This window comes from Rahnella sp. JUb53, assembly GCF_004346065.1.
Lineage (GTDB): Bacteria > Pseudomonadota > Gammaproteobacteria > Enterobacterales > Enterobacteriaceae > Rahnella > Rahnella variigena.
In genome coordinates this window covers 115,344-230,686 of the sequence record NZ_SLYT01000008.1, presented here as the reverse complement: position 1 = coordinate 230,686, position 115,343 = coordinate 115,344, and the positions used below count along the sequence as shown (strand labels likewise).

Below are 115,343 nucleotides of genomic sequence, written 5' to 3'. Positions count from 1 at the left end.
TTCCCTGCGTCAGGCCATGTCGCAAAACGGCCCCGTGCTCAGGCTAACCGGTGGCAGTATGTCGGTGGTGGATGAAATTCAGGGGATGCGGGGCAAAGGGCTGGATACGCCGCTCTGGGTGGAATTCAGTGCGCCGGGGACACTGGCGAAACTGCAAAGCGAGTTACCCGTCTTGACGGAGAAACCGTTCAATAACCCCGCGGTATTGGATGAATTGCACGATGTCTATCTTTCTGAGCTGTCGCTGGCAGAAAAAGGCGCAACCGGTCCGGTGCTTAAAGCAACTTATGCGCAGATCGCCAAATATGGCGAGTTAAGCCGCCGGCTGGTCAGCGGTGACGGTGCCGGCCTGATACTGGGGGCAGGATTGCTGGCGATGCAGTGGTTTAACTGGCGTGAACTGACGGAGCGGCTGAATAACTCCGTGGGCACTGATAAAGATCTCGTCGCGGATATGGCCATTAACACCCTGCTGATGATGGAAGGCTTCTCAGAATTGTCAGGTTTTGCCTACAAACTGGCGTTAAAGAAAAACTGGGTGGTGCTGAGCGCCGCAGAGCAGGTGCCCGCTATGGTCAGGTTTGGGGCTGTGTTAGGAGGGATTGCTGGTATTGCTGAGGGTATTCGGCAATGGGTAAACGCTTCAGAAGCCAAAAATGACGGTGATAGTGCAGCCGTTCGATTTTATTACGCATCATCCGCAACTTTTATTCTAGGTGGAGTCGTTGGTGGTATGTATGGTTTTAAGGGTTTTTTTGCCTTAACTAGCACGGCAGAAACAGGTTTTCTCGGACTCGGCCCCGCCGGCTGGGCGGCGATATTGTTAATTAGCGGGGCCATGCTGGCCTATGTTGGCAGTGAGTTGCGCACCACGGCGTTTGAAATCTGGTTGCGACGTACCTGCTTCGGCATTGAGCTGAAGCGGCATGGTAACGATATCGTCTGGCATGCCACCAGTCTGGAAGACCTGGCCGAAGCCCTGATCGATTACCGGGCGATTGTCAGCGGCATGGTGGCAGATGTGGCTTTTGCTTCTGCTGTTAGCCCGACCGGTCGCACCACCCTTGAGGGTGTGGTTTATGAACGCATCGATCTGCGGGTGAGTATGCCCGGATGGGCGGCAGGCAAAGGTGGCTGGTCCGTGCATCTGGCGCGTGCTGGCGACGATAAGGTATTGTTCTCGCAATCAGTGAGTGCGCCGGGGCAGGCTGACGGGTATCAGGCTGTGGAGCCTTCCGGTTATTATAAATACCGTCTGTCAGTGGATGAGGAGACGGTAACGGAAGGCGGTAAAGAGAGGAAGATAAACAGCCTGAATCTGATGGTCAGTGTCTGGGCAGAACAAAGCCGTACAGCGAAAGTGAAACTAATCGCGAATTACTGGCCGGATAATACTGATGCAGATTATCAGCTGGGCCTGACGGTCAGTAAACAGGGATGATGCGATGAAACGACAGTCCAGGCTTGATGCGCCAGTTCGATACTGGGATGAAGATTTACCTAAACAGGCAGACGATCAGAAAGCTCCGCCGCAGTTGATCCGGGTGAATGAAATCAATGATGTGTGGATGGAGATCCCGCGTTATGTGAATTACGGGTGGGGGGGATTATGGTTTATGGCCTTTATTTCGTTTTTTGCACTTTGTTTTCTTGTTTATGGCGCTATTTCGATAGGCATGTTTTCAGATATAGCATCGTTCATTTTCTATTTTCTACCTCTTCTTCCGGTTTTCTATTTTGTAGTTAGTGGTTTCCGCTCTGTTTTATTTGAACCCCGGGGCGCACCTGTTCGTTTTAACCGAAAGCGTCAGAAGGTTTATGTCTACGAGTACAAAAAAAGTATCTGGCCCTGGAAGCGCTGGCCGGTGGTGATCAAGGTATTTGACTGGGCCGATATTCAGGGAGAACGGGTGCAGCTGGCGGGGCATGCAGACTGGGGGCACCGGATATACTGCGCGGTTTGTAAACCGGGAACATATGAGGTCGTGGACCGGTTTGTGCTCGCCTGGACGGTGGGCAATCTGCGCGATGCTAACAGTTTATGGAGCCACTGCTGCCACTACATGGAAGCCAGACCGGTGCCTAAAAACCCGCTGCTGACCGATAAGCCAGCAGACTGGACGCCGTTCAGAACGGTACGCTGGCCGTCAGATGTTGAACGTGAATCAACCACCGCAACAGGGATGATGTGATGAAACGACAGTCCAGACTTGATGCGCCAGTTCGATACTGGGATGAAGATTTACCTAAACAGGCAGACGATCAGAAAGCTCCGCCGCAGTTGATCCGGGTGAATGAAATCAATGATGTGTGGATGGAGATCCCGCGTTATGTGAATTACGGGTGGGGGGGGTTATGGTTTATGGCTATTATTTCTTTATGTTGCTTAAGCTTTTTCCTTTTATCATCTCATTTCATTTCGGATATGTTTTATGATGTATCCTCCTTTATTTTCAATTTCTTACTACTCTCACCGTTATATATTGCTGTTATTTTTTGTTTTAGATCTGTTTTATTTGAACCCCGGGGCGCACCTGTTCGTTTTAACCGCAAGCGGCAGAAAGTCTATGTATATGAATATCAGCGCAGCGTCTGGCCCTGGAAGCGCTGGCCGGTGGTGATCAAGGTATTTGACTGGGCCGATATTCAGGGAGAACGGATGCAGCTGGCCGGGCATGCAGACTGGGGGCACCGGATATACTGCGCGGTTTGTAAACCGGGAACATATGAGGTCGTGGACCGGTTTGTGCTCGCCTGGACGGTGGGCAATCTGCGCGATGCTAACAGTTTATGGAGCCACTGCTGCCACTACATGGAAGCCAGACCGGTGCCTAAAAACCCGCTGCTGACCGATAAGCCAGCAGACTGGACGCCGTTCAGAACGGTACGCTGGCCGTCAGATGTTGAACGTGAATCAACCACCGCAACAGGGATGATGTGATGAAACGACAGTCCAGACTTGATGCGCCAGTTCGATACTGGGATGAAGATTTACCTAAACAGGCAGACGATCAGAAAGCTCCGCCGCAGTTGATCCGGGTGAATGAAATCAATGATGTGTGGATGGAGATCCCGCGTTATGTGAATTACGGGTGGGGGGGTATGTGGTTTAGCACATTAGTGATGTTTAGTGTTTTAATTATAAGTGCTCAATTTTTTCTTGCTCCGAGTTTTCCGTCGAATTCTTTATTCCTGTTTATGATAGGTCTCCATATTTTCGTACTTTCCTCATTTTTTATCTACTGCATCAGAAGGGTTTTATTTGAACCCCGGGGCGCACCTGTTCGTTTTAACCGCAAGCGGCAGAAAGTCTATGTGTATGAATATCAGCGCAGCGTCTGGCCCTGGAAGCGCTGGCCGGTGGTGATCAAGGTATTTGACTGGGCCGATATTCAGGGAGAACGGGTGCAGCTGGCGGGGCATGCAGACTGGGGGCACCGGATATACTGCGCGGTTTGTAAACCGGGAACACATGAGGTCGTGGACCGGTTTGTGCTCGCCTGGACGGTGGGCAATCTGCGCGATGCTTACGGTTTATGGAGCCACTGCTGCCACTACATGGAAGCCAGACCGGTGCCTAAAAACCCGCTGCTGACCGATAAGCCAGCAGACTGGACGCCGTTCAGAACGGTACGCTGGCCGCCTGATGTTGAGCGTGAATCAACAACGGATCGCCCTTAACCCGTGATCTGATACCCCATCTGACGCCAGATCCCCGGCAGTTCGCGCATGTCGTGGAAAGTCGTCACCAGCGGGTGATCCAGCGGCGGGTTATGCGGATCGGCGCAGTAGTAAAACACCGGGATGCCTGCGGTGATCCCGGCCTGTGCGCCTGCCACGGAATCTTCTACCAGAATGCAGTTTTCCACCGGCACATTCATGACCTCGGCGGCTTTGTACAATACCGCCGGATCGGGCTTCCAGCGTTGCAAATCGTAGCCGCTGAACAGCTTATCGCCCATGAAAGGCAGCAAACCGGTCAGGCCGAGCGAGTGCTGCATTTTGGTGACCGGGCCGTTGGAGACGACGCACATTGGCACGGTAATGTGTTCCAGCAGTTCACGCGCACCGTCAATCGGCTCAAGTTTAGTGTCGAAAAGCCGCGCGACGTGCTGGCGGAACACCACTTCCATTTCTTCTTTCGGCACATCGATACCGTGCTCTTTATTCACAATTGCGACGATTTCGTAAAGTTTGACGCCTTTGTATTTCTTATACATTTCGTCGAAAGAAACCGTCACACCAAAATGCGCGAACATTTCGACGTAGGCTTCGCAGCACAACAATTCACTGTCCACCAGCGTACCGTCGCAATCAAAAAAGACACATTCAACCTGTGACATACTTTCTCCCTGTGAGCGTTTCATCTATTGGCGTGCATTATGGCACTGTACCCGAACGATAGATTTAATCCCATACATCCAGTGCTGGCGCTTTCGGGCTAAAATCCTTAGGATACCCCCCGATTGTTTTTCCCCCATTTTGGAACTCACCAATGAGCACACCACAGAGCAATGCGACTGCGGGTAAAGGTCTGGCTGAACGTCTGTTTAAACTGACGCAGCACGGCACCACCGTACGCACCGAAACTATCGCCGGTTTAACTACCTTCCTGACCATGGTCTATATCGTTTTCGTGAACCCGCAGATCCTGGGTGTTGCGGGGATGGATAAACAGGCCGTGTTCGTGACCACCTGTCTGATTGCCGCGTTCGGCAGCATCCTGATGGGCGTGATCGCCAACCTTCCGGTCGCTCTGGCACCGGCGATGGGTCTGAATGCGTTCTTTGCTTTTGTGGTCGTGGGCGCGATGGGCGTTTCGTGGCAGATCGGGATGGGCGCGATTTTCTGGGGCGCGGTCGGTTTGCTGCTGCTGACCATTTTCCGCATCCGTTACTGGATGATTGCCAATATTCCGGTCAGCCTGCGCGTGGGCATTACCGCCGGTATCGGGCTGTTTATCGGCATGATGGGGCTGAAAAACGCCGGCATTATCGTTCCGAACCCTGACACCATCGTCACCATCGGTAATCTGACCTCGCACAACGTGCTGCTGGGCGTACTCGGGTTCTTCATTATTGCCGTGCTGGCGTCGCGTAATTTCCATGCCTCGGTGCTGGTGTCGATTATTGTCACCACCGTGATTGGCCTGATGATTGGCGACGTGCATTACACCGGTTTCTGGTCGATGCCGCCGAGCATTACCACGGTTGTCGGACAGGTGGATCTGAAAGGCGCGCTGAATATCGGTCTGGCGGGCGTCATCTTCTCCTTCATGCTGGTGAACCTGTTTGACTCCTCCGGCACGCTGATCGGCGTGACCGACAAGGCCGGTCTGGCGGACGAGAAAGGTAAATTCCCGCAGATGAAACAGGCGCTGTATGTAGACAGCGTATCTTCCGTTGCCGGCGCATTTATCGGCACATCTTCTGTGGGCGCTTACATTGAAAGCACCTCCGGCGTGTCCGTCGGTGGCCGTACCGGTCTGACTGCGGTTGTCACCGGTTTGTTGTTCCTGCTGGTGATCTTCATTTCCCCGCTGGCCGGCATGGTGCCGGAATACGCCGCAGCGGGTGCGCTGATTTATGTCGGCGTCCTGATGACTTCCAGCCTGGCGCGCGTGTCATGGGATGACCTGACCGAAGCCGTTCCGGCGTTCGTCACTGCGGTGATGATGCCGTTCAGCTTCTCGATCACTGAAGGTATTGCGCTGGGCTTCATCTCTTACGTGGTGATGAAACTGGGCACCGGCCGCTGGAAAGAAATCAGCCCGTGTGTGGTTGTGGTTGCGCTGCTGTTCGTGCTGAAAATCGCGTTCGTAGACGGGCATTAATCCGCTGACGTCTGCTTAACGCCGATAAAAAAACAGCCCGTATTTGCGGGCTGTTTGCATTTCTGATGACCGGAATTATTTGCTGACGCGGCGGGTATAGTCGGCAAATGCCGTCAGCTGGCCGCGCAGGAAATCCAGTGTCCCCTGATCAACCACTTCGCCTGTCTGCTCATCCACTTTGCTCTGAATGACGCCACCCATAAATTCAGGTTTGTTCATGACCATGGCATCAAGGAAAACCAGGATCTGGCGCAGGTGATACTGGCAGCGTGCGCCACCGACCGGCCCCATTGAGCTGGTTTGGATCAGCACGGGCTTTCCGGCCAGCGGCTGGTTTGGCAAACGTGAAATCCAGTCGATGGCATTTTTCAGGCCACCCGGTACGGAATAGTTATATTCCGGCGTGACGATAATGACGCCATCCGCCTGACGGATTTGTTCCGCAATCGCTTCAACATCCGCCGGAAAGCCTTCTTCCTGCTGAATATCTGCATCATAGAGTGGAATGGCACCGATCGAAGGTAATGCTTCAATCACGATGCCCTCAGGGGCGACATTCGGCAATGTACGCGCCACCATGCCGTTGTATGACGCTTTACGAAGACTACCTAACAGTGTGACAAACTTCAGTGGTGTAACTGACATGGCTAACTCCTGTTATGGATGATTTTACGAAAGGAACTGCCTGTAACCATAAACGAAAAACGGGTCGACGAGCGTAAACATAAGTGAAGTTTTATTTAGCAGGCGGCAGGCTGATGAATTTCATAAAGTGCGGTGATTCGGACTGCTGATCTGTGGAAAGTGTTTGTGTGCGGGTGAAACCGTTTTCGGGTTCATAGCGCCAGCACTGCAACCGGATTATCGAGGGAGATTGCGCGCATGACCAGGTTATCGACCCTTCAATATCACTCATTACCTGCGCCTCCGGTGTCACGGCAGACCGCAAACGGCCAGAAGCCGGATTCAGGCTGAGCGTCAGCGGACCCTGATCGTTGAGGCCGGACATCTTCAGCATGCTCTGGCGGATACACCACAGTTGCAGCGAGGATTCCACAGGATCGGATTGCATGGCAATCCAGGTTTTCTCCACCGCAGAAAGCTGTAACTGCTGTTGCGGATTCACCAGCGCACTGCGGGCATGAATGATTTCGAGATCCAGACCGACTTTCCCTTCACTGCTGATTAAGACACCGACAGTGCTACCGGCATACGCCAGGCTGAAATCAGGGAGATCAAGGGATTCGAAACTCGGACGACCGCTGGGTAAGGTGATCACGTTAGGAAGTTCAGCAATTCCGTACAGGTAGAAAATCATTTCTGCCAGAAGCACGCGGCCGTTTAAGAAACGCTTGCGCTGTTTTTCGGAAAGGTGTTTTGCGAATAATACGATCTCTTTGGGCAACCGGTGTGTATCCGGTTCTGCATCCGTCATTGCCCATCTTGCAAAATGGCACGCCATTGTTCACTCCATGATTAATGGTTCGACCGTATTTTCTCAATTGTTCTAAAGAATAACATTAAGAGAAATCATTAAAAACCGCTTAAAACTCGCAGTGGCGCACACTTCATTCACTTTTCAGACAGATTTTCATCACCATAAAGTGAAACAAATCACAGTTTTAATCGCCAGTTGAGAAGAAATCTCATCGGAATGATGTTCTGGATTTTCACTCATACGATCCGGGTGCCAGATATATCTACTATAGCAACATAAAGAAACGTCAGAAAATGCCGTTACTAGTTAAGCAGCGATCTCGCTGCTTCGCCTGTGAGTACCCTAAAATGTTAAAAACAACGCAATCCCGCTTTATCACATTGATCAGCTTGTTTTTTATTGTGCTGGTCATCGTTACGCTTATCGTGATCCAGGTCTTTATTGCTCCTCAGCTGAAACAAACCGAAAGTAATCTGGTGGCTAACCAGGTGGATGATGTGGCCGTCGCCATTAACGATCGCCTGAATAAAGTTGAGTCTCAGGTACGCACCATCACCCAGACCGTCGCACAAATGGACAGCGACAGTATCGACCGGCTGCTGCCTGCTCTGGTTGATCAGTACGGTGATGCTGCCGTGTTTGGTGGCGGTATCTGGCCGTTGCCGAACCAGCGCGATCCGGCAAAAATCAAATTCAGCACCTTCTTTGCCCGAAACAGTAATAATCAGCTGACGGTGAATACTTTCTGGAACAGCGCAGAATCGCCGAACTATTTCGATCAGTCCTGGTATCTCGCCGCCTCCAAAGGTGAAAAGGGGCAGTGCGTCTGGGCTCCGGCCTATTTCGATGACGCCAGCACCCAGCCACGCACCAACTGTGCGATGCCGATTTATAAAGGCGACAAACAGTGGGGCGTTGCCACTATCGACGTGACGCTGGGCTTCTTTAACCAGCTGGTGACGGAAATGGAGAAAAAGGTTCACGCGACAATTTATATTGTGGAGAAAGACGGCACCATCGTTGGTACCAGCCATTCCACGGATGAAAAGCTGCCGAAACTGGCGTCGCTGGGCGAAGCCTCTCCGCTGGCGATGCAGATCCGCAAAAGCCTCGACCAGATTAACGATCAATCCTCTCTGGTGGCGGATTACGACAACGATGGTACGTCGCATACGATGTTCATGAGTAACATTCAGGGCCCGTGGTATATCGCGACCGATATGCCGACCAGTCAGTTGCTGGCGCGCAGCCATAGCATTCTGACGAGTCTCGGGCTGGTACAAATCCCGATGGTCTTACTGCTGCTGATTGTGCTGATTGCGGCGATTAAAGTGTTTATGCGCCAGCTTGCCGCACTGAATAAAAATATCGCTCAGCTTTCAGCGGGCGGCGCGGATTTAACCCGACGCTTACCGGACAGCCGCAGCCCTGAGTTCAATCAGATCAACCAGAGCTTCAACAGCTTCCTGTCTTTCCTGCAATCCATTCTGCGTCAGGTTGGTGACAGCAGTCTGGCGATCACTTCAGCTTCGCGCCAGATTGCCAGCGGTAACCTGGACTTGTCTGCGCGAACTGAAGAACAGGCCAGTTCTATTGTCGAAACGGCAGCCTCAATGGAACAGCTGACCAGCACCGTTAAGCAAAACGCAGCCAATGCGGAGGGCGCTAACCAGCTGGCGCGTGACGCATCGGCAGTCGCGGAAAAAGGTTCGGAAGTGGTGAAGCAGGTGGTAGAAACGATGGGGTCGATCACCCGTTCCTCCCACAAAATTGTCGATATCATCAGTGTTATTGACGGCATCGCTTTCCAGACCAACATTCTGGCGCTGAATGCGGCGGTAGAAGCAGCACGTGCCGGTGAACAGGGGCGCGGTTTTGCCGTGGTGGCCTCCGAAGTGCGCAGTCTGGCGCAACGCTCGGCGACCTCTGCGCGTGAAATCAAAAAGCTGATTGAAGATTCTGTGGCGGATATTTCCACCGGCAGCAATCTGGTGGCAACGGCGGGGACGACAATGGATGAAGTCATGGGCGGCGTGAACAACGTGGCGACACTGATGAACGAAATTATGTCTTCCAGTCAGGAGCAAAGTCTGGGCATTGAGCAGGTTAACGTGGCTATTACGCAGCTGGATAACGCCACGCAGCAGAACGCCGCGCTGGTCGAACAGGTTTCTGCCGCTGCGCAGGCGATGCAGGATCAGACCGTTCAGCTGGAAACCGTGGTTGCGGGCTTTAAGCTTTAATTACGTCTGATGAAAAGTGTTTAGCGTTGAGCGGTAAGTGAGCGATCACTTACCGCTTTTTGTTTTACGCCATACTCAGTAAAAGTCGTTTTCCGTCATGAAGTTAATCAGGCTGGTCAGTTTGGCTCGTGGCCTGAAATCAGGCAGATAAACCAGATGCACCACCCGGGGCTTCGGGATAAAAGACTCCAGCACCGGGATCAGCTTGCCGCTGGCGATATCCTCCGCCAGCAGGACTTTGGGCTGCAACAGCAAACCGGCGCCCTCCAGTGCCGCAGCACGCAGCGCATGACCGTCGTTGGACACATAGCGGCTGTTAACCGGCCACGCTGACGTGGTGCGTTCTGTATTCGCCAGATGCCAGCCTTCGCTCTGATTCCAGACGGTATGCACCAGACATGGGTGCGTTTTCAGGTCTTCAGGCGTCGCGGGCGTGCCGAACTGCTGCAAATAGCCTGGAGACGCGCAGATCACCATTTCATAAGGCTTCAGAGGCTTCGCCACCAGACGGTCGTCGCCGATTTCGCCAATACGAATTGCTGCATCAAAACCTTCGCCGATCAAATCCACCCTCGCGTTACTCAGTATCAGCTCCACATTCACTTTCGGGTGTGTTTGCAGATAACGGGCCAGCATCGGCGCTATAACGCTCGAGCCAAGGGATACCGGCGCGCTGACCCGCAGCAATCCGGTCGGCACACTTTGCAGGCTTTCCATCGCGTTTTCCGTGAATTTCATCTGCTCCAGCACCCGTTTGCCGTTTTCATAAAACACTTCACCGGCATCGGTCAGGCTTTGCCTGCGCGTGGTGCGCTGCAACAGGCGGGCATTGAGATGTTTTTCCAGTTGCTGAATATGTTTACCGACCATCACCGCCGAAATCCCCAGTTTTTCCGCCGCAGTGCTGAAATTTCCGGATTCTACTACGCTGACAAAGACTTCAATATTCCGCAGCTTATCCACATTACAAACCCTGAGTTAGTACAGAACGAATAATACGAGTCTATATCTAACTCTAAGTTTGGTGAAAGATGATCCAACAAAACAACGTTGAGGAAGCTGTGATGAAAATTCTAGTGATTGGCGGGACGGGTACATTGGGTAAAGCGGTGATCCGGGAATTCGGCGCAGAACATGAAATTATCACTGCAGGCAAGACGCGCGGTGAATTTCAGGTCGATATCACCGATGAAAACAGCGTAAAAGCGCTTTTCAAAAGTACCGGGAAAGTCGATGCGATTATCGCCACTACCGGCAGCCTGCACTTTGGCCCGCTGACTGAAATGACCGCAGAACAATTCAATACTGGTTTACAGAACAAACTGCTCGGGCAGGTACGTATTGCGCTGATCGGTCAGTCATTCCTGAATGATGGCGGCTCCGTCACGCTGACAAGCGGGATTATTGCTGATGAACCTATCCGTCAGGGCGCAAACGCCACCACGGTTAATGCGGCCGTGGAAGGTTTTGTCCGTGGTGCGGCGATTGAACTGCCACGCGGCATCCGCATCAACGTGGTCAGCCCGACCGTAGTAGAAGAGTCGCTGAAAGCTTACGGCCCGTTCTTCCCGGGCTTTGAAGCCGCTCCGGCAGCACGGGTGGCGAAAGCGTATCGCCGCAGCGTGGAAGGCGCGCAGACCGGACGCGTTTATAAAGTCTGGTAAGCTGTAATACTTTGAATACAATAAAAAACCCACATTTTGCAATGTGGGTTTTGTTTGATGCGAATGTCGGATTACTTACCGATACAGAAGCTGGAGAAGATGCGCCCCAGCAAGTCATCCGACGTGAATTCGCCGGTAATTTCGCTCAGTGACTGCTGCGCCATGCGCAGTTCTTCTGCCAGTAATTCACCGGCCCGGGCGCCAAGCAGATGGTCTTTACCCTGAACCAGATGCTGTGCGGCGTCTTCCAGTGCGTGCAGATGACGGCGACGGGCGAGGAATCCACCTTCCATATTGTGATTAAAGCCCATGACCTGTTTCAGATGGTCACGCAGCAGATCAACGCCATCGCCGGTACGGGCGGAAAGGCGAATAAGTGAGTGACCATTCACTTCTGTTTGCCCCAGTGCTTCGCCGGTGATATCGGCTTTATTGCGCACAACGACAATCGGTAAAGACGCTGGCAGGCGGGCCATAAACTCTGGCCAGATTTCCGCTGGCTCGGTCGCAGCGGTTGTCGTGCCATCAACCATAAACAGCACTAAGTCAGCCTGTTCGATCTCATTCCATGCACGTTCGATACCAATGCGCTCAACTTCATCGCTGGCTTCTCGTAAACCTGCGGTGTCGATGATATGCAGCGGCATACCGTCGAGGTGGATGTGTTCGCGCAAAACGTCACGCGTAGTGCCCGCGATATCGGTAACGATCGCCGCTTCACGACCGGCCAGTGCGTTCAGCAGGCTGGATTTACCGGCGTTCGGACGCCCGGCAATCACCACTTTCATCCCTTCGCGCAGCAAGCTGCCCTGACGTGCTTCAGCACGTACCGCATCCAGATCGCCCATCACTGTATTGAGTTTGGCTTCGATTTTGCCGTCAGACAGGAAGTCGATCTCTTCATCCGGGAAGTCGATAGCGGCTTCAACAAAGATCCGCAGGTGAGTGAGTGCTTCCACCAGATGATGAATACGGTGAGAGAATGCGCCCTGTAAGGAGTTAACCGCAGAACGTGCGGCTTGCTCGGAACTGGCGTCGATAAGATCGGCAATCGCCTCTGCCTGTGCCAGATCGAGCTTATCGTTGAGGAAAGCACGCTCAGAGAATTCGCCCGGACGCGCAATGCGCACGTTTTCCAGCGCGATAATGCGTTTAAGCAGCAAATCCAGGATCACAGGGCCGCCGTGGCCTTGCAGCTCAAGCACGTCTTCACCGGTGAAAGAGTTCGGGCCCGGAAACCACAGCGCGATGCCCTGATCCAGCGTGCTGCCGTCTGCATCCTGAAACGGCAGATAATCGGCATAACGCGGCTTGGGCAGTTTACCTAAGACAGCCTGTGCCACATCACGCGCCGCACGGCCGGAAATGCGCAAAATGCCCACACCACCGCGGCCGGGTGGGGTTGCCTGGGCAATAATGGTATCTGAGGTGCTCATAGCAATGATCTCTGTTGGTCTTTTTACGGATATGCAAAAGGCGGTCAAATGACCGCCTTTGTCTTTTATCATCAAGTTTAGCGGTCAGGACGAAAGCCGCCCTGACATTCACTTATGATTTTTTCTTGTCGCGGCTGTGCAGGCCACGTTTTTCCAGCCCGCGATAAATCAGCTGCTGCTGGAGAATGGTTACCAGGTTACTGACGATGTAATACACCACCAGACCGGACGGGAACCACAGGAAGAACACGGTGAAGATGACCGGCATGAAGGTCATGATCTTCTGCTGCATTGGGTCAGTGACGGTGGTCGGCGACATCTTCTGAATGAAGAACATCGTGATACCCATCAGAACCGGCAGGATGTAGTACGGGTCTTGCGCTGACAGGTCATGGATCCACAGGATGAATGGCGCGTGGCGCAATTCAATGGAACCAGACAGCATGTAATACAGTGCCAGGAAGATTGGCATCTGAATAACCAGCGGCAGACAACCACCCAGCGGGTTCACTTTCTCAGACTTATACAGCGCCATCATTTCCTGACTCATGCGCTGTTTGTCATCACCGATACGTTCACGCATGGCGGCCAGTTTTGGCTGCAGCATACGCATTTTCGCCATCGACGTGTACTGAGCGCGGGTCAGTGGATACATGATACCGCGGACAATAAAGGTGATTACGATGATCGAGAAGCCCCAGTTACCGACGAACCCTTGAATGAATTTCAACAGTTTGAACAGTGGCTGAGAGATGAACCATAACCAACCGTAGTCAACAGTCAGATCAAGGTGAGGCGCGATTGCCGCCATCTTGTCCTGAATTTCCGGGCCAACCCACAGAGTGGAAGCCACTTGTTGTTGTGCGCCTGGTGCAACGGTAAACGGCGTGCCTTTGAAACCAATCGAAGAAATGCCGTTGTTGGTGCTGGTAAAGAAAGTATTGGTGTCTTTCGCTGACGGGATCCATGCAGTCGCAAAGTACTGCTGCAGCATCGCAACCCAACCGCCCTGAGTGGTGACATTCAGCACTTCGCTCTTATCGAACGCGTACTTCTGATATTTGTCATCACTTGAGGAGTATGCCGCGCCGCGGAACGTGTGCAGAGCAAAGTTATTGCTGCCGGTGTCACGGTGCTTAGGCAATTCGGTGGTTTGTTTCAGCTGACCGAACAGAGTCAGTTCAAGTGGAGCTGCTGTGGTGTTGTTGATATTGTATTCAACACTCACCGCGTAAGAGCCACGTTTGATCACGAAGGTTTTGGTGTAAATCGCACCGTTTGCCGCCGTGTAAGTCATCGGAATGCGCAGTTCAGACTGGCCTTCAGACATCGTGAAGGTATCCGAGCTGGTCTGGAACAGAGGACGTTCACCGTTAGCCGGATTATCAGGACCGTTTTTACCTGTCAGACCGCTTTGTGCCTGATAGATGAAATTAGGAGTGGTTTCCAGTAACTGGAAAGGCTGGTCAGAGCCCAAAGTCGTCGGGTAAGCCTTCAGCAGAGCCTGCTCAATGTCGCCACCACGGGTGTTGATTGTTAATGACAGCACATCACTGTTAACTGTAATTAATTTGCCCTGTCCGCTACCAGGAACAGCCTGGTTAGCAGCATCACCGTTTGCAGTGTTCGCAGTCTGTTGCGTGGTCTGGTTGGCCGGTTGCGGAGCGTGGTCCGTTTGCCATGCCTGCCAGATCATGAAAGACACGAACAGCAGAGCGATGAGGAAAAGATTGCGTTGCGAATCCATCGTTAGAGTTCTCTGTTATTGTCGGTTTTCGGCGGTACGGGGTCATCACCACCTGGGTTCAAAGGATGGCATTTTAATACGCGTTTCAAAGTCAACCAACTGCCTTTTAACATGCCAAAACGACCAATTGCTTCAATACCGTATTGAGAGCAGGTTGGTCGAAAGCGGCAATGTGGCCCGAGCAACGGACTGATGAATAACTGATAACCACGTATCAGCTTTATCAGGATGCGGGAGCCTGTCGGCAATGTCGACGCCATAATTTCTCCAACGCTTCCGTCAGCGCGCGATTATCTAAATCGGCGACACCCTTCTTGGCGACCACCACAAAATCCATCGACGGCAGCGTATGCTGATTCAACCGGAAACTTTCGCGGGTTAGGCGTTTAATCCGATTGCGTTCATGTGCGCGTTTGACGTGTTTTTTTGCGACGGTGAGACCGATGCGGGGATGCCCCAGCTCGTTCAGGCGGCCGAGTATAGTGATTTGCGGCGTGCCAGCCCGTTGTGGCTGCTGGAAGACGAAAGTGAAATGACGGGGAGTTAACAAACGTAACTCCCTGGGAAAAGCGAGCTTAACCACTAAATAGGTTAGCTTTTATTACTTAGAAGCTGACAGACGGGTACGGCCTTTCGCACGACGGCGAGCCAGAACCTGACGACCATTTTTTGTGGCCATACGAGCACGGAAGCCGTGGCTACGGTTGCGCTTCAATACGGACGGTTGGAAAGTGCGTTTCATGGCGATTTCTACCTAAACTTAAATTATTACTGATCAGTAAACGCGAAGACATTTCGGCAAAAAAAAGACCGGTGCCTTTGTCGCAACATATAAAGAAGCGGGATTGTAATAACTGTACAGTCCTGAGTCAATTTACATTGCCAGAAATGGTTCAAGTGTTTACCAGAATTGCCCGTGGTCACACCGCAATATCCATCTGGTTATGACCATCAGGAACACAGGCTTCACACGTAGGGCTGAAGATTATACGGACTCTGCCGTAAATCGCAAGGATCCTCGCCTGATCCTTATCCACAGGGCGGAGATCTTTCTCGCAATGCGATGAAATTTAGCTCAGCGGACTCCTATTTTTTCACCACAGTGATGATTACATCGCCTATTTTAAAAAGGATCGGCTAAGCTTACCCACTTGCCGACCGCTGCCTGTGGATAAAAAGGATCTAAACTGTCAGGAAGGGGAGGATCTCTGTGTCGGATTGCGTTATGATCCGCCATTCCGATCGCGATCCCGGCTGGGTAGCTTTCGACACAAACCGTAAAAAGCGGTTCGCACGTGACTTTACGCCACTGACAGGGTGGTGAGAGAAATTTCCCCCATCCCCTTATACAGGCAGGCGGGACGTGTGCCAAAAATCATGATTTAAAAAATATCCTGATCCTTTTCTTTTTTGATACTTGTTCGAGTGGAGTCCGCCGTGTCACTTTCGCTTTGGCAGCAATGTCTTGCCCGTTTGCAGGATGAACTACCTGCCACAGAATTCAGTATGTGGATACGCCCCCTGCAGGCGGAACTCAACGACAATACGCTGGCGCTTTACGCCCCGAATCGTTTTGTCCTTGATTGGGTTCGTGACAAATACTTAAACAATATTAACGGCTTGCTCAACGATTTCTGCGGGGCGGATGCGCCGTTGCTGCGTTTTGAAGTCGGCAGCAAACCCATGATTCAGCGCGTCAGTCAACCCGTTGCGGCCAGCGTCAGTTCTCAGACTGCGCCCGCTATTCCGCGTCTGGCGCCTTCACGTCCGAGCTGGGACAGTTCGCCTGTTCAGCCCGAGCTTTCATACCGCTCGAACGTCAATCCAAAACACACTTTTGATAACTTTGTAGAAGGTAAGTCTAACCAGCTGGCCCGCGCGGCGGCGCGTCAGGTGGCGGACAATCCGGGCGGCGCCTACAACCCGCTCTTCCTTTATGGTGGCACCGGTCTGGGTAAAACCCACTTATTGCATGCGGTCGGTAACGGCATCATGGCGCGTAAAGCCAATGCCAAAGTGGTGTACATGCACTCCGAGCGCTTTGTGCAGGACATGGTAAAAGCCCTGCAAAACAATGCCATTGAAGAGTTCAAACGTTACTACCGTTCTGTCGATGCGTTGCTCATCGATGACATCCAATTCTTTGCTAATAAAGAACGTTCCCAGGAAGAGTTCTTCCACACCTTTAATGCCCTGCTGGAAGGCAATCAGCAGATCATCCTGACCTCGGATCGTTATCCAAAAGAGATCAACGGTGTTGAAGATCGTCTGAAATCGCGTTTCGGCTGGGGGCTGACGGTGGCGATCGAACCGCCAGAATTAGAAACCCGCGTGGCGATCCTGATGAAAAAGGCCGACGAGAACGATATCCGTCTGCCAGGCGAAGTCGCCTTCTTTATTGCTAAACGTCTGCGTTCTAATGTGCGTGAGCTTGAAGGCGCACTGAACCGTGTGATCGCCAATGCCAACTTTACCGGCCGTGCGATTACCATCGACTTCGTTCGTGAAGCGTTGCGCGATTTGTTAGCGCTTCAGGAGAAGCTGGTCACTATCGATAATATTCAGAAAACAGTGGCCGAATATTATAAAATCAAGGTCGCTGACCTGCTTTCCAAACGGCGCTCCCGTTCGGTAGCCCGCCCACGCCAGATGGCGATGGCGCTGGCGAAAGAGCTGACCAACCACAGCCTGCCAGAAATCGGCGATGCGTTCGGTGGTCGGGACCATACCACGGTGTTGCACGCCTGCCGTAAAATCGAGCAGTTGCGTGAAGAAAGTCACGACATCAAAGAAGATTTCTCCAACTTAATCAGAACATTATCTTCCTAGCGCTATGAAATTTATTGTTGAACGTGAGCATTTGCTGAAACCACTGCAACAGGTCAGTAGCCCGCTGGGTGGACGACCGACGTTGCCTATTCTGGGTAACCTGTTATTACAGGTGACGGATGGCGCGTTGTCGCTGACCGGGACGGATTTGGAAATGGAGATGGTGGCGAAAGTCGCGCTGTCTCAGCCACATGAAGCGGGTGCCACCACGGTACCGGCGCGTAAATTCTTTGATATCTGCCGTGGATTGCCCGAAGGCGCGGAAATTTCCGTCGCACTCGACGGCGACCGCATGCTGGTAAAATCAGGCCGCAGCCGTTTCTCGCTGTCGACCTTACCGGCGACAGATTTCCCTAATCTTGACGACTGGCAAAGCGAAGTAGAATTCACCCTGCAGCAGGCCACGTTGAAACGTCTGATCGAAGCCACGCAGTTTTCTATGGCGCATCAGGACGTTCGTTATTATTTAAACGGCATGCTGTTCGAAACCGAAGGTGAAGAATTGCGTACTGTTGCGACCGACGGTCACCGTCTGGCCGTATGTTCTATGCCAATCGGCCAGTCTCTGCCTTCGCATTCAGTCATCGTGCCGCGTAAAGGCGTGATGGAACTGGTGCGTCTGCTTGACGGCGGTGACACCACATTGCAGCTGCAAATCGGCAGCAACAATATCCGTGCTCACGTCGGCGACTTTATCTTTACGTCCAAACTGGTTGACGGTCGTTTCCCTGACTATCGCCGCGTATTGCCGAAAAATCCGGACAAAACGCTGCAGGCCGGGTGCGATTTGCTGAAACAGGCATTTGCCCGTGCAGCCATCCTGTCCAATGAAAAATTCCGTGGCGTGCGTTTGTATGTCAGCCATAACCAGCTGAAAATCACCGCGAATAACCCTGAACAGGAAGAAGCAGAAGAAATTCTGGATGTCGGCTACGAAGGCACCGAAATGGAAATCGGCTTTAACGTCAGTTACGTGCTCGATGTGCTGAATGCGCTCAAGTGCGAAGACGTTAATCTGCTGCTGACAGACTCTGTTTCCAGCGTGCAGATCGAAGACGCTGCGAGCCAGTCGGCCGCGTACGTCGTTATGCCAATGAGGCTCTGATCGGGCTATCTTACTTGTCATTTTGCGATTGGGCAGTGCTCGCAATGCTCACGTACTTGAGTACGCTCCGCTTGTTGTGCGCTGTCCGCACGCAAACTGACCGCGACGAAGACGCCCTGGAATTGGTTTAGATGGCCTTAACGCGCTTACTGATAAAAGATTTCCGCAACATCGAGGCGGCGGATTTAGATCCGTCGCCCGGTTTTAACTTTCTGGTCGGTCCCAATGGCAGCGGTAAAACCAGCGTGCTCGAAGCGGTCTATACGCTGGGGCATGGCCGCGCTTTTCGCAGTTTGCAGGCCGGACGCGTTATCCGTCACGATCAGCCGGAGTTTGTTCTTCACGCCCGTGTAGATGACGGCGGCGATCGTGAGTTGTCGATTGGCCTGAGCAAAAGCCGCCAGGGCGACAGCAAAGTGCGCATTGATGGCACTGACGGTCATAAAGTGTCTGAACTGGCACAAATGCTGCCAATGCAACTGATCACACCCGAAGGTTTCACCCTGCTCAACGGCGGGCCGAAGTACCGACGGGCATTTATTGACTGGGGTTGTTTTCATCACGACCCCGGTTTTTTTATCGCCTGGAGCAACCTGCGACGGTTACTCAAGCAGCGCAACGCCGCGCTGCGCCAGGTGAGTCGTTATGCGCAAATTCGTGCCTGGGATCAGGAACTGATCCCGTTAGCCGAGCGTATTAGCGAATGGCGGGCAGCGTACAGCGACGCGATCGCGGCTGATATCAGCGCGACCTGCGCACAATTCCTGCCTGAATTCGCCCTCAGTTTTTCTTTCCAGCGTGGATGGGACAAGGAAACTGAGTACGGCGAGTTGCTGGAGCGTAATTTTGAGCGCGACAGAGCCTTAACCTATACCGCATCAGGCCCGCATAAAGCGGATTTCCGCATTCGTGCCGACGGCACGCCGGTGGAAGATTTACTGTCCCGTGGACAGCTGAAGCTACTGATGTGTGCGCTGAGACTGGCGCAGGGTGAGTTTCTCACCCGACAGAGCGGGCGGCGTTGCCTGTATCTTCTTGACGATTTTGCCTCCGAGCTGGACGCCGACCGACGTCGGTTGCTGGCCGATCGCCTGAAAGCCACCCAGGCACAGGTTTTTGTCAGTGCGATAAGCGCTGAGCAAGTGACCGACATGATGGGTGAAAAGGGCAAGATGTTCCGCGTGGAACAAGGTAAAATAGCCGTTCTATCACAGGACTAAAAATGAGCGAGAAACGTTGATGTCGAATTCTTATGACTCCTCAAGTATCAAGGTATTAAAAGGGCTGGACGCGGTGCGTAAGCGCCCCGGCATGTATATCGGCGATACCGATGACGGCACTGGTCTGCACCACATGGTATTCGAGGTTGTGGACAACGCTATCGACGAAGCCCTCGCGGGCCACTGTAAAGAGATTCAGGTCACGATCCATGCGGATAACTCTGTTTCCGTACAGGATGATGGTCGTGGCATTCCGACCGGTATTCATGAAGAAGAGGGCGTTTCTGCTGCTCAGGTCATCATGACCGTTCTTCATGCCGGCGGTAAATTTGACGATAACTCGTATAAAGTTTCCGGTGGTCTGCATGGCGTGGGTGTTTCCGTCGTTAACGCCCTGTCGGAAAAATTGGAACTGGTTATCCGCCGCGAAGGCAAAGTCCATACTCAGACTTACGTGCACGGTGAGCCTCAGGATCCGCTGAAAGTGATTGGCGATACTGACGTGACCGGTACCACGGTACGTTTCTGGCCAAGCTTCAACACCTTCACCAATCACACCGAATTCGAGTATGACATTCTGGCGAAACGCCTGCGCGAACTGTCATTCCTGAACTCCGGCGTGGCTATCCGCCTGCTGGACAAGCGTGATGGTAAAAACGATCACTTCCATTATGAAGGCGGTATCAAAGCTTTCGTGGAATATCTGAACAAAAACAAAACCCCAATCCATCCGACCGTGTTCTATTTCTCCACGGTAAAAGATGACATTGGCGTTGAAGTGGCGTTGCAGTGGAACGATGGTTTCCAGGAAAACATTTACTGCTTCACCAACAACATTCCACAGCGCGATGGCGGGACTCACTTAGCCGGTTTCCGTTCGGCGATGACCCGTACCCTGAACGCGTACATGGATAAAGAAGGCTACAGCAAGAAATCTAAAATCAGCGCCACCGGTGACGATGCCCGTGAAGGCCTGATTGCTGTGGTGTCGGTGAAGGTTCCGGATCCTAAGTTCTCTTCTCAGACCAAAGACAAACTGGTTTCTTCCGAAGTGAAAACGGCCGTTGAAACGCTGATGAACGAGAAGCTGGTGGATTACCTGATGGAAAACCCGTCAGACGCCAAAATCGTTGTTGGTAAAATCATCGACGCAGCGCGTGCCCGTGAAGCGGCGCGTAAAGCGCGTGAAATGACCCGTCGTAAAGGCGCGCTGGACCTGGCTGGCTTGCCCGGCAAACTGGCGGACTGTCAGGAACGCGACCCGGCTCACTCCGAACTGTACTTAGTGGAAGGGGACTCAGCGGGCGGCTCTGCGAAACAAGGCCGTAACCGTAAGAACCAGGCGATTCTGCCGTTGAAAGGTAAAATCCTCAACGTTGAGAAAGCGCGCTTCGACAAAATGCTCTCTTCTCAGGAAGTGGCCACGCTGATTACCGCACTCGGTTGCGGCATTGGCCGTGACGAATACAACCCGGACAAATTGCGCTATCACAGCATCATCATCATGACCGATGCCGACGTCGATGGTTCACACATCCGTACCCTGCTGCTGACCTTCTTCTACCGTCAGATGCCTGAAATTGTAGAACGTGGCCACGTGTTCATCGCACAGCCGCCGTTGTACAAAGTGAAAAAAGGCAAGCAGGAACAGTATATTAAAGACGACGAAGCGATGGATCAGTATCAGATTTCCATCGCCATGGACGGGGCAACGTTACACGCCAACGCCCATGCACCGGCCCTGGCGGGTGAACCGCTGGAGAAACTGGTGGCTGAACATCACAGCGTGCAGAAAATGATTGGCCGTATGGAACGTCGTTATCCGCGTGCGCTGCTGAACAACCTGATCTATCAGCCAACCCTGCCGGGTGCGGATCTGACTGATCAGGCGAAAGTTCAGGCCTGGATGGAATCGCTGGTAGCGCGCCTCAACGAGAAAGAGCAGCACGGCAGTTCTTACAGCGCGATCGTGCGTGAAAACCGCGAACATCAGCTGTTCGAACCGGTTCTGCGTATTCGTACGCACGGTGTCGATACGGATTACGATCTGGATGCAGACTTCATTCAGGGCGGCGAATACCGCAAAATCTGTGCGCTGGGCGAACAGCTGCGCGGCCTGATCGAAGAAGATGCTTACATCGAACGTGGCGAACGCCGTCAGCCAGTGACCAGCTTCGAACAGGCGCTGGAATGGCTGGTGAAAGAGTCCCGTCGTGGTCTGTCGATTCAGCGATATAAAGGTCTGGGCGAAATGAACCCTGATCAGCTGTGGGAAACCACCATGGATCCTGAGCAACGTCGCATGTTACGTGTGACCGTGAAAGATGCCATTGCCGCTGACCAGTTGTTCACCACGCTGATGGGCGATGCGGTTGAACCGCGCCGCGCCTTCATCGAAGAGAACGCGCTGAAAGCTGCCAACATCGATATCTGATAATCGATATCTGATCAAGGTATGAGCTGATACAGAGTCCGAACCGGGAAACCGCTTCGGACTTTTTTTCGTCTGTGCGAACCCGCTTTCCGGCTGGCTTTACAGCGGGTAATCGCGATAGCATTGAGGAAGATTTCTTAAACTCTGAGGATGCTATGGCTATTGAATTAATTGCAATTGATATGGACGGGACGTTGCTCAATCCGCAGCATGAAGTGACGCCTGCCGTTAAAAAAGCGTTGTCAGAAGCACGGGCGAAAGGTGTGCAAATCGTTCTGGCGACCGGCCGCCCGTTCGTCGGCGTGCAGCGTTACCTGATGGAACTGGATTTGCAGCAGGACGGTTGTTACTGCATCACCAACAACGGTGCGCTGGTACATAATGCCAAAGATGGCAGCGTGATTGCCGAAGTATCCCTCAGGATTGAAGATTATCACTACTTTGAACAGCTGGCGCGCGAGCTGGGTGTGCATTTCCATGCACTGACTAAGACTGACCTGTTTACCGCCAACCGCTTTATCAGCAAATACAGCGTGCATGAATCCTTCACCACCGGCATTCCGTTGCAATTCTGCCCGGCAGACGAAATGGATCCGGCACTGACCTTCCCGAAAGTGATGATGATTGATGATCCTGAACTGCTGGATCGCGCCATCAGTCAGCTTCCGGTCGAAGCCAAAGAACGCTACACCATCATGAAAAGTTCGCCGTACTTCCTCGAAATTCTGGATAAACGCGTCAATAAAGGTGAAGGCGTGAAAGTGCTGGCGGAAAAACTGGGTATCGCGCGCGAGAGTGTAATGACGCTGGGCGACCAGGAAAATGACATCGCTATGCTGGAATACGCCGGAATTGGTGTCGCGATGGGCAATGCGCTGGACAGCGTGAAAGCTGTCAGCCAGTTCGTCACCAAAACCAACACCGAAGATGGTGTGGCATTTGCTGTCGAGAAGTTTGTTCTGAACAACTGAGTTGGCAGATAGGAACCTCGCAGCCATGGAAAAACAATTAACTTCTGATGCCCGCGGGCATCAGCTGACTAACATTAATGTCTGGACGCCGGACAGCCAGTGGCTGGTGTACGACGTGCGTCCGCATGGCGGTTCTTTCACCGGCTCAACCATTGAGCGGGTGAATGTCGAAACCGGTGAAGCGGAAGTGGTTTATCAGGCGCAAGATGGCGCACACGTGGGTGTGGTAACGGTCAGCCCCGACCTTCCCGCGCGTTATGCATTTATTCATGGCCCGGAAAATCCGGATGCCAGCTGGCAGTACGATTTTCACCATCGTCGCGGAGTTATCGTGTCTGACCCCGCGTGCGAAAAGGCGGTCACGCTGGATGCGATGGATATCACCGCGCCTTATACCGCCGGCGCCCTGCGCGGCGGCACGCACGTCCACGTTTTCAGTCCGGACGGTTCGCGTCTGAGTTTTACCTATAACGACCATGTTTTGCATGAACTGGATCCGGCTCGCGACCTGCGCAATGTCGGTATCGCCCTTTCCGGCTATCCCGTTACGCCACCAAAGCATCACTCTCGTGAATACGATGGCAGCCATTACAGCGTACTGGTCAGCGAAACAACGCCTGCTCCTCAGCCCGCCAGCAATGATATCAACCGCGCTTATGAAGAAGGCTGGATCGGGCAGGAAGGCTATGTAAAAGCCGACGGTTCCCGGCAGCGCTGGGCGCTGGCCTTTATCGGCGATACCCTTTCTGCTGATGGCGAAAAGCATCCGGAAATCTTCGTGGTGGATTTACCTGAGAACGATACGGATTACCGTCAGGCGGGTGAAAAACCTTTGCAAGGCACGCCGGAAACGCTGCCTGCGCCACCGTCTGGCGTGAAGCAAAGACGTATCACGTTCACTGAAAAGGGTATTGCCCTGCAACCACGTCACTGGCTGCGCGCGTCAGCGGATGGCGCACAGATTGCGTTTCTGATGAAGGATAAAAAAGATGTGGTTCAGGTCTGGACGGTGTCACCCAACGGCGGCGAACCGGTGCAGATCAGCCATTCTGACAACGGCATTCAGTCGGCATTCAACTGGAGCCCGGACGGAAAGTCGCTGGCGCTGGTCTGCGATAACAGCGTGATGCGCCTGGATGTTAAAAGCGGAGAAATGCAGCGGTTAACGCAGAGAACGGAGATTGCGCCTTGCGCCGATGCAGTAGTGTATTCACCGGATGGCGGCAAAGTGGCGTTTATGCGCCAGTGCGGGGAATTCGCTCAGATTTTTGTTACCGACGCTCAGTAGCTCATAGAGTAAACCGGCCAGGGTTTGAAACGATCTCATCATGTTGGCCGGTTTTTTTACGCTTATTTTCTATGCGCCGAAGACTTATGTCCGCGATCGGTGGTGGTCATTGGCGGAACGTGGTCAATATCCACGCCGTTGCTCAGCGCAATATTGTGTTCTTCACTCGCTCTGACGCGATCGCGCGTCGTCACTTTTCCGCTGCGGTAATAATCATAAGGCAGTAATACCGTATCCAGCAGGGCGCTGAACGGTAAATCAATGAGCAGCAGAGGCGTCATCGCCCAGCTGGTATCATCGCTTTTCATCATATTCACATCAGCACGTGCGCCTGAATAATATCCGGTGTCTCCCCCGGTATGGCTCATCACGCTGGAACAACCGCTCGTCGCTAAAAAAACACATCCTGTCATCAGCGGCGTCAGTGCAAATTTCATCATTTTAGAACTCATCTTATGCTGTCAGGCTGAGCTTTTAAGTCAAAGTGACTTATACCACTCAGCACAAAAAATTAACAAAGCAAGCTGTAGCTCTGTGGCTGCGATCCCATTAAGTGTAATTACTATTTGAAATCTTGCAGGAAACTGCCTGCTCACCCTGGCTTTTCGCCCTGACCTGTCATGTATTTTGGCTGTCAGCATATAAACAACAGCCAAATTTTTTTGTTTTTACCTGCTTGAAAAAATCCCTTTCGTCTCCATTTTTACTGTACGACGCAGGAGGAGGAACGCCGGAAGGGTTCTCCTGTCATCACTGCGACGCTGGCCTGTCCGAATGGAAGGCTATTTAAAAATACTCGCTGAATATCAGGAGAAGTGGGCATGCGTAATTTTGATTTATCCCCGTTATACCGTTCTGCCATTGGTTTTGACCGTTTATTTAATCTTATCGAATCGGGTCAGAATCAGGGTGGCGGCTATCCCCCATATAATGTCGAGCTGGTTGACGAAAACCATTACCGGATTGCTATCGCGGTCGCAGGTTTTGCCGAGTCAGAGCTGGACATCACGGCCCATGACAACATGCTGGTGGTGAAAGGCGCACATGCACCGACTGAAACCGACCGCACTTATTTATATCAGGGCATCGCTGAACGTAATTTCGAACGCAAATTCCAGCTGGCGGAACATATCCAAATAAAAGCCGCCAATTTGTCGAACGGTTTGCTGTATATCGATCTGGAACGCATCGTTCCTGAAACGTCCAAACCGCGGCGTATCGAAATCCGCTGATTTGTCGGCAATAAGTGTCGGCAATAAGTACCGGCACTAAGTCACAGGCGGCCATCGTTATTGACCGCCAGAAAATGAAAAAGTTTAGGCTCGCCGTCAGGGAGCTGCGCCGTCATATCCAGACAGGATGACGGAATGTTAAATCTCGCTTCTAAGAAGGAGTTATACCATGCGTAATTACGATATTTCCCCATTACTGCGTCAGTGGATTGGTTTCGATAAGTTAGCCAGTTCAATGCAGGGCGCGGATCAGGCTTTTCCTCCTTACAATATTGAAAAGTCTGACGACAATCATTATCGCATTTCACTGGCGCTGGCCGGTTTCCAGCAGAGCGAGCTGAATATTGAGGTCGAAGGGCCGCGTTTAACCGTCAGCGGTACGCCTGCTCAGCCGGAAACAAAAGTGGAATATCTGCATCAGGGATTAGTGATCAAGCCTTTCACCCTGAGCTTTACTCTGGCAGAGCATATGCACGTATCGGCAGCTGAATTTACCAATGGCCTGCTGCATATCAGTCTGGTACGAGATGTTCCGGAAGCGTTGCAGCCGCAGAAAATTGCGATTGGTACTGAAAAACCTGCGCTGGAAAATACGTCGGCTTAAGACGTGATCTGTTTATGTTCCCCCGGTAAGGGGGAACATAAAACAGCGTATGACGAGGGGAGTATTATCTTAATCAGTAAGTAAAACGAGAGATAATTATTATGTTGAATTTCTTATAAACCTCATTAAATATAAAGCAAAGATAAGATTTAAAAGACTCCCGCCCGACTTCTGTGTCGGGGTAGGATATTTCACCGAAATTAGAATCAAAAAACTTTATCCTTTTTTGCCCGGTGGTGAGACTTACTGAATGTCCGCTGCCCCCGCCTCTGATGCTTAACTGGTAGCCAAAGTTCGAATCAATCTGTTTCATTAAGGCTTCTATTCTTTCCTCAACGTCTTCAACCGGTGACAGTTCAATTCTGCTGATAAAGTTAATATTTCCCTGAACCTTTACCAACAACTTAATAGCATCGGCAGTAGTGACGTATTCTATCTGTTTGGGTACAGCTATCTTTTTGGTATTGCTGACTGCTGATGCGCCATTTTGTGCCGTTGCCTGGGATTTTGCCTGTTCAGCCGCAACCTTTCTCGCCAGACTGATCTCACCATATTGTTCCTGATAATTCATGATGCCCAGTGTGAGCCGATGGCACTCAGGGGAATCAAGATATTGTTTGAATGTGCTCCAGTTATGTCCTTTAACCAGATAGGCCGCAGACAGGCCAAGGCACACACCTCGTAAACCATATAATTCTTTATTCATCCACGGAAGTCGGAAGCTACCAATCCAGGCTCCTGCCAGGTTTCTGGGGTTATCGCTTACCCAGTGATTTTTCCGCATATAGGCATCTTGATCAAAAGGAGAGTATTGACCATGAGTTTGAGAGGCAAATAGCGCTAATTTATTTTCTATAGGCATGGGTAATTTTTCTAAGAGTTAATTTATGAATGAAGTCTTACGAAAAGTAGGGTTTCATACTAAGGTTTTTTCATAAGCGAAGTGCTTAATGATAAATTAAGGATATGCCTATAGTGATGTGATTTTCTTAATGTCTTGTTTTGTCTATATAAATTACAAATGTGGTTATGATATTTTTCTTAATAATACAATTTATAATATCAATTTATTACGATTCCTTCCCTGAACTGAAATTTCCCGCAGATTGTCAGGAGCTGGCTAATGTGAAATGCTTATGCCAGGCGTTGAAAACACAAAATCCTGATTAGCACCGAAAACCTACTCTGGAATATCATGCTGAACAAGGTTTATTCTGTTAGTGCTTCGTTTCAGAAGGCACTGTTTTACAAGGTACAGAAAGAAAATTATTCTCTTTAGCAGGTATAACGGGAAATTGACAATTCTTTATACCTTGGATAACGGTCTTCTAAGAGTAAAGCCAGAGCGACCTTAAAGTATTCACGTCCTTCCGCCGTATCGGGATACGAAAACTCTCCCTGATTAGGATCGAAGAATTTTATCCTTTTCCTTCCGGTTGTAATAGCCACAGCATGTCCGCCACCAGGACGGTGCATGTTTATTCTGTATTTAAAGTTAGAAGCAATATGTGCCATCAGAACATCTATTCTTTCCATGGTATTTTCAATGGGTTTTAAACGCACTATATCGATAAAGTTAATCCCACCTTGAACTTTTACAATGTGATTGAAGGCCTCTGAGGAAGAGAGGTAGGTTATATTTTTTGGCGCTTCTGCCTTTTTTTTATGAGTAAACCGGCTAAATAATGATTTATTCTGTTTCACATGGATTTGCATTTTTGCAAGCGCCGCTGCCCGGTTTTGTGCCTGTATTACATCACCATATTGTTCCTGATAGTTCATAATGCCAAGCGTGAGTCTGTGGCATTCCGGGGTATCCAGATATTGTTTAAACGTGCTCCAGTTCTGTCCTTTGATCAGATAAGCGGCGGATAACCCAAGGCATGCTCCCTGTAAGCCATACATTGTTTGGTTAGTCCTCGGATCAGTAAAACTGCCAATCCAGGCACCGGGCAGATTTCTTGGATTATTGCTCATCCAGTTATTTTTCTGCGCATATTGAGCCTGACTGAAACTATGGCTCTCGCCATCTGTTCTGGATATAAAGTTTGATAATTTCTTGAACATAAATATGATTTTTATATGGTTTGAGATTGAGGCGTGAGAACAAATCACATTAAAAGATTGATTTATACACTACAGGTTTTTTATATTAATATACTTAAAGTTCAATTAAGTTTTTGTTTATTTGACTTTTTTATCTCATTAATCAATGGTTTTAAGAAGAAAAATAATTCCAGGGCTGCAATAAATTTTTTGTTATCAGGAAATAATAAATGAGGCGTGTATTAGAAAGAGGTGGGGTAAGTATTTATTTTATTTAGTAATAATGATTACGCTTATAAAAAAGGTCTGGAAAAGGTTAAACACCTCTTCCAGACCTAAACTCATAAGTGATAATCGACTCTCAACCTTCCGCGTGCGCTTTTTCCACTTCTTCCGCCAGAATCTTCACGCCGCGCTCGATCTGATCCGCATCAGGCACGTAGTTCATGCGCATACATTGATGCGTGTGCGGCCACGGATGTTCCAGCCCCGGGAAGAAATAATCGCCCGGCACCATCAGCACACCGCGCTGTTTAAGGCGCTGATACAGCACTTCGGTGGTGATCGGCAAATCTTTGAACCACAGCCACAGGAAAATCGCACCTTCCGGTTTGTGGATCAGACAACGTTCTTCCGGCAGATGACGGCGCAGCGTAGCGATAGTTTCCTGCACGCGCTGGAAATAGAACGGTTTGATGACCTCGTTTGAAAGGCGCAGTAAATCGCCACGCGCAATCATCTCATGGGCAATCGCCGGTCCGACGCTGCCCGGAGACAGGCTGATAATGCCGTTCATGTTACTGATCGCTTTGATGATTTTCTCATCGGCAATCACGATGCCGCAGCGTGAGCCCGGCAGGCCGAGTTTCGACAGACTCATGCACAGAATAATATTCGGGTTCCATAACGGCGTCGCGTCAGTGAATACAATGCCGGGGAACGGCACGCCATAGGCGTTATCGATAAGTAACGGAATATCTTTCTGCTGTGCCAGTGCATCGAGGCGGATCAGCTCTTCGTCGGTAATCACGTTGCCGGTCGGGTTGGTCGGACGGGAAACGCAGATCAGGCCGATATCATCAGTAATATTCAGATGATCGAAATCGACGTGATACTTGAACTGGCCTTCCGGCAGCAATTCGATGTTTGGCTTGGCTGAAACAAACAGATTTTCGTCCAGACCGGCGTCGGCATAACCGAGGTATTCCGGTGCCAGCGGGAACAACACTTTTGACATACTCCCGTCGGCACGGCGTCCGGCGAACAGGTTGAACAAATAAAAGAAGGCGCTCTGGCTGCCGTTGGTCAGTGCGATGTTTTGCGCGTCAAGCTGCCAGCCGAGCTCTTTCTGTAACATCTCTGCCAGCGCATGACGCAACACATCTTTGCCCTGCGGCCCGTCGTAATTGCACAGCGCTTCGGTCAGCTTGCCAGCGGTCAGCATTTCCGACAGCAGTGTCTGGAAATAATCCTGCATCTCAGGAATTTGCGCCGGATTGCCGCCACCCAGCATCACGGCGCCAGGAGTGCGCAGACCGTCATTCATATCGCCCATCAGGCGTGTGATGCCTGAAAAACGGGTAAATTTGTCACCGAAAGCAGAAAACGTCATAGAAAACTTTGTATGTTATCAAAATGTGTCTTCCACCATAACGCCTGCAGCAAAACAGTGCAATCGGACCAGCGGGTTTTGACGCGGAGAAGTATTAAAAAAGATGAATACGGAAAATCATTCACTGTATTTTTTGGAATATCCCTCAACGGATCCCTTTATGCTTAATGACGGAGTAATAAAAAACGGCTTATGATATTTTTTCTCCCTTGGCATAATTATGTTTAAGAATATATAAATCAGGTTGATAAAATGAAAAGAAGCATACTTATACTGAATATCTTTACGGCAGGCGGAGGAGACTATGCGCTGGGAAAGAAAATAAAAGACATCGCGCGGAGCACCCAGTCTGAGGGGGCATTAATTACGGTAAATGCCAAAACCAGATATATTAATATCCAGGGGAAGGAAGTGTTAAATCCGGGTAAAAAATTGAATTATGATGACCCGGTGGTTATTGTGACGCCCCACAGTCTCCTGTCTCCCGATGTATTATCGACAGTGCTGGCTGATCTTTTCTATCAGCTGGAAATAATAACATGCAATACCATTATTCTGATTGATGAAATGGATGTCACCCGGGATGCGGCTTCATCTGATCGTGATTATAAAGCGGCCCTGTTGAGTCTGTGCTTCGAAAACATCATTGTCCAGAGCCTCGGATTCACTAAGAAATCGTTGGGTTATTTACCCATGCCTGAGCAGGAAGTTATCAATATACAAAAATCAGCAAAACAGGAAATCATTAAATTACTGGATAGTTACAACTTATCGTTGCCGGTAAATTGTAGTTTATATCTTGCCTATTTAAGTTCTGATACCGTGACAACCTGCGCTCAGATTTTTATTATTAATTCGTTGATAGAAGACAGTGGCTTACCGAATAATTCAGCTTATGTCCTGGTGTGCAGGGAAAAAGGAAGTATTGAACGATTGCTGAAAAACCTCAAAGAATCCTTATCAGGGTCAATTTATAATGATTTGTTTTCTGAATGTCATTATTCAACCATGAAAGACGAAAATATATTCCAGTGCCACGGTTTTTCCCGCGGTACGGGGAAGAAAAAAGTACATATCGTTATTACCCAAACCATTCCCGGCACGACGTTTAAAAATCTGACCAGTATCAGCAAGACCGGCATGATGTCGGGCGATCAAAGCCTTTCCGACTATTTGTCACTGAAAAAACGTTTACCTTATTACGACAAGCAAACCTGGAAAGACCCTCTTATTAAAGGATTGAAAGTCCGTGCCCGTGAACTGGGGGGAGAAGAGTTGCTCAACAAATTTAAGTCGATGGTCGCCGGAAGAAAGGCCTTTACTGGCAGCCTGTCCTTTAAGCTCCTGGCACCCGACGATGTCCCGACGCTGTCACTGAAAAACAGTCTTCATGCGTTTAACAACGAAATATATGCAAGAAAAGCTGACGGAAAAATCAGAGAGATATTGATGAGGTACCTCTGACCCTTCGAAGAATAATCGGGAGACCGGCCACAGGATTGCGCCCGGACCGGTCTTGCCCACTCTTAATCTTACTTCTTCAGAACTTCCGGATTCACGCAGAACTGTTTCACGTCACCTTTCAGGGCGGCGATCAGGTTATCCACTGCGCAGGCCGCCATATCGTAACGGGTTTCATGCGTTGCGGAACCGATATGCGGCAGCGCCACCACGTTTGGCAGGCTCAGCAGCGGAGAATCTTTTGGCAGCGGCTCAGTCTCGAACACGTCCATGCCTGCGCCATAAATCGTACCGGCTTTCAGTGCTTCGATCAGGGCCGGTTCATCAATGACCGGGCCACGGCCTGCGCTGACCAGAATCGCGCTGGATTTCATTTTCGCCAGTTCTTCCTTACCGATCAGATGGAAGGTTTGTTCGGTCATTGGCAGCAAGATACAGACGAAATCAGACTCTTTCAGCAACTCGTCCAGCTCGCATTTACGTGCGCCATACTTCTCTTCCGCTTCTTTATGCTGGCTGCGTGCGTTATACAAAATCGGCATGTCGAAACCGAAATGCGCACGTTGCGCCAGCGCCAGACCGATACGGCCCATGCCGACGATACCCATGGTTTTGTGGTGAACATCGATGCCGAACCAGTCTTCGCCAATGTTTTCGTTCCACTCACCGGCTTTTACGCGCTCGGCCACATTCACCACGCGGCGGGCGGTAGATAGCACCAGTGCCATCACGGTATCAGCGACGGTATCGGTCAGCGCCGTCGGTGTGTGCATCATCGGGATTTCGCGGCGGGTCAGTTCTGCCACGTCAAAGTTATCGTAGCCGACGGAAATGGTAGAAACCCCACGCAGGCGTGGCGCATGGTCGAACAACTCTTTATCGATTTTTCCGCCAGAACCCAGCAGCCCTTCTGCGTTTTGCAGAGCATCAAAAACCTCCGCACGGTTTTTGTCAGTGATGCCATCGAATTCGGTAATAGCAAAATGCTCTTCAAGGCGTTGATGCAAATCGGCAGGCAGTTTTTTGTACAGAACAATTGACGGCTTATTCATTACAAACTCCAACTCTTTAAATGAGTATTTTCAGATTTTCAGGTTAAGGAAACTTTCCCTTTCGGTTTCATTGCGGCCTTTCGTGGCCTGACGACCAGGGTTAATCCCGCAGAAAGCAGCAGCGAGACGGCCATAAAAATAAATGAGGCGGCCGGGCTTCCGGTGCTGCCGTTCAGATAGCCGACAAACCAGGAACCAAAGAACGAGCCCAGCGCACCCAGACTGTTGATTAAGGCCATGGCGCCGCCGGACACATTCTTCGGCAGCATTTCAGGAATGATGGCAAAGAACGGACCATACGGGGCATACATTGCGGCCGCGGCGACTACCAGTAAACTGTACGAAAGCCAGAAATTGTTTGTGCCAGCGGCCCAGGATCCAAAGAACGCCAGGGCGCCGACCAGCAACAGCGGCCAGACAAACAGCTTACGGTTTTGCATTTTGTCTGATGCCCATGACACCAGAATCATCGCGATGGTGGCTGCCAGATAAGGAGCCGAGGACAACCAGCCCGCTTCGACCATGCCCATCGACTTACCGTCACGCAAAATCGACGGCAGCCAGAGCACAAAGCCATACACGCCGATGCTCCAGAAGAAATATTGCAGACAGAGGAAAATCACATTTCGCGAGCGGAAGGCTTCGCGGTAACCGCCGACTGCCTGAATGTCTTTCTGTTCTTTTTCCAGCTGTTCGGCCAGGGCTTTTTTCTCCTGCTCACTCAGCCAGCTGACTTCTTCGGGTTTATCTTTGACGCTGAACCACCAGATAATCGCCCAGATCACCGCCGGAATGCCTTCAAAGATAAACATTTCCCGCCAGCCAAACGATTTGATCAGATAGCCGGAAAGCACCGACATCCACAGCACCGTGACCGGATTACCCAAAATCAAAAACGTATTGGCGCGCGAGCGTTCGGATTTCGTAAACCAGTTGCTGATGTACACCAGCATAGCGGGCATGACAGCGGCTTCCACCACGCCGAGGGCAAAGCGGATCACCGCCAGCATCGGGATATTCGTCACCACGCCGGTCAGCGAAGCAAAACCGCCCCACAGCAATAAACACCAGAAAATCAGTTTCTTAACGCTGCGCCGTTCGGCATAAATCGTGCCGGGGATCTGGAAGAAAAAGTAGCCGAGGAAAAACAGGGCACCGAGCAGGGAGGACATGCCTTTGGTGATGTGAAGATCATCATTGATACCGGCCGCCGACGCGAAACTGAAGTTTGAGCGGTCGACATACGCCAGACTGTAAGTGATGAACACGATTGGCATGATGTACCACCAGCGGCGCGAGGCCAGTCTGGACTTGTTCATAACGGTATCTCCTGATAATGCCTCAGCCTTCCCCGCACCGGTGAGGGTGCCGCGAAATCAGCCGCGCAAAACGTCCACGTAATGGCGCGTTACGGCGGTCAAATCATCCCCTTCAAGCGGGAATTCGATGCCGCGCGGAACATCCTGAGGCAACATTTTCAATAAAGGTTCCCAGCTGCCATCGCTGTTATCGAGCGCCACGGCATGCCATTTACCGGCACGTTTTTCCGCTGCTTTCACATGGACATAACCGACATGACGTGCCAGACGCTCAGCGGCAATCGCCGGATCCTGTCCGACCCACAGCCAGTTGGCCATGTCGAAAGTCATACTCAATGGCAAATGCAGGGATTCCGCAGCAAACATGAAGGCATTGATGCGCGACAGAATTCCGCATTCCGGGGTCTGATCGTTCTCCACTACCAGCTTCACCGGGCTGGATGCCAGCACCACTTTCAGCGGTGTCAGATCCTGACCCGGTTCAAATTCACCGAGTGAAAACTTAATCGTGCGGGCATTGAGAATGCGCGCCTCTTCAAAATATTGTGGTGCATCAGGATTAAGCTCGCCACCCATCAAAAACAGCGGGAAGGGCACCGAGTAAACCGCAAACAATCCGTGATGCTGAATTTTTTCCGCCAGCGCCGGTAACGTATCCAGCTCCTGCGGGGAGAACAATTCACGGCGGATTTCCACGCCATCGGCTTTTGCCGCGGCAATGACAGAAAGCAGTTCAGCCTGTCCACCGAGGTCTTTCACCACGCTGTTGCCGTAGGCGGCGGTGACAATGACGATTTCTCTTTTCATGAACGTTTTTCCTGTGTGGGCGCGCTGCCAATAAGGTGCAGGCAATCATTTCGACACCTCATTTTAGTCAAGCAAATGAGACGTCGTGCCGTTGTTAACGTTTTGTTTCGTTTTATACAACCTAATTGGAACCGGTTCCATACGACAGAACAAAAGCCCGAAAATATGATCCCGCTCACGAAGAACGGGCAGGAAATCGGGAAGTAAAAGGGATCAGCGAGCTGCGGTAGAACCGCGCGCAATGAGTTCGCCGGAGAACTCCAGGTCTTTAACCGGCTCAGTATTGCCCTGAATGCGGGTCACCAGTTGTCTGAGCGCCGCCACGCCCATGTCGTAAGTGGGTTGTTTGAGGGTGGTAATGCCGACGCCCGCCAGATCGGCCCACACCAGTTCATCGAAACCGGATAAACCGATGTCCGGCCCCCAGCGGAGATTCAGCCGCTGCATGGCGCGCGCGACCTGTAACGTCAGTGCGCCATTCACGCACATCACCGCTTTGTGTTTATCTGCGTGTCGTGCGACAAATTCGCGCAGCAAATTGTCCAGCCCTTCGGTGTTATACAGCTCAATCTCACCCTGTTCCCCCGTCAGTTGCGGGGATTGCTGCATCCGTTGCAGGAACGTGCGCAGGCGGTCGAAACGGGTATTGACGGTGGCGGGTTCGCTGACGAAAAGCAGTGCTTCGAAACCCTGCTTTACGAGGTGATCGGTCATCATCTGTGTGGCTTCGACGTTTTTCAGGCCGATGACGTCGCAGGCGAAATTCGCGACTTTGCGGTCAATCAGCACCATCGGTAAATTGGCCTGTTGCAGCGTGGAAATCGCCGCTTCACGCATGCCCACGGCGTTCACCACAATGCCATCCACGCGATAACTGCTGAGCAGTTGCAGGTAATGCTTTTCCTGATCCAGCTCGTTGTTGGTATTGCACACCAGCAGCGTCAGCCCTTCCTGACGGCAGGCAGCTTCAACGCCGCGCATCACATCGACAGAATAGGGATTGGTAATATCAGCGAGGATCAGCCCGATAAGACGCGTCTGGCCGCTTTTCAGGCTGCGCGCCATCTGGCTCGGCTGATAATCGAGCAGGGAGATTGCCCGCCCGATGCGCTCTTTCAGCGAATCGGACAGCAGGTGTTGTTCACCGTTGAGATAACGTGAAACGCTGGTTTTACCCGTTTTAGCGGCGCTGGCGACGTCACGTATCGTTGCCCGAACCGCCGCGCCCGGTTCCTGTTTTTTACTCACAGCCTTTCTCCCCTCATGCTTGTCCCACGGAGACTAGCACAGAGTGCCGAAAGGCTGCATCCCGTAAGTCAGCGCAATCCTTCTGCCGTCTGGACGCCGGAAACCGCATCGGACTTCGGTCTGCTGCTCAGCGTAAAGGCCGAAATGATCGTCACGCCAAAGGCAATACCGCCGAGGATCAGATAGGTATCGCTGAAGCCGATGCGGTCGTACAGGTTACCAGCGAAGGCGGAGAGGAAAATCGCCGCCAGCTGTTTGGCAAAGTTAAATCCGATCAGATAAATGGTCGCCGAGAACCGGACGTCAAAAATCTGCGTGATGTATTTGAACACCCCGACCAGCAGGAACGGCACTTCCAGCGCGTGCAGCATTTTCAGCAGGATCACTTCGATGGCCGTGGTCGCAAATGACGAACCAACAATGCGGATCGACATAATCGTACCCGCCAGCAGCAACGTATTTTTTGCGCCGATGCGGTTAATAATCCACGGAGAACAGAACATAATCAGCGCGTTACACAACTCACCGGCGGTGGTGACGTAGCCGAACATTTCCGTGCCCTGTTGCGGAGAAGCAAAGAAGGTTTTGAAGAACGTCGCGAACTGCTGATCAAACACGTCATACACGCAGGCCACGCCAATTACATACAAAATCAGCATCCACAGTTTGCGCTCTTTCAGTAACAACGCCGCCGTTTTCAGCGAGAATTGCGGCTGATTGGCACCGAGTTTATCCAGCACCTGCGCGTTTTTGTTTTCCTGCGGGCGGGCAATCAGCAGCAAAATCATCAAAATGATCGCCGCGCCGGAACCCATCCAGAAAACGATGTCCGGATTGATGTTAAACAGCACGCCCGCCGTCGAGGCGCAAATTCCCCAGCCGAAACAACCGAACATCCGCGCCTTGCCGTATTCAAATGAGCTGTTGCGGCTGACTCTTTCGATATACGCCTCAGTTGCGCCGGAACCGCCCGCGAACACGAAACCGATATAGGCGCCGCCGAGAATGGCCCCGAGCACAATATTCAGTTTTAACAACGGCGCGAAGACGTAAATGAAGAACGGCGCAAACAGGAACAGCAGCACGGCGATGACCCACAGAAGATGTTTTTTCAGGCCGAGCTTGTCAGAGATGATGCCGAATATCGGCTGAAACAGAATAGCGAACAGCGACATGCTGGAAAACACGATGCCGGTTTCCGTTTTACTCAGGCCGATCACGTCAGAAAGCCAGATCGGTAAAAACGGATAACAGGTCGCCATAATGAAGAAATAGAGGAAGAAATAGCTGCCGAATATCCAGAAGTTAGTATTGTTTTTATAGAAGCAACGATCGGAAGTTTGTGTAGGGTTCATAGTGATTTCCTTGCCGAAACCATGAAAACCGGCACTGTCGTACCGGCGTTTTTTGTTGTTATCTGATTTCTTCGAAGCCCAGAAGCAGAGCGCTTTCCGGATCCAGCACCGGCAACGCCAGCCCGGCATTCGCCAGCCATTCACCGCTCAGCACCGGCGATTCATGCAGCCAGGCCGGTTGCACGCGCATGGTGTGACCGCTGCCGCCGCCTTTCAGCAACGTCGGTTCATCCAGCACCGTCACGCGATAACGTGCTTCAGGTTTCAGCCCCGGCACCCGTAACGATCCGGGCAATGACCAGGTCGGCATCGCCAGCTGGCTGATCAGAAATACCGCGCTGCCGGCGTTTTTACTGACCACGCCGTTAATCAGCATCGTCTCGTCATGCGTATCCACGCGGTAAACATCACCGCTGTGTAATAACGGGCGCAGCTGCTGATGCAGGCGGGTGTATTTCGCAAAACCGGCGCGCTCCGCCTCGCCTTCTTTCACCGGATCCAGCTCAATGCCCATGTGACCGAACAACGCCGTCAGGCCGCGGAATTCAATGCTGTGCTGGCGCGATGTGGCGTGGCACAGCTTGTTGCCGATGTGCGATCCCATCACTTCCGGCGGGAAGAAATAGCTCATGCCACGCTGAATTTTCTGCCGCTCCAGCGCGTCGTTATTGTCAGATGTCCAGAAACGATGGCTGCGTTTGAGCACCTCGAAATCAATACGGCCACCGCCGGACGCGCAGGATTCAAACTCGATGTGCGGGAAGCGTTCGCCCAGCACATCCAGCAGACGGTAAAACTCATGCGTTTGTGCCGTCAGCGCCGCGCGGCCTTCGTGACCGGGCTGAACGATTTCGCGGTTCATGTCCCATTTCACGTAATCCACATCGTGCTCGCCGAGCAGCCAGCTCATGCGCTCCACCAGGTAATCAAAGACCTGCGGATTATTCAGATCGAGCACGAACTGATGACGCCCGCTTGGTTGCTGATAACCGGGCAATGCCAGCAGCCAGTCGGGATGGGCGCGATATAAATCGGAATCCGGGTTAATCATTTCCGGTTCGACCCAGATACCAAATTCCATGCCGAGATTTTTGACGTGGTCGATCACCGGTTTCAGGCCGTGCGGGTATTTCTTCTCATCGAGATACCAGTCACCCAGCGCGGCGCGGTCGTGGTCGCGGCCACGGAACCAGCCGTCGTCGATAATGAAGCGTTCCACGCCTAACGCGGCGGACTCAGTCGCCATCTGCATGATGTAGTCTGGATCGTGATCGAAATAAATCCCTTCCCAGGTGTTGAGATGCACCGGACGCGGTTTCTCAGCCGGGAAGCGCAAAATCTGTTCGCGCACAAAGCGGTGGAATTGCTGACTCATGCGGTTCAGGCCGCTGGCGGAATAGCTGGCGTAAAGCCACGGCGTTTCCAGCGTTTCACCTTGTTCAAGCCGTTGTTCACCGGGGAAATACAACGCTTCGGCCTGCACCAGACGCCGGCCGTCGATTTTGATGTCAGCGCGCAGACGATGGTTGCCGCTCCAGCCCAGATGCATCCCCCAGACTTCGCCCTGTTCTTCGCTGAAACCCGGATGACCGATCATCATCGCCGGGAAATATTCGGAAGACGTTTTACCGCGCCGGTTTTCCTGAATGATGCCGCCGTGATCCAGCAGCGTGCGGTGCGGCTGAAACTCCTTGATCCAGCGGCCATGAAACGCCATTACTTCGGCGGCGCGTTCCGGCAGCGGCAGCGTCACGGCCAGCCGCGTCACCTGATAGGTGCCAGGCTTGAGATTGGTCAGCGCGTTACGCGCCTGCAAAACGCCGCTGTCATCGAGGCGCAACTCGCTGCGAAATTGCAGCCCGGCGATCGTGTCTTCGGTGGTGATGGTGAGCTGGTTTTCGTCGTGCTTTACCCGCGTGGTATTGAATACCGGTGACCAGTCCAGTCCGTCGCGATGGCCTTCCACGCCCGGTGTGCCGAAAGAACCGCGTCCGGAGTCCGCGCTGACATTCACCGGCGCTTCCACATCAATCCGGCCATTGGGCACGGCGCGGCTCAGCGAAATGATGTCATCTGCGGAAAACTGACTGAGGCGGTTTCCCCAGTAAAGAATTTCGGCGTAAGGCGTGCAACGGACGATCAGGCTGGTATGCCCGCCGGTTAAATGAACAATCTGGTTTTCCATATAGTCACTCCTCCACAGAAAGATTTGCGCTGATAAGACGCGATCAGGTGGAGTAACTATTGATCCGAAACGTTTCGGATGGGAAATGTGAAGGTTAAAAACTGTGATATAGGGTGGAAAAATAATCTAAGGGGGAAATATCAGCGTGGTGGATGGACGGTGACGCCCGCCTGCAATTCCGGTTGCCAGAGAACCTGCAAATTTTTCAGCGGTTCGTTGCGGATCAGCGCCATGGTCATGGTAGCGATTTGTAACCCGACCGCTTCACGCGTGCCCTGACGGACAGCGGTCACAGCCACATCGGGCACGCTGTCGCACGGCAATCCGTCAAAGATAATCAGGGAAACACCGCCGCTGAGCAGTAATCCGGCTTCATGCAACGCCAGCGCAGCACCTTCGCCATGCATGTTGCAGTCGCAGACGATCGCCGTCGGTGGCACCGGTAAGGCCAGCAGCGCCTGTGTGGTCTGATAACCGGCGCGGCGGCTCGGGCTGATTTTATGCACGTAATCAGGATGATGTGGCAGGGCGTTTGACTGCAATCCGTCGAGATAACCCTGATAGCGCTGACCGATAAACGATTGCTGATTATTTTCGCCGAGAAACGCGATGCGCTGATGCCCGAGCGCGGCGAGATGATTGACCGCCATCTGCATACCGGCGCGGTTATCAAAATCAAACCAGGCGTAATCCTGCGTCAGACATCCGCTGCGCCCGAGTGCCAGAAACGGGAAATTACGCTGCTGCAAATCCAGCAGTCGCGGATCGTTATCCAGCGTATGCGCCACCAGCATGGCATCGACGCGTTTACTTTCGATGAGTCTGCGCCACGAAAAGGTGCCCAGTTCATCCGGCACCAGCAGTAAATCGATTTCATATTTTGCCAGTTCGCGGGTAATACAGCCGACCATTTCGATAAACGCGGAATTGCTTAACGGATGAGAAGTGAAGGGGAAAATGAGGCCAACGGCGTCGATTTTACCCATTTTCAACCGTCGGGCGAGGGTGTTGGGCCGGTAGCCACGTAAATCTGCCGCCGCCTGAACGCGTGCTTTGGTGTCAGCTGAAACGTCATCGTACCCGTTCAGCGCACGGCTGACGGTGGTGACAGAGAGACCGAGATCTTTCGCAATGGCTTTCAGAGACATACTCACATCCGTTACACAGGTGGGAAGGCACGTGGCGGGAGAATATCACAAACGCGAAAACGGAGCCGGGTGGCTCCGTTTTTATCAGGGGCAGGACGAAATTTACTGCAACGGACTGAGGGTGATCTCAACGCGACGGTTCTGCGCTTTGCCCGCTTCGGTGCTGTTGCTGGCGATCGGATTGTCCGGGCCTGCGCCAGTGGTATGAACACGGCTGCCTTCAACACCTTGCGTGATCAGCGCGCTGCCCACGCCGTCAGCACGTTGCTGCGACAGCTTCATGTTGAGCGCGCGGGTGCCGGTGCTGTCGGTGTAACCGACGACGTTGACGGCGGTTTTCGGATACTCTTTCAGTACCATCGCCACGCCGGTCAGCGTGTTAGCGCCAGCAGGTTTCAGCGTGCTGCTGTTGGTATCGAAGGTCACGTTATTTGGCATGTTCAGCACGATGTTATCGCCCTGACGGGTCACGCTGACGCCGGTGCCTTTCATTTTGTCGCGCAGTTTAGATTCCTGCACATCCATGTAATAACCTGCACCGCCGCCCAGTGCGGCTCCGGCTGCGGCACCGATCAACGCGCCTTTGCCGCGGTCGTGTTTAGAAGAAGACAGCATACCGACGCCTGCGCCGAGCGCGGCCCCAAGACCTGCGCCAATGCCGGATTTCCCTGCTTCTGATTCGCCGGTGTAGGGGTTAGTGGTACAGGCCGACAGGCCCAGGGTGACGCAAAGTACGCCCGCAACCACAACTAATCTTTTGCTCATCTTATTTCCTTCAGGATGTTTATTATTCAGAACTTAACCGCTGCATTATGACTTCGCGCTTTCTGAGAAGTTGCACAGAAAAAGGTGTCAAAACATAAACAAATGCAACGGGAGGACATCAGTCCTGCGGCGTTCTGGCGCTCTTTATGCGCAATTTCGCGATGTTAAGCAGTAGGAGAATTCCGGATATCCCTTTTTGTATTTTTACCGGTTTCAGGAACTTATTCAGAAAGGGGCCGGAACCAGCGCAGGATATAGGTCGGTAAGTCAGTGCCGGGATGGCGGGTGCGGGCGGAGATTTCAAACTTTTCCTTGTGATAGAACGCGACAGCGCGGTGATTTTGCTGATAGACCTCCAGCAGCAGCACCGGATATTCCTCTTTCGCGGCGCCCATCAGCCGTTGTGCGGTGCCATCGCCGTAATGGGATTCTTCGACAAACAGCGCACCGATAAACTGCTGATTCAGTACGCCGATAAATCCGCAAATCACATCATTCGCATCGCAATCTACCCAGACGCGCGCTTTGGGCAGAAACTCTTCCCTGACCATTTGCAGGCTTTCAATCCAGTAAGAATCGGCGATAAAAGGATGGGAAAGTAATGAGCTGCGCAGCCACAGCATCAGAATGGCTTCGGTATCGCCGGGCTGCGCAGCGCGGATCATGACGGCTGATTCGCGGGATGGCAGAAGCAATACGACTGATGATCGTTCACCAGCCCGGCGGCCTGCATAAAGGCATAACAAATCGTGGATCCGATGAATTTAAAACCTTTCTTTTTCAGCGCTTTGGACATGGCATCTGACACCGCCGTTTTCGCCGGAACGCCTTCGGGGCCGGGGGGATTATTGATGACCGGTTGACCGCCGACAAAATTCCAGATGAATTCTGAGAAGTCCTCCCCGCTGGCCTGCATCGCCAGATACGCCTGTGCGTTGCCGATAATGGCTTTGATTTTGCCACGGTGACGAATAATACCCGCGTCGAGCACCAGACGTTCCACATCGTCATCGGTCATTTTCGCGATACGTTTGGGGTCAAAATTATGGAAGTTCTGACGATAATTCTCACGCTTTCTCAGTACGGTGATCCACGACAGGCCTGCCTGCTGGCCTTCGAGACACAGCATTTCAAACAGTTCGCGTCCATCCTGAACCGGAACGCCCCATTCTTTATCGTGATATTCGAGGTAAACCGGCTCTTTCGAAACCCAGCTGCATCGGGTGGTCGCCATTCTGTTGTCCTTATAAGAGGCTGAAATGCGTGGCGTCAGTGTGTGGCTTCTCGGATAACTCTGCAACGTCGCAATTTCTGAACCTCTGCCTTGACGCTGGTCGGATCTGAACAATATTTAAAGCCACTTATTACGCAATCCTTACATTCAATCATAGCGTTGCGACACCGATCTATCAGGGATATCACACTTATGACCGGAAAAAAGACGTCCATTTTACGGCTGACGAAAGGGGCATTCGCGGTGGCACTGTGCCTGGGAATGCAGGCTCCTGCGCAGGCTTTTGACCAGCTTTATGTTTTCGGCGACAGCCTGAGTGATACCGGCAATATTGGCCGCTGGACCTTCGACAGCAGCTCACATCAGCTCTATGACGAAATCCTGGCGAATAACATCGGCACAACGTTAACGCCGTCCTCAAAAGGCGGCCTGAACTATGCCGAAGGCGGCGGCGTCGCGGTACCGGGGCTGGATTCTGACTACACCACCCAGGATCAGGTCAAAAGCTATCTGGCCTCGACCGGCGGCAAAGCCGACCCGAACGGGCTGTATGTGCACTGGATTGGCGGCAACGATCTGGCCGCTGCGGCGCTGAGCCTGAACCCGATCACGGCGGTTGAAATTGCCACCAACAGCGCGACGCAGGCGGCCTCGCAGGTGAACGACTTACTGAAAGCCGGAGCCGGAACGGTCGTGGTGCCAACGGTGCCGAATATCGGTCTGACGCCGGTGCTGATGGAAGGCGTGATACAGGTCGGATTACTGCCGGTGCAGCAACAGGCGCTGGAAGCGGCATATCAGTATCTCAATGCACAAAATACGCCGAATGCCGATGCCCGCACCGAAGCCATTCACAATGCGCTGGCAGCCGCTGCGGCGGAAGGCTCCGGTATTCCGCTGGTGCAGGACGTGATCGCCAAAGGGCTGGCAGCGGCTTATGACGCGCTGAAAGACGTGGCTGGCGGTCTGACAGACACTTACAACACCACCGAAGATATCGCGCTGGCGAAAACCGGCGGCAATATTGCGCGTGTGGATATCAACGGGCTGTTCAACGAAGTGGTGGCCGATCCGGCGTTATACGGTTTCGCCAATACTGCCGGTACCGCCTGTCCGGTCGGGACATCCGCGTCGGAATGTACCTCGAACCTGCCGGGCTTCGACACCAGTAAAGCTTTCCTGTTTTCGGACCATTTCCACCCGACACCTCAGGCACACGCGCTGATTGCCCAGTATATGCAGTCGGTGATCGACGGCCCGCTGGAAGCCTCGGCGCTGAGTCAGGGGTCACTGGCGCTGGCGAGAAATACGCAGGGATTGCTCGACAGCCGTTATCAGCAGCTGCGCACGCAGGATAATGACGCCGGCACTTTCGGCATGTTTGGCGGCTACGCCGGGCAAAGTGCGGACAGCAAATTCAGTCCGTCGATGGGTCTGGGCGATGGCGACCTGACATCTAACTCGCTGAATATCGGCATGGATTATCAGATTACCGATCGCTGGATGATGGGGCTGATGCTTTCCGGTTCCGATGATAAAGACGATCCGACCGATCACTACAGCTACCGCACGCGCGGCTGGATGGCGACCGCATTCACGGGTATTAAAATCGCCGAAAATGGCTGGATCAACGGCGATTTGCATTACGGTTCGCTCAATTATGACGACATCAAACGCCGCATCACCCTCGGACCCACCACCCGTACCGAACGTGGTGATACCGACGGTAAACAGATCGGCGGACGCGTCACCGCAGGCTGGGATTTCCCGGTGCTGCCGGTGCTGAAAACCGGGCCAGTGGCGCAATACAGCTGGGATTACAGCAGTGTTGACGGTTACAGCGAGAAGGGGAATAACAGCACCTCAATGCGCTTTGGCGATCAGACTTCCCATTCACAAATCGGCGCACTGGGCTGGCGTGTAAATGCCGAACTCGGCATCGTTAATCCGTACGCGCAGGTAACGTATGACCGGCAGTTTGGGGATAAAACCTACACCACCACCGGCGCGATCAAATCCACCCGCACGCGGTTCAGCCGCACCACCGGCGAGCAGGATGACGACTGGATTGATATGACCGCAGGCTTAAACGTGCAAATCACCCACAGCATTTCAGCATTTGCGGCTATTTCTCAAACCACCGGGCTGGATTCCGGCGAGCAAACTTCCTATAACGCTGGGATCAGTGCGCGGTTTTAAAAGATATTATTAAGAGTGCTTTAAAGGATGTCTTTAAAAGCTATACTGACGGCATAGTATGAAAAAAGGAGAAAAGCTATGCCGTTTGAAATACTCACTTCCTCAGCCGCCAGTATTACTGAACTAAAACGCGACCCGATGGGAACATTTAGTGCAGGCGAAGGCGAAGCGGTGGCGATACTCAATCGTAACGAGCCCGCTTTTTATTGCGTTCCGCCCGATGTTTACGCCTATTTTCTGAGTCTTGCAGAAGACGTTGAATTGAACCGCATAATGGATGCGCGGCAGGGTGAAGAAAGGATAAGGCTGACACTGGATGACTTATAAACTCAATTTTTTCAAATCAGCTTTAAAAGAATGGAAAGCACTTGCCCCAACGTTCAAGGAGCAATTTAAAAAGAAACTGGCCGAGCGGCTGGAGAATCCTCACGTGGTTTCTGCCCGCTTATGTGGCCCTAAAAATAACCGCTATAAAATCAAATTAAAGAGTCTTGGTTATCGCCTGGTGTATCAGGTAGAAGATCAGGAAATCATCGTGACCGTTGTCGCGGTGGGTAAACGCGAAGGCAACGAAGCGTATAAACTGGCTCAGAAGCGCTAAATACTGGCGTCCCGAAAGCAAATCTGGCTGAACTGATGTGTCATTCTGGCTGATTATCTTCCGTGCAGCGGGTATACTGTCGCACTCTCTTTACACCCACTTTCTCGCGTGCGAATCCAACATGCAAAAGTTTGATACCAAGACATTTCAGGGCCTGATCCTGACACTGCAAGATTATTGGGCGCAGCAGGGCTGCACCATTGTTCAACCGCTGGATATGGAAGTCGGCGCGGGCACCTCGCACCCGATGACCAGCCTGCGCGCACTCGGCCCTGAGCCTTTTGCGGCAGCGTATGTTCAGCCATCACGTCGTCCGACCGACGGCCGCTACGGCGAAAACCCTAACCGTCTGCAGCACTATTATCAGTTCCAGGTGATGATCAAACCTTCACCGGAAAACATTCAGGAGCTGTATCTCGGCTCGCTGAAAGAGCTGGGTCTTGATCCGCTGATCCACGATATCCGCTTCGTTGAAGACAACTGGGAAAACCCGACGCTCGGCGCCTGGGGTCTTGGCTGGGAAGTGTGGCTGAACGGCATGGAAGTGACGCAGTTCACTTACTTCCAGCAGGTCGGCGGCCTGGAATGTAAACCGGTAACCGGCGAAATCACTTACGGTCTGGAACGTCTGGCGATGTACATCCAGGGCGTGGACAGCGTTTACGATCTGGTCTGGAGCAACGGTCCGCTGGGTAAAACCACCTACGGCGACGTGTTCCATCAGAACGAAGTGGAGCAATCGACGTATAACTTTGAATACGCCGACGTCGATTTCCTGTTCTCCTGTTTTGAACAGCACGAGAAAGAAGCGCAAACCCTGCTGGCACTCGAAAAGCCACTGGCACTGCCGGCGTACGAGCGCATCCTGAAAGCGGCCCATTGCTTCAACCTGCTCGACGCGCGTAAAGCGATTTCTGTGACTGAACGTCAGCGCTACATTCTGCGCATCCGTACCCTGACTAAAGCGGTAGCTGAGGCGTATTACGCTTCCCGCGAAGTGCTGGGCTTCCCGATGTGCAAAAAGAACGAGAAGTGAGATAAGTCAATGACTGAAAAAACATTTCTGGTGGAAATCGGCACGGAAGAACTGCCACCGAAGGCTCTGCGCAGCCTTGCTGAATCTTTTGCCGCTAACCTGACTGCGGAGCTGGATGCGGCGAACCTGCCACACGGCGACGTAAAATGGTTTGCAGCTCCGCGCCGTCTGGCGCTGAAAGTCTCCGGTCTGCATGAATCTCAGGCTGACCGCGAAGTTGAAAAACGCGGCCCGGCTGTCGCGCAGGCATTCGATGCCGAAGGCAATCCAAGCAAAGCCGCTGAAGGCTGGGCTCGCGGTTGCGGTATCACCGTTGATCAGGCCGATCGTCTGGTCACCGACAAAGGTGAATGGCTGGTTTACCGTGCGCACGTCAAAGGCGAAAGCGCGCAACAACTGCTGCCAGCGATGATCGCCACTTCACTGTCTAAACTGCCAATCCCTAAACTGATGCGCTGGGGCGATTCCGACGTGCAGTTTGTGCGTCCGGTTCACACCGTCACGCTGCTGTTAGGCGATGAGCTGATCCCGGCGAAAATCCTCGGTATCGATTCTGCCCGCACGGTTCGCGGTCACCGCTTCATGGGCGAGCCTGAATTCACCATCGACAACGCCGATCAGTATCCACAGATTTTGATGGAACGCGGCAAAGTCATTGCGGATTACGAACAGCGTAAAGCGCTGATCAAACAGGATGCGGAGAAAGCGGCGAAAGAGATTGGCGGCATCGCCGATCTGAGCGAAAGCCTGCTGGAAGAAGTGGCGTCTCTGGTCGAATGGCCGGTGGTGCTGACCGCGAAATTCGAAGAGAAATTCCTGGCGGTTCCGGCTGAAGCGCTGGTTTACACCATGAAAGGCGACCAGAAGTATTTCCCGGTGTACGACACTGCGGGCAAACTTCTGCCGAACTTTATCTTCGTGGCTAACATCGAGTCGAAAGATCCGCAGCAAATCATTTCCGGTAACGAGAAAGTGGTGCGTCCGCGTCTGGCCGATGCCGAATTCTTCTTCAACACCGACCGCAAAAAACGTCTCGAAGATAACCTGCCGCGTCTGGAAACCGTGTTGTTCCAGAAACAGCTGGGTACGCTGCGCGACAAAACCGACCGTATTCAGGCGCTGTCAGGCTGGATCGCTGAGAAAATCGGTGCCAACGTTGAGAACGCCAAACGCGCCGGTCTGCTGTCAAAATGTGACCTGATGACCAACATGGTCTTCGAATTCACCGACACGCAGGGCGTGATGGGCATGCACTATGCGCGTCACGACGGCGAGCAGGAAGAAGTCGCGGTAGCCCTGAACGAACAGTATCAGCCACGCTTTGCGGGCGACGAGTTACCGGCTTCGCTGGTAGCGTGCGCGCTGGCAATCGCTGACAAGATGGACACCCTGGCCGGTATCTTCGGCATCGGACAGCATCCGAAAGGCGATAAAGACCCGTTCGCATTGCGTCGTGCCGCGCTCGGTGTTCTGCGTATCATCGTTGAGAAAAACCTGCCGCTTGATCTGCAAACCCTGACCGAAGAAGCCGTGCGCCTGTACGGCGACAAGCTGACTAACGCCAAGGTTGTCGATGAAGTGGTTGATTTCATGCTCGGTCGTTTCCGCGCGTGGTATCAGGAAGAAGGTCACGCGGTCGATACTATTCAGGCTGTGCTGGCACGTCGTCCGACCAAACCGGCAGATTTCGATGCGCGCGTGAAAGCGGTGAGCTACTTCCGTACGCTCGATGAAGCGGCAACGCTGGCTGCGGCCAACAAGCGTGTGTCCAACATTCTGGCGAAATCCACCGACGTTCTGCTGGATCACGTTCACGCGTCCGTGCTGAAAGAACCTGCTGAGCTGAAACTGGCGACGCATCTGGTGGTTCTGCGCGACAAACTGGAACCGCTGTTTGCGGCCGGTGAGTACAAAGAAGCGCTGGTGGAACTGGCTGCGCTGCGCGAAACCGTCGATACGTTCTTTGATACCGTGATGGTAATGGATGAGAACGAAGCGGTGCGTATCAACCGTCTGACGCTGTTGTCTAAACTGCGGGAGCTGTTCCTGCAAGTCGCGGATATTTCGCTGCTTCAGTAAGCAGTTGACTTTTTAAAGTCAAAATCAAAGTCAAGGTCGTGGGCATCGGCCCACACCGACCAGAGGGAGAATAAACCTTCTCCCTCTGGACTCCCGCGTTTTCTCACAGCGCGCTCTGCTCGCTGACTATGTTTCAGCTGCCGTGGCGACAGCCGCAAAATTCCGCCGCTGCGCGGTGCCCTCCGTTCGGGTTACAACCCGCGTAAAAAAACACGCGGTTTTGCACCTCTCCTCCGGCGGTATTTTGGAACCGGCCTCAGGCTTTGACTTCACAACCTTACTTTCTTTATTTTTTAAAAAGCTGCGGGCGATTCAGAAATCTTGCTGAGCGGAGCGGACTGGAGACCAGAGGCTCCAGTACCGAGAGAAGAGACCGCGCAGCGGCAAGATTTCCAGCCTGTCACAGTGATAGCTGAAACATAGCCAGCGAGCAGAGCGCGCAGTTTAAAAACGCAGGATCCCAAAGGGTTTCGTTTAAAACCCTTTGGGCCAGTGTGGGCGGCGAGCCCGCGGTGTTGATCCTGACCTTGAACTTCAAATTTAAAACTTTTCTACGCTTTTTTAAAAAGCGTTCTCCCCCCAATTGTTCTATCCTATAACCCGCATGGAATGCACAGCATCGGCAGGGAACTGGCCGGAAGAAGAACATTGAAATCAGGAGTCAGGACTCATGGCTGTAGGGATCAGAAGCGGTGTATTTTCTCGCTGGCTGGCGCCGTTTATCGCATTGCTGGTCGTTTTCCAGCTCACTGCCTGTGGCGATAAAGAACCGGAACAACGCAAAGCCTTTATCGATTATTTGCAAAATACCGTCATGCGCAGCGGGCAAAATTTGCCTTCGCTGAGTGAAGATCAGAAACAACGTTTTGGTAATTACGCGAACGACTACGGCATTATCCTGTCATTCTCCCGCCAGATGAAAGGCGCCGTTGATGGCAGCCTGGTACCGGTGGTCAGCGCGATTGGTCAGGTGCGTACTCCGCAGGATTACATGACCCAGCGCAGCGCATTGCAACAGGCAGCCAGCACGCTGAGTATGCTGAATGCACAGTTGCGTGATTCAAAAGTGAAAGCCGATACAGCGATGGCTGCACTGAAACAACCGGATGATCTGAAGGCGGTTTACGGCCAGGTGTACAACACGGTTGTCACCCAGCCAGCGAACGTGCTGACGCCTCTGGTGCCAGCGCTGCAAAGCTTCACGCAGGATATCGTCTCTGTCGGTGATTATCTGCAACAACAGGGCCCTCAGGTCGCGTTTGCCAATGGCGGCGTACAGTTCCCGACGCAGCAGCAGGCAACACAATACAACACCATGATGTCCAATCTGGTCGGCAAACAACAGACATTGCTTCAGGCGCAGAAAGTCGCCCAGGGCGATTTCAGCAACTAAGCCAGACCATCGTTTTCAAACAAGCCACGTCATCGCGTACGTGGCTTTTTTATTTCCGCCGTTCCTGCCCTTATATTTATAAAAAATGACAATTTTTAACCTGCAAATCCGGCCAAATTCCTCTACTTTTGAAGGCAACTGTCCGATTTTCCCCGTATTTCACTTTAAGGATTTTTGATGAAACGTCAGACGATGACTCTGTTGGCTTCTCTGGTGCTGGCGCCGACGCTGGCTTTTGCTGCCGACAGCGCAACCGCAGATTTCACCCCGGCGCAGCAGGAAGCCATTGGTAAAATTGCGGCGGATTACATGTTGCAGCATCCGGAAATTCTGGTGCAGGTCAGCCAGAAATTGCAGGCACAGCAGGCGGATCAGCAACAACAGCAAACCCTGAGTGCAGTGCTGGCAAACGCCAAAGCGCTGGTGAATGACCCGGCGACCCCAAGCTACGGCCCGAAAGATGCCAAAGTGGCATTCGTGGAATTCTTCGATTACCAGTGCCTGTATTGCAGCCACATGGCGCCGCTGGTTGAGCAGACCGTGAAAGCCAATCCGAACGTGCGTTTCGTCTTTAAAGAATGGCCAATCTTCGGTGACCGCTGGAAAGCGTCCATCTCTGCGGCTGAAACCGGTATGGCAATCTGGAAAGAAAAAGGCGCTCAGGCGTACTTTGATTACCACAACAGCATTTACCGCACCGGCCATGACGAAGGTAAACTGACCGATGCCGACATCGCGGGCGCAGTGAAAGCCGCCAAAGCCACAGCACCGACCGACGCACAGCGTAAAGCAACGCACGAAGCCATCGCCTCGAACGATGAACTGGCACGTACGCTGGGCTTCAGCGGCACGCCAGGTTTCGTGGTGATGCCAACCAGCGGCGCGACCGCTGAAAACACCACCGTGCTGCCGGGAGCCGTGTCTGCCGAAGATTTGCAGGCGGCCATTGTGAAGGCCCAAGGCGGGAAGTAATACCGTAAACCCGGAGTCGGAAGGCGCCGGGTTTTCTCTCTTATTAGATTATTCCAATAATCAACAACTTTCCCTAGCCATAATGCTGACGATAATCCTTTACAGAACCCCTTTCTGGGTAAAAGTGATCCGAGTCGCCTCATTTAAATCCATCGTTTTCAACATTTCAGGTCGCACCCAGATTACTTCCTGAAATTCTTCGTTGAACGTAATATCCCGATTAGCACTAATACAATCGAATATAAGATAAATCATGTAAATTTCTTCGGTGGTGCCGTCCGGATACGTTTTAATCCGGGTATCATCACGAAAAGTCCATGGTGTGATGTCAGTGATAATAAGTTCCTCTCCTAATTCCTCCATGATTTCGCGTCTGAGAGCAACTTCGATCGTTTCCCCAGGTTCAACTCCTCCACCAGACAGAGCCCACTGCCCCGGGAAAACCCCACGATCCGAAGCCATTTTACAAAGTAGAAACTCGCCCTCATTTTGTATAACCGGGCAAACAATTATCCTCTGCCGCATTTTCTCTCCAAATTGATTTAACCTTATTAAGTTTGTGGCTATATACGTGCAGTACTCCCTGACTGTGTAAGAGAAAAGTTCAGGAACCGTATTGCGGTACTTAATCCATCCAAGCTGCCTGAATTCTATACTGAAAAAATTTGGCTGTTCCGCACATCATCACATAAAGACTACATTATCCGGCGGACAGCCAGGCAGCATTCCCCCGACTGTAATTTTATTTCAACCTCTCCTCCGTAAACTCACTTTTCCATTCCCGTGACACGTCTGAATGCTTTTTAAGCGAAATAAGCCGGTCTGCCCAAAAATACTTTGTGATGAATATCACATTTTAATGATAAAGAATCGTTAACAAATAGTGATTTAAATCACATTTTTGACGGTGTTGCGTTTAAATAATAATCAGTGTAGCCGGGTTACAGGGTGTTTTTGTGATCATGATCACCAAAAATGAGGGGGTGGTGGCCGTATACGTGTGATCTCCGTCACGGGCTGCCGGGTGGCTACGCGAGGCCTATAATCACGTGGTAGAGTCCGCCTCGCAGACAGCAATTCGACGGACGGATTTTTAAAGCAGTGGCACAAAAACCGAAATAACCGTCACCGATAATTAACTGATATCACGCGCTCTATTGTCAGCGCGTATCAATAGGGGTGCGTTTTATGTTTTCACCAGACGTTAAGATCAAAGTTCAAAACTTTGGTCGCTTCCTGAGTAACATGGTAATGCCCAACATCGGCGCGTTTATCGCCTGGGGTATCATTACTGCTCTGTTCATTCCTACCGGCTGGATCCCTAATGAAACATTAGCGAAGCTGGTTGGCCCGATGATCACTTATCTGCTGCCATTGCTCATCGGTTATACCGGTGGTCGTCTGGTCGGTGGTGACCGTGGTGGTGTGGTCGGTGCAATCACGGTTATGGGTGTTATCGTTGGTGCGGATATGCCAATGTTCCTCGGCGCAATGATTGCAGGTCCGCTGGGCGGCTGGTGCATCAAGCGTTTCGACCGCTGGGTTGACGGTAAAATCAAAAGCGGCTTCGAGATGCTGGTTAACAACTTCTCTGCCGGTATTATCGGTATGCTGCTGGCGATCCTGGCCTTCCTGGCGATTGGTCCGCTGGTAGAAGCGCTGTCTAAAGTGCTGGCTGCAGGCGTGCACATCATGGTTATTCATAACCTGTTGCCGCTGGCCTCTATCTTTGTTGAACCGGCGAAAATCCTGTTCCTCAACAACGCCATAAACCACGGTATCTTCTCTCCGCTGGGTATCCAGCAGGCGACTGAAACCGGTAAATCAATCTTCTTCCTGATCGAAGCGAACCCGGGTCCGGGTATGGGCGTCCTGATGGCGTACATGTTCTTCGGTCGTGGTAGCGCTAAGCAATCTGCTGGCGGCGCGGCAATCATCCACTTCCTGGGTGGTATCCACGAAATTTACTTCCCGTACGTTCTGATGAACCCGCGCTTGTTACTGGCGGTCATTCTGGGCGGTATGACTGGCGTGTTTACCCTGACCCTGCTGAACGGCGGTCTGGTGTCTCCGGCTTCTCCGGGTTCCATCCTGGCCGTGCTGGCGATGACGCCAAAAGGTGCGTACTTCGCTAATATCGCGGCCATCGTGGCAGCCTTTGCGGTGTCCTTCGTTATCTCTGCTTTGCTTCTGAAAACCACCAAAGCGAAAGACGGCGACGATCTGGACGAAGCAACACGCCGTATGCAGGACATGAAAGCCCAGTCTAAAGGCGGCAAACCTGCTGCTGCAGGCGTAGCAGGCGACCTGTCTACCGTACGTAAAATCATCGTAGCCTGTGACGCCGGTATGGGTTCCAGCGCAATGGGTGCCGGTGTTCTGCGCAAAAAAGTGCAGGATGCAGGACTGACCAACATCAGCGTCACCAACAGCGCCATCAACAATTTGCCTGATGATGTGGATCTGGTGATTACGCACCGCGACCTGACTGAACGCGCCATGCGTCAGGTGCCACATGCGCAGCACATTTCGCTGACCAACTTCCTCGACAGCGGCCTGTACACTGACCTGACTTCCCGTCTGGTGGAAGTGAACAAAGCCAGCCAGTACAAAGAGAAAGTGACGACGACGCTGGGCGACAGCATCGTGGCAGACAATGAAAACGAAAACCTGTTCCGTATCAGCGAAAGCAATATCTTCCTCGGCCTGAGCGCTGGCACGAAAGAAGAAGCGATTCGTTTTGCGGGTGAGCAACTGGTGAAAGGCGGGTATGTTCAGGCAGAATATGTCGACGCGATGCTGGCACGTGAGCAGCTGACCTCGACGTATCTGGGCGAATCCATCGCTGTGCCACACGGCACCATCGAAGCAAAAGACCGTGTACTGAAAACCGGTATCGTGTTCTGCCAGTATCCGGCGGGTATCCGCTGGGGCGATGATGAAGATGACCGCGCACGTCTGGTCGTCGGTATCGCAGCACGCAATAATGAGCACATCAACGTGATCACCAAACTGACCACGGCGCTGGACGAAGACGGTGTTATCGAGCGTCTGGCGAACACCACCAGCGTTGAAGAAGTACTGACTATTCTACGCGGCTGATACTGAGCAGTTAATCGAAAAGTAATTACTAAGCGGGTCTTGCGAGACCCGCTTGTTGATTCGGAGCCCGGTGCTCCTCACGATTTGAAGGAATAAATATGAAAGCATTACATTTTGGTGCAGGTAACATTGGTCGCGGTTTTATCGGTAAATTACTGGCTGATGCCGGGATTGAACTGACGTTTGCCGATGTCAGCCCTGCCTTGCTGGATGCGCTGAACAGCCGCAAAGGCTACGACGTGCACGTTGTCGGTGAACAGGCCACCGTTGAGCCTGTCAGTAATGTGAATGCCGTAAACAGCGCCGGTCAGGATGCCATTAACCTGATCGCCGAAGTTGATCTGGTGACCACTGCCGTCGGCCCGACCGTGCTGGAAAAAATCGCGCCAAACGTGGCTAAAGGTCTGGTTCTGCGTCATCAGCAGGGCAACGAAGAGCCGCTGAATATTATCGCCTGTGAAAACATGGTGCGCGGGACCAGCCAGTTCAAACAGCACGTATTCAATGCGCTGCCGGAAGATGAAAAGGCCTGGGTTGAAGCGCATATCGGTTTTGTCGATTCCGCCGTAGACCGTATCGTCCCACCAGCGGCAGCCGGTACTACCGATCCGCTGGAAGTCACCGTTGAAACCTTCAGCGAATGGATTGTGGATAAAACCCAGTTCAAAGGTGAATTGCCACACATCGCCGGTATGGAACTGACCGATAATCTGATGGCATTCGTCGAGCGTAAACTGTTCACCCTGAACACTGGTCACGCGATCACCGCGTATCTCGGTCAGCAGGCCGGTCACGCGACAATCCGTGATGCAATCCTGGACGAGAAAGTGCGTCTGGTGGTTCGTGGTGCGATGGAAGAAAGTGGTGAAGTGCTGATCCGCCGTTACGGTTTTGACCCGGAAAAACATTTCGCCTACATCGAAAAAATTCTGACCCGTTTCGAAAACCCGTACCTGCATGACGACGTTGAGCGCGTTGGCCGTCAGCCACTGCGTAAACTGAGTGCAGGCGACCGTTTGATCAAACCGTTGCTCGGCACGCAGGAATACCGCCTGCCGAACGACAATCTGATCAGAGGGATTGCCGCCGCGATGCATTACCGCAGCGAGCAAGATCCGCAAGCTAAAGAACTGGTAGAATTGCTGGAGAAAGTCGGGCCAAAAGCCGCCCTCGCCCAGATTTCAGGTCTGCCAGAAGATGGCGAAGTTGTGGCGAAAGCCGTCGCTCTCTACGAATCGATGCACTAATACTGCGTTTATTTTGATTTCGCCAACACCAGGCAAAGAAAGCCCTGTCGGGCAGGATGTTTCTGCCCGACATGCGCGCATCATGGATGACGCCAGGGGCGCTGTCAGCATCGGCACTTTACTGCAAGTAAGCCCTATGGAAAAAGCTCAGGCGTTTGAAAACCGTGTACTCGAAAAGCTCAATGCGGGTAAAACCGTGCGCAGCTTTTTGATGACTGCCGTGGAATTACTGGCCGAAGCGCTGGATATTCTGGTGGTGCAGGTTTTTCGCAAAGACGATTACGCGGTGAAATATGCGGTCGAACCGTTACTGACCGGCACCGGTCCGCTTGGTGATTTGTCGGTGCGTCTCAAACTGATTTATGCGCTGGGTGTGATCAGCCGTCATGAATATGAAGATGCGGAATTACTGATGGCGCTGCGTGAAGAGCTGAATTACGACGGCGAAGAGTATCGTTTTACTGATGATGAAATTCTCGGCCCGTTCGGTGAACTGCATTGTGTGACGGAACTGCCACCGGCACCAACGTTCCTGAAACCGGGAGAAGCTGACGAATCGCTGATCGCCATGCAACGTCAGCGTTACCAGCAAATCGTCCGCTCCACGATGGTTCTTTCCGTGACCGGGCTGATCGCCCATATCAGTAATCAGCAGCCTTCCAGGCTTTCTCCGGTGCAAAAATAAATCCTCGTCATACTTAGAGCCACAGATGCGTTGGCTGCGTTCAGTCACCCGAATCACTTACTTGAGTCAGCTCATCGGGACTCCATCACTTGCCGCTTTCCTGCAACCCGAACTATTTTGGGGATTCGTTTTAGTTAAGCGCATGGCGCACTTCACCGACCAGCAGCCACAGTGCGGTTAACGCCATCATGCCGCCCATGATCGTGTTGAACATCTTCAGTTTCCATTCCACACGTAACGCCTGACGTAACCTGTCACCCATCACTACCCAGACCAGAATGCACGGCAGATTGATCAGCGCGAAGCCGAGGCAAATCAGCAGCGTGTGATGCAGCATATTGCCATCCGGCGGGGTAAACAGAATCGCTACGTTGGTCGCCATCAGCCAGGCTTTCGGATTCACCGCCTGAAATAACGCGCCATTAATCATATTCATCGGCTGTTGTTTTTCGCCTTCTTTCGGCGAGCCTGAACGGTAAATTTTCCACGACAACCAGAACAGATACGCGCAACCGATCGCCGCCATCGGCAGGCGCACGACCGTCATCCAGCTGAGTAAAATCGCCAGCATAGAAGTCATCAGGGCGCACTGCACCACGCAGCCGAGAGTTATCCCCAGCATCATCGGCACGCTGCGGCGCAGCCCGAAATTCACCCCGGAAGCCGCCAGCAAAAGATTGTTCGGGCCTGGCGTAATTGACATCACGGTGACGTAACTGACAAAAGCGGTATCTATCATTTTAGTTTTCCTGCATCCCCTGTTTTCCAGACAACCAGAGTAAACAGTGAACAGGAAAGGTAACAGAACCAGAAATACGCTATTGTCATGGTTACAGATTGTGTAACTAAAAACTGTATCCATCACTTTTCACGGAACTGACACCATGACTGACACTGCGGATTTCAGCTACACCCGATATAACCAGCTGGCGGAACAACTGGCAGATGCCATACGTCGTGGCACACTCGCGCCCGGCAGCCGTTTGCCATCGGTGCGGCGCAGTGCGCAAACCTGGTCAGTCAGCATCAATACCGTGGTGGCGGCTTACCGGCGGCTGGAAGATCGCGGGTTTATCGAGGCGCGTCCGCAGTCCGGATTTTATGTCCGTGCAGCATTGCCTGCGCTGACTCATCAGACACACGAACAACCGCAGACGCCCGCCGCAGAACCGGCAGATGAAGTGCTGGATTTGATCGACAAAGTTTTCGCCTCGCAAATCGACCCGACGTATACCAATCTGTCGCTGGCCTGCCCGCAGTCGAATGACTTTTATCCGACCGGAAAGCTCGGGCGAATTATGTCGTCTTTGCTGCGCCGCCAGCCAAATCTCATCGGGCAATACGCGTTGCCGCCGGGCAGTCCGGCGTTACGCCAGCAAATCGCCCGCCGTGCGCTGACGCTCGGCATGATTTTAGAACCCGCCGACATCACGATTACGCACGGTTGCATGGAAGCGTTACAGCTGGCGCTGCGCGTCACTACCAAACCGGGCGACAGCGTCGGGCTGGAAACGCCGACTTATTTTTATCTGCTGCCGATGCTGGCGAGCCTCGGGCTGAAAGCGGTGGAAATCCCGACCGATCCGCAAACCGGTTTATCGCTGGATGTGCTGGAAATGCTGCTCACTGAAAAGCGACTGAATGCGGTGATCGCCATGCCGACGGCGCAAAATCCGCTCGGCTTCACTATGCCGCTGGCAGCGAAGAAACGGCTGGCACGCCTGATGAACGATCATCAGGTACCGCTGATTGAAGACGGGCTTTACGCTGAAATTCAGTTTGGCGCAACGCTGTCTCCGGCGGTGAAATCTTTTGACCGTGACGGCTGGATCCTGTTTTGCACCAGCTTTACCAAAACGCTGGCGCCTGATTTTCGCATCGGCTGGGTAGAAGGCGGGCGCTTTGCCGATAAGCTGCATAAACTCAAAGCGGTGTCGTCGATGGCAGAATCGGCGTTGCTTTCTCAAACGCTGACGGTGTTTCTGGAATCGGGCGGTTATGACCATCATCTGCGGGCTTTGCGCAAACGCTACGCATCACAGGTTGAACAGGCGCGCGCGCTGATCGCCCGCCATTTCCCGCAGGGAACGCGTGCCACACAACCGGCGGGTGGCTTTGTGATTTGGGTCGATTTCCCGCCGGGCGTTGATTGCGTCACGCTGTTCCGCCAGTTGCTGAAAGATAAAATCTGCATGACGCCGGGACAACTGTATTCGCCGAGCGGTCGCTACAGTAACGGCCTGCGCTTGTCGTGTTGTTATGTTTTTGATACCCGTTATATTTCGGCGATGATCCGCATTGGCGAGCGCGCCTGCGAGATGTGTGGTTTACCGCCCGGGCTGGCAGAAACGCAGGAGCAAGCTGAAGAATCGCGCACTTCCTGATACACTGACGGTTATTATTCCCAATTTACAATCGTGCCCGCTGCGGCATGAACGGATCTGAAATCATGAAAGAAGTCGAAAAAGCCGAGATCAAGCGTCTCAGCGACATGCTGGATGCACTGAATCACAAAGATGCGACCGTTATTCAGGCAGGTAATGCTGAACTGATCGACAAGCACGAAGAAGAGAAAGAAAAGCTGGCTGCCGAGATCGCGCGTCTGAAAGATGTGCGTGTGAAAAAACTCAGCACCGAAGCGCAGAAACTGGAAAAGCTGTTCAGTCGTGAAATCACCAAGAAAGAACAGGCTGATATGGGCACGCTGAAGAAAACCGTACGCGGTATCGTGGTGGTTCACCCGATGACTGCACTGGGCCGCGAAATGGGCCTGAAAGCGGTGACCGGTTTCGCGAAAAAAGAATTCTAATGTAACTTTTCCTCCCCCTTCGCAGGGGGAGGAGCAAAGAAAAACCCCGCCAGCTACACCCGATGTGTTTTTACTTCCCAAACAATCTCCGCCCAAAATCCTCAATCTTGCGATTCACCAGACGCATTTGCATGGTTTTACTCCAGCTTGCTGAAATCCCTGCCGCAGACATCAGACGCCGGTACTGTTCTTCATCGAACGGCATATGAAACGCGATAGAAATTGCTTCGGCGACGGAGACTTCACTGTTGCGCGTCAGCAGCTCCAGCGGACGATCGCCACTGGTTTTTCCTGTGCCCACGACGCGATATAACCAACCGCAGCGGCCGCTTTGCTGCAACAGTGGCGACAGATTCTGGCAATCGAGAAAATGGTTCAGCTTGTAGCAGGGTGCGCGAGGCTGCGTGACCTGAATCAGCGTTTCGCCCCAGCGGAAAATATCGCCGATAAATACGTTATCTTCGGTCATGCCGAGCGTGGAAAGGTTTTCGCCAAAAGCGGGCGGATGGAAACGATCTTCTTCTTCGGGAAACTGCTGGCGCAGCCAGGCGTAATGCTCGCGGGGGAAATGGCACAGCGCGCGGTCAGCACCACCGTGATATGACTTTTCGGCCTGCTGATCGCCTTCCAGCCCGAAAGGCGTTAAGGCGATGCCGCCATCGACCTGACGTTTGGCAATCGCACTGGGTGAGAAATCGGGATATTGCTCGATGGTACCGATGTACACGTCGGGATAATGCATAAGCTCTCCGCTGCTGAAATGTCACTCACACCAGCATAACCTGCATTGGGCAGCGGGAATAGAAGGAATACCTGCGCGCAATCAGGGAACTGCGCGCAGTAAAGAGGGGTCAGAACGTTTCCCAGTTTTCCTGGCTGGTTTTGCCTTGTACCGGCGGCGCGAGAGTCGGGCGACGAAGCGGGGCGGACTCCGGTGCGTTCAGCATATTGCCGTTCCCGGCGAGACGGAATACCGAAACCGCCTGCGTCAGCGTTGCGGCCTGATCTTCAAGAGAATCAGCGGCAGCAGACGACTGCTCAACCAGCGCGGCGTTCTGCTGAGTGGTGCTGTCCATCTCCACAATCGCCTGTGATATCTGCGCGATACCCCGGCTTTGCTCGTCAGACGCGGAGGCAATTTCACCCATAATATCGCGAACATGCGAGACGGATTTCACGATGTCCTGCATCGTGCGCCCGGTATTTTCCACCAGTCTGGCACCGGTACTGACGCGTTCAACCGACTCGGCAATCAGCCCTTCAATCTCTTTTGCCGCCTGCGCGCTGCGTTGCGCCAGTGTGCGGACTTCAGAGGCCACCACGGAGAATCCGCGTCCCTGTTCACCGGCACGCGCAGCTTCAACCGCGGCGTTCAGTGCCAGAATGTTGGTCTGGAAAGCGATGCCGTTAATGACCGAGGTAATTTCGGCAATGCGTTTTGAGCTGCCGGAAATCTGCTGCATGGTATCCACCACTTCGCCAACTTGCTTGCCGCCAAGCGTTGCCGTGCCTGAGGCTTCACTGGCCAGTTTGCTGGCGTGATGGGCGTTATCGGCATTCTGTTTCACCGTCGCGCTCAACTCTTCCATGCTGGCAGCGGTTTCTTCAACGGCCGCCGCCTGCTGCTCGGTGCGTGAGGAGAGATCGGTATTCCCCGCAGCGATTTCAGCTGCGGCGTGGGACACCTGTGAAACGCCGGAGCGGATTTCATAAATCATGGTGCTGAGATTCTGGCTCATCGCGGCGACTGCGTTCATCAGCATCCCCAGCTCGTCACGACGTGTTGTCGGATGTGCGGCGGTCAGATCACCCTGCGCAATAGCTTCGGCAGTTTTCAGGGTATCGCGCAGCGGCTGGGCAATCTGGCGGGTAATGCGCCACGCAATGATGATGCCAGCCAGCATCACAATCAGTGTAATCACCATCATGATCATCTGCGCATGGCTGATATCCAGATGCGTATTTTCCAGTTCATTTTTGAAGATTTTCGCCACCAGAGCATTCATTTCTGTGGCTTTTACCGACAACAGCTGGGAGTTTTTCTGCTCTTCTTCATAGGCGGGCATATACGCCACAACGTGGCTTTTATACGTCGCCAGCGCGCTCATCAGCGGGGCGAGAGTGGCCTGCTGATTCGGTAACAGCAGCGCATTCAGCTTTTTGGCATTCGCTTGTGTGTCATCAATCGACTGCAACAGCTTGGCTTCGGATTCTTTGTTAATGCTCAGCAACAGGCCGCGCACGTTATAACGCACGCTGATCAGTTTCTGAATCACCTCAGCCAGAGAAAGACGGATGGAAGGATCGGCATCTTCCACGCGCAACTGATCCTGTAAACGCGTCACCACGGCTTCAGTTTCGGAAAGGTTCCAGCTCGCGCGAACGGCATCCTTCTTATCGACAGCCAGCTTAAAGGCGTCCTGAGCCTGCTGATATTCGTGGATTTTAACCGGCACCTGATTGAGTTCTGCCAGACTCGCCGCATCCCACTCCAGCTTGTCTTTCGACTGGGCAATCAGCTGCGAAAGTGCGCTGATTTTGTCCTGGTTTTGTTTGAGATAAGCGGGATCGTAATTGAGCTGATACAGCGTGCGGCTGAGACGGGCTTCGTTTAACAGCGCATTCATCTGGTTGCTGAAATCGACTTTTTCAGCTCGCTGGCTGATGTCGTTAAATTTGATCATCCCTGCCACGGTGATGGCCACGGCGATCAGAAGTACCAGCCCGAAGCCCAGACCCAGTTTGGTGCCGACCTTGAGATTATTCATCCACTGCGAAAGACCTGTTCCGTTGCTCATGTTCATTCTCCGTCGAACATCCCTTTAAAATTAATAAGTGATTTTGTGACGCCTTTGTGAACAACCTATCGGTGGACTTAAGAGAAACTTTATAGGGAACGGCGCGTATTTTTGATTAATGCGAGCGGGATCGGATAAGGGCAGAGGGGAAATGAATAATTGGCAATAAAACAGTGATCAGGCTTAGGTCTTTACTCAATAAAGAGTACATGAAAATGGACATAAAAAAGGCGGGTCAGTGACCCGCCATTGGCGAAAACATCGTGCCCGTTAAGGGCGGTAAAGCGAAATTACTTCGCTTCAGCCAGACGTTTTGCTGCTTCGTCCCAGTTGACAACATCCCAGAAGGCTTTGATGTAATCAGGGCGTTTGTTCTGATATTTCAGGTAGTAAGCGTGTTCCCAAACGTCCAGACCCAGCAGCGGGTAACCGGATGCGCCTGAAACAGCTTCGCCCATCAGCGGGCTGTCCTGGTTAGCAGTAGAAACAACGGCCAGTTTGCCGTCTTTCAGAACCAGCCATGCCCAACCTGAACCGAAACGAGTGGTCGCTGCTTTCTCAAAAGTTTCTTTGAAAGCGTCAACGCTGCCGAAATCGCGTTCGATAGCAGATTTCAGTTCGCCCTGCAGGGTGGTGCCGGTTTTCAGGCCTTTCCAGAACAGGCTGTGGTTAGCGTGGCCACCTGCGTTGTTACGCAGTGCAACTTTCTTGTCCGCAGGCACTTTGTCCAGGTTTGCGATCAGCTCTTCAACAGGAAGTTTTGCCAGTTCTGGCAGGCTTTCCAGTGCAGCGTTCGCGTTGTTCACGTAAGCCTGGTGGTGTTTAGAGTGATGGATTTCCATCGTTTCTTTGTCGAAATGCGGTTCGAGTGCGTCGTATGCGTAAGGCAGTGATGGCAGTGAATAACTCATGTTCATCGTCTCCATAGTGTAGGGCGGCACCGTCATTGTGAGCACCGCGTAATCAGTCGGATCATTATAGTTAATTAAATGATATTGAAAATGATTATCTATGCTCCACCCTTTGTACGGGTACTCGTAAGCGCCTGTTATACGGGGCTTAGAACCAGATAACCGCAAACAATCCTAAATTGTCTAAAGGCACGTGAAGCTTAGAGGTTCTTTTAGCTGTTCTTGATGAAATAGCGATAACTGAAGTCATCTAAGAGTTCTGTTTCCGGATTTCTGCGCTGAAATAATTGCGCTTCCCGTTTACGACGCGCAGTACGGATATCCAGATTTAATCCATATAGCTCAAGAGTAACACGTGCTCTGTGACAGTTTTCCGCGCTGGCGAGCGGGGACACTTCAATTTCACCTGTCAGGTAATTTGCCACGAAGTAATCATCAAAATGATATTCGAGGTCATCAGGATTGAGCAGTGCGGGATCATATCGGTTACCTTTTTCACTCTGACAGCGGTCGCAGCAGGGATAAAGATTCTGCCAGTGGAAAGCCAGTTCCGGAAAGGCTTGGCGCTCCTTGGGCTTGAAATGTTCGATGGTCTGGCGGCTTTCAGCACCGGTCAGTCCGTCGCAAAACGCACAATGCTGAAGGCTTGCGTCGAATAACTTTTGACGGACATTTTCATAGCATTTTGGTGAATACCAGCGGAAACCTTTGTCGCCAGAGCAATAACGATCTGTCCATTCTTCCCAGCGCAATGCCAGACAGGGCGGGGAAGCATCCCTGATAAATGTGTACATGCAAAAACATCCTTATTTTGCTTTGGTCAGTCGGGCAATCTGGCGCATCTCCATCAGAATGATGGCGTCGACCTCTTCACTTATTTCACTCACTTTTTCAGCACAGGCTTTCAGTGCGCGAATATCCTGCGGATCTTTCAGGTAGGCATTTCGCAACTGATAAAAATGCTCCAGTTGTCTTTCAGTTTCGACATCAAACTGTTCCTTAACTTCAAAAATCTCTTCCAGAATCACCGAATAACTCTTACCCCCCGCTGACTCCGTCGGCTCAATCACTTCAGCAATATGCGGGTCGCGACACACCAGCCGTTGCGGATCCGGCAGGCGGTAAACCCAGGCATCTTCCACAGAGCCGACGACAAACGGCGAATGCGTAGAAACAAACACCTGCGCATTGGGCAGCAGTTTCTGAATTGCCGGAAGAATGCGGCGCTGCCATTTCGGATGCAGATGAATATCCACTTCGTCGAGGAATAAGATGATGGGTTGCGAGAAGATATCTCGCTCTTCTTTCCAGGGAATGGCTTCGAGGCGCAGGGCAAGATCGGCGATCCAGCCGATAATGGATTTCAGGCCGTCGGGTAAAACGTTAAGGGATAGGTTTTCACTATTCATCTTCAACGTCACAGCAAGCCGCGGTGTACGTTCTAAACGGAACACAACATCTAGATCGCAAACCGTTTTAACAAACTGGCTGATGCGGGATAACGCAAGGTCGTACTTTTTGCCTTCTTCTAATTCACCGTCCTGATTTGCTAATGCCGTTTTGGTTCGGTTGTTGGCAATCCATTGGGCGACAATTTTTGGTCGAACCGTAGAGTTGAAAGACAGCGCATTTTCGAAAGGAGAGGCGGTGATCTCTTCGATAGTTGAAATATCGAATGCTTCATAAGGATTGGCTTGGCCGGAATAAGCAAATGCAGCGAAATGAAAGTTCGAAGGACGGTTAAGGAATGCTTTTGCAGATTGGTGGTATTCATAAATAATTTCTGAATAGCTTGAATCAGAATAACCAATGCTGTCACTACCTTGAGCCAGGAACTTATACCCGCTATATGAACCGTTTTGATGGTCAAACAAATAATGAATTCGGTTGTCTTTTGTCGCCAGCCGCGAATTAATTAAAGACATGTCCCCCATTGCTTCATCAAACACCGCCGCCAACGCATACAGCAGCGTACTCTTCCCGCAACCGTTCGGGCCGGTGAAGATATGGATCTCTGCCTTTTCGGCATCCGCTTCTGCGCTTTTAATCGGTGGGAAATCAAAATGCGTATTCTCGAATACGCCGACATCCCTGAGAGTTATGCTTTCCAGTCGGTACGGCTGCCGCATTTGATTTCCTTATTATTATTCTGATGGAGAACTGTTCAAATTCTGCGCTGAGTTTACCTCAGACGCTGCGGATGCGTATACACCGTTGCCCGTCCCGGTTTGCTGAAACCGACCAGCGTCAGGTTACATTTTTCGGCGACGTCTACCGCCAGCGTGGTGGCGGCGGAGACGGCAAACAGAATTTCGACACCGCACATCGCGGCTTTCTGCACCATTTCATAGCTGGCGCGGCTCGACACCAGCGCGGCACCGGATTGCCATTCACTTTGTTTTTCACGCAGGCCAAGCATTTTATCCAGCGCCACGTGACGTCCCACGTCCTCGCAGCCACCCAGTAAGTCGCCCTGCGAGGTTATCCACGCGGCGGCATGCGTACAGCCGGTCAGCTGACCGATTTCCTGCACGGATTTCAGCTTATTCAGCGCGTTATCCAGATTCGCCAGCTCAAACGTTTGGGTAAACGGCAGCGGGGCGAGCGGGCGGAACAAATCGCCTAGCTGTTCGATGCCGCACACGCCGCAGCCGGTTCGGCCTGCCATGGCACGACGACGCTCTTTCAGCCCGGCAAAACGGCGGCTCGATAATTCGATGTTAACTTCAATACCGTTACAGTTTGGTGTTACGTCCAGCCCGAAAATATCTGTAGCCGATTCGATAATTCCTTCCGACAGCGAAAACCCCAGCGCAAAGGCTTCGAGATCTTTCGGCGACGCCATCATTACCACATGTGAAATTCCGTTATAGACCAGCGCAACGGGCACTTCTTCTGCAATCCAGTCGTCTTCCAGTTCGCCAGGATGTGTGCGCTGCATCACCGGTTTTTGACTGGCTCCGATGATCTGAGTCACTTTTTTATCATCTTTTTCGCTCAGTTCTTTTACTTGATGGACATCCATTGGCAATAACCTTATAAACATTCCGGCTACATAAGCCGTACAAACTGTCAGGACTTTAGGTCTTAATTTTACCGCTTCCGCATCTGCAACGGAAAGCGGCAATTTGAAAGCAATGTGTTAACAAATGATGGGAAGGAGTCTTTCATGCAAGTCAGCAGAAGACAATTATTCAAAATATGTGCGGGCGGTATGGCCGGCACTACCGCAGCATTATTGGGGTTTGCCCCGACAATTGCGCTGGCGGAAACCCGCCAATATAAACTGCTTCGCTCGCGTGAAACCCGCAACAACTGCACGTACTGCTCAGTCGGTTGCGGCATGTTGATTTACAGCCAGGGCGACGGCGCGAAAAACGTTACTGAAAATATCTTCCACGTAGAGGGTGACGCCGATCATCCGGTCAGTCGTGGCTCGTTGTGCCCGAAAGGCGCAGGCGTACTGGATTACATCCACAGCGAAGGCCGTCTGAGATATCCGGAATATCGCGCGCCCGGCGCCGATAAATGGCAGCGTATAAGCTGGGATGAGGCGATTTCCCGTATCGCCCGCCTGATGAAAGATGACCGCGACGCCAACTTTGTCGAGAAAAATGAAAACAACGTCACGGTTAACCGCTGGCTGACCACCGGCATGTTGTGTTCGTCCGCGGCCAGTAACGAAACCGGTCTGCTGGATCAGAAATTCACCCGCGCGCTGGGCATGGTCGCCATCGACTGTCAGGCACGTCTGTGTCACGGTCCGACCGTCGCGGCATTAGCGCCAAGCTTTGGTCGCGGTGCGATGACCAACAACTGGGTCGATATCAAAAACGCCAACGTCATTTTGATTATGGGCGGAAACGCGGCAGAAGCGCATCCGGTCGGATTCAAATGGGTGATTGAGGCGAAAACCAAAAATAACGCCAAAGTTATCGTCGTCGATCCGCGTTTCAACCGCAGCGCCGCCGTGGCCGATATCTATGCGCCAATCCGCGCCGGTTCGGACACCGCTTTCCTGCTCGGCATGATCAACTACCTGATTACGCATAATAAAATTCAGACCGAATATGTCAGGGAGTACACCAACGCCAGCCTGCTGGTGCGGGAAGATTATGCCTTTAACGATGGCCTGTTCAGCGGCTTCGACGCGACGAAAAAATCCTACAACAAAGAAAGCTGGCACTATCAGCTGGATGAAAACGGTCTGGCGAAACAGGACAAAACTTTGCAGGATCCGCGCTGTGTCTGGAATCTGCTGAAAGAGCATGTTTCCCGGTACACGCCGGAACTGGTGGAGCGTCTGTGCGGCACCTCGAAAGAAGATTTCCTGCTGATCAGCTCTATTCTGGCAGAAACCTGCGCGCGCGATAAAACCTCGACCATTCTGTATGCGCTGGGCTGGACGCATCACACCGGCGGCGCGCAAATCATCCGTTGTGCGGCGATGATCCAGCTGTTGCTGGGCAATATCGGCATGCCTGGCGGCGGCGTGAATGCGCTGCGCGGTCACTCCAATATTCAGGGTTACACCGATCTCGGTTTGCTCTCGCTGAATCTGCCGGGCTACATGCCTTTGCCTTCGGAAAAACAGACGAATTTCAGCGATTATCTGCAACAGATCACACCGACACCGCTGGTGGACGGGCAGGTGAATTTCTGGAAAAACACGCCGAACTTCTTCGTCAGTATGATGAAAAGTTTCTGGGGCGATCATGCCACGGCGGAGAACGACTGGGGCTTTGACTGGCTGCCGAAATGGGACAAAAGCTACGACGTGATGCAGCAAGCCGAGCTGATGACTGAAGGCAAACTGAACGGTTATATCGTGCAGGGCTTCAACCCGCTGGCGGCATTCCCGGACAAAAACAAATCCTCGCGCGCGCTCTCAAAACTGAAATACATGGTGGTGATCGACCCGCTGGTGACCGAGTCCTCGAACTTCTGGCAAAACCACGGTGCGATGAACGACGTGCAGACCGCCGATATTCAGACCGAAGTGTTCCGCCTGCCGTCTTCCTGTTTTGCGGAGGAAAACGGTTCGATTGTGAACTCCGGCCGCTGGCTGCAATGGCACTTCCAGGCGTCTGAGCCACCGGGTGAAGCGCTGCACGACGGCAAAATTATCGCGCGCCTGTTTATGAAACTGCGCGAGCTGTATCAGAAAGAAGGCGGTGCCAATCCGCTGCCGGTGATGAATATGGCGTGGGATTATCAGGATCCGCTCGACCCGCTGCCGGAAGAAATCGCCCGCGAAGCCAACGGCAAAGCGCTGGCAGATATCCATGACGATCAGGGCAATCTGCTGGCGAAAAAAGGTCAGCAGATTTCGACCTTTGCCCATCTGAAAAACGACGGCAGCACCGCCAGTTTCTGCTGGATTTACGCCGGTAGCTGGACAGAAGCCGGTAACCAGATGGCGCGCCGCGATAACGCCGATCCTTCCGGTCTGGGCTGTACATCCGGCTGGGCGTGGTGCTGGCCGCTGAACCGCCGCATTCTCTATAACCGTGCCTCCGTTGACCCGCAGGGTAAACCGTGGGATCCAAAACGCGAAATCATCCGCTGGGATGGCGCGAAATGGACCGGCTTTGATGTCCCGGATTACAGCGCGGCGGCGCCGGGCACCGGCGTGGGTCCGTTTATCATGCAGCAGGAAGGCGTCGGGCGTTTATTTGCCACCGACAAAATGGCCGACGGCCCGTTCCCTGAGCATTACGAACCGATTGAATCACCGATTGGCACCAACCCGCTGCATCCGGCGGTGATCTCCAATCCGGTCGCACGTATTTTTGCCAGCGATTTGCCGAATATGGGCACTGCCAAAGACTTCCCGTATGTGGCGACCACTTATTCGATCACCGAATTGTTCCGCCACTGGACCAAACACGCGTTGCTGAATGCCATCGCGCAGCCTGAACAGTTTATCGAGATCGGCGAAGGTCTGGCCTCCTCGAAAGGCATTGCGCAGGGCGATGAGGTGAAAGTCTCCTCGAAGCGCGGATTCATCGTGGCGAAAGCCGTGGTGACCAAACGCATCAGGCCGCTGACCATCGACGGTAAGCACGTCGACACCATTGGCATCCCGTGCCACTGGGGCTTTGAAGGCGCGACGCGTAAGGGCTATTTAGCCAACACGCTGACCCCGTCAGTCGGTGACGCTAACTCGCAAACGCCGGAGTTCAAGGCGTTCCTGGTTAACGTGGAAAAGGTCTAACGGAGGCGAATTATGGCAATGCAATCACAGGACATACTTCGTAAGTCCGCAACAAACGGGTTCACGCCTGCACCGCGTGCCCGTGACCATCAGCAGGAAGTGGCGAAACTCATCGATGTCACCACCTGCATCGGCTGTAAAGGCTGTCAGGTCGCCTGTTCTGAATGGAACGACCTGCGCGATGAAGTGGGTATCAATACCGGCGTGTACGATAACCCGATGGATCTCAGTGCGAAATCCTGGACGGTGATGCGTTTCTCGGAAGTGGAACAAAACGGCAAGCTGGAATGGCTGATCCGCAAAGACGGCTGTATGCACTGCGCCGATCCGGGCTGTCTGAAAGCCTGTCCGGCGGAAGGCGCAATTTTGCAGTACGCCAACGGCATCGTCGATTTTCAGTCAGAACATTGTATCGGCTGCGGTTACTGCATCGCCGGTTGCCCGTTCAACGTTCCGCGTATCAACAAACAGGATAACCGTGCCTACAAATGCACGCTGTGCGTTGATCGCGTGAGCGTCGGCCAGGAACCGGCTTGTGTGAAAACCTGCCCGACCGGCGCAATTCATTTCGGCACCAAAACCGCGATGCAGGATCTGGCCGCAGAACGCATCAGCGAACTGAAAGGCCGCGGTTTTGAGCACGCCGGTTTGTACGATCCGCAGGGCGTCGGCGGTACGCACGTGATGTACGTGTTGCATCACGCCGACAACCCGCAGCTGTATCACGGCCTGCCGAAAGATCCGGCGATCAGCGCCGCAGTCACTTTATGGAAAGGTGTCTGGAAACCGCTGGCTGCAGTCGGCTTCGCGGTAACCTTCGCGGCGGCAGCCTTCCACTTCCTCGGCGTGGGTCCGAACTACGTGAAAGAGGAAGAGCACGCAGAAGAAGGCGAAAAACATGACGATGAGGAGAAACGTCCATGAAAAAAGAGAAGTTAATCCAGCGCTATAACCTGGTCGAACGCCTCAATCACTGGATTGTTGCCTTTTGTTTTGTGACGCTGGCGCTCAGTGGGATCGGCTTTTTCTTCCCGTCGTTTAACTGGCTGATGAACGTTTACGGCACGCCGCAACTGGCGCGTATCCTGCATCCGTTCTTCGGCGTGGTGATGTTCGTCTCTTTCCTCGGCATGTTCTTCCGTTACTGGAAGCACAACCTGCCGGAAAAAGACGACCTCGTGTGGGCGAAAAATATCGACAAGGTGCTGACCAATCATGAAGTCGGCGACACAGGTCGCTATAACTTTGGTCAGAAATGCGTGTTCTGGGCGGCGATCAGCTGTCTGATGCTGCTGATGGCAAGCGGCGTGATTATCTGGCGTCCGTGGTTTGCTGATTTCTTCCCGATCCCGCTGATCCGTCTGGCGCTGCTGGTGCATTCGCTGGCCGGTATCGGGCTGATTCTGGTGATCATCATGCACGTCTACGCGGCGACCTGGGCGAAAGGCTCGATCGCAGCGATGACCGGCGGCAAAGTGCCGGTGTCATGGGCGAAGTATCATCATCCGCGCTGGTATCGTCAGGTGCGTGATGAAGAGCTGAAAAAAGAACAAGACCAGAGGAAAGCCGGATGAGCATCCAGATTGTTCCACAGGACGAACTGGCAGACGGTAAAAACGCGGCGGGAAACATTCCGCCGGTACTGTTCGCCAATCTGAAAACGCTCTATCAGCGCCGCGCCGATCGTCTGCGCGCGCTGGCAGAAAACAGCCCGCTCGACGGGTATCTTAATTTTGCTGCGGCGATATGCGATGCCCAGCAGCGCGTGCTGAAGGAATTTCCACTCAGTATCGATCTGAGTGAGGAATTAGAGAAAGCCGCCGGTAAACCACCGCTCGATTGCGCTCTGTTTCCGCGAACGCCGCACTGGCTGACGTTGCTGGATGCGCTGATTGCTGTCCTGAAACCGGGCGCTTCTGAGCCGGTGCGTGCGGTGCTGGAATGTCTCGAACAATCCCCGAACCTTCAGCGTGAAATGATGGCGACAGAACTGCTTTGCCAGGATTTCAAACACGTTCCGGCTGACAAAGCGCCATTTATCTGGGCGGCGCTGTCCCTTTACTGGGCGCAGATGGCGGCGCAACTTCGCGGCGTCGGACGTGCGGATTACGGTGAAAATCGCCAGTTCTGCCCGGTCTGCGGCAGTATTCCTGTGTCTGCGGTGATCAATGCCGGTGGCCTGCGCTATCTGCACTGCAATCTGTGTGAAAGCGAATGGCATGTGGTACGGGCGAAATGCAGCAACTGCGACGAGATGGAGCATCTGAATCTGTGGTCCATCGACGACGAACAGGCAACGGTGAAAGCCGAAGCCTGTGATGATTGCGGCGCTTACCTGAAACTGATTTATCAGGATAAAGACCCGCAGGCTGACGCTGTGGCGGATGACCTTGCCACGCTGCTGCTCGATGACCGTATGGAAGACAAAGGTTTTTCCGGCAGCGGCATCAACCCGTTCCTGTTTCCCGCAGAGTAACCTGTAAATCTGGCAGCCGTGACTGGTAAACCCCGGCATGGCTGCTAGCTTTAAAAGAGGTTCCGGCGAAAACGAGGAGGGTGTGATGAAGTTGATCGGCAGCTATACCAGCCCGTATGTGCGCAAGATTTCGGTGATGTTGCTGGAAAAGGGCATCCCGTTTGATTTCATTAACGACATGCCCCATGAACCGGGCTGCAAAATCACCCAGTTCAATCCCCTCGGAAAAGTCCCCGCGCTGGTCGCCGACGATGGCGAAATTTTCTATGATTCCCCGATCATTGTGCAGTTCATTGAGCTGATGAATGTCGCGCCCACGCTGTTGCCGTGGCAGCCGCTGGAAGCATTACGTGTTAAGCAAATCGAAGCGCTGGCCGATGGCGTGACGGACGCCGCCGTGGCATTAGTGCTGGAAGGGCGTCGCGATGCCGATAAGCGTAACGAAGCCTGGATTTTGCGTCAGCGGGAAAAGTTGCTGCGCGGACTGGATGCGCTGGAAAAACATGCCGCCAGCCGCACGCTGCTCAATTCTGAAAGCCTGAATGTGGCTGATATCGCCGTCGCCTGTTGTCTGGGATATCTCAACTTTCGTCGTATCGCGCCGGGCTGGTGCGTCGAACATCCTGAGCTGATAAAGCTGGTCGAACGCCTGTTCCAGCGTGAGAGTTTTGCACGCACGACGCCCCCCGGAAGCGGTAACGCCAGCGTGGCAGCAAAAAAGGTGTGAGGCCGCTCGAAGAGTTCTCTTTACATCCCGCCGGTTCGATTTTCACTGCCTAAACTTTATGCAGCGCTCTGCTACAACCTGCTGCATAAAGGAGTTCCATCATGGCTTATGATAAAAATCCTCATGCCGTCAAACCGGAAGAATACGGTTTCCCGCTCAAACTCAAAAAACAATACGACAACTTCATTGGCGGCGAATGGGTCGCGCCGGTAAAAAAAGAGTATTACGACAATCTGACACCGGTGACCGGCGAAGTGCTGTGTAAAGTCGCCAGTTCCAGCACCGATGACGTCGAACTGGCGCTGGACGCCGCCCATAAAGCCAAAGATGAATGGGGCAAAATGCCGGTGCAGCAGCGCGCAAACCTGTTGCTGAAAGTCGCCGATCGCATGGAACAAAACATCGAACTGCTGGCAAACGCCGAAACCTGGGATAACGGTAAACCTATCCGCGAAACCAGCGGCGCGGATGTGCCGTTAGCCATCGACCACTTCCGCTATTTCGCCTCCTGCGTGCGTGCGCAAGAAGGCGGGATCAGCGAAATCGACAGCGAAACCGTCGCCTATCACTTCCACGAACCGCTGGGCGTCGTGGCGCAAATCATCCCTTGGAACTTCCCGCTGCTGATGGCTTGCTGGAAAATGGCACCGGCGCTGGCGGCAGGTAACTGCATCGTGCTCAAACCGGCCAAGCTGACCCCGCTTTCTGTGTTGCTGCTGATGGAACTGGTGCAGGACATTCTGCCTGCGGGCGTCATCAACGTGGTTAACGGCGCGGGCGGTGAAATCGGTGAATATCTGGCGACGTCCAAACGCATCGCCAAAGTGGCCTTTACCGGTTCGACCGAAGTCGGCCAGCAAATCGCCGGATATGCCGCACAAAACCTGATCCCGGCGACGCTGGAACTGGGCGGTAAATCCCCGAATATCTTCTTCGCGGATGTGATGGATAAAGAAGACGAATTCTTCGACAAGGCGCTGGAAGGCTTTGCGCTGTTTGCCTTCAATCAGGGCGAAGTCTGTACCTGCCCGAGCCGTGCGCTGGTGCAGGAATCCATCTACGAACGCTTTATGGAGCGCGCCATCAAACGCGTTGAAGCGATCAAAACCGGTAATCCGTTAGATATGGAAACGCAGATGGGTGCGCAGGTGTCTGCCGGTCAGATGAAAACCATTCTGGATTACATCGAAATCGGTAAGAAAGAGGGCGCGGAAGTGCTGACCGGTGGCGCGAAGAAAAAACTCGAAGGCTCGCTGAATGAAGGTTATTACCTGCAACCGACGATTTTGCTGGGTAAAAACAACATGCGTGTTTTCCAGGAAGAGATCTTCGGACCGGTGCTGGCGGTAACCACCTTCAAAGATATGGATGAGGCGCTGCAAATCGCCAACGATACGGCGTACGGGCTGGGAGCGGGTGTCTGGAGCCGTGACGGCAACGTGGCGTATCACATGGGGCGCAACATTCAGGCGGGCCGTGTCTGGACCAACTGCTATCACGCCTATCCGGCGCATGCGGCGTTTGGCGGCTACAAACAGTCTGGTATCGGGCGCGAAACTCACAAGATGATGCTGGATCACTATCAGCAAACGAAATGTCTGCTCGTTTCTTATTCGAGTAAACCGATGGGGTTATTCTAAGTTTTAACGGGGCTATTTTGCTTGGTATTTTGAACCCGGGCTGTACTCAGAATCCTCACGTACTCTGTGTACGCTCCGGTTCTTCCGTGCAGTCCGGGTCCAAACTCCCTGCGCCAATAACGCCCCGACATCTGCGTTGCTGGCATTTTGAGTATTAAACTACGCTGTTCGGCGGCAATACGACCTGGCGGCTGCGCAGAAACACCACCACCAGCGCCAGCCAGGCGAGGCCGCTTAACAGGTTGAACATGTTAAACATCCCCGCACCGCCTTCGACGTATGCCACTTTTGCCAGCTCGATCCCGACCGTGAAAATCATCATGCTGATGACGCCCATCGCGGCAGAAACGGTGCCTTTGCTCATGTCGCTGGAGAACAGCGTCAGGCGGTACAAACCGGCATTCGCCACACCAATACCGAACGCGTACAGGCTCAGACCGGCGGTCATCCACAGGTACGCATGCGCCGAAAACATCGTTGCCGCTGCGGCGATCAGCAGACCGACCACCATCGGGCCCGCGCCCAGTTTAATCAGGTATTCGACGGTGCGTTTGCCGGTCAGACGCGCCAGCGTCACGTTACCGATAATCAGCGCGCCGAAAATCGGCACCTGCAACAGGCCGTAATCGTAAGCAGCTAAACCTTCGCCACTGATTAAAATCACCGGCGACTGTGCAATCCACGTCAGCAGCGGCAGGCTGGCAAAACCGATCGCCAGCGCACCACACACGAACTGACGGTTTTTCAGCACGTGTTTGTAATCACGCAGCAGGCTGGGCATGGAGAACGGTTCGCCAAGACGCGAGGCTGTTTCCGGCATAGATTTCCACAATCCCCACAGCGCGATGGCGGCGAGCACGGCAAAAATCACAAACATCGACTGCCACGGCGCAACGTGGATCAGCGCCGCACCGGCCAGCGGACCGAGCAGTGGCGCAATCAGGGCGACGTTCGCCATCATGGCGGTGATTTTGATACACACCGATTCTTCAAACGATTCTTGTATCGCGGCATAACCGACGGCACCGATAAAGCACAGGCTGATGCCTTGCAGGAAACGCATCACCATAAACTGCTCGATGTTTTGCACGAACAGAATCGCCAGGCAGGTGATGATGAAAAAGGTCACGCCGGTCAGCATCACCGGACGACGGCCGCGGCGATCTGACAGTGGCCCGAGCAGCCATTGCAGGAACATGCCGCCAGCGAGATAAGCGGTCATGGATGTCGGCACCCATTCTTCCCCGGCATTAAAATTAGCCACGACGGCCAGCATGCCAGGTTGGATCATATCGTTGCCGATATAGGTCGCGAACTCGAAAAGCACCAGACACAGAGGGAACAAAAGCGCCTGCCGACCCAGAAGGGACGCAGTATTTGGAGAATTATGCATTTTAGTTATTTCACAGACGTAAGGCTAATCGGTTGAAAATTAGCAGAAAAAAAGAGACTGTCCGGGCGGGTTTCGCAAGCGAGGCAGTAATGCTGGCTATTTTGCCGATTATTTGAGCGCAACGCAATCATCTGATTCATCTTCAGCACAATCTGAGATCGGTGCTTTTGCCTTGTTAGCCGCGCAAAAGCTCGCTAGGCTGCAAAGCGAACATCGAAAAGAAGGAAATTGCAGTTAATGAGCCAAAAAATTAGCTGGATAGATAATTTGCGCGCGCTCGCCTGCATGATGGTGGTGATGATCCACGCCAGCACGTCACTGGTGGTCAATTTCGCTGCAGTGCATTCCGCTGAATGGACCGTCGCCAATCTGCTTAATTCCGCCTCGCGTGTTTGTGTGCCGCTGTTCTTTATGATTTCCGGTGCGCTGTTTTTTGGTGAGAAGAGTGCGCAAAAAAGGCATTTCCTGCGCGTCACTTTATGCCTGCTTTTTTACAGCGCCGTCTCCCTGTTCTATATCCTCACGATGACAAAAATCGGATTTTGGCCGTCTTTGCGTCTCATTCTGGAAAAGCCGGTGTTTTATCACCTTTGGTTTTTCTATGCGATTATCGTGATCTACCTGCTTTCCCCGCTGATTAACGTTAAGGCCGTGTCCGGAAAATATTTGCTGATCACCGGAATGTTGCTCGGTGTGCTGGCAAATCCCCAGCTGCCGGTCGTGACGTGGCAGAAAATCCATCTTCTGCCGCTGGATTTGTATATCAGCGGCGACACCTTCTATTACGTATTGTATGCCCTGATGGGGCGCGCCATTAGCCAGCTTAATACCGAAAAAACGCCGGTCACACTGGCCGCCAGTGTCATGTTCATCCTAAGCACGCTGGCGATTGCCACGGGCACTTACCGGCAGATGCAGATTAACCAGAATTTCGCCGACACCTTTTACGTCTACAGCGGTCCGCTGGTGTTTATCTCCGCGATGTCGCTGTTTGTGGTTTTCAAAAACGCGCTGGCGCAACGCATCCTGCCGGGATTTACGCTGGTCTCCCGCCATTCTCTGGCCATCTACGGCTTTCATGCGCTGATCATCATTGCCATGCGCAGCCAGCATCTCGATTTCCCGCAGTATCCGCTGCTGAATATCGCGTATCTCTTCGCCTGCGGGCTGGGTGGTGGTTTATTACTGGCGATGGGACTGGGGAAAATAGACCGGCGGAACTGGGTGAGCTGACACCTTTAGCACCATCTTTCCTGCGCCCGTCTGAACTGCCTTGCGGACGAGAATCCGGCGGCGAGGGCGGCTTTTTCAATGCCTGCGCCTTGTTGCAGGCGTTGTTGGGCGATGGCGATGCGCAGTTGCTCGTGGTAGTCGCGCACGCTGATCCCCAGATGCTGGCGGAACAAACGGGTGAGGTGACGGCTGCTGATGTGTGCCTTTGCGGCGACGTCCTCAACCTGCCAGGCGGATTCGGGTTCGGCGGCCATCAGGTTTTGCGCGCGGTGTACGGCGGGATGCAGGTGATTGCGATAACGCAGCCATGGAGAAAGTTGCGGGTCATCGCCGCCACGGCGGAAATACACCACCATTTCGCGGGCGACATCCAGCGCGGCTTGCGGCCCCAGATGTGTGGCGATCAGATGCAGCGCCAGATCGATACCCGCACTGATACCGGCGCTGGTCAGCACTGAGCGGTCTTCGACAAATATCCGGTTATCCTTCACCTGCGCGGCGGGTACCTGCTGGCGTAAACGCCCGATCACGTCGTGATGCGTGGTGCACTGATAGCCGTCAAGCAGCCCGGCTTTCCCGGCCAGCAGGCTGCCGGAACAGATACACACCAGTGTTAAATCCCCCGCCTCAATCGCGCTTTTCTGCTGATGCAGCCAGTCGCAAGCGGTCTGTGCCACCAGCGAGGCGAAGTTTTCGGTGGATTCCGCCACGCCCGGCATGATCAAAATACTGCCTGCGGGCAGACTTTCTGGCAGCGGTTGCAAATGGCTGACCGTCAGGCCGGTCGACATTACAACTTCCGCCTGCGGTCCGATGTAATGCAGGTGGAATTGCCCGGCAAGGCGCAGCGCTTCTGCCGGACCGGTCAGATCCAAAGACATCACGCCGGGGAGCGTCACAAAGTAGACATTTCGCTGCATAGTGCTTTATCCGTCCGCAGGGGAAAACGCTATCTTCACACAGCGCGGTCGAGTTCCGCCAGCGCACCGGTCACGTCGGAAATGGTGGCGAAGCGGTCGGCGAGAACCAGCTCGGTACGCAATTTGATGTCGTGCGCGCTCAGCGTGACGCCGCTGGCGTGGGTCATCGGGAAGGTCAGCGTCGCTTCGGTGACAAAAGTCACTGTGTAGCCCAGATCGGAGGCCACGCGTGCCGTCGTTTCGCAACACTGTTCGGCGCGCATTCCGGCGATGATCAGATGCGTGATGTCATTTTCGCGCAGCCAGCCGTCGAGGCCGGACTCGGTCAGGGAATTGTGGACGTGTTTATGCACTACATGTTGCGGCTGATGACTCAGAAAAGACATCGGTGTCACCAGGCCGGAATCCAGCGAGAACACGCCGTCAGGATTGACGTGAAACACGTCGATGACCGGCACATTACGGGTCTGACAGCCGTCGATCAGGCGGGTTAATGCTGCGCTGAAAGCCGGTAAATCATTCTGCTGCCAGAAATCTTTGTGTTCGAATGAACGCTGAACATCGATGTTTAGCAGGGCGCTGTGTGTCATTTTCGGACTCCATCTGGTGAGTGTGAAGTCAGTGTGCGCCTGAAAGAGAGAAGGGAGAATGCCAAAAACGGACATAATACTGACAGCGGCGGACGACCTTCGTTATCAGCCGCTGTCAGCGTTTTAATCACAGCATGTTGATCAAAGCTTCTGGTCGGCGCGCCAGTGGTGATAATCGATATGATCGGCCTGGAAATTGGTGGTTTCAGCGTCGCCGGTCAGGCGGTATGCCAGCTGGAAAGCAAAATCGAACGCCAGCCCTAATCCTTTACCGCTCAGCAGGTTGCCGTCCTCCACAAAGGACTGATTGACGTAAACGCCGTCTTTTACGTCTTTGTATAAATCGCCGGAACACACATAACGGCGGCCTTTCAGCAGACCGTTTCCGCCGAGTACGCGCGCGGCAGCAGAGCACAGCGGGCAAATCAGTTTACCGGCCTCATCGTGACGTCGCACAAACTCCACCACTTCTTTGCTGGCCGCCAGCGCCACTGAACCTTCCGGCCCGCCGGGCATGACGACGGCATCGAATAAACGGTCACCCTGCGCAGACAGCAATTCGTTGGCCTGCATCTGAATGCCGTGATAGGTGCGCAACGTCAGGCTTTTCTGACATGCCAGCGTGGTGACCTGAATCTCCAGCCGCTCGAGAATATCGAGCACAATCACGGCTTCGCCTTCTTCAAATCCGTCGGCCAGCAGCAGTGCGACCTGCTTTTTCGCGTTGTCCTTTACCATAATGCAAATGTCCTCTGAGGATAAAAATCAGAGGACATCATAAAATGAAACGATGTTTTAATATTGTGAGTGTCGTTGCATACTGAACTAGAAAACCAGCTGCACTTTCGACGCTTTGGATTTATCCATCGCGTAGTCCAGCGCTTCCACCAGACTTTCCTGCGGAAATTCCGCCGACAGCAACGGCATCGGATCAACGGTTTTATTCGCCAGCCATTCCACTGCCGTGTTGAATTCTTCAGTGAAGCGGAAGCTGCCGACCCAGTTAATTTCTTTGGCAATCAGCATCATCAGCGGGAATTCATTCACTACCGGTCCCATGCCGACCTGCACCAGCGTGCCACGTGCGCGTGTCACTTCCAGACAGCGGCGGATGGATGAAGGATGGCCCGAGGCGTCAAAGGCCACATTGAAGAAGCCTTTCTCTGCCTGATATTCGCTGAAATCGCCCTGTGCGGCATCCAGCGCTTTGCTTGCGCCCACAGCCAGTGCCAGCGTCCGGCAGCGTTCACTCGGGTCAGTCACCACGATTTGCGCTGCGCCTTTGGCTTTCGCTGCCAGCACGATTAAGCAGCCAATCGGGCCGACGCCGGACACAAACACGGTTTTGCCATGAATATCACCCGCCTGGTTCACGGCATGAATGGCGACAGCCAGCGGTTCGGCGAACACCATCAGACGGTCGCTGACCTGATTGTCGTAAGGAATGCACTGGGCGCTGTCGACGATTTTGTACTGCGTGAACGCGCCGTTGATGTGCGGGAAATACATCGCGCTGCCGAAGAATTTCATGGTGGTACACTGGTTTTCATCGCCGGACAGGCAATATTTGCAGGCCTTGCACGGCTTACTCGGGTTAAGCGCCACTTTCTGGCCGGGCTGCAAATCTGGGTTATCCGATTTCTCCACCACACCAACCACTTCATGCCCGAGCACCATCGCCTCACGCACTTTGAAATCGCCCACCGCGCCGTGTTCGTAGTAATGCAGGTCGGAACCGCAGATCCCGCCGCGGGTAATTTTTACCAGCGTGCCCTGGCCGGTGTAGTCGATAGTCTGGTCGATCACCGAAACGTCTTTTTTCCCGGTCACGACACAGGATTGTGTGGCAATAGTCATGGAATTCTCGCTCTTTAAAGGGCCTGATTGCGCCCAGTAAAAAGGGTTTGCCGGTCAGAAAATGTGATCGTCGTCACTTTGCGCCGTGTTACGAAAACCTGTTACCCATAACTTGAACGGACTCAACCTTTCCCGGCGGATTTATCCCGGTTTCGCGCCGGAATACTCAGGATCAGATGCGTAATTACGCCGCCCGCCAGCCCCCAGAATGCCGAACCGATACCCAGCAGCGTGACGCCGGACGCGGTGATCAGAAAGGTGATGATTGCCGCATCGCGCTGCTTTTCGTTTTCCAGTGCACGATACAGGCTGCCCGCAATGGTGCCGAGCAACGCCAGCCCGGCGATGGTGTGGATCAGCGCTTCCGGCAGCGCGGTAAAGACCATGCCGATGGACCCGCCAAACACGCCTGCGATCAGATAGAAAATGCCTGCCGCCACCGCCGCCATATAACGTTTTTTCGGATCAGGATGAATATCCTCGCCCATACAAATTGCGGCGGTAATGGCGGCGATACAGACGGTAAAACCGCCAAACGGTGCTAAAACTAACGCCGTCAGCGCCGTCCAGGTAATCAATGGAGAAACGGGCAGGTGATAGCCGTGCGCTTTCAGGGTAGCGATCCCCGGTGCGTTTTGTGAGGCCATCGTTACGACAAAGAACGGAATACCGATGCCGATAATCGAGGAAAGCGTGAAATGCGGCATGACAAACTCCGGCGCCGCGAAGGTCAGCGTCTGGCCGTGCAGCGAAATATCCCCCTGCAATCCGGCGACGATCAGCCCGGCGGCCAGTGCGAGCACCACCGCATAGCGCGGCAGGGCGCGTTTCGCCAGCAGATACACCAGACACATGCTGCCCGCGAGGGCGAAATTACTTTGCAGCGAGGTAAACGCGTTCAGCCCAAAGCGCAGCAGAATGCCGCCGAGCATGGCGGCAGAAAGTGCCTGCGGAATGTAATGCATCAGCCGGGCAAACAGGCCGGTCACGCCGCACAGCAGGATAAGTCCGGTGGCAAAAATAAATACGCCAACCGCCTCGTTAAGCGAGGTGCCGGGCAGGCTGGTGACCAGCAGCGCCGCGCCGGGTGTTGACCAGGCGGTGACGACCGGCGTGCGGTAATACAGCGACAGACCAATACTGGTAACGCCCATTCCCAGGCCGAGCATACTCAGCCAGCCACCGATTTGCGCCACGCTGGCGCCCGCCGCTTCCGCTGCCTGAAAGATAATCGCCGCCGAGCTGGTATAACCGACTAAAACCGCGACAAATCCGGCGATTACCGCCGAAAAAGTTAAATCCTGCAAACTAAAACGCGAGGCCATGGGTGAAAATCCTTCTGGTTAGCGGACGCTGGCGGTATGCTGTTGTGCGTTATAGCGCACATCGGATGCGCTCAAGATATCACTGTGCGTTATAACGTACAATGGCGATGAACGATCATCGTCGCAGAGGAGATACCATGCAGGAAATCACCCGCCATATTGGCCGCCAGCTTAAGGCCGTTCGCAGCGAACGCGGCTGGAGTCTCACTCAGGCGGCAGAAAAAACCGGTGTCAGTAAGGCGATGCTCGGGCAAATTGAGCGTGGCGAATCCAGCCCGACGGTGGCGACATTGTGGAAAATCGCCAGCGGCCTGAATGTATCGTTTTCGGAATTTCTTGAAACGCCGCCTGAGCAGTCAGCCGCGTTGCATCGCCACGGCTTGCTGACCACCTTCAACAGTCAAACCTCAGGAATGCGCGTCGTGCCGTTATTTCCCTACGACACCACGTTGCGCATGGACATGTTTGTTATCGATCTCGAACCGGGCGGGTGCAGTGAATCCACGCCTCATGAAGCCGGCGTAATCGAGCATGTGATTGTGACTGAAGGTGAACTGACGCTGACCGTTGATGGCGTAACGCGCGTGCTGAGTGCCGGAGAGGCGCTGCGTTTTGCCGCCGATTGCCCGCACGCTTACCGCAACGAAAGCGGCCATTCCGTGCGTTTCCACGACCTGATACATTATCCGCATTCGCGCCCGTAACGTTTTCATTTCCTGAGGAGAATGACCCCATGAGCCAGCCGCAAGATGTTGTGATCCGTTCGTTAACGCCCGCTGACCGTGAAGGTTGGGAAACCCTGTGGCGTGCATATCTGGATTTTTACCAGTCAGGTCTGGATCCGGCGCAGTTTGATTACACTTTCACGCGTTTATCTCAGCCTGACTACGCCAGCATGTTTGGCTATGTGGCGGAATACGAGGGGAAACTGGTCGGGCTGGTGAATTGTATCAATCACGATCATGGCTGGCACATGCAGCAGGTGGTCTATTTGCAGGATTTATACGTCGATGACAGCGCACGAAAACTGGGGATCGGGCAGAAACTGATTGAAGCGGTTTACGCTTACGCCGACCAGCACGACAAAGCTAACGTCTACTGGACGACGAAAACCAGCAACCATACGGCCCGCAAATTGTATGATCGTATTGGTACGCTGACCGAATTTATTAAATATCAGCGTTAAGCGGTTTACGCATATTCATTTTCGTCGTGACGTAACCCAGGCTGGCGTACAGCGCCTGCGCACCGGGATTGCTGGCAAAGACATTCAGTTCGATTGCCACACACCCCTGTTCCTGCAGGCGTTCTTCCATCAATCTGAACGCTGCCGCCGCATGACCCTGACGGCGGAATTGCGGAAACACCGTCAGCTCGTACACGAACGCGCTGCGTACACCATAACGTTCGACGTTAGAAAACCATAAATAGCCTGCCGTTTCGCCGTTCTCTTCGGTTTTAATCTCGAAAAGATACTGATCCGGCGTATCAATACCTTGCGGCAGTGCGCTTTGCGTAGAACTGCGCGCCCTTTCCAGCGCGGTATCCGCCTGCCACAGACCGGCGGTTACGTTCTCTTCGGCATAATCTATTGCCAGCTGTTCGGCGAAATCCGGGTAAAACGCGGCACTCATCGGCGCTAAAATAGTCATCATTTCCCTCTGATTTATTTGTTATTTTCAGGCTTCTTATAAGGCGTTACGTAGCATTCGCTGATGGTCGTTGAGTGGCTTTCGGCCTGCGTGATGATGTAGCCCTTGTCGGTCAGCGCCACGGAGCTGTAAGGCGTTTCATTATGCTTGTCCGAAATCACATCCTGGAATGACTGAATGATTTTCGCTTTCTCATTGGCTCGCGCCGGATCGTCCAGCCCCTCAACCTGAATCATGGCCTGTTTGAACTGGTTGTTGAAGGCGTTTTTTCCCGCGCGGCTTTCAATGATCGCCTTGATGTTCACCGTGATGTCATTTCCCAGCAAAAACAGCGTATTACTCTGATAAATCAGCACGTTTTTCCGTTTCGATACCACAAAGCCATTTTCAATGACTTTCATTTTGCTGTTGTTGGCATACGTCACGTCATCGAGGCAAATGGTTTTATCCCCGACCTTAAACTGGCTGAATCGCGCTTTAATTTCTTTCGGCGTGGAAGCCGCTTGCGAACACAGTGGCGCAAGCAACAAAAGAGGTAAGAGCCATGACTTCATAGGAGTTTCCTGGAAAGGTGCTGAATCAGCCGACATAACAGCAGTATAGGGAGGCGTGAGCAGGATGCGAACGTTTATCTTTGGCGGCCGGTTTTTTACCGTTTTGGCTAAAGCATCTCCGCCTGTTGCCGATAATTCAGACGATAACGGAATTCCCGCTTCTGCAGGGCCAGCATCAGGGACAGATCATCCGCGTTATTTCATCGTGAGTTTTCACAGTACGTTTTTCTGTTCCGGGGTAATTTTATGAGTCAGATGCAGGCGCTTTCACCGGCGGCCAGAGTTGAGGCTGCTACAAAGAAAAATGCCCCTAAGAAGGCGATGCGTACCCGTACGCTGATGCTGATTGTCGGACTGATCACTATCAGCATGGGTTACATCATTACGGTTGGATTGCTCAGCTGGCAGTCGGCCAACCAGCAGCGCGAGATTGCCCGCCGTTATCTGCAACAAACCGCCAGCACCGACGGCTATCTGGCCCGTCAGAAACTCGATACCGCATTACAAGCCGCCAGCGACCTGGGTCAGAGCATGATAAGCCTGCGTGAAGCCGGACATGCTGACCGCAAACTGGCCGATACCCTTTTGCAAAATGCCCTGAAAAGTCATCCGGATTTTCTCTCTATGTCGCTGGCCTGGGAGCCGGATGCTTTTGATGGCAAAGATGAAGATCTCGCCGCGAAGGAAGGACAGGATCCGGATGGCCGCTACGTCCGTTATGTGGACCGGGATACCAGTGGCAACGTCGTTTTACATAACCTCACGGATTACGAAACGCCGGGCAGCGGTGATTATTATCTGCTGCCGCGCAAGCTGCAAAAAGAGGTGATCCTCGAGCCTTACAGTTATCCGTATAACGGCGTGGATACCTTGCTGACGTCAATTGCTGTGCCGATTATGGTGGATGGCAAATTCCTCGGTTCTGTCACGGCGGACTTCTCCCTGCAAACCCTGCAGACGCTGGTCAATAGCATCAAACCTTATCAGGGCACCGGCTATGCGATGCTGTTTTCGCAGTCAGGTAATTACATTTCTTCGCCGAAAAAAGACCAGATCACGCATAAGCTGGAAAATGACCCGTCATTGCTGAAAAACATTCAGACCGGACAGATGACCAGCCGTGAACAGCAGGATCCGGTGCTGGGAGAAAAGGCGTTTTCCGAATTTGTGCCGATTCAGATTGGTAATACGGGCACGCCGTGGATGCTGGGTATCGTGGCGCCTGTAAACGCGGTGATGAAAGAAAGCACCCGGCAACTTTATTACGCGCTGGCGCTGATGGTACTGAGCATCATCGTGGTCTTCGCGGTGCTGAGCGTTATCTTTACCCGCAAAGTGTTACGCCCTGTGGGCGGCGAACCTTCCGATGCGGCAAAGATTGCACTGACGGTAGCGGATGGTGATCTGACACATCCGATTGTGACGCAGAAAAACGATCAATCGAGCATCTTCTTTGCGCTGCAAACCATGCAATCGCAGTTACGCCATGTGGTGAATGACATCATTTCCACCAGCCATGCCGTCGGCAGCGGCGCGTCGCAGATTGCGGCGGGCAATATCGATCTAGCCTCGCGAACGGAACAACAGGCGGCAGCGCTGGAAGAAACGGCGGCCAGCATGGAACAGCTGACGGCGACCGTAAAACAAAACGCCGATAACGCCCATGTTGCGACAGAACTGACCGCCAATGCCACGAAAATCGCCGGTAAAGGCGACAGCATCATGAGGGATGTTGTCGGCATTATGGGGGAAATTGACGACAGTTCGCGGCGTATTTCTGAAATCACGTCAGTGATTAATGGCATTGCGTTCCAGACTAACATTCTGGCGCTCAACGCCGCGGTAGAAGCCGCGCGTGCAGGTGAACAGGGGCGCGGATTTGCGGTAGTGGCCTCGGAAGTGCGCAGTCTGGCGCAGCGCAGCGCCGATGCGGTGAAAGAGATTTCCGCCCTGATTGAGGAATCGACAAGTCGTGTGGATCACGGTGTCGGGCTGGTGAAAAATGCCGGCGAAACGATGAAAGAAATCATGAAAGCCGTTACGGATGTGCGCGATATCATGAGCGACATCGTCTCGGCGTCTGACGAGCAATCACGTGGCATCAGTCAGGTAACACAGGCGGTTCATGAAATGGATGGCGTCACGCAACAGAACTCCGCGCTGGTTCAGGAAGCCTCAGCCGCTTCGGCTTCTCTGGAAGATCAGGCGCGTCGCCTGAATGAAATTGTTCAGGTGTTCCGGCTGAAATAACGATCCTGGTGTTGTCTGCTAAACCCCCTCCCAGACTCCCCCTTCGCAGGGGGAGGAGTTAAAACTCGTTCTGCTCCCTCCCCTGCGAAGGAGAGGGCTGGAGTGGGGTATTAAAGCGTTCTCTGAACGAGTTTTTAACGACACAACCCACTTTCTGCGCTATGTTTTTCTTCCTTTTGCTTTATTTTTTTCAGGAGATTTCCATGAGCCAGTCTTCGCTGATTTTGTATTCCGATGCTAATTTTTTCAGTCCTTACGTGATGTCTGCTTTTGTGGCGCTGACTGAAAAGGGCATTCCGTTTGAACTGGAAACGGTCAGCCTGGATGATGCGGAGAACCTGAAAGAAACGTATTCGGCGCTGTCCATGACCCGTCGCGTTCCTACGCTGACCAACGGCACGTTTGTGTTATCCGAATCTTCGGCGATTGATGAGTACGTTGAAGAGCTTTTCCCTGCGCCGACGTTTCCGGCTATCTATCCTGCCGATCCGGAAAACCGTGCCAAAGCGCGTGAAGTGCAGGCGTGGCTGCGCAGTGACCTGATGCCCATCCGCGAGGAACGCTCAACGGAAGTGGTGTTTGCCGGCGCAAAATGTCCGCCGCTTTCTGCTAAAGCGCAGCAGGCTGCGGAAAAGTTGTTTGCCGCCGCCGAACGTTTGCTGGGCGACAAAGAACATCTGTTTGGTGAATGGAGTATTGCGGATGTGGATCTGGCGCTGATGCTGAACCGTCTGCGTTTAAATGGTGATGCGATGCCGGAGAAACTGGCGGCGTACGCACAAGCGCAGTGGCAACGTCCTGCGGTTCTGGAATGGCTGGCGCTGTCGGCTAAATAACCGAAAAATTGCGCGGCCCGTTCAGCCGCGCTTCCCCGATTCAGCCTAATGTCTTGGTCAGGAAATACCGGGTATGGGTAGACGGCGCATCTTCAGGCGTGCGGGTATCGCGGATATAATCTTCCAGCGCCATCTGCATCTCGTAACCCATTCGCTCATAGAACGGCCTGGCCTGAAAACTAAAGGTATCAACCAGCGAATAGCGACATCCCCGCGTTTTAGCTTCTGCTTCCGCCTCGGCAATCAGTTGCGTTCCGACATCTTTTCCGCGTAACGACTCATCGACCCACAACATTTGGATATACATCCATTTACCGACCGTTTCCGCCACAATCCCGGCCTGTTTGCTGCCGTTCTCGTCTTCCACAAAAATACCTAACTCGCGAAATTTCGACTGAGGAACAAAATTCCGGTTGAAAGTGCGCAGAGCTGTTTTGATCTCCTCAAGATCATGTTCGGTCGGAGCATGGGTGAGACGGGTCTTCATGACAGGATTCCTTTTAGTTAGCGTTTAGTCATAGCGAGTCGTACTGCAAAGGCGAGAAAAACGGTGCCGGTTAAGCGATCAAGCGTTCTGACCACTGCGGGGCGGCGCAACCAGCGCGATAACGGGCGCGTGGCGGAAATCATGGTGATGGACCAGAGTGTGCCGATCACGGCGTGCATAGCGGCGAGTCCGAAAATATACGGCCCGACCGGATAGCCGGTAGCGACAAACTGCGGCAGGAAAGAAACATAAAATACGCCGACTTTCGGGTTCAGCACATTGCCAAACAATCCCCTTATGAACGGCGAATTGCCGATGCGTAACACTTTCCCGTTGCCCTCCGGCGCGGCCATGTTCATTTCGCTGCGCGGTTTGAGCAGCATCTGCAAACCGAGCCAGGCCAGATAAGCTGCGCCGGTCCACTTAAGCAGTGTAAATGCCATTTCAGACGCCGCAAGAACCGCGCCTAAGCCGAGCGCCACCATTGCGCCCCAGATAAGACAGCCGGTACTGATGCCAAATGCTGACAATAATGCTTTTTTGCTGCCCTGACTGGCCGCCGTGCGCAGAACCAATGCGGTATCAAGGCCCGGTGTCAGCGTTAAAATTCCGGCAGCAAGTGCATAAGAAAGGAGAGATTCGGTAACGGTCATGGCTTTTCCTGATGAGCGAAAAAACCAGAATAGTGAACAGGATGGGAGAGTTGCAATCGCGAATTTAAACGAAATTCGGCATAAAAATACTGGCAAATAAAAAAGCCTGTGGAAGTCGGGCTTCCACAGGCTTTTCAGAGAGTTTTACGCGGGAGATTATTTATAAATTTCAGCGTCAGCGTGCAGTTTGTTGTTACCGGTCACAGAGATGATGCGGTAAGAAGATGCGCCTGCGTCTTTAGCCTGCTGAGATAATTTCGCTTCCAGACCGCTAAGGGTCGTGGAGTTAGCGGCAGAAATCACACCGATTTTCTGCATGTCGCCGGATGGCTGAGTAATCTGTTGAGCGGCGAAGCTGCCGAAAGAAATCAGAGAAAGGGTAGCAGCTACAGCAAAAATTTTGACGTTTTTCATGATGTTTAATCCATTCAGGTTTATGAGAGTGAAAGGTGGTTGCCTTTCGATGGATGCATAATAGGCCGGATGGCTGACGATGAAAAACGGATTGATTTGAGTATCTCATTCAAAATATTTGGTCTACTTTTTACGCAGTTTTACGTGCGAATGCGGGTAGCTGACGAAACCGCATTCGTGCTGACACAGCCTGAAATTGCCTTAGATTTCTCTGCGTTTTTCTTCCTTCCTGCTGATTTTGGGCGGTTTTGTAGAATCGGTGCTAGACTTTGATTGCAGTTCAAGAAGAGGGGCGTTCGTGTAAAACACACGTTCTGCTCGCAGAGCGCGAAACGTTCTGCTTTTGTTTGGCTAACTTGGTTGAACAATATTCACGGTAACGGAAATTTATTCGGAGGAGTCGAAAATGGGAATTTTATCCTGGATTATCTTTGGTCTGATTGCAGGTATTCTGGCGAAATGGATCATGCCTGGCAAAGATGGCGGCGGATTTATTCTGACCGTAGTCCTGGGTGTTGTAGGTGCCGTTGTGGGTGGTTATATCAGTACTTTCTTCGGTTTTGGTCGCGTGGACGGATTCAACTTCGGCAGCTTCGTTGTCGCCGTGATTGGTGCGATCGTCGTACTGTTTATCTACCGTAAAGTCAGAAGCTAAGCTTTCGACCTTAGGTTGAGATGTGAAAAGCCGCGCATGTCGCGGCTTTTTTGTGTCTGTTAATCCTGAAAGATAGCCTGATAGCTGGCTTCAGGCTCATGCAATCTCATGGAGAGAACATCAGCAGGAGAACAGCTTTGATGCATGATAGCGATAAAGATTATCGCCTCAGGTGTCGTTAAAAAGTACGCCATGTGGTGCTGATGTGGAAAACGGTAAAGATCTTCGCGAAACGACACCGGCCTTCCCATCTCAAGATGAGTTGCCAGCATAGAAAAAAGGACAAATAATTCAGAAAGATATTTATCGGACTGGGCTTTTCCCCAATGTTTTTGGGAATAGCGCTGAATATCAAATAAATCCTCCTATGCCTCCCTGGCAATCTGATAGCGACTCATTTTAGTCTCGTTTTCCACTCATCAGCTGAGCGAAAAAGGTTTCGCCATCCATGACGTCTCCGCGGGCAATATCCGTTTCAGCACGCGACACTTTTTCTTTAAGAAGCCGCATCTTCACTTCTTCAAGCATCTGATAATCTTCGATAGAGAGCATTACTGCGACGGGTTTGCCGTTACGATTGATCTGAACGGGTTCCCGCTGAACTCTCAAAAGAACATCGCCAAATTGAGTTTTTACTTCATTAGCGCTTAGTGATTTCATGCTACTTCCTTCGAATGGTTCGTGCGATTCGTTCGAAGAATTGTACGCCTGATAGTCTCAGATTGCCTAAGGTTTACTCAAAAGGATTTTACTCCACCGGCGACGTCGGCAACCGTACGATGTCCTGATTATCATTTCCCATCCAGTAAACGCCTTCCTTCGCCCAGAACGGCCCTTCGATAAAGTCGAGCAGGTCGGAATACTCTTCGTAAAACTGTTTGCCGTCGCGGTTGTAGACACGCATATAGCCGGAATAATGCCCGCCGTCGCCCGGCATGGTCATGCGCGGAATAAATTCGAAAGTTTTATACTCTCGCACCACATATTGTTTGTTGGGGCTCCACTGCTCGGAGACGAGTTCCCCTTGTTTCCACCACTGATGGCCTGCGGCGATCACCGCCAACAGTACCGCCAGCATTATCCAGCGCTTGCGCTGACGCACCAGAGCTTCCTGACTTTTGATTTTCATACTTTGTATTCTTTTCAGCGGGATTCGAAAATGGCTGTGAATGTGGCTGAAAAGTAGCAGCTTGTCTTGAAAAAGTCAGTATCGACTAAATCGCCACCAGCCCCCGAACGCCTTCCGCTTCCATTTCTTCTCCGCGCCCGCGTTTTATAATGCTGCCGCGCGACATCACCAGATAGCTGTCGGCGAGTTCGGCGGCGAAATCGTAGAATTGTTCGACCAGCAAGATCGCCATGTCTCCCCGGGCGGCGAGTTGTTTGATCACGGCGCCGATTTCCTTAATCACCGACGGCTGAATGCCTTCGGTCGGTTCATCGAGGATCAGGAGATTCGGTTTGCAGGCCAGTGCGCGGCCGATCGCCAGCTGTTGCTGCTGGCCGCCGGACAAATCCCCGCCGCGGCGATGCTTCATTTCCAGCAGGATCGGGAACAGATGGTAGATTTCATCCGGCACCTGTTTTGCATCGCTGCCGGAAAAACGCGATAAGCCCATCAGCAGATTTTCTTCGACGGTCAGACGCGGAAAAATTTCGCGACCCTGCGGGACATAGGCAATGCCCGCCTGCACGCGCTGGTGCGGTTTGCGGGAATTGATCACCTGACTTTGCCAGCTGATGGTGCCGGACTTCGCCGGGATCAGCCCCATCAGGCATTTCAGCAGCGTGGTTTTGCCGACGCCATTTCGACCGAGCAGGCAGGTCACTTCACCGATTTTTGCCTCAAAAGACAAGCCGCGCAAAATGTGGCTGCCGCCGTAAAACTGATTGAGTTCATTTACCTGCAACATAATGCGATTCCTCAGCGCCCTAAATACACGTCGATAACCTGCTCGTTAGCCTGCACATCGCGCAGCGAACCTTCGGCCAGAACCTGCCCCTGATGCAGCACCGTCACGTGGTCGGCGATGGTTTCCACAAAGCCCATGTCGTGCTCGACCACCATCAGCGAATGCTTGCCCGCCAGTTGTTTGAACAGCTCGGCGGTATACTCGGTTTCGGCATCGGTCATGCCTGCCGCCGGTTCATCGAGCAGTAATAAATGCGGCTCCTGCACCAGCAACATGCCGATTTCCAGAAACTGTTTCTGACCGTGTGAAAGCAAGCCCGCCGGGCGATGACGTTCCGCCGCCAGACGCAGCGTGCCGAGCATGTCATCGATGCGGTCGCGCTGTTCGCTGTTCATTTTGGCGCGCAGGCACGCCCATACCGACTTATTGGTTTTCTGCGCGATTTCCAGATTTTCGAATACGGTTAGCGCTTCAAATACCGTCGGCTTCTGGAATTTACGGCCAATGCCGGACTGCGCAATGCGCACCGGATCCAGTTTGGTCAGATCGGTGCGCTGATCGTAAAAAACGCGGCCGCTTTGCGGTTTGGTTTTGCCGGTGATCACGTCCATCAGCGTGGTTTTCCCCGCGCCGTTCGGGCCGATCACACAACGTAATTCGCCGACGCCAATGTTCAGCGACAAATTGGTCAGCGCCTTAAATCCGTCAAAGCTGACGTTAATGTTTTCCAGCTGCAAAACTGGGTCAGTTTGCTGACGATGCCGGTCGGCCAGATGCGACTGTGTAAACAGGTCTTCGGTCATGGTCATCGGGCTCATCAGGATTTCCTTTTGCGCAGCAGGCCAATCACGCCTTGCGGCAGGAACAGCGTCACCAGAATAAACATGCCGCCGAGGACAAATTGCCAGTATTCGGGAATGGCGACGGTGAACCAGCTTTTCGCGCCGTTGACGATACCTGCGCCGATAATCGGGCCGATCAGCGTGCCGCGCCCGCCGAGTGCCACCCAGATCGCGGCTTCGATGGAGTTGGTCGGCGACATTTCGCTCGGGTTGATGATGCCGACCTGCGGGACGTACAACGCACCCGCCAGGCCGCACAGCATGGCGGAAATCGTCCAGACGAACAGCTTGAAACCTTTCGGGTCGTAGCCGCAGAAAATCAGCCGGTTTTCAGCGTCGCGTACCGCCGTCAGCACGCGGCCATATTTACTGCGTGCCAGCGCAAAGCCAAGCGCCAGACTGGCGACCAGCACCAGAACCGTGGCTAAAAATAATCCCACGCGGGTGCCGGTGGCGGTGACCGGAAAGCCGAGCAGGGTGGTGAAACCGGTGAAACCGTTATTGCCGCCGAAGCCGGTTTCATTGCGGAAAAACAGCAACATACCGGCGTAGGTCAGCGCCTGCGTCATGATCGAAAAATACACGCCTTTGATTTTTGAACGGAAGGCGAAATAGCCGAATACAAACGCCAGCGCGCCCGGCACCAGCACGATCAGGCACATCGCCCAGGCAAAATGCTGCGTGCCCGCCCAGAACCACGGCAGTTCGGTCCATGAGAGGAACGACATAAAATCCGGCAGCCCGCTGCCTGCGGCCTGTCGCATCAGATACATGCCCATCGCGTAACCGCCGAGGGCGAAAAACAGCCCGTGACCCAGCGACAATAATCCGGCGTAGCCCCACACCAGATCGAGCGCGATCGCGACGATCGCATAACACAGGATCTTGCCGATCAGCGTCAGCGTGTAGGTAGAGATCGCCAGCGGATTCGTGGCAGGCAGCAGCGCCAGAAACGGCATGACAATCAGAATGATGAGCACCAGCGTGCCCACCGAAATCGCAATCTTAGGCGCTTTTTGTACGCCGGTAATCGTCAGCGGCTGGCTCATCAGTCAATCACCCTGCCTTTGAAGGCGAAGAGTCCCTGAGGACGTTTCTGAATAAACAGGATAATCAGCGCGAGGATCAGGATTTTGCCCAGTACCGCGCCGATTTCCGGCTCAAGAATTTTGTTCACGATGCCCAGACCAAAGGCCGCCACCACGGTACCTGCGAGTTGTCCGACACCGCCGAGCACCACGACTAAGAAGGAATCGATGATGTAACCCTGACCGAGTTCCGGGCCGACGTTACTCAGTTGCGACAGTGCGACGCCGCCCAGACCGGCAATACCTGAACCGAGACCGAACGCCAGCATATCAACGCGTCCGGTCGGCACGCCGCAGCAGGCCGCCATGGCGCGGTTTTGCGTCACGGCACGCACGTTCATGCCAAGGCGCGTTTTATTGAGCAGCAGCCAGGTCAGGCCGAGTACCAGCATGACGAAGATGATTACCGCGATGCGGTTGTACGGCAGCACCAGATTCGGCAACAGCTGAATGCCGCCGGAGAGCCAGCCGGGATTCGCCACTTCAACGTTCTGCGCGCCAAACAGTACGCGCACGCCCTGGATCAGGATCAGGCTGATGCCCCACGTCGCCAGCAGGGTTTCCAGCGGACGACCGTATAAATGGCGGATGACGGTGCGCTCCAGCGCCATGCCGATCCCGGCGGTAATGAAAAAGGCCACCGGCAGCGCGACCAGCGGATACAGCGCCAGCAACCCCGGCGCGTAGTGCTGAAACAGCGACTGCACCATGTAGGTCGAATAGGAACCGAGCATTAACATTTCGCCGTGCGCCATGTTAATCACGCCCAGCAAACCGTAAGTGATTGCCAGCCCCAGCGCAGCCAGCAGCAGAATCGAGCCGAGCGATAAACCGGTAAAGGCCTGACCGAGCAGATCGCCGATCATCAGGCGATGTTGTACTGCTTTCAGGCTGGCACGCGCGGCATCACGCACCGTCGCATCGGCCTCAGTTTTCGGATCCGTCAGACTTTGCAGACGACCTTGTGTATCCGGATCACCCGACGTGCCGAGCAGTTCAACGGCTTTCAGACGCACCTGCGGACTGGCGTCGGTCAGCTGTAAATTCGCCAGCGCAATGGAAAGGGCATTGTGAACCGTGCTGTCTTTTTCCAGTTCAAGACGATGCGTCAGCAGCGGCAACTGATCGGCCTGTGCTTCACGCTGTAAGGCTTTTGCGGCCTGCAAACGGATGGCGCTGTCGGTGCTCACCAGACGGTGTGCGGAAAGCGCATTAGCAATCAAAATGCGCAGGCGGTTGTTCAGCCAGACTTTTTTACTGTCACCCTGCGGTTTGACATCGCTTTCCAGCGGCGTCAGCTGATCGCCATTCTGGATGAATGCGTGTTTCGCTTCGTCGATGACGACGTTTTCCTGCTTCAGCGCTTCGAGCAGCGGCAGCCTTTCCGGCTGCGGATCCGCCGCCCATTGCTGTAATAACGTGGCCTGCTGGCTGCGGCTGGCGGCAGCAAAGTCATTCGCCGCACCCGCCTCTGCCAGCAACGGAAGGCAACAAAGCAGGAAAAGCAGTGATCGGATGAGGATTCTCATAATGTTCTCGCCGCATAAAGTTGATGCTGGTTTGCTCCTCCCCCTGCGAAGGGGGAGGAGCTAAAACAATCAGTTAACCGTTTTCACCGGGGTATCTGGCTTTTTATCGTTACCCGCGATGTACGGGCTCCACGGCTGGGCGCGGATCGGTTTATCGGTCTGCCAGACCACGTTGAACTGACCGTTGGATTCGATTTCTCCGATCATTACCGGTTTGTGCAGGTGATGATTGGTTTTATCCATGGTCAGCGTGAAGCCGGAAGGTGCGGCGAAGGTCTGTCCGGCCATCGCGGCACGCACTTTATCCACGTCTGTCGTCCCGGCTTTTTCCACCGCCTGTGCCCACATATGGATGCCGACGTAGGTCGCTTCCATCGGGTCGTTGGTCACGGCGTTATCGGCGTTCGGCAGTTTGTGTGCCTTAGCGTAAGCCTTCCATTCAGCCACGAATTTCTTGTTGGTTGGATTTTCCACCGACTGGAAGTAGTTCCACGCCGCGAGATCGCCGACCAGCGGTTTGGTGTCGATGCCGCGCAGCTCTTCTTCACCGACGGAGAACGCCACCACCGGCACATCGGTGGCTTTCACGCCCTGATTGGCCAGCTCTTTATAGAACGGCACGTTGGAATCGCCGTTGATGGTGGAAATCACCGCGGTTTTGCCGCCTGCGGAGAATTTCTTAATGTTGGAAACGATGGTCTGATAATCGCTGTAACCGAACGGCGTATAGACTTCTTCGATGTCGCTGTCTTTCACGCCTTTGGAATGCAGGAAGGCGCGGAGGATTTTGTTGGTGGTGCGCGGATACACGTAGTCGGTGCCGAGCAGGAAGAAACGTTTCGCCGCGCCGCCGTCTTCACTCATCAGATATTCCACCGCCGGAATGGCCTGCTGGTTAGGCGCGGCACCGGTGTAGAACACGTTTGGTGACATCTCTTCACCTTCATACTGCACCGGATAGAACAGCAGACCGTTCAGTTCTTCAAACACCGGCAGCACGGATTTACGCGATACCGACGTCCAGCAGCCGAACACTACCGCGACGTTATCCTGCGTCAGCAACTGGCGGGCTTTTTCAGCGAACAGCGGCCAGTTAGAGGCCGGATCGACCACTACCGGCTCCAGCTTTTTGCCCAGCACGCCGCCTTTAGCGTTGATGTCATCAATGGTCATCAGCGCGATGTCTTTCAGCGGGGTTTCTGAAATAGCCATGGTGCCGGAAAGCGAATGCATGATACCGATTTTGATGGTGTCGGCAGCCTGCGCGCTCCAGGCCAGACCCATGCTGACTACGGTGGCGGAAAGAGCAAAGGCTTTAATAAAACGTCGACGTTGCATAGATGAATCCTCTGTAAAAATGCTGTGATGTAAATACGTTAAGAGAACGCTGTTATGGTGAAAGTCGAAAAAACATTTAAAAAAGTCATGACGGGTTGCCCGCGTCACTCTCCGCCCGCGCCCGGTGCAACATATGCAGGGTAATTTTGCGCACTTCGGCTTTACTGACGGCAATGTGGTCGTGTAACTGGCGCTGCGCCTCCTCTGTTTGTTGTTGAATGATGGCGAGCAGAATGCCCGCGTGCTCTTTATAGGTGGCGTTCACACGCTCACCTTTGGTGAAATCCAGACGCCGGATGATGCGGATTTTTTCGGTCAGTTCGCGGTGAATACGCGCCATTTCGGCGTTACCCGCCGCGGCCACCAGCGTCATGTGAAACTCTTCGTCATAGCGCGACACCAGCTGACCGTCTTCGAGCGGCGGCTGATCAATCCAGAAGGCTTTCAGTTCGGCCAGTTGCAACGGTTGAACGGCGGGCGGCAGCGCGCACAGACGTTTCACCGCTTCCAGTTCCAGCACGATGCGCAGGTCATACAGTTGCTCGAAAAAGTCGAAATCGAACGGACGAACCTGCCAGCCGCTGCGGAAAAACACTTCGACGTAGCCTTCGTGTTCCAGCCAGAAAAGCGCCTGACGCACAGGCGTGCGGCTGACCTCCATCCGGTCGGCAATGTCGTTTTCGCTGAACCGGTCTCCGGGCAGCAGGCGGAAACTGAAAATGTCATCTTTCAGCTGCTGATAGATGCGTTCCGCCAGTCCTTCCGGACGATTTTTACTGCGTGAAGATTTAGAGCCCGTCAGTTGCATGTGATATTCCCTGTATGTCGGTAGCGTTAAACGGCTGCGTCCAGCCACAGCAAAGCATCGCCCGGTCCGACCGGACGCCCCTGCTGGCAACTGATTTTCAGTACGGTTCCGGCGCACGGCGCATTCACCGACAGCTCCATTTTCATGGCTTCGACGACGATCAGCGGCTGGCCTTCTTCCACCTGCTGGCCCGGCTCGACCAGGATTTTCCAGACGTTGCCGTTCAGATCGGCGCTGACTAAATGGCCGTCCTGATCCGCATCGTCCTCCACTAACTGCACGGCGTTGGCGGCGGCTTCCACCGCGGCGCTTTCGGCTTCATGCCAGTGCGCCACTTCGCGGGTAAAGGCTTCGGTTTGTTTCGAACGGAAATCAGCAATATCGGCGGCGTTATCGGTAAGAAATTGCGTATATTGCGCAAAATCGAACTCGGTTTCTTCGATGCGGATTTGTGCGCGCCCTTCGCGGAACGCCTCGCGCTGGATTTCCAGTTCGGCTTCGGTAACTTCATAGAACCGCACCTGATCGAAGAAGTGCAGCAGCCACGGCTCGCCGTTTTTAAACTGCTCATTCTTGAGAAACTTATTCCAGATCGGCAGCGTGCGGCCGACCAGCTGATAGCCGCCCGGCGAATCCATGCCATAAATGCACATGTACATGCCACCGATACCGACCGTGCCTTCGGCGGTAAAGGTGCGCGCCGGGTTGTATTTGGAACTCAGCAGGCGATGGCGCGGATCGACCGGCACCGCGCACGGCGCGCCGAGATACACATCGCCCAGCCCGAGGATCAGATAGCTGGCGTCGAAAATGATGTTTTTTACTTCGTCGCGGCTCGCCAGCCCGTTGGTGCGCTGGATAAAATCGACGTTATTTGGCAGCCACGGTGCGTCTGTGCGCACGGTTTGCTGATAGCGTTCGACCGCGCCGAGCGTGGCGGAATCTTCAAATGCCATCGGCATATGTACGATGCGGGTCGGGATTTTGAGCTGGCTGACATCCGCCAGGTTGTGTTCGAGCGTCAGTAAATGCTGGAGCAGCGCCGTCTGATGCAGCACGCGGCTGTCGTAGCGGATTTGCAGCGAACGCACGCCCGGCGACAGTTCTTCAATACCCTGCTGACCGGCGGCTTTGATGGCGTTCATCAGCAGGTAGATGCGCATACGCACCGCCAGATCCAGCACGTTATCGCCGTACTCAATCAGCACGTAGCCGTCGCCTGCCTGACGGTATTCCACCGAAGGACGTTCAGCCGTCGCCGGAAGTGCCGCGAGAATGGTGGCGGAAGCCGTGGTATCCGGCAGCAAAGACGGCACCGGCAGCGCCATCGCGTTGACTGGCATCAGCGAGTCCAGCGTGCCTTGCTGCGCCAGTTCCAGCGCCTGTGCCTGTTCAAAACTGATCGGATGAAAACGGATTTTATCGCCCGGTTTTACCTGGCCGACTTTCCACAATTCGGCTTTGGCGATGGTCACCGGACAGACGAAACCGCCGAGGCTTGGCCCGTCGCGGGTCAGAATGACCGGGAAGTCACCGGTGAAATTAATCGCGCCGATGGCGTACTCGCAGTCATGCACGTTGGACGGGTGCAGACCGGCTTCGCCGCCGTCCTGCCGCGCCCATTGTGGTTTCGGGCCAACCAGCCGCACGCCGAGGCGGTTGGAGTTGTAATGCACCTGCCATTCAGACTGGAAGAAAGTGTCGATGGATCCTGTGGTGAAGAAATCCGGTGCGCCGTGCGGCCCGTAAAGCACGCCGATATTCCAGATGTCGCCGTAAGGCGGCACGATATTTTCCGCTGCGGCCTGCGGCAAACCGACCGGCGCGGGCGTGGTGCAGGCCGCCAGTTCCGGCTGTGAAACGGTCAGCATATCGGCAACGCGCAGCGTGCGACCGGCGTGACCGCCAAACTGCCCGAGCGCAAAGGTTGAACGGCTGCCGAGATACACCGGCACATCGAAACCGTTACGCACGGCAAGATAGGTGCGGCAACCCTGCGTGGCTCGCCCCAGCGTCAGTGTCTGACCGGCTTTTACGTTTACCGGCTGACAGTAAGAAACAGCTTCGCCATCGAGATGTGCCGGACAGCGTGCGCCGGTCAGCGCGATCACCGCGTCGCAATGAAAGCGCAGGGTGGGTCCCTGTAACGTGAACTCCAGACCGGCGGCATCCAGATGATTGCCGACAATGCGGTTGGCGAGACGGAAGGCAAAATCGTCCATCGGACCGGAAGGCGGCACGCCGATATCCCAGTAACCGAGACGCCCCGGATAATCCTGCACGCTGCTGTACGTACCGGGCGCGATCACTTCGATGGCGTTTGGCGAGTAAACAAAACTGTCGAGCATGCGCGTCCACATTTCGCCGTCGCGGAATACCGGCGTGGCAACTACCTGACGCAGATAATCGATATTGGTGGCGATGCCGTGCAGGCGGGTGGCGGCCAGCGCGGCAGACATTTTCGCCAGTGCGTCCTGACGGTCGGTGCCGTGAACAATCAGTTTGGCGATCATCGGGTCGTAAAAGGCCGACACTTCACTGCCGGTTGAAACCCAGCCATCGACGCGGACGTCTTCGGGGAAAAAGACCTCGGTCAGCACGCCCGGACTCGGCTGAAAATTCTTCAGCGGATCTTCGGCGTAAATACGCACTTCCATCGACGCGCCCTGCGGGGCTTTTTCCATTGCAGGCCAGTCCAGAGGTTCACCGGCGGCGACGTTCAGCATGCATTCGATCAAGTCCAGACCGGTGACCATTTCGGTGACCGGATGCTCCACCTGCAAACGGGTATTCACTTCGAGAAAATAAAATTCGTCGCGCGGGGCGTCATAGATAAATTCAACGGTACCGGCGCTGCGGTAGTTCACCGATTCGCCGAGCTGCACGGCGGCGCGATGTAACGCTTCGCGGCTGGCCTGCGGCAGATTCGGTGCAGGGGTTTCTTCCACCACTTTCTGATTGCGGCGCTGTAACGAACAGTCGCGTTCGCCGAGCGCCACCACGCGGCCTTTACCGTCGCCAAAAATCTGTACTTCGACGTGACGGGCGCGATCGACAAAGCGTTCGAGAAACACACCGGCGTCGCGGAAAAACTGTTCGCCGAGACGCTTCACGCTGTCCCACGCGGCGCGCAGGGCGTCTTCATCTTCACAGCGCGTCAGGCCAATGCCTCCACCGCCTGCGGTGCTTTTCAGCATCACCGGATAACCGATGTCTGCGGCGGCTTTCACGGCGTCATCAAGGCTGGCGAGCAACCCGGTTCCCGGCGTCATCGGTACATTTGCGGCACCGGCCAATTCGCGGGCACGGTGCTTGAGGCCAAACTCGCGGATTTGTCCGGCGGTCGGGCCGATAAACGCAATGCCTGCCGCTTCGCAGGCATCGGCGAATTCTGCGCTTTCGGATAAAAAGCCGTATCCCGGATAAATCGCCTGCGCGCCGGTTTCTTTCGCGGCGGCCAGAATTTTGTCGATCATCAGGTAGCTTTCGCTGGCCTTTTCGCCGCCCAGCGCGATGGCGATATCCGCCTGCGTGACGTGCGGTGCATTGCGGTCAGCGTCGGAATAAACGGCCACGCTGGTCACGCCCAGACGTTTCAGCGTACGGATCGCGCGGCAGGCAATTTCGCCACGGTTAGCAATTAAAACGGTGTTAAACATGTGCGCGCCCTCAGCTTTTGACCGGTGAATTCAGGCTCTGGATGTAACTTCTCCAGCCGCCAAATGCGGTGATATCGGTGGCCTCGCCAAGCGCCCACGGCTCGCAGATAAAGCCTTTCACCCTGCGTCCGTCAGCCAGTTCGAGCGAACCCATGCCGAGCGGTGCCGGGATTTCAGCGACGAATTCACCAAAGCGCGCCAGCGGGATATCCCACAGTTCGACGATAATCGCGCTGCCGCCTTCTGCCCGCACCAGTCCCGGTTTTGGCGGCGTGGTGTTGGCGAGGGCGTAAAGTTTGTAGGTTGCAGCGGTCGTGGTTTGTTCGACGCGTACCGCGTTGCGGCTGGTGAGCTGAAAATTCAGCGGCATCCCGGTCAGGTGCGCGCCAACCACGGCAACGCGCACGCAGGCAGCACTGACCGGCGCGGAGGTCATGAATTCTTCAGATTTCATCGCCAGCCCGGTTGCGCCGAGCGGCAGATTCAGGCTGCGCTGCCACTGACGGCCAAAACTTGCCAGTGCATCGTCGTGCCAGGCCGGAGCGATCAGCGTGATACCGGCGGGCAGGCCGTCGGCGCGCAGGCTGGAAGGCAGCGCCAGCGCGGACAAATCCGCCAGATTGGTGAAGTTGGTGTAAATGCCGAACTGCGAGTTGTAGAGCACCGGTTCCTGCACCAGCTCTTGCTGCGTGCGGATGGTCGGCGATGTCGGCACCACCAGCGCGTCAAACCCTTCCAGCGTCAGATTAATCTTGCGTGACAGCTCAGCGCGTAAATATTCAGCGCGCCAGGCATCGATCGCGGTGTAGTTCAGGCCATTGGCGACAATCCCGCGAACGATCGGATCCATCGCTTCCGGGCTTTCTTCGAAAATTTCGCCTACCGCCACGGTGCGTTCTGCCACCCATGCGCCGTAATACAACTGCTCTGCCAGTTCGCGGAACGGCGTGAAATCGACGGGAACGAGGGTGATGCCGCTGCTGTTCAGACGTTCCAGCGCCTGATCGAACTCAAATTCCGCCAGCGCGTCGCCGAAGAATTCCAGACTGTCCGGTACGGCAAAGCGCGGATGCGGTGACATGGCGACCGGCGCGGTAAACGGATTTCTACGGGAGTAGGCATCGGCAGCATCAAAACCGCCTGCGGCCTGGGCGACGGTCTGGGCATCGGCCACTGTCAGGGCGAAAATCGAGACGGAATCATTCAGGCGGCAGGCCGGAACCACGCCGGTATTCGACAGCCAGCCTTTGGTCGGTTTCAGCCCGACGACATTATTAAAGCCTGCCGGAACACGGCCGGAACCGGCGGTGTCGGTGCCCAGCGAAAAGGCCACCAGACCGCGTGCCAGAACGGAAGCCGAACCAGAACTGGATCCGCCGCTGACGTAATCAGGATTGAAGGTATTAGGGACTGCGCCGTAAGGAGAACGGGTGCCGACCAGGCCGGTGGCGAACTGATCGAGATTGGTTTTGCCAATCACTATTGCGCCTTTGGCTTTCAGATTGGCAATCACGGTAGCGTCTGCTTCTGCGGTGTAAGCAAACGCCGGACACGCCGCCGTGGTCGGCCAGCCTGCGATATCCATATTGTCTTTAACGGCGAACGGCACACCATACAACGGCAGGGCGCTCAGCAAGCCTTCATGCTGATGGCGAAGGGCTTCAAGGTGGAGGATTTGCGCCTCAAGCTGCTCTGCGGTGGCGAGATAAATCCAGGCATTGTCGTTTTGACTCAGGCTTCCCATAACCAGAGAAAGCGTGGTGCGCAGGCTGTCTGGCGCACCGCGGTAATGTTGCTGCCATTCCCGCAAGGTAAAACCGCGAAAGGGTGATGTGACTGTCTCTGAAACTGAAGCCATGTTTTGAATCCCATCTGGTATACAAGATTGAATTCATCTAAGCAAAGCCTGTGCCACTTCATTATCCATTGATTTTGCTGGGTTTAGTCATTGTTGTATGACCGGGTTGTATATTTGTTGCACCACGGACGGAATGCAACTGGGCAAAATTGGGGCGAAAATTTGCGCTTTGTGCAGCCACCGTTCAAGGTAATTGCATTATTATTTTCGCAATAATGCTCAGGAAGGACATATCTTTAAGAGGCTGTCTTTCTGCAAAACTGTTTTTAGGAAACCCCTATTTAATGCAACTTCGTCATCTCTCTGAACGCCTGAAAAAGCTGTTACTGGCGCTGATTCTGGTGATTATTACGCTGCTGGCTGTGCGTACTTATGACGCCTTACAGGGGCCGCCGCTTGAGCCGTGGCACAAACTGGTGCCGGACGAACTGAGTGCGGAGCAACTGGATAAGAGCGACTGGCCGGCGTATTTACGCGCGGAGCAGCAGGCGTTTGCTGAAGTGAAGCAGCAGGTGACGGACAAACTCGACAGAGAAGATCGTATTCCGCTTAACCGCTATTACGATCGCAGCCCGATTTATCCCGAGCATTTTGCGCAGGACTGGAACCGCTCTTATGAGCTGATGCCCGACGGTAAACCGGTCGGCGCGGTGGTGCTGTTGCACGGTCTGACCGATTCCCCTTACAGCCTGCGGCATATTGCGCAGGATTATCGTCGCCGTGGATTCGTTGCCGTCGGTATTCGCTTGCCCGGACATGGCACCGTGCCGGGCGGACTGACCAGCGTCGACTGGGAACAGTGGCTGGCGGCAACGCGGCTGGCAATTCGCGAGGCACGACGTGCAGCGGGGGCGGATGTGCCGCTGCAACTGGTCGGTTTTTCCAATGGCGGTGCGCTGGCGATGAAATACACCCTGGATTCGCTCGATGATCCTGCACTGGCGCGCCCTTCGCGCATTGTGCTGATTTCCCCGATGATTGGCGTGACCAGTTTTGCGCGCTTTGCCGGATATGCGGGCTGGCCGGCAATTTTCCCTGCCTTTGCCAAAACCGCCTGGCTGAATCTGATGCCGGAATTCAATCCTTTTAAATACAATTCATTCCCGGTGAAAGCGGCGCGTCAGTCTTATCTGCTGACCCATGTTTTACAGCAGCAAATCAGTAAAGACGCGGAGTCCGGTAAGCTTTCACAGTTACCGCCTGTGCTGGCGTTCCAGTCGGTGGTTGATTCAACCGTCAGCGCCCGTGCGGTGGTGACGGCGTTGTTTAATCAGCTCCCGGCAAACGGCAGCCAGCTGGTACTGTTTGATATTAACCGCAGTGCGTATGTCGGGCCGCTGCTGCGTCCGTCATCGGAAACCGCCGTTGAGCGCCTGCTGCCTGCGCCGCCGCGCGCCTATCAGACGACGGTGATTACCAACGCTTCACCGGATGATGCGGCCACGGTAGCGAAAATCACAGTAGCGGGGCAAAACAGCGCTTCAGTTACACCACTCGGTCTGAACTATCCTTCAGAATTCTATTCGCTGTCGCATGTCGCGCTGCCTTTTCCGACAGACGATTCGCTGTACGGGCGCAATCCGCAAGGGCCTGCGCAATTTGGTATCAGGCTCGGTACGCTGGCCGCGCGGGGTGAAAGCGGTGCGCTGGTGGTAAGTATGGATCAGCTGATGCGTGTTTCATCCAACCCGTTTTATCCGTATATGCTGCAGCGGATTGAAGGTTTCTGAACCTGCGGGTTGAGATAACATAAAAAAGCGCTTGCGATAATATCGCGCGCTATATATATTGGCGGCATGAACATGACAACAGATACCGACTCAACACAAAACGGCATGCTGCATCTGGATCAACAGATGTGTTTCGCGCTGTACTCCGCGAATCTGGCACTGCATAAGGTTTACCGTAAATTGCTCGGGCAACTCGAACTGACTTACCCGCAATATCTGGTGATGCTGGTGCTCTGGCAGCGTGATGAAGTCACGGTATCTGAAATCGGCGAAAAACTGTTTCTCGATTCTGCTACTTTGACGCCATTGTTAAAGCGTCTGGAAACCGCCGGTTTGCTGATGCGTCAGCGGGCGAAAGCCGATGAGCGCCAGGTGATTATCTCCCTGACCGCAGAAGGCCGGGCGTTACGCGAAAAAGCGCAGGGTATTCCCGAAGCCATTTTGTGTGCGACCGAATGTGAAGTTGGCGAGATTGTGGCGCTGAAGCAGCAACTGGAAGTCTTACGGGCTAAGCTTCAGGATAAAGCGTAAAACTTCGCTTTAAAGAGTGTTAAACAGACGAGTCTGAAGGAGCATCTTAGACGCGTTTGATAGAATCAAATAAGTAGTGTGCGATTAAATCGTTTAATATTTTATGGCTCTCACTGATTAAGGAACGAAATATGTCTATTGAAAAAGTGGTGTATCGTGCTCATGCCTCAGCCACCGGTGGTCGTGATGGTCGTGCGACTTCTGACGACGGCGTTCTTGACGTCAAGTTGGGTGTACCAAAAGAAATGGGCGGCATGGGCGGCGGTACTAACCCAGAGCAGCTGTTTGCTGCGGGCTATTCCGCCTGCTTCCTCGGCGCACTGAAAGCCGTTGCCGCACAAGAAAAAATTAAGATCCCTACGGACGCCAAAATTGAAGGCGCAGTAGGCATCGGCGCAATTCCTGGCGGTTACGGTATCGAAGTTCAGCTGGATATTACCCTGCCAGGCTTCGAGCGCAGCGAAGCAGAAGCACTGGTGGCGAAAGCCCATCAGGTTTGCCCGTACTCCAATGCGACCCGTGGCAACATCGACGTCACTTTGAATATTAAGTAATTTTAAGTCATACCGCCTTCACCAGGGGCGTTTTAATGAAATACCAGGGAGGCTTCGGCCTCCTTTTTCATGTCTGAAAAACCCGCCATGATCTCTCTGTCTCCCCTGCAGGGCGCTTCTTTCCTGCTGTTCAGGCAAGTATGTATATAAACGTAATCTCAGCATAATCCGTGAACTCGAGGGGCATAAACATGTCACAATGATTCAGAATCTTTCAAAAAACTTCCGGAAAACCACATTACATGAATAGAGTGAAGACTCTATCGCAGCAAAATATCTCTTTATTGTTAGCGATTTACATTGGCATTTTCCTGAATGTCTCCGTGTTTCAACGCCGCTTTGCCGCTTTGGTCAATCATTTCACTTCAACTGAACTGATTCAGGCAGTCACCGAAGTTTGTGCCATCGTCCTGTTTACCTTCTTCGTGCTGCGTTTAATTTCGCTGGGTGGAAAGCTGTTTTTCCGCATCATCGCCACATTACTGGTGCTGATTTCGGTCGCCGCCAGTTATTACATGGTGATGTTCAACGTGGTGATTGGGTACGGCATTGTCGTTTCGGTGATGACCACGGATATCGACCTCAGCAAAGAAATCATCGGGTGGCATCTGTTTATCTGGATGGCGCTGGTCAGTGCCGTTCCGTTATTCCTTATCTGGAAAAACAACCTGCGTCTGACGCTGATGGAGCAGATAAAAACGCCGGGGCAACGTGCGTTGCCACTGATCGTTTTGCTGGCGACAGCGTTACTGGTCTGGCTGCCACTGCGATATCTCGACCACGAACAAAGTGTGAATGAGAAGAAAACCAACGTCGACTTGCCCAGCTATGGTGGCGTCGTCGCGCACTCCTATCTGCCGTCTAACTGGCTGGCCGCGCTGGGTTTGTATGCTTATACGCAGGTTGATGAAAGCCGGGATGCCGGTAATTACTTTGATCCGGCGAAGGAATTCACCTACGTTCCGCCCGCAGATATCGACGATACCTACGTCGTATTTATCATCGGTGAAACTACCCGCTGGGATCACTTAGGCATTCTGGGTTATGAGCGCGATACCACGCCGCGCTTGTCGAAAGAAAAGAATCTGGTGGCGTTCCGCGGTACCTCGTGCGATACGGCAACCAAGCTGTCGCTGCGCTGTATGTTTGTGCGCGAAGGCGGTACGGCGGACAACCCGCAGCGTACGTTGAAAGAGCAGAATATTTTCGCGGTGATGAAGTCGCTGGGCTTCACCTCTGAGCTGTTCGCGATGCAAAGCGAGCTGTGGTTCTACAACAACGCGGACACCAATAACTTCTCTTTCCGCGAAATCATAGCCTCTGAAAAGCGCAACGACGGCAAGCCGGTCGATGACATGTTGCTGGTCAATGAGTTACAGGAATCCCTGAGAACGCACCCGAAAGGTAAGCATCTGGTGATCCTGCATACAAAAGGCTCGCATTACCTCTATTCCCAGCGTTATCCGCGCAGTTACGCACGTTATACGCCGGAGTGTAAGAGCAACACCTGTACCAAAGATGAACTGATCAACGCCTTTGATAACAGCGTATTGTACACCGATACCTTTATCGACAACGTGATTGATCAGTTGCGTGATAAGAAAGCGCTGGTGTTTTATGCCTCTGATCACGGTGAATCCATTGATGAGAATTCACATCTGCACGGCACGCCGCGCGAGATGGCCCCGCCGGAGCAGTTCCGCGTGCCGATGATGGTGTGGGCTTCTGACAGCTTCCTGGAGCAGCCAGACCACAAGCGGGCGTTTGAGCAGCTACAGGCACAGCAGCGGGTCGGTGCGAAGAAACGTCACGTTGAGTTATTTGACTCGATTCTGGGGTGTCTGGGTTATACGTCGCCAGACGGTGGTATTAATCCGGCGAATAACTGGTGTGCCAAACCTCAGGCAGAACAGAAGCCATAGGTTATTTTGGCGCCGTATAGGACAAAATCTGGGCAGTCAGTGCGGATGTTATAAAAAGCCGTTGACGCTCTGAGGGGGTCGCAGTAAGATGCGCCCCATTCGGCGAGTAGCGCAGCTTGGTAGCGCAACTGGTTTGGGACCAGTGGGTCGGAGGTTCGAATCCTCTCTCGCCGACCACATTTGAAAAACCTGCTTTTAAAGCAGGTTTTTTTTCGCCTGTAAAAGCCCGCGGCCTTCTGGTTGCGGGTTTTTGCTTTGTGAGAAGTTATTTCATCATCTTCAAATCACCTTTACGGTGATTTTTATGATCCTGATAGAAGTTCTCATGCGAATCCAGGCTCAGTAGATACAGTTCTATTTTCTCTTCCCGCCAGCAGTAGCCCAGTAATGCCTGCTGTTTTTCGAGCGGAAATTTATGCACTCTTAAATAGCTGAGATCGCCTTTCTTCAGTTCTCCGATCAGCGGATTTCCCTGTATGCGCTCGATTTCATCATCGACGACAATCTGCTGTGACAAAGGCAATCGTCCAAAGGCTCTGGTAAAGCGATGAGATTCAAACGTATCAATCCTTTGACCGCTCAGTCCTTCTGGCATAGCGCGTTACCTTGTTGTTATCCATCTCGCTTTTGGCTAATAACGTTTCCACAATGAACCGGTAAGTCAGATCAGGATTGTCTTCAGCGATCCGGCCGATTTTTGCCCAGTGTTCAATCTGCTTGGGAATGCTCCGGTGGGAGGCTTCCGCATGTATTTTCACATCACTCACAAAGTCGTCGTCTAAACGAATACTGGTTGCCATGGTTTACCTCTGGTCGTTTTGTATACCCGATAGCAGGGTGCGCCATAACATTGCTTTACGCAACAAATTGTCGCGAATTTCGATCAATCTCCTCATTGCCTGAGAACCGAGAATAGGCGGCTCTTCCCACGTAAAGAAGGGATTTTTGGCAGGACTTTGAAGGTCTGCGAGGTGCCATGTAAAAAGGTTTGTTGAGATATTTTATTTGCACCCGACGTTAGGTGCTTTCACGCAAATCTGGCAGGTAATAAGCTCTTAAGAATAAGCAATAATCGCACCACAATTTAAAAACTCTTTAACATATTCGTTTCAATCAATGTCCGTCCTCCCCCTCCCTGATGCCGAAAAAACACGCTAAACCGGTACGGATATTGACCTGCACCACCCCTGTGCATTTGCGCCATTTTGGGGTGTTTTGACGGTGCCGGGGTAAACACGTTCTCTGAACCTGCACGGTCATTTGCTGCACTTCCCAGCATTTTCCGCTGGTTTCCACCCCTATCTCAAAAATAACCGTTCATATATTCATCGTTTAGCCAGAAATTTTTAGGGATTTAAAATGGGTGAAACCCCCAGGAATATTCTTTTACAAAGGGGATTGTGTGGTTATTTGCTGTGCAGACTGAACATTCGTCCTGATTTGGTTAACGAAATGTTTTTTTATGTTTGTTTGTTGTAACTCACAGTCTGTGTAAATGCCTGATGGTTATATTGACGTCAAGGATAGGAGTTGCCAAATTGATAGCCCCAAGGAAGACCAGTGATTATTTCCGGTAAGCTTTTGTAAAGACAACTTTACAGATCGCAGGAAAAAAATGGCAGTTCACCATGCTCTGGTTGGACTTATTGCAGCGCACGAGCAAACACAGTCACCCGCAAATAAAAATAAAGGGTGACGTGAGCTGTATACACAACACACACATCCACATCACCATTAATCGATGGAGCAGAAGCGATGACAATCTCTTTAGGTAAGTCGGGGCTACTGAAATTCAGTATGGGCCTGATTGCGCTGACCGTTGCGGCCAGTGTCCAGGCAAAAACGTTAGTGTATTGTTCTGAAGGTTCACCTGAAGGCTTTAACCCTCAGTTGTTCACCTCAGGCACCACGTATGACGCAAGCTCCGTGCCTATCTACAACCGTCTGGTTGAGTTCAAGATCGGAACCACCGAAATCCAGCCGGGCCTGGCTGAAAAGTGGGACATCTCTGCCGATGGCAAAACCTACACCTTCCATCTGCGCAAAGGCGTGAAATGGCAGGACAACAAGGAATTCAAACCGACCCGTGATTTCAACGCGGATGACGTTGTGTTCTCCTTCGAGCGTCAGCTGGACAAAAATAACGCATACCACGGTGTTTCTGGCGGCAGCTACGAATACTTCGAAGGTATGGGTATGGGCGATCTGATTAACAAGATCGTGAAAGTGGACGACAACACCGTGCAGTTCGTCCTCAACCGCCCTGAGTCTCCGTTCCTGGCTGACCTGGCGATGGACTTCGCTTCAATTCTGTCTGCGGAATACGCTGACAACATGCTGAAAGCGAAAACCCCTGAGAAGGTTGACCTGGATCCCATCGGTACCGGTCCGTTCCAGCTTCTGCAATATCAGAAAGATTCACGCATCCTCTACAAAGCATTCCCGGGCTACTGGGGCACCAAGCCGCAGATCGACCGTTTAGTCTTCTCCATCACGCCTGACGCTTCCGTGCGTTACGCGAAACTGCAGAAAAACGAATGCCAGGTCATGCCGTATCCAAACCCGGCTGATATCGCGGCAATGAAAAAAGATAAAACCATCAACCTGATGCAACAGCCAGGTCTGAACGTGGGTTATCTGTCCTTCAACGTTGAGAAGAAACCGCTGGATGAAGTGAAAGTGCGTCAGGCACTGACCATGGCTGTGAACAAAAAAGCCATCATCGATGCGGTTTATCAGGGTGCTGGCCAGCCGGCTAAAAACCTGATCCCACCAACAATGTGGGGCTACAACAAAGACGTCGTGGATTACGAATACAATCCTGAGAAAGCCAAAGAGCTGCTGAAAGAAGCAGGTCACGCAGACGGTTTCACTATCGATCTGTGGGCGATGCCGGTACAGCGTCCGTACAACCCGAACGCACGCCGTATGGCTGAAATGATCCAGGCCGACTGGGCGAAAATCGGCGTGAAAGCCAACATCGTGACTTACGAATGGGGCGAATACCTCAAGCGTGCGAAAAACGGTGAGCACCAGTCTGTGATGATGGGCTGGACCGGCGACAATGGGGACCCGGATAACTTCTTCGCCACCCTGTTCAGCTGTGCGGCAGCCAAAGACGGTTCCAACTACTCCCGCTGGTGTTACAAGCCGTTTGAAGATCTGATCCAGCCAGCCCGTGCTGAATCCGATCACGCCAAACGTGCTGCGCTGTACCAGCAGGCTCAGGTTGTGATGCATGACCAGGCACCTGCGCTGATCATCGCTCACTCCACCGTGTACGAACCTGTTCGTAAAGAAGTCAAAGGGTATGTCGTAGACCCGCTCGGCAAACACCACTTCGAAAACGTCTCAATGGAGTGATCGCTTACTGAATAACCCGGGAGCTGCGTTGTGCGGTGCTCGCAATCTTCGCCTACCTGAAGGTATGTCTTGATTGCTGTGCTCCTCCGCCTTGCTCGCGGGCCATTCAGTACAGCCTTGATTCTCAAGAAAGAAATGTGAGCCACAATAAGCCCGGCGAGCTACGGTTCTCCGGGCATTTTATACAGAGAGTACGGGATATGTTGCAGTTCATACTCCGACGTCTGGGGTTAGTTATCCCAACGTTTATCGGCATTACTTTGCTGACTTTTGCCTTCGTACACATGATACCAGGCGACCCGGTCACCATCATGGCAGGCGAGCGCGGGGTTTCCCCCGAACGTCACGCCCAGCTGATGGCAGATATGGGGCTCGACAAGCCTCTTTACCAGCAATATTTCCACTACGTGAACGGTGTGCTGCATGGCGACCTGGGCACGTCCTTAAAAAGCCGCACCCCTGTCTGGCAGGAATTTGTACCGCGCTTTAAAGCCACTCTGGAACTGGGCATCTGCGCGATGATTTTCGCGATCATTGTCGGTATTCCGGTGGGTGTGCTGGCGGCGGTAAAACGGGGATCGATATTCGACCACACGGCCGTGGGGATATCACTGACCGGTTATTCTATGCCCATCTTCTGGTGGGGGATCATGCTGGTGATGCTGGTCTCGGTGCAGCTTAATCTGACGCCCGTATCGGGGCGAATAAGCGATACCGTGTTCCTGGATGACAGCCTGCCGCTGACCGGTTTTATGCTGATCGACACGCTGTTCTGGGGCGAACCGGGTGATTTCGTGGATGCTGTGATGCACATGATTTTACCGGCTATCGTGCTGGGCACCATTCCGCTGGCGGTGATTGTGCGTATGACCCGTTCTTCCATGCTGGAAGTGCTGGGCGAAGACTACATCCGTACCGCGCGCGCCAAAGGCGTCAGCCGTATGCGGGTGATCGTCATCCACGCACTGCGCAATGCGCTGCTGCCGGTGGTGACCATCATTGGTTTGCAGGTCGGTACGCTGCTTGGCGGCGCGATCCTGACGGAAACCATCTTCTCCTGGCCGGGACTCGGCCGGTGGCTGATCGACGCACTCCAGCGCCGCGACTATCCGGTCGTGCAGGGCGGGGTGTTGCTGGTCGCTACTCTGATCATCGTGGTTAACCTGCTGGTAGATGTGCTCTACGGCGTGGTCAACCCGCGTATTCGCCACAAGAAATAAGGGGCGCACAATGTCTCAAACCACTGAGCCGGTCGCTAACGAGTTAGTGACGGCTGCGCCAGTGCCGATGCCGCCTTTGCGCGAATTCTGGCATTACTTCAAGCGTAACAAAGGGGCCGTTGTCGGCCTGGCTTACATCATAATCATGCTGGTCATTGCGATTGGCGCGAACGTGATCGCACCTCATTTGCCTGCTGAACAGTTCCGTGACGCGCTGTTGCGCCCGCCGGTGTGGATGGAAGGCGGTAGCTGGAAATTCCTGCTGGGCACCGACGACGTGGGCCGCGATATTCTGTCGCGTCTGATGTACGGCGCGCGTTTATCGCTGCTGGTCGGTTGTCTGGTAGTCGTACTGTCGCTGATCCTCGGCGTGGTGTTCGGTCTGTTTGCCGGGTACTACGGCGGTGTGGTTGACGCCATTATCATGCGTGTGGTCGATATCATGCTGGCCCTGCCAAGCCTGTTGCTGGCGCTGGTGCTGGTCGCCATTTTCGGTCCGTCGATTGTTAACGCCTCGCTGGCGCTGACCTTCGTAGCGTTACCGCACTACGTCCGTTTAACCCGTGCGGCGGTGCTGGTGGAAGTGAACCGCGACTATGTGACCGCGTCGCGCGTCGCCGGTGCCGGTTCTGCCCGTCAGATGTTCATCAACATTTTACCTAACTGCTTAGCGCCGCTGATTGTTCAGGCATCGCTCGGCTTCTCCAACGCCATCCTCGATATGGCAGCGTTGGGCTTCCTCGGTATGGGCGCACAGCCGCCAACGCCGGAGTGGGGCACCATGCTGTCGGACGTCTTACAGTTTGCTCAAAGTGCCTGGTGGGTCGTGACCTTTCCTGGTGTGATCATTCTGCTGACGGTGCTGGCATTTAACCTGATGGGTGATGGCCTGCGTGATGCCCTCGACCCTAAACTTAAGCAGTAAGGGGTTGGAGATGGAAACAACATTAACGAATGATGTTCAGGTCGGCAAAACGTTGCTGACTGTGGATAAGCTCTCCGTTCACTTTGGTGACGAAGGGACGCCGTTCCGCGCCGTAGACCGTATCAGTTACAGCGTGAAACAGGGCGAAGTAGTCGGGATTGTCGGCGAGTCCGGTTCCGGTAAATCGGTCAGTTCACTGGCACTGATGGGACTGATCGACTTCCCCGGCAAAGTGATGGCGGAAAAACTGGAGTTCGGTGGGCGTAACCTGCAGGGCATCAGCGAAAAAGAGCGCCGCCAGATTGTCGGTGCCGAAGTCGCGATGATTTTCCAGGATCCGATGACCAGCCTGAACCCGTGTTACACCGTGGGTTTCCAGATTATGGAAGCTATCAAGGTGCATCAGGGCGGTAACAAAAAGACCCGTCGTCAGCGCACCATCGATTTGCTGAATCTGGTCGGTATTCCTGATCCGGCTTCGCGTCTCGACGTGTATCCGCACCAGCTTTCCGGCGGGATGAGCCAGCGCGTGATGATCGCCATGGCGATCGCCTGTCGCCCGAAATTGCTGATTGCCGATGAGCCGACCACCGCGCTCGACGTGACCATCCAGGCGCAGATCATCGAGCTGCTGCTTGAGCTGCAACAGAAAGAAAACATGGCGCTGATGCTGATCACCCATGACCTGGCGCTGGTGGCGGAAGCCGCGCATCACATCATCGTGATGTACGCTGGTCAGGTGGTGGAATCGGCGAAAGCCACGGAAATCTTCCGTGCGCCGCGTCATCCGTATACTCAGGCGCTGCTGCGCTCACTGCCGGAATTCGCCGCTGACAAAGCGCGTTTACAGTCATTGCCGGGCGTAGTGCCGGGCAAATATGACCGTCCGAACGGCTGTCTGCTCAATCCGCGTTGCCCGTATGCAACTGACCGTTGCCGTAAAGAAGAACCTGCGCTGCGTGATCTCGCGAACGGGCGTCAGTCGAAGTGCCATTATCCGCTGGATGATGCCGGGAGACCTACTTATGAGTCCTGATAACACCTCATCGCAGCCGCTGTTGCACGCGATTGATCTGAAAAAACATTACCCGGTGAAGAAGGGCATCTTCGGCCAGGAACGCACGGTGAAAGCGCTCGACGGCGTGTCGTTTACGCTCGAACGCGGTAAAACGCTGGCGGTGGTGGGCGAATCCGGTTGTGGTAAATCCACGCTGGGCCGTCTGCTGACCATGATTGAAGTGCCGACCGGCGGTGAACTGTATTACCGTGGTCAGGATTTGCTGAAACCTGATGCGACCGCTGAAAAGCTGCGTCGTCAGAAGATCCAAATCGTGTTTCAGAATCCTTACGGATCGCTGAACCCGCGCAAGAAAGTCGGCCAGATCCTCGAAGAACCGCTGCTGATCAACACCAAACTGACCCGCGAAGAACGTCGCGAGAAAGCGCTGGCGATGATGGCGAAAGTCGGCCTGAAAACCGAGCACTACGACCGCTATCCGCACATGTTCTCCGGCGGCCAGCGTCAGCGTATTGCTATCGCCCGTGGTCTGATGCTGGATCCGGACGTGGTGATCGCCGATGAACCGGTGTCCGCGCTCGACGTTTCCGTGCGTGCGCAGGTACTGAACCTGATGATGGATTTGCAGCAGGATTTAGGGCTGTCCTACGTCTTCATCTCGCATGATTTGTCAGTGGTGGAACATATCGCTGACGAAGTGATGGTGATGTATCTCGGTCGTTGCGTGGAGAAGGGCCCGAAAGACGCCATCTTCAGCAATCCGCGCCATCCGTACACGCAGGCATTGCTGTCCGCGACGCCGCGTCTGAACCCGGACGAACGCCGTGAACGCATCAAGCTGACCGGCGAACTGCCAAGCCCGCTGAATCCGCCTGCCGGTTGCGCCTTCAACGCCCGTTGCCGCCGTGCGTTCGGCACCTGCAAACAGTTCCAGCCACAGCTGAAACAGTACGGCGATCAGCTCGTCGCCTGCTTTGCCGTCGATCAGGATGAAACCGGCACCACGCAGACCGTTGCCGTAAATCAGTAATATTGCTGATATGAAAAAGCCCGCGAAAAGCGGGCTTTTTTGTGGGCAATTTTTAGTCAGAAGCAAATCTGATAAGGCGCCTATAATCGCCATTGTCGGCTTCTCTCAAAGCGAGAATGTATTCAGCGCGATGTGCATCTGGTGAAACGAGTTCACCTGCTGATATCCCCCAGGGAAAGAACCCCCTTCCAAGCGTGCGACGAAGCACGTCGCAAAATATCCGGGAATGCCTTCCATTCCCGTTGGGAAAAGGGTGGATCCATACAATGTCTCTGTGAAGTCTCAGGCAGATTTCATCGGGTGGGTAAGTTTCGTTTTCAATCCAGAAAACTGCATTATCGAGAGTATCTCTGACACGCATTGAGATCATATAAGGTGGCGTATTCCCGATGTTTACTTCTCTGCGTCTGAGTTGACCCGCCCATTCCCACGTTTTATTGAACATGTTGCGGTGTAATCGAAGACAGAAATCGACGGTTAAGATCTCTATGTAACTCAGCTTCTGACGGCTGAGATGCGCTAATGCCTGCTGTATGTTCGTTTTTTCAAATTGATTCAGGTCTTCCCGGGTAAAGATGTAGTCGGGAATTAAACCGGCCAGATCGTCAGGGCTAAGTTCCGTTGCCCCTTCAGGAAGGCCATTATTGATGGTTTCGCTCATTTTTCATCCCAGAAATCCCGAGGCCATTTTTGTAATAGGTCGCTTTTAAGCTTGTCTTGTGTCGATTTTTGGAAAGCTGATGATGTGGGTTGCTGTTCCAGCGACATATGAATTTCAGTGTACTGATTAAGGAATCTCGCTTTTTTCTCGGCCTGCTGCTCTCTTAGTTCTTGCAGCGTTCGCCCTTGCTTTGGCTGCAAAAAGTATACAAGCTCACAATCCAGGCCCTCAGCGATTTTTTCCAGTGTATTCAGCGTTAGCGACCCCTCAATTTCACCTTTTTCTATCAGCGAAATGCGCGACTGACTTAAACCACATCGTTCTGCAAGCGAGCGGGTGCTCATGCCCAGCGCGCTTCTGAGAAGTTGTATCCATCCTTTTTTTGGACGCTTGGCTTTGCGTCGAGGTTTCATTTCATTGAGAAGGTTGTCTACCTGTTTGATTTTTAATTCTTTATCCCACATAGAGAAACCTTTTAATTGCATATTTACAATAGATTTATTGATTTTCAATATTGAATATACAATCAAATTTGGATAAATCAATTGTATATATGCAATCATTTTAGAATTAATCGATTGTATATATACAATCGATCACAACAAAAAAGGCCAGTCAGCATCCCCCTGACTGGCCTTTTTATTCCAGAGTATGCTTACCCTTTATGACTCGCCCACCAGCTCAGCAGTTGCAGGGTGGAAGAATAGTAATCGTCTTTCGGTGCCAGATTCGGGCTGATGGCGCCGGCGTTGGCCATGGTGAAATCACGAATGGCTAACAGGCCTGGCGACATGTTGTAGGCCGCTTTGGTGCCGGTCATCACGTCAATCCAGGCCGGTGTCGCATCGCGTGGGGATTTCTGCCACCACAGAATGAAGGGTGCCATCTGCGGGCTGCCCGGATGTGCCCAGCCGAGATACAGCGGGATACGTACCGCATCGTAACTGAAACGCGTCGGCCAGCGGCTGGCCGGTTTCAGGGTGCCATCGGCCTGCATATCCACCCAGTCGGTCGGCAGACGGAATTCACCAAACGCCATTTTACTCAGCATCGCTGTGCTGCTTTCATCCAGATCTTTCCAGACTTTCAAATGGCTGTGAGCGTAAAACGCCTGCCACGCCGGGAAGATGAAATAGGACGGATTGACGGTCACGTTGCTGGTCTGATTGAAACCCTTCACGCCCGGCAGCATCACTTTGTACCCGGCATAATCAATCACATTGTATTTAATCAGCGCCGTCTGCAATTTCTCCGAGGCTTTGGTGTAACGGCTGTCGTTCCACTTATCTCCCGCCAGCAGCAGGGCCCAGGCCATCAGCGTATCGCCATCAGAGGCATTGTTAGTATCCGCCACATGCGGGGTGCTG

General features: G+C 53.3%; 105 protein-coding genes, 1 tRNA gene and 1 pseudogene (2 of these 107 cut by a window edge). 50 read left to right on the top strand and 57 right to left on the bottom strand.

Going from position 1 to position 115,343, the window contains the following annotated elements; all coding sequences use genetic code 11:
* The 4 genes in view from EC840_RS18865 to EC840_RS25725 are tightly spaced (at most 4 nt apart) and all read left to right on the top strand, a layout consistent with a single transcriptional unit that may run on beyond the window.
* A protein-coding gene (locus EC840_RS18865) for a T6SS effector BTH_I2691 family protein (RefSeq protein WP_132966604.1) crosses the window boundary here: on the top strand, window positions 1-1,441 show its 3' portion. 1,610 nt of this gene lie to the left of the window's left edge; only the last 1,441 of its 3,051 coding nucleotides appear in the window; its start codon lies off the left edge, out of view; the stop codon is at window positions 1,439-1,441.
* 4 nt (window positions 1,442-1,445) lie between these two features.
* Window positions 1,446-2,192, top strand: coding sequence for a DUF6708 domain-containing protein (locus EC840_RS18860; protein ID WP_132966602.1), 747 nt, complete (start codon window positions 1,446-1,448; stop codon window positions 2,190-2,192).
* On the top strand, window positions 2,192-2,941 hold the full coding sequence (locus tag EC840_RS18855; RefSeq protein WP_132966600.1) for a DUF6708 domain-containing protein: 750 nt from the start codon (window positions 2,192-2,194) through the stop codon (window positions 2,939-2,941). The genes EC840_RS18860 and EC840_RS18855 overlap by 1 nt, the downstream gene beginning before the upstream one ends.
* Window positions 2,941-3,681, top strand: coding sequence for a DUF6708 domain-containing protein (locus EC840_RS25725; protein ID WP_132966598.1), 741 nt, complete (start codon window positions 2,941-2,943; stop codon window positions 3,679-3,681). Before EC840_RS18855 ends, EC840_RS25725 begins: the two co-directional genes overlap by 1 nt.
* Here EC840_RS25725 and yieH read toward each other — a convergent pair.
* Window positions 3,678-4,343: a 6-phosphogluconate phosphatase gene (gene yieH, locus EC840_RS18845; protein WP_132966596.1), complete on the bottom strand. Its 666-nt coding sequence runs from the start codon at window positions 4,341-4,343 to the stop codon at window positions 3,678-3,680. The two genes, EC840_RS25725 and yieH, sit on opposite strands and share 4 nt — an antisense overlap.
* Window positions 4,344-4,495: 152 nt before the next feature.
* On the opposite strand from yieH, the gene EC840_RS18840 reads away from it, so the two are divergent.
* Window positions 4,496-5,833, top strand: coding sequence for an NCS2 family permease (locus tag EC840_RS18840; protein ID WP_112292033.1), 1,338 nt, complete (start codon window positions 4,496-4,498; stop codon window positions 5,831-5,833).
* A 75-nt stretch (window positions 5,834-5,908) separates the two neighbouring features.
* Here the strand turns inward: EC840_RS18840 and EC840_RS18835 are convergent, their stop codons facing one another.
* Window positions 5,909-6,478: an NADPH-dependent FMN reductase gene (locus EC840_RS18835; protein WP_113876814.1), complete on the bottom strand. Its 570-nt coding sequence runs from the start codon at window positions 6,476-6,478 to the stop codon at window positions 5,909-5,911.
* A 91-nt stretch (window positions 6,479-6,569) separates the two neighbouring features.
* Entirely contained in the window at window positions 6,570-7,295 is a 726-nt protein-coding gene (locus EC840_RS18830) for a hypothetical protein (protein ID WP_112287214.1), read from the bottom strand.
* A gap of 323 nt (window positions 7,296-7,618) precedes the next feature.
* On the opposite strand from EC840_RS18830, the gene EC840_RS18825 reads away from it, so the two are divergent.
* Window positions 7,619-9,514: a methyl-accepting chemotaxis protein gene (locus EC840_RS18825; RefSeq protein ID WP_132966594.1), complete on the top strand. Its 1,896-nt coding sequence runs from the start codon at window positions 7,619-7,621 to the stop codon at window positions 9,512-9,514.
* A gap of 75 nt (window positions 9,515-9,589) precedes the next feature.
* Here EC840_RS18825 and EC840_RS18820 read toward each other — a convergent pair whose 3' ends face one another.
* Complete coding sequence (locus EC840_RS18820; RefSeq protein ID WP_132966592.1) at window positions 9,590-10,477, bottom strand: LysR family transcriptional regulator; 888 nt, start codon at window positions 10,475-10,477, stop codon at window positions 9,590-9,592.
* A 101-nt stretch (window positions 10,478-10,578) separates the two neighbouring features.
* Here EC840_RS18820 and EC840_RS18815 point away from each other — a divergent pair, with 101 nt between their 5' ends.
* Window positions 10,579-11,178 carry a short chain dehydrogenase gene (locus tag EC840_RS18815; protein ID WP_132966590.1) on the top strand — a complete coding sequence of 200 codons (600 nt, stop codon included), beginning with the start codon at window positions 10,579-10,581 and terminating at the stop codon, window positions 11,176-11,178.
* A gap of 71 nt (window positions 11,179-11,249) precedes the next feature.
* On the opposite strand, the gene mnmE is transcribed toward EC840_RS18815, so the two are convergent.
* The 5 genes from mnmE to rpmH form a co-directional block, all read right to left on the bottom strand.
* The gene (mnmE, locus tag EC840_RS18810; RefSeq protein ID WP_132966588.1) at window positions 11,250-12,614 is read right to left on the bottom strand and encodes a tRNA uridine-5-carboxymethylaminomethyl(34) synthesis GTPase MnmE; all 1,365 of its coding nucleotides are present in this window, start codon (window positions 12,612-12,614) and stop codon (window positions 11,250-11,252) included.
* Between the two features lie 112 nt (window positions 12,615-12,726).
* Window positions 12,727-14,361, bottom strand: a complete 1,635-nt coding sequence (gene yidC / locus EC840_RS18805; RefSeq protein WP_129637777.1) for a membrane protein insertase YidC — start codon at window positions 14,359-14,361, stop codon at window positions 12,727-12,729.
* 2 nt (window positions 14,362-14,363) lie between these two features.
* A complete protein-coding gene (gene yidD / locus EC840_RS18800) occupies window positions 14,364-14,621 on the bottom strand; it encodes a membrane protein insertion efficiency factor YidD (protein WP_112287219.1) in 258 nt (85 codons plus the stop codon).
* Window positions 14,585-14,944, bottom strand: a complete 360-nt coding sequence (gene rnpA, locus EC840_RS18795; protein WP_071823635.1) for a ribonuclease P protein component — start codon at window positions 14,942-14,944, stop codon at window positions 14,585-14,587. Before rnpA ends, yidD begins: the two co-directional genes overlap by 37 nt.
* Window positions 14,945-14,962: 18 nt before the next feature.
* Window positions 14,963-15,103, bottom strand: a complete 141-nt coding sequence (gene rpmH, locus EC840_RS18790) for a 50S ribosomal protein L34 (RefSeq protein WP_009637487.1) — start codon at window positions 15,101-15,103, stop codon at window positions 14,963-14,965.
* Between the two features lie 695 nt (window positions 15,104-15,798).
* On the opposite strand from rpmH, the gene dnaA reads away from it, so the two are divergent.
* The 6 genes from dnaA (at window position 15,799) to EC840_RS18755 (ending at window position 24,208) form a co-directional block, all read left to right on the top strand.
* A complete protein-coding gene (gene dnaA / locus EC840_RS18780) occupies window positions 15,799-17,190 on the top strand; it encodes a chromosomal replication initiator protein DnaA (RefSeq protein ID WP_112287221.1) in 1,392 nt (463 codons plus the stop codon).
* A 4-nt stretch (window positions 17,191-17,194) separates the two neighbouring features.
* Window positions 17,195-18,295 carry a DNA polymerase III subunit beta gene (gene dnaN, locus EC840_RS18775; RefSeq protein ID WP_132966586.1) on the top strand — a complete coding sequence of 367 codons (1,101 nt, stop codon included), beginning with the start codon at window positions 17,195-17,197 and terminating at the stop codon, window positions 18,293-18,295.
* Window positions 18,296-18,426: 131 nt separating this feature from the next.
* Window positions 18,427-19,515, top strand: a complete 1,089-nt coding sequence (gene recF, locus EC840_RS18770) for a DNA replication/repair protein RecF (protein ID WP_113876820.1) — start codon at window positions 18,427-18,429, stop codon at window positions 19,513-19,515.
* 19 nt (window positions 19,516-19,534) lie between these two features.
* Window positions 19,535-21,949, top strand: a complete 2,415-nt coding sequence (gene gyrB, locus EC840_RS18765) for a DNA topoisomerase (ATP-hydrolyzing) subunit B (protein ID WP_112287223.1) — start codon at window positions 19,535-19,537, stop codon at window positions 21,947-21,949.
* A 155-nt stretch (window positions 21,950-22,104) separates the two neighbouring features.
* Window positions 22,105-22,920 carry a sugar-phosphatase gene (gene yidA, locus EC840_RS18760; RefSeq protein ID WP_132966584.1) on the top strand — a complete coding sequence of 272 codons (816 nt, stop codon included), beginning with the start codon at window positions 22,105-22,107 and terminating at the stop codon, window positions 22,918-22,920.
* Window positions 22,921-22,945: 25 nt separating this feature from the next.
* A complete protein-coding gene (locus EC840_RS18755; RefSeq protein ID WP_132966582.1) occupies window positions 22,946-24,208 on the top strand; it encodes a DUF3748 domain-containing protein in 1,263 nt (420 codons plus the stop codon).
* Between the two features lie 62 nt (window positions 24,209-24,270).
* Here EC840_RS18755 and EC840_RS18750 read toward each other — a convergent pair whose 3' ends face one another.
* Entirely contained in the window at window positions 24,271-24,648 is a 378-nt protein-coding gene (locus EC840_RS18750) for a YceK/YidQ family lipoprotein (RefSeq protein ID WP_113876947.1), read from the bottom strand.
* A gap of 381 nt (window positions 24,649-25,029) precedes the next feature.
* Between EC840_RS18750 and ibpA the strand changes: the two genes are divergently transcribed.
* Both ibpA and ibpB read left to right on the top strand, forming a co-directional pair.
* Window positions 25,030-25,440, top strand: coding sequence for a small heat shock chaperone IbpA (ibpA, locus tag EC840_RS18745; RefSeq protein ID WP_112287226.1), 411 nt, complete (start codon window positions 25,030-25,032; stop codon window positions 25,438-25,440).
* A gap of 169 nt (window positions 25,441-25,609) precedes the next feature.
* Window positions 25,610-26,044 (top strand): small heat shock chaperone IbpB, encoded by a 435-nt coding sequence (gene ibpB / locus EC840_RS18740; RefSeq protein ID WP_112287227.1) that lies wholly within the window; start codon window positions 25,610-25,612, stop codon window positions 26,042-26,044.
* Between the two features lie 73 nt (window positions 26,045-26,117).
* On the opposite strand, the gene EC840_RS18735 is transcribed toward ibpB, so the two are convergent.
* The 3 genes from EC840_RS18735 to EC840_RS18725 all read right to left on the bottom strand — a co-directional run bounded on the left by EC840_RS18735 (window position 26,118) and on the right by EC840_RS18725 (window position 29,702).
* Entirely contained in the window at window positions 26,118-26,906 is a 789-nt protein-coding gene (locus tag EC840_RS18735) for a YopT-type cysteine protease domain-containing protein (protein ID WP_129637774.1), read from the bottom strand.
* Between the two features lie 413 nt (window positions 26,907-27,319).
* Window positions 27,320-28,111: a YopT-type cysteine protease domain-containing protein gene (locus EC840_RS18730; protein ID WP_132966580.1), complete on the bottom strand. Its 792-nt coding sequence runs from the start codon at window positions 28,109-28,111 to the stop codon at window positions 27,320-27,322.
* A 340-nt stretch (window positions 28,112-28,451) separates the two neighbouring features.
* The gene (locus EC840_RS18725; protein WP_132966578.1) at window positions 28,452-29,702 is read right to left on the bottom strand and encodes a valine--pyruvate transaminase; all 1,251 of its coding nucleotides are present in this window, start codon (window positions 29,700-29,702) and stop codon (window positions 28,452-28,454) included.
* 252 nt (window positions 29,703-29,954) lie between these two features.
* Between EC840_RS18725 and EC840_RS18720 the strand changes: the two genes are divergently transcribed.
* Complete coding sequence (locus tag EC840_RS18720) at window positions 29,955-31,166, top strand: hypothetical protein (RefSeq protein ID WP_132966576.1); 1,212 nt, start codon at window positions 29,955-29,957, stop codon at window positions 31,164-31,166.
* A gap of 68 nt (window positions 31,167-31,234) precedes the next feature.
* Here EC840_RS18720 and ghrB read toward each other — a convergent pair whose 3' ends face one another.
* The 10 genes from ghrB to EC840_RS18670 form a co-directional block, all read right to left on the bottom strand.
* On the bottom strand, window positions 31,235-32,215 hold the full coding sequence (gene ghrB, locus EC840_RS18715) for a glyoxylate/hydroxypyruvate reductase GhrB (protein WP_112287232.1): 981 nt from the start codon (window positions 32,213-32,215) through the stop codon (window positions 31,235-31,237).
* Between the two features lie 38 nt (window positions 32,216-32,253).
* Window positions 32,254-33,534: an MFS transporter gene (locus tag EC840_RS18710; RefSeq protein WP_112287233.1), complete on the bottom strand. Its 1,281-nt coding sequence runs from the start codon at window positions 33,532-33,534 to the stop codon at window positions 32,254-32,256.
* A 57-nt stretch (window positions 33,535-33,591) separates the two neighbouring features.
* A complete protein-coding gene (locus EC840_RS18705) occupies window positions 33,592-34,341 on the bottom strand; it encodes a sugar phosphate isomerase/epimerase (protein ID WP_132966574.1) in 750 nt (249 codons plus the stop codon).
* 213 nt (window positions 34,342-34,554) lie between these two features.
* On the bottom strand, window positions 34,555-35,589 hold the full coding sequence (locus EC840_RS18700; protein ID WP_113876831.1) for a LacI family DNA-binding transcriptional regulator: 1,035 nt from the start codon (window positions 35,587-35,589) through the stop codon (window positions 34,555-34,557).
* A gap of 68 nt (window positions 35,590-35,657) precedes the next feature.
* Window positions 35,658-36,944 carry an MFS transporter gene (locus EC840_RS18695; protein ID WP_112287236.1) on the bottom strand — a complete coding sequence of 429 codons (1,287 nt, stop codon included), beginning with the start codon at window positions 36,942-36,944 and terminating at the stop codon, window positions 35,658-35,660.
* 58 nt (window positions 36,945-37,002) lie between these two features.
* Window positions 37,003-39,129: an alpha-galactosidase gene (locus EC840_RS18690; protein ID WP_132966572.1), complete on the bottom strand. Its 2,127-nt coding sequence runs from the start codon at window positions 39,127-39,129 to the stop codon at window positions 37,003-37,005.
* A 140-nt stretch (window positions 39,130-39,269) separates the two neighbouring features.
* Window positions 39,270-40,277, bottom strand: coding sequence for a substrate-binding domain-containing protein (locus EC840_RS18685; protein ID WP_112287238.1), 1,008 nt, complete (start codon window positions 40,275-40,277; stop codon window positions 39,270-39,272).
* Window positions 40,278-40,379: 102 nt separating this feature from the next.
* Complete coding sequence (locus tag EC840_RS18680) at window positions 40,380-41,042, bottom strand: OmpA family lipoprotein (RefSeq protein ID WP_129637767.1); 663 nt, start codon at window positions 41,040-41,042, stop codon at window positions 40,380-40,382.
* Between the two features lie 221 nt (window positions 41,043-41,263).
* On the bottom strand, window positions 41,264-41,707 hold the full coding sequence (locus EC840_RS18675) for an N-acetyltransferase (RefSeq protein ID WP_132966570.1): 444 nt from the start codon (window positions 41,705-41,707) through the stop codon (window positions 41,264-41,266).
* Window positions 41,704-42,276, bottom strand: a complete 573-nt coding sequence (locus tag EC840_RS18670) for a DNA-3-methyladenine glycosylase I (RefSeq protein WP_129637765.1) — start codon at window positions 42,274-42,276, stop codon at window positions 41,704-41,706. Before EC840_RS18670 ends, EC840_RS18675 begins: the two co-directional genes overlap by 4 nt.
* Before the next feature lie 192 nt (window positions 42,277-42,468).
* Between EC840_RS18670 and EC840_RS18665 the strand changes: the two genes are divergently transcribed.
* From EC840_RS18665 to EC840_RS18635, 7 genes are all read left to right on the top strand, one after another.
* Window positions 42,469-44,475, top strand: coding sequence for an autotransporter domain-containing protein (locus tag EC840_RS18665; RefSeq protein ID WP_132966568.1), 2,007 nt, complete (start codon window positions 42,469-42,471; stop codon window positions 44,473-44,475).
* Window positions 44,476-44,553: 78 nt separating this feature from the next.
* The gene (locus EC840_RS18660; RefSeq protein WP_013573376.1) at window positions 44,554-44,802 is read left to right on the top strand and encodes a plasmid stabilization protein; all 249 of its coding nucleotides are present in this window, start codon (window positions 44,554-44,556) and stop codon (window positions 44,800-44,802) included.
* Window positions 44,792-45,076: a type II toxin-antitoxin system RelE/ParE family toxin gene (locus tag EC840_RS18655; protein WP_132966566.1), complete on the top strand. Its 285-nt coding sequence runs from the start codon at window positions 44,792-44,794 to the stop codon at window positions 45,074-45,076. Before EC840_RS18660 ends, EC840_RS18655 begins: the two co-directional genes overlap by 11 nt.
* 121 nt (window positions 45,077-45,197) lie before the next feature.
* A complete protein-coding gene (gene glyQ / locus EC840_RS18650) occupies window positions 45,198-46,112 on the top strand; it encodes a glycine--tRNA ligase subunit alpha (protein WP_056775883.1) in 915 nt (304 codons plus the stop codon).
* Between the two features lie 9 nt (window positions 46,113-46,121).
* On the top strand, window positions 46,122-48,191 hold the full coding sequence (gene glyS / locus EC840_RS18645; protein WP_132966564.1) for a glycine--tRNA ligase subunit beta: 2,070 nt from the start codon (window positions 46,122-46,124) through the stop codon (window positions 48,189-48,191).
* A 670-nt stretch (window positions 48,192-48,861) separates the two neighbouring features.
* Entirely contained in the window at window positions 48,862-49,584 is a 723-nt protein-coding gene (locus EC840_RS18640) for a DUF3053 domain-containing protein (protein WP_113876842.1), read from the top strand.
* A 177-nt stretch (window positions 49,585-49,761) separates the two neighbouring features.
* The gene (locus EC840_RS18635; RefSeq protein ID WP_113876844.1) at window positions 49,762-50,556 is read left to right on the top strand and encodes a DsbA family protein; all 795 of its coding nucleotides are present in this window, start codon (window positions 49,762-49,764) and stop codon (window positions 50,554-50,556) included.
* 99 nt (window positions 50,557-50,655) lie between these two features.
* Here the strand turns inward: EC840_RS18635 and nudI are convergent, their stop codons facing one another.
* Window positions 50,656-51,081, bottom strand: coding sequence for a nucleoside triphosphatase NudI (gene nudI, locus EC840_RS18630; RefSeq protein ID WP_129637761.1), 426 nt, complete (start codon window positions 51,079-51,081; stop codon window positions 50,656-50,658).
* Window positions 51,082-51,744: 663 nt separating this feature from the next.
* On the opposite strand from nudI, the gene EC840_RS18625 reads away from it, so the two are divergent.
* The 3 genes from EC840_RS18625 (at window position 51,745) to EC840_RS18615 (ending at window position 55,590) form a co-directional block, all read left to right on the top strand.
* Entirely contained in the window at window positions 51,745-53,658 is a 1,914-nt protein-coding gene (locus tag EC840_RS18625) for a PTS mannitol transporter subunit IICBA (RefSeq protein WP_132966562.1), read from the top strand.
* A 98-nt stretch (window positions 53,659-53,756) separates the two neighbouring features.
* The gene (locus tag EC840_RS18620) at window positions 53,757-54,905 is read left to right on the top strand and encodes a mannitol-1-phosphate 5-dehydrogenase (RefSeq protein ID WP_132966560.1); all 1,149 of its coding nucleotides are present in this window, start codon (window positions 53,757-53,759) and stop codon (window positions 54,903-54,905) included.
* A gap of 136 nt (window positions 54,906-55,041) precedes the next feature.
* Window positions 55,042-55,590: an MltR family transcriptional regulator gene (locus EC840_RS18615; RefSeq protein ID WP_014411435.1), complete on the top strand. Its 549-nt coding sequence runs from the start codon at window positions 55,042-55,044 to the stop codon at window positions 55,588-55,590.
* Between the two features lie 130 nt (window positions 55,591-55,720).
* Here the strand turns inward: EC840_RS18615 and EC840_RS18610 are convergent, their stop codons facing one another.
* The gene (locus tag EC840_RS18610; RefSeq protein ID WP_112287248.1) at window positions 55,721-56,329 is read right to left on the bottom strand and encodes a LysE family translocator; all 609 of its coding nucleotides are present in this window, start codon (window positions 56,327-56,329) and stop codon (window positions 55,721-55,723) included.
* A 145-nt stretch (window positions 56,330-56,474) separates the two neighbouring features.
* Here EC840_RS18610 and EC840_RS18605 point away from each other — a divergent pair, with 145 nt between their 5' ends.
* Window positions 56,475-57,974, top strand: a complete 1,500-nt coding sequence (locus EC840_RS18605; protein WP_132966558.1) for a PLP-dependent aminotransferase family protein — start codon at window positions 56,475-56,477, stop codon at window positions 57,972-57,974.
* 65 nt (window positions 57,975-58,039) lie between these two features.
* Complete coding sequence (locus tag EC840_RS18600) at window positions 58,040-58,399, top strand: YibL family ribosome-associated protein (protein ID WP_113876854.1); 360 nt, start codon at window positions 58,040-58,042, stop codon at window positions 58,397-58,399.
* 70 nt (window positions 58,400-58,469) lie between these two features.
* Here EC840_RS18600 and yiiM read toward each other — a convergent pair whose 3' ends face one another.
* From yiiM to fdhD, 6 genes are all read right to left on the bottom strand, one after another.
* Window positions 58,470-59,141, bottom strand: coding sequence for a 6-hydroxyaminopurine reductase (gene yiiM, locus EC840_RS18595; RefSeq protein WP_112291581.1), 672 nt, complete (start codon window positions 59,139-59,141; stop codon window positions 58,470-58,472).
* A 109-nt stretch (window positions 59,142-59,250) separates the two neighbouring features.
* Window positions 59,251-61,197 carry a methyl-accepting chemotaxis protein gene (locus EC840_RS18590; RefSeq protein WP_132966556.1) on the bottom strand — a complete coding sequence of 649 codons (1,947 nt, stop codon included), beginning with the start codon at window positions 61,195-61,197 and terminating at the stop codon, window positions 59,251-59,253.
* 290 nt (window positions 61,198-61,487) lie between these two features.
* Window positions 61,488-62,108, bottom strand: coding sequence for a superoxide dismutase [Mn] (gene sodA / locus EC840_RS18585; RefSeq protein WP_113876859.1), 621 nt, complete (start codon window positions 62,106-62,108; stop codon window positions 61,488-61,490).
* Window positions 62,109-62,320: 212 nt separating this feature from the next.
* Entirely contained in the window at window positions 62,321-62,860 is a 540-nt protein-coding gene (locus tag EC840_RS18580; protein WP_132966555.1) for a hypothetical protein, read from the bottom strand.
* 54 nt (window positions 62,861-62,914) lie between these two features.
* Window positions 62,915-64,237 carry an AAA family ATPase gene (locus tag EC840_RS18575; RefSeq protein ID WP_129637757.1) on the bottom strand — a complete coding sequence of 441 codons (1,323 nt, stop codon included), beginning with the start codon at window positions 64,235-64,237 and terminating at the stop codon, window positions 62,915-62,917.
* A gap of 53 nt (window positions 64,238-64,290) precedes the next feature.
* Entirely contained in the window at window positions 64,291-65,133 is an 843-nt protein-coding gene (gene fdhD, locus EC840_RS18570) for a formate dehydrogenase accessory sulfurtransferase FdhD (RefSeq protein WP_132966553.1), read from the bottom strand.
* Between the two features lie 144 nt (window positions 65,134-65,277).
* Between fdhD and fdnG the strand changes: the two genes are divergently transcribed.
* The 6 genes from fdnG (at window position 65,278) to EC840_RS18540 (ending at window position 73,168) form a co-directional block, all read left to right on the top strand.
* Window positions 65,278-68,325: a formate dehydrogenase-N subunit alpha gene (fdnG, locus tag EC840_RS18565; protein ID WP_113876865.1), complete on the top strand. Its 3,048-nt coding sequence runs from the start codon at window positions 65,278-65,280 to the stop codon at window positions 68,323-68,325.
* 12 nt (window positions 68,326-68,337) lie between these two features.
* Window positions 68,338-69,249, top strand: coding sequence for a formate dehydrogenase subunit beta (gene fdxH, locus EC840_RS18560; protein WP_132966551.1), 912 nt, complete (start codon window positions 68,338-68,340; stop codon window positions 69,247-69,249).
* Complete coding sequence (gene fdoI, locus EC840_RS18555; protein ID WP_132966549.1) at window positions 69,246-69,899, top strand: formate dehydrogenase cytochrome b556 subunit; 654 nt, start codon at window positions 69,246-69,248, stop codon at window positions 69,897-69,899. Before fdxH ends, fdoI begins: the two co-directional genes overlap by 4 nt.
* On the top strand, window positions 69,896-70,801 hold the full coding sequence (gene fdhE / locus EC840_RS18550; protein ID WP_132966547.1) for a formate dehydrogenase accessory protein FdhE: 906 nt from the start codon (window positions 69,896-69,898) through the stop codon (window positions 70,799-70,801). The genes fdoI and fdhE overlap by 4 nt, the downstream gene beginning before the upstream one ends.
* A gap of 85 nt (window positions 70,802-70,886) precedes the next feature.
* Entirely contained in the window at window positions 70,887-71,528 is a 642-nt protein-coding gene (locus tag EC840_RS18545) for a glutathione S-transferase (RefSeq protein ID WP_132966545.1), read from the top strand.
* 101 nt (window positions 71,529-71,629) lie between these two features.
* A complete protein-coding gene (locus EC840_RS18540) occupies window positions 71,630-73,168 on the top strand; it encodes an aldehyde dehydrogenase family protein (protein WP_112291565.1) in 1,539 nt (512 codons plus the stop codon).
* A gap of 154 nt (window positions 73,169-73,322) precedes the next feature.
* Here the strand turns inward: EC840_RS18540 and EC840_RS18535 are convergent, their stop codons facing one another.
* Window positions 73,323-74,561, bottom strand: coding sequence for an MFS transporter (locus EC840_RS18535; protein WP_113876873.1), 1,239 nt, complete (start codon window positions 74,559-74,561; stop codon window positions 73,323-73,325).
* 237 nt (window positions 74,562-74,798) lie between these two features.
* Between EC840_RS18535 and EC840_RS18530 the strand changes: the two genes are divergently transcribed.
* Complete coding sequence (locus EC840_RS18530; RefSeq protein ID WP_132966543.1) at window positions 74,799-75,794, top strand: acyltransferase; 996 nt, start codon at window positions 74,799-74,801, stop codon at window positions 75,792-75,794.
* A 5-nt stretch (window positions 75,795-75,799) separates the two neighbouring features.
* Here the strand turns inward: EC840_RS18530 and EC840_RS18525 are convergent, their stop codons facing one another.
* The 5 genes and pseudogenes from EC840_RS18525 to EC840_RS18505 form a co-directional block, all read right to left on the bottom strand.
* Window positions 75,800-76,714 (bottom strand): helix-turn-helix domain-containing protein, encoded by a 915-nt coding sequence (locus tag EC840_RS18525; protein ID WP_132966541.1) that lies wholly within the window; start codon window positions 76,712-76,714, stop codon window positions 75,800-75,802.
* 80 nt (window positions 76,715-76,794) lie between these two features.
* Window positions 76,795-77,304: pseudogene (locus EC840_RS18520) on the bottom strand (isochorismatase family protein); the annotation flags it as partial.
* 141 nt (window positions 77,305-77,445) lie between these two features.
* On the bottom strand, window positions 77,446-78,042 hold the full coding sequence (locus EC840_RS18515; protein ID WP_112291557.1) for a DJ-1/PfpI family protein: 597 nt from the start codon (window positions 78,040-78,042) through the stop codon (window positions 77,446-77,448).
* Between the two features lie 87 nt (window positions 78,043-78,129).
* On the bottom strand, window positions 78,130-79,161 hold the full coding sequence (gene idnD, locus EC840_RS18510; RefSeq protein WP_113876877.1) for an L-idonate 5-dehydrogenase: 1,032 nt from the start codon (window positions 79,159-79,161) through the stop codon (window positions 78,130-78,132).
* Window positions 79,162-79,283: 122 nt separating this feature from the next.
* Window positions 79,284-80,486 carry a benzoate/H(+) symporter BenE family transporter gene (locus EC840_RS18505; RefSeq protein WP_129637748.1) on the bottom strand — a complete coding sequence of 401 codons (1,203 nt, stop codon included), beginning with the start codon at window positions 80,484-80,486 and terminating at the stop codon, window positions 79,284-79,286.
* 137 nt (window positions 80,487-80,623) lie between these two features.
* Here EC840_RS18505 and EC840_RS18500 point away from each other — a divergent pair, with 137 nt between their 5' ends.
* Entirely contained in the window at window positions 80,624-81,190 is a 567-nt protein-coding gene (locus EC840_RS18500; RefSeq protein WP_112291554.1) for an XRE family transcriptional regulator, read from the top strand.
* A gap of 29 nt (window positions 81,191-81,219) precedes the next feature.
* Window positions 81,220-81,672: a GNAT family N-acetyltransferase gene (locus tag EC840_RS18495; RefSeq protein WP_132966537.1), complete on the top strand. Its 453-nt coding sequence runs from the start codon at window positions 81,220-81,222 to the stop codon at window positions 81,670-81,672.
* Here the strand turns inward: EC840_RS18495 and EC840_RS18490 are convergent.
* Together EC840_RS18490 and EC840_RS18485 are read right to left on the bottom strand one after the other, a co-directional pair.
* A complete protein-coding gene (locus tag EC840_RS18490) occupies window positions 81,656-82,138 on the bottom strand; it encodes a GNAT family N-acetyltransferase (protein WP_112291550.1) in 483 nt (160 codons plus the stop codon). The two genes, EC840_RS18495 and EC840_RS18490, sit on opposite strands and share 17 nt — an antisense overlap.
* 14 nt (window positions 82,139-82,152) lie before the next feature.
* Window positions 82,153-82,692 (bottom strand): hypothetical protein, encoded by a 540-nt coding sequence (locus EC840_RS18485; RefSeq protein WP_112291548.1) that lies wholly within the window; start codon window positions 82,690-82,692, stop codon window positions 82,153-82,155.
* Window positions 82,693-83,013: 321 nt separating this feature from the next.
* Between EC840_RS18485 and EC840_RS18480 the strand changes: the two genes are divergently transcribed.
* Both EC840_RS18480 and yfcF read left to right on the top strand, forming a co-directional pair.
* Window positions 83,014-84,942 (top strand): methyl-accepting chemotaxis protein, encoded by a 1,929-nt coding sequence (locus EC840_RS18480; protein WP_243701093.1) that lies wholly within the window; start codon window positions 83,014-83,016, stop codon window positions 84,940-84,942.
* 203 nt (window positions 84,943-85,145) lie between these two features.
* Window positions 85,146-85,778, top strand: coding sequence for a glutathione transferase (yfcF, locus tag EC840_RS18475; RefSeq protein WP_129637746.1), 633 nt, complete (start codon window positions 85,146-85,148; stop codon window positions 85,776-85,778).
* 40 nt (window positions 85,779-85,818) lie between these two features.
* Here yfcF and EC840_RS18470 read toward each other — a convergent pair whose 3' ends face one another.
* From EC840_RS18470 to EC840_RS18460, 3 genes are all read right to left on the bottom strand, one after another.
* Entirely contained in the window at window positions 85,819-86,265 is a 447-nt protein-coding gene (locus EC840_RS18470; RefSeq protein ID WP_113876881.1) for a GNAT family N-acetyltransferase, read from the bottom strand.
* Between the two features lie 17 nt (window positions 86,266-86,282).
* Entirely contained in the window at window positions 86,283-86,918 is a 636-nt protein-coding gene (locus EC840_RS18465) for a LysE family translocator (protein WP_129637744.1), read from the bottom strand.
* 156 nt (window positions 86,919-87,074) lie between these two features.
* Entirely contained in the window at window positions 87,075-87,332 is a 258-nt protein-coding gene (locus tag EC840_RS18460) for a YdgH/BhsA/McbA-like domain containing protein (RefSeq protein ID WP_112291538.1), read from the bottom strand.
* Window positions 87,333-87,738: 406 nt separating this feature from the next.
* Here EC840_RS18460 and EC840_RS18450 point away from each other — a divergent pair, with 406 nt between their 5' ends.
* A complete protein-coding gene (locus EC840_RS18450; protein WP_013573417.1) occupies window positions 87,739-87,987 on the top strand; it encodes a GlsB/YeaQ/YmgE family stress response membrane protein in 249 nt (82 codons plus the stop codon).
* A 399-nt stretch (window positions 87,988-88,386) separates the two neighbouring features.
* On the opposite strand, the gene EC840_RS18440 is transcribed toward EC840_RS18450, so the two are convergent.
* The 10 genes from EC840_RS18440 to atzF all read right to left on the bottom strand — a co-directional run bounded on the left by EC840_RS18440 (window position 88,387) and on the right by atzF (window position 101,022).
* On the bottom strand, window positions 88,387-88,647 hold the full coding sequence (locus tag EC840_RS18440) for a type II toxin-antitoxin system Phd/YefM family antitoxin (RefSeq protein ID WP_132966535.1): 261 nt from the start codon (window positions 88,645-88,647) through the stop codon (window positions 88,387-88,389).
* Between the two features lie 88 nt (window positions 88,648-88,735).
* Complete coding sequence (locus EC840_RS18435) at window positions 88,736-89,116, bottom strand: hypothetical protein (RefSeq protein WP_132966533.1); 381 nt, start codon at window positions 89,114-89,116, stop codon at window positions 88,736-88,738.
* Between the two features lie 85 nt (window positions 89,117-89,201).
* On the bottom strand, window positions 89,202-89,900 hold the full coding sequence (gene urtE / locus EC840_RS18430) for an urea ABC transporter ATP-binding subunit UrtE (RefSeq protein WP_120163163.1): 699 nt from the start codon (window positions 89,898-89,900) through the stop codon (window positions 89,202-89,204).
* Window positions 89,901-89,911: 11 nt separating this feature from the next.
* The gene (gene urtD, locus EC840_RS18425; protein WP_132966623.1) at window positions 89,912-90,709 is read right to left on the bottom strand and encodes an urea ABC transporter ATP-binding protein UrtD; all 798 of its coding nucleotides are present in this window, start codon (window positions 90,707-90,709) and stop codon (window positions 89,912-89,914) included.
* 8 nt (window positions 90,710-90,717) lie between these two features.
* Complete coding sequence (gene urtC, locus EC840_RS18420; RefSeq protein WP_132966531.1) at window positions 90,718-91,791, bottom strand: urea ABC transporter permease subunit UrtC; 1,074 nt, start codon at window positions 91,789-91,791, stop codon at window positions 90,718-90,720.
* Window positions 91,791-93,359, bottom strand: a complete 1,569-nt coding sequence (urtB, locus tag EC840_RS18415) for an urea ABC transporter permease subunit UrtB (protein WP_132966529.1) — start codon at window positions 93,357-93,359, stop codon at window positions 91,791-91,793. The genes urtC and urtB overlap by 1 nt, the downstream gene beginning before the upstream one ends.
* Window positions 93,360-93,428: 69 nt before the next feature.
* Window positions 93,429-94,697, bottom strand: coding sequence for an urea ABC transporter substrate-binding protein (gene urtA / locus EC840_RS18410; protein WP_132966527.1), 1,269 nt, complete (start codon window positions 94,695-94,697; stop codon window positions 93,429-93,431).
* Between the two features lie 85 nt (window positions 94,698-94,782).
* Complete coding sequence (locus EC840_RS18405; protein WP_113876889.1) at window positions 94,783-95,505, bottom strand: GntR family transcriptional regulator; 723 nt, start codon at window positions 95,503-95,505, stop codon at window positions 94,783-94,785.
* Window positions 95,506-95,531: 26 nt separating this feature from the next.
* The gene (gene uca, locus EC840_RS18400) at window positions 95,532-99,164 is read right to left on the bottom strand and encodes an urea carboxylase (RefSeq protein ID WP_132966525.1); all 3,633 of its coding nucleotides are present in this window, start codon (window positions 99,162-99,164) and stop codon (window positions 95,532-95,534) included.
* A gap of 10 nt (window positions 99,165-99,174) precedes the next feature.
* Entirely contained in the window at window positions 99,175-101,022 is a 1,848-nt protein-coding gene (gene atzF, locus EC840_RS18395) for an allophanate hydrolase (RefSeq protein ID WP_132966523.1), read from the bottom strand.
* A 284-nt stretch (window positions 101,023-101,306) separates the two neighbouring features.
* On the opposite strand from atzF, the gene EC840_RS18390 reads away from it, so the two are divergent.
* From EC840_RS18390 to EC840_RS18370, 5 genes are all read left to right on the top strand, one after another.
* Window positions 101,307-102,752: an alpha/beta hydrolase gene (locus EC840_RS18390; protein ID WP_129637736.1), complete on the top strand. Its 1,446-nt coding sequence runs from the start codon at window positions 101,307-101,309 to the stop codon at window positions 102,750-102,752.
* 72 nt (window positions 102,753-102,824) lie between these two features.
* Window positions 102,825-103,283 carry a MarR family transcriptional regulator gene (locus EC840_RS18385; RefSeq protein WP_112291682.1) on the top strand — a complete coding sequence of 153 codons (459 nt, stop codon included), beginning with the start codon at window positions 102,825-102,827 and terminating at the stop codon, window positions 103,281-103,283.
* 131 nt (window positions 103,284-103,414) lie between these two features.
* A complete protein-coding gene (locus tag EC840_RS18380; RefSeq protein WP_132966521.1) occupies window positions 103,415-103,837 on the top strand; it encodes an organic hydroperoxide resistance protein in 423 nt (140 codons plus the stop codon).
* A gap of 242 nt (window positions 103,838-104,079) precedes the next feature.
* Complete coding sequence (eptB, locus tag EC840_RS18375) at window positions 104,080-105,759, top strand: kdo(2)-lipid A phosphoethanolamine 7''-transferase (protein WP_113876894.1); 1,680 nt, start codon at window positions 104,080-104,082, stop codon at window positions 105,757-105,759.
* A 100-nt stretch (window positions 105,760-105,859) separates the two neighbouring features.
* Window positions 105,860-105,936 (top strand) — tRNA-Pro (locus EC840_RS18370).
* Window positions 105,937-106,024: 88 nt separating this feature from the next.
* Here EC840_RS18370 and EC840_RS18365 read toward each other — a convergent pair.
* Window positions 106,025-106,354, bottom strand: a complete 330-nt coding sequence (locus tag EC840_RS18365; RefSeq protein ID WP_132966519.1) for a type II toxin-antitoxin system RelE/ParE family toxin — start codon at window positions 106,352-106,354, stop codon at window positions 106,025-106,027.
* Complete coding sequence (locus tag EC840_RS18360; protein ID WP_120164112.1) at window positions 106,323-106,559, bottom strand: ParD-like family protein; 237 nt, start codon at window positions 106,557-106,559, stop codon at window positions 106,323-106,325. Before EC840_RS18360 ends, EC840_RS18365 begins: the two co-directional genes overlap by 32 nt.
* Window positions 106,560-107,514: 955 nt before the next feature.
* Here EC840_RS18360 and dppA point away from each other — a divergent pair.
* The 5 genes from dppA (at window position 107,515) to dppF (ending at window position 113,315) form a co-directional block, all read left to right on the top strand.
* A complete protein-coding gene (gene dppA, locus EC840_RS18355; protein ID WP_113876896.1) occupies window positions 107,515-109,122 on the top strand; it encodes a dipeptide ABC transporter periplasmic-binding protein DppA in 1,608 nt (535 codons plus the stop codon).
* 200 nt (window positions 109,123-109,322) lie between these two features.
* On the top strand, window positions 109,323-110,342 hold the full coding sequence (gene dppB / locus EC840_RS18350; protein ID WP_013573445.1) for a dipeptide ABC transporter permease DppB: 1,020 nt from the start codon (window positions 109,323-109,325) through the stop codon (window positions 110,340-110,342).
* 10 nt (window positions 110,343-110,352) lie between these two features.
* On the top strand, window positions 110,353-111,267 hold the full coding sequence (gene dppC / locus EC840_RS18345) for a dipeptide ABC transporter permease DppC (RefSeq protein WP_013573446.1): 915 nt from the start codon (window positions 110,353-110,355) through the stop codon (window positions 111,265-111,267).
* Between the two features lie 10 nt (window positions 111,268-111,277).
* Window positions 111,278-112,303 carry a dipeptide ABC transporter ATP-binding protein gene (dppD, locus tag EC840_RS18340; RefSeq protein WP_095923948.1) on the top strand — a complete coding sequence of 342 codons (1,026 nt, stop codon included), beginning with the start codon at window positions 111,278-111,280 and terminating at the stop codon, window positions 112,301-112,303.
* Window positions 112,293-113,315 carry a dipeptide ABC transporter ATP-binding subunit DppF gene (gene dppF, locus EC840_RS18335; RefSeq protein WP_112291826.1) on the top strand — a complete coding sequence of 341 codons (1,023 nt, stop codon included), beginning with the start codon at window positions 112,293-112,295 and terminating at the stop codon, window positions 113,313-113,315. Before dppD ends, dppF begins: the two co-directional genes overlap by 11 nt.
* Window positions 113,316-113,367: 52 nt before the next feature.
* Here the strand turns inward: dppF and EC840_RS18330 are convergent, their stop codons facing one another.
* The 3 genes from EC840_RS18330 to EC840_RS18320 all read right to left on the bottom strand — a co-directional run.
* A complete protein-coding gene (locus tag EC840_RS18330; protein ID WP_132966517.1) occupies window positions 113,368-113,976 on the bottom strand; it encodes a mobile mystery protein B in 609 nt (202 codons plus the stop codon).
* Window positions 113,973-114,440, bottom strand: coding sequence for a mobile mystery protein A (locus EC840_RS18325; protein ID WP_112291829.1), 468 nt, complete (start codon window positions 114,438-114,440; stop codon window positions 113,973-113,975). The genes EC840_RS18330 and EC840_RS18325 overlap by 4 nt, the downstream gene beginning before the upstream one ends.
* A 191-nt stretch (window positions 114,441-114,631) precedes the next feature.
* Window positions 114,632-115,343, bottom strand: the 3' portion of a protein-coding gene (locus EC840_RS18320; protein WP_132966515.1) for a glycosyl hydrolase family 8. The gene runs 302 nt beyond the window's last position; the window shows 712 of its 1,014 coding nt (coding positions 303-1,014); its start codon lies off the right edge, out of view — the gene reads right to left on this strand; it ends in the stop codon at window positions 114,632-114,634.

Bases quoted from the DNA above. Each gene is read 5' to 3' on its own strand.
- EC840_RS18860 (WP_132966602.1), top strand. From the start codon at position 1,446: ATGAAACGACAGTCCAGGCTTGATGCGCCAGTTCGATACTGGGATGAA.
- EC840_RS18855 (WP_132966600.1), top strand. From the start codon at position 2,192: ATGAAACGACAGTCCAGACTTGATGCGCCAGTTCGATACTGGGATGAA.
- EC840_RS25725 (WP_132966598.1), top strand. From the start codon at position 2,941: ATGAAACGACAGTCCAGACTTGATGCGCCAGTTCGATACTGGGATGAA.
- yieH (WP_132966596.1), bottom strand. From the start codon at position 4,343: ATGTCACAGGTTGAATGTGTCTTTTTTGATTGCGACGGTACGCTGGTG.
- EC840_RS18840 (WP_112292033.1), top strand. From the start codon at position 4,496: ATGAGCACACCACAGAGCAATGCGACTGCGGGTAAAGGTCTGGCTGAA.
- EC840_RS18835 (WP_113876814.1), bottom strand. From the start codon at position 6,478: ATGTCAGTTACACCACTGAAGTTTGTCACACTGTTAGGTAGTCTTCGT.
- EC840_RS18830 (WP_112287214.1), bottom strand. From the start codon at position 7,295: ATGGCGTGCCATTTTGCAAGATGGGCAATGACGGATGCAGAACCGGAT.
- EC840_RS18825 (WP_132966594.1), top strand. From the start codon at position 7,619: ATGTTAAAAACAACGCAATCCCGCTTTATCACATTGATCAGCTTGTTT.
- EC840_RS18815 (WP_132966590.1), top strand. From the start codon at position 10,579: ATGAAAATTCTAGTGATTGGCGGGACGGGTACATTGGGTAAAGCGGTG.
- mnmE (WP_132966588.1), bottom strand. From the start codon at position 12,614: ATGAGCACCTCAGATACCATTATTGCCCAGGCAACCCCACCCGGCCGC.
- yidC (WP_129637777.1), bottom strand. From the start codon at position 14,361: ATGGATTCGCAACGCAATCTTTTCCTCATCGCTCTGCTGTTCGTGTCT.
- yidD (WP_112287219.1), bottom strand. From the start codon at position 14,621: ATGGCGTCGACATTGCCGACAGGCTCCCGCATCCTGATAAAGCTGATA.
- rpmH (WP_009637487.1), bottom strand. From the start codon at position 15,103: ATGAAACGCACTTTCCAACCGTCCGTATTGAAGCGCAACCGTAGCCAC.
- dnaN (WP_132966586.1), top strand. From the start codon at position 17,195: ATGAAATTTATTGTTGAACGTGAGCATTTGCTGAAACCACTGCAACAG.
- recF (WP_113876820.1), top strand. From the start codon at position 18,427: ATGGCCTTAACGCGCTTACTGATAAAAGATTTCCGCAACATCGAGGCG.
- gyrB (WP_112287223.1), top strand. From the start codon at position 19,535: ATGTCGAATTCTTATGACTCCTCAAGTATCAAGGTATTAAAAGGGCTG.
- yidA (WP_132966584.1), top strand. From the start codon at position 22,105: ATGGCTATTGAATTAATTGCAATTGATATGGACGGGACGTTGCTCAAT.
- EC840_RS18755 (WP_132966582.1), top strand. From the start codon at position 22,946: ATGGAAAAACAATTAACTTCTGATGCCCGCGGGCATCAGCTGACTAAC.
- EC840_RS18750 (WP_113876947.1), bottom strand. From the start codon at position 24,648: ATGATGAAATTTGCACTGACGCCGCTGATGACAGGATGTGTTTTTTTA.
- ibpA (WP_112287226.1), top strand. From the start codon at position 25,030: ATGCGTAATTTTGATTTATCCCCGTTATACCGTTCTGCCATTGGTTTT.
- ibpB (WP_112287227.1), top strand. From the start codon at position 25,610: ATGCGTAATTACGATATTTCCCCATTACTGCGTCAGTGGATTGGTTTC.
- EC840_RS18735 (WP_129637774.1), bottom strand. From the start codon at position 26,906: ATGCCTATAGAAAATAAATTAGCGCTATTTGCCTCTCAAACTCATGGT.
- EC840_RS18730 (WP_132966580.1), bottom strand. From the start codon at position 28,111: ATGTTCAAGAAATTATCAAACTTTATATCCAGAACAGATGGCGAGAGC.
- EC840_RS18725 (WP_132966578.1), bottom strand. From the start codon at position 29,702: ATGACGTTTTCTGCTTTCGGTGACAAATTTACCCGTTTTTCAGGCATC.
- EC840_RS18720 (WP_132966576.1), top strand. From the start codon at position 29,955: ATGAAAAGAAGCATACTTATACTGAATATCTTTACGGCAGGCGGAGGA.
- ghrB (WP_112287232.1), bottom strand. From the start codon at position 32,215: ATGAATAAGCCGTCAATTGTTCTGTACAAAAAACTGCCTGCCGATTTG.
- EC840_RS18710 (WP_112287233.1), bottom strand. From the start codon at position 33,534: ATGAACAAGTCCAGACTGGCCTCGCGCCGCTGGTGGTACATCATGCCA.
- EC840_RS18705 (WP_132966574.1), bottom strand. From the start codon at position 34,341: ATGAAAAGAGAAATCGTCATTGTCACCGCCGCCTACGGCAACAGCGTG.
- EC840_RS18695 (WP_112287236.1), bottom strand. From the start codon at position 36,944: ATGAACCCTACACAAACTTCCGATCGTTGCTTCTATAAAAACAATACT.
- EC840_RS18690 (WP_132966572.1), bottom strand. From the start codon at position 39,129: ATGGAAAACCAGATTGTTCATTTAACCGGCGGGCATACCAGCCTGATC.
- EC840_RS18685 (WP_112287238.1), bottom strand. From the start codon at position 40,277: ATGTCTCTGAAAGCCATTGCGAAAGATCTCGGTCTCTCTGTCACCACC.
- EC840_RS18680 (WP_129637767.1), bottom strand. From the start codon at position 41,042: ATGAGCAAAAGATTAGTTGTGGTTGCGGGCGTACTTTGCGTCACCCTG.
- EC840_RS18675 (WP_132966570.1), bottom strand. From the start codon at position 41,707: ATGATCCGCGCTGCGCAGCCCGGCGATACCGAAGCCATTCTGATGCTG.
- EC840_RS18670 (WP_129637765.1), bottom strand. From the start codon at position 42,276: ATGGCGACCACCCGATGCAGCTGGGTTTCGAAAGAGCCGGTTTACCTC.
- EC840_RS18665 (WP_132966568.1), top strand. From the start codon at position 42,469: ATGACCGGAAAAAAGACGTCCATTTTACGGCTGACGAAAGGGGCATTC.
- EC840_RS18660 (WP_013573376.1), top strand. From the start codon at position 44,554: ATGCCGTTTGAAATACTCACTTCCTCAGCCGCCAGTATTACTGAACTA.
- EC840_RS18655 (WP_132966566.1), top strand. From the start codon at position 44,792: ATGACTTATAAACTCAATTTTTTCAAATCAGCTTTAAAAGAATGGAAA.
- glyQ (WP_056775883.1), top strand. From the start codon at position 45,198: ATGCAAAAGTTTGATACCAAGACATTTCAGGGCCTGATCCTGACACTG.
- glyS (WP_132966564.1), top strand. From the start codon at position 46,122: ATGACTGAAAAAACATTTCTGGTGGAAATCGGCACGGAAGAACTGCCA.
- EC840_RS18640 (WP_113876842.1), top strand. From the start codon at position 48,862: ATGGCTGTAGGGATCAGAAGCGGTGTATTTTCTCGCTGGCTGGCGCCG.
- EC840_RS18635 (WP_113876844.1), top strand. From the start codon at position 49,762: ATGAAACGTCAGACGATGACTCTGTTGGCTTCTCTGGTGCTGGCGCCG.
- nudI (WP_129637761.1), bottom strand. From the start codon at position 51,081: ATGCGGCAGAGGATAATTGTTTGCCCGGTTATACAAAATGAGGGCGAG.
- EC840_RS18625 (WP_132966562.1), top strand. From the start codon at position 51,745: ATGTTTTCACCAGACGTTAAGATCAAAGTTCAAAACTTTGGTCGCTTC.
- EC840_RS18620 (WP_132966560.1), top strand. From the start codon at position 53,757: ATGAAAGCATTACATTTTGGTGCAGGTAACATTGGTCGCGGTTTTATC.
- EC840_RS18615 (WP_014411435.1), top strand. From the start codon at position 55,042: ATGGAAAAAGCTCAGGCGTTTGAAAACCGTGTACTCGAAAAGCTCAAT.
- EC840_RS18610 (WP_112287248.1), bottom strand. From the start codon at position 56,329: ATGATAGATACCGCTTTTGTCAGTTACGTCACCGTGATGTCAATTACG.
- EC840_RS18605 (WP_132966558.1), top strand. From the start codon at position 56,475: ATGACTGACACTGCGGATTTCAGCTACACCCGATATAACCAGCTGGCG.
- EC840_RS18600 (WP_113876854.1), top strand. From the start codon at position 58,040: ATGAAAGAAGTCGAAAAAGCCGAGATCAAGCGTCTCAGCGACATGCTG.
- yiiM (WP_112291581.1), bottom strand. From the start codon at position 59,141: ATGCATTATCCCGACGTGTACATCGGTACCATCGAGCAATATCCCGAT.
- EC840_RS18590 (WP_132966556.1), bottom strand. From the start codon at position 61,197: ATGAGCAACGGAACAGGTCTTTCGCAGTGGATGAATAATCTCAAGGTC.
- sodA (WP_113876859.1), bottom strand. From the start codon at position 62,108: ATGAGTTATTCACTGCCATCACTGCCTTACGCATACGACGCACTCGAA.
- EC840_RS18575 (WP_129637757.1), bottom strand. From the start codon at position 64,237: ATGCGGCAGCCGTACCGACTGGAAAGCATAACTCTCAGGGATGTCGGC.
- fdhD (WP_132966553.1), bottom strand. From the start codon at position 65,133: ATGGATGTCCATCAAGTAAAAGAACTGAGCGAAAAAGATGATAAAAAA.
- fdnG (WP_113876865.1), top strand. From the start codon at position 65,278: ATGCAAGTCAGCAGAAGACAATTATTCAAAATATGTGCGGGCGGTATG.
- fdxH (WP_132966551.1), top strand. From the start codon at position 68,338: ATGGCAATGCAATCACAGGACATACTTCGTAAGTCCGCAACAAACGGG.
- fdoI (WP_132966549.1), top strand. From the start codon at position 69,246: ATGAAAAAAGAGAAGTTAATCCAGCGCTATAACCTGGTCGAACGCCTC.
- fdhE (WP_132966547.1), top strand. From the start codon at position 69,896: ATGAGCATCCAGATTGTTCCACAGGACGAACTGGCAGACGGTAAAAAC.
- EC840_RS18545 (WP_132966545.1), top strand. From the start codon at position 70,887: ATGAAGTTGATCGGCAGCTATACCAGCCCGTATGTGCGCAAGATTTCG.
- EC840_RS18540 (WP_112291565.1), top strand. From the start codon at position 71,630: ATGGCTTATGATAAAAATCCTCATGCCGTCAAACCGGAAGAATACGGT.
- EC840_RS18535 (WP_113876873.1), bottom strand. From the start codon at position 74,561: ATGCATAATTCTCCAAATACTGCGTCCCTTCTGGGTCGGCAGGCGCTT.
- EC840_RS18530 (WP_132966543.1), top strand. From the start codon at position 74,799: ATGAGCCAAAAAATTAGCTGGATAGATAATTTGCGCGCGCTCGCCTGC.
- EC840_RS18525 (WP_132966541.1), bottom strand. From the start codon at position 76,714: ATGCAGCGAAATGTCTACTTTGTGACGCTCCCCGGCGTGATGTCTTTG.
- EC840_RS18515 (WP_112291557.1), bottom strand. From the start codon at position 78,042: ATGGTAAAGGACAACGCGAAAAAGCAGGTCGCACTGCTGCTGGCCGAC.
- idnD (WP_113876877.1), bottom strand. From the start codon at position 79,161: ATGACTATTGCCACACAATCCTGTGTCGTGACCGGGAAAAAAGACGTT.
- EC840_RS18505 (WP_129637748.1), bottom strand. From the start codon at position 80,486: ATGGCCTCGCGTTTTAGTTTGCAGGATTTAACTTTTTCGGCGGTAATC.
- EC840_RS18500 (WP_112291554.1), top strand. From the start codon at position 80,624: ATGCAGGAAATCACCCGCCATATTGGCCGCCAGCTTAAGGCCGTTCGC.
- EC840_RS18495 (WP_132966537.1), top strand. From the start codon at position 81,220: ATGAGCCAGCCGCAAGATGTTGTGATCCGTTCGTTAACGCCCGCTGAC.
- EC840_RS18490 (WP_112291550.1), bottom strand. From the start codon at position 82,138: ATGACTATTTTAGCGCCGATGAGTGCCGCGTTTTACCCGGATTTCGCC.
- EC840_RS18485 (WP_112291548.1), bottom strand. From the start codon at position 82,692: ATGAAGTCATGGCTCTTACCTCTTTTGTTGCTTGCGCCACTGTGTTCG.
- EC840_RS18480 (WP_243701093.1), top strand. From the start codon at position 83,014: ATGCGTACCCGTACGCTGATGCTGATTGTCGGACTGATCACTATCAGC.
- yfcF (WP_129637746.1), top strand. From the start codon at position 85,146: ATGAGCCAGTCTTCGCTGATTTTGTATTCCGATGCTAATTTTTTCAGT.
- EC840_RS18470 (WP_113876881.1), bottom strand. From the start codon at position 86,265: ATGAAGACCCGTCTCACCCATGCTCCGACCGAACATGATCTTGAGGAG.
- EC840_RS18465 (WP_129637744.1), bottom strand. From the start codon at position 86,918: ATGACCGTTACCGAATCTCTCCTTTCTTATGCACTTGCTGCCGGAATT.
- EC840_RS18460 (WP_112291538.1), bottom strand. From the start codon at position 87,332: ATGAAAAACGTCAAAATTTTTGCTGTAGCTGCTACCCTTTCTCTGATT.
- EC840_RS18450 (WP_013573417.1), top strand. From the start codon at position 87,739: ATGGGAATTTTATCCTGGATTATCTTTGGTCTGATTGCAGGTATTCTG.
- EC840_RS18440 (WP_132966535.1), bottom strand. From the start codon at position 88,647: ATGAAATCACTAAGCGCTAATGAAGTAAAAACTCAATTTGGCGATGTT.
- EC840_RS18435 (WP_132966533.1), bottom strand. From the start codon at position 89,116: ATGAAAATCAAAAGTCAGGAAGCTCTGGTGCGTCAGCGCAAGCGCTGG.
- urtE (WP_120163163.1), bottom strand. From the start codon at position 89,900: ATGTTGCAGGTAAATGAACTCAATCAGTTTTACGGCGGCAGCCACATT.
- urtD (WP_132966623.1), bottom strand. From the start codon at position 90,709: ATGACCATGACCGAAGACCTGTTTACACAGTCGCATCTGGCCGACCGG.
- urtC (WP_132966531.1), bottom strand. From the start codon at position 91,791: ATGAGCCAGCCGCTGACGATTACCGGCGTACAAAAAGCGCCTAAGATT.
- urtB (WP_132966529.1), bottom strand. From the start codon at position 93,359: ATGAGAATCCTCATCCGATCACTGCTTTTCCTGCTTTGTTGCCTTCCG.
- urtA (WP_132966527.1), bottom strand. From the start codon at position 94,697: ATGCAACGTCGACGTTTTATTAAAGCCTTTGCTCTTTCCGCCACCGTA.
- EC840_RS18405 (WP_113876889.1), bottom strand. From the start codon at position 95,505: ATGCAACTGACGGGCTCTAAATCTTCACGCAGTAAAAATCGTCCGGAA.
- uca (WP_132966525.1), bottom strand. From the start codon at position 99,164: ATGTTTAACACCGTTTTAATTGCTAACCGTGGCGAAATTGCCTGCCGC.
- atzF (WP_132966523.1), bottom strand. From the start codon at position 101,022: ATGGCTTCAGTTTCAGAGACAGTCACATCACCCTTTCGCGGTTTTACC.
- EC840_RS18390 (WP_129637736.1), top strand. From the start codon at position 101,307: ATGCAACTTCGTCATCTCTCTGAACGCCTGAAAAAGCTGTTACTGGCG.
- EC840_RS18385 (WP_112291682.1), top strand. From the start codon at position 102,825: ATGACAACAGATACCGACTCAACACAAAACGGCATGCTGCATCTGGAT.
- EC840_RS18380 (WP_132966521.1), top strand. From the start codon at position 103,415: ATGTCTATTGAAAAAGTGGTGTATCGTGCTCATGCCTCAGCCACCGGT.
- eptB (WP_113876894.1), top strand. From the start codon at position 104,080: ATGAATAGAGTGAAGACTCTATCGCAGCAAAATATCTCTTTATTGTTA.
- EC840_RS18365 (WP_132966519.1), bottom strand. From the start codon at position 106,354: ATGCCAGAAGGACTGAGCGGTCAAAGGATTGATACGTTTGAATCTCAT.
- EC840_RS18360 (WP_120164112.1), bottom strand. From the start codon at position 106,559: ATGGCAACCAGTATTCGTTTAGACGACGACTTTGTGAGTGATGTGAAA.
- dppA (WP_113876896.1), top strand. From the start codon at position 107,515: ATGACAATCTCTTTAGGTAAGTCGGGGCTACTGAAATTCAGTATGGGC.
- dppB (WP_013573445.1), top strand. From the start codon at position 109,323: ATGTTGCAGTTCATACTCCGACGTCTGGGGTTAGTTATCCCAACGTTT.
- dppC (WP_013573446.1), top strand. From the start codon at position 110,353: ATGTCTCAAACCACTGAGCCGGTCGCTAACGAGTTAGTGACGGCTGCG.
- dppD (WP_095923948.1), top strand. From the start codon at position 111,278: ATGGAAACAACATTAACGAATGATGTTCAGGTCGGCAAAACGTTGCTG.
- dppF (WP_112291826.1), top strand. From the start codon at position 112,293: ATGAGTCCTGATAACACCTCATCGCAGCCGCTGTTGCACGCGATTGAT.
- EC840_RS18330 (WP_132966517.1), bottom strand. From the start codon at position 113,976: ATGAGCGAAACCATCAATAATGGCCTTCCTGAAGGGGCAACGGAACTT.
- EC840_RS18325 (WP_112291829.1), bottom strand. From the start codon at position 114,440: ATGTGGGATAAAGAATTAAAAATCAAACAGGTAGACAACCTTCTCAAT.